The 89,588-nt window shown below is 62.8% G+C and carries 69 protein-coding genes, 26 tRNA genes and 7 pseudogenes; 28 read left to right on the top strand and 74 right to left on the bottom strand.

Annotated elements, in window-relative coordinates; all coding sequences use genetic code 11:
- Positions 1-236 (top strand): annotated as a pseudogene (locus CQ12_RS45630) (hypothetical protein); the annotation flags it as partial.
- Positions 237-949: 713 nt separating this feature from the next.
- Here the strand turns inward: CQ12_RS45630 and CQ12_RS08200 are convergent.
- Both CQ12_RS08200 and CQ12_RS08195 read right to left on the bottom strand, forming a co-directional pair.
- Entirely contained in the window at positions 950-1,264 is a 315-nt protein-coding gene (locus CQ12_RS08200; RefSeq protein ID WP_057834801.1) for a hypothetical protein, read from the bottom strand.
- Complete coding sequence (locus tag CQ12_RS08195) at positions 1,261-1,626, bottom strand: hypothetical protein (RefSeq protein ID WP_157088064.1); 366 nt, start codon at positions 1,624-1,626, stop codon at positions 1,261-1,263. The genes CQ12_RS08200 and CQ12_RS08195 overlap by 4 nt, the downstream gene beginning before the upstream one ends.
- 695 nt (positions 1,627-2,321) lie before the next feature.
- Between CQ12_RS08195 and CQ12_RS08190 the strand changes: the two genes are divergently transcribed.
- The 7 genes and pseudogenes from CQ12_RS08190 to CQ12_RS08155 form a co-directional block, all read left to right on the top strand.
- Positions 2,322-3,314, top strand: a complete 993-nt coding sequence (locus CQ12_RS08190; protein ID WP_057834799.1) for a hypothetical protein — start codon at positions 2,322-2,324, stop codon at positions 3,312-3,314.
- A gap of 101 nt (positions 3,315-3,415) precedes the next feature.
- Positions 3,416-3,652 carry a hypothetical protein gene (locus CQ12_RS08185; protein ID WP_057834798.1) on the top strand — a complete coding sequence of 79 codons (237 nt, stop codon included), beginning with the start codon at positions 3,416-3,418 and terminating at the stop codon, positions 3,650-3,652.
- Positions 3,653-3,774: 122 nt separating this feature from the next.
- Entirely contained in the window at positions 3,775-4,470 is a 696-nt protein-coding gene (locus CQ12_RS08180; protein WP_057834797.1) for a DUF433 domain-containing protein, read from the top strand.
- Positions 4,467-4,958, top strand: coding sequence for a PIN-like domain-containing protein (locus CQ12_RS08175; RefSeq protein ID WP_057834796.1), 492 nt, complete (start codon positions 4,467-4,469; stop codon positions 4,956-4,958). The genes CQ12_RS08180 and CQ12_RS08175 overlap by 4 nt, the downstream gene beginning before the upstream one ends.
- Positions 4,959-5,275: 317 nt before the next feature.
- Positions 5,276-6,755 (top strand): annotated as a pseudogene (gene istA / locus CQ12_RS08170) (IS21 family transposase); the annotation flags it as partial.
- Positions 6,756-6,763: 8 nt separating this feature from the next.
- Positions 6,764-7,627 (top strand): IS21-like element helper ATPase IstB, encoded by an 864-nt coding sequence (istB, locus tag CQ12_RS08165; protein WP_057834795.1) that lies wholly within the window; start codon positions 6,764-6,766, stop codon positions 7,625-7,627.
- Between the two features lie 1,033 nt (positions 7,628-8,660).
- Positions 8,661-8,852 (top strand): annotated as a pseudogene (locus CQ12_RS08155) (DUF3551 domain-containing protein); the annotation flags it as partial.
- Positions 8,853-9,378: 526 nt separating this feature from the next.
- Here the strand turns inward: CQ12_RS08155 and CQ12_RS41960 are convergent.
- Together CQ12_RS41960 and CQ12_RS08150 are read right to left on the bottom strand one after the other, a co-directional pair.
- Positions 9,379-9,738, bottom strand: coding sequence for an H-NS histone family protein (locus CQ12_RS41960; protein ID WP_083519184.1), 360 nt, complete (start codon positions 9,736-9,738; stop codon positions 9,379-9,381).
- Positions 9,739-10,196: 458 nt separating this feature from the next.
- Entirely contained in the window at positions 10,197-11,174 is a 978-nt protein-coding gene (locus tag CQ12_RS08150) for a hypothetical protein (RefSeq protein WP_057834794.1), read from the bottom strand.
- A 189-nt stretch (positions 11,175-11,363) separates the two neighbouring features.
- On the opposite strand from CQ12_RS08150, the gene CQ12_RS43515 reads away from it, so the two are divergent.
- On the top strand, positions 11,364-11,561 hold the full coding sequence (locus CQ12_RS43515) for a hypothetical protein (RefSeq protein WP_157088062.1): 198 nt from the start codon (positions 11,364-11,366) through the stop codon (positions 11,559-11,561).
- A gap of 182 nt (positions 11,562-11,743) precedes the next feature.
- On the opposite strand, the gene CQ12_RS43510 is transcribed toward CQ12_RS43515, so the two are convergent.
- Complete coding sequence (locus CQ12_RS43510; RefSeq protein ID WP_157088061.1) at positions 11,744-12,034, bottom strand: hypothetical protein; 291 nt, start codon at positions 12,032-12,034, stop codon at positions 11,744-11,746.
- Between the two features lie 120 nt (positions 12,035-12,154).
- Here CQ12_RS43510 and CQ12_RS08140 point away from each other — a divergent pair.
- Positions 12,155-12,453 (top strand): annotated as a pseudogene (locus tag CQ12_RS08140) (transposase); the annotation flags it as partial.
- A 123-nt stretch (positions 12,454-12,576) separates the two neighbouring features.
- Here CQ12_RS08140 and CQ12_RS08135 read toward each other — a convergent pair.
- The 11 genes from CQ12_RS08135 to CQ12_RS46170 all read right to left on the bottom strand — a co-directional run bounded on the left by CQ12_RS08135 (position 12,577) and on the right by CQ12_RS46170 (position 21,402).
- Positions 12,577-13,506 (bottom strand): hypothetical protein, encoded by a 930-nt coding sequence (locus CQ12_RS08135; RefSeq protein WP_057834791.1) that lies wholly within the window; start codon positions 13,504-13,506, stop codon positions 12,577-12,579.
- A gap of 148 nt (positions 13,507-13,654) precedes the next feature.
- On the bottom strand, positions 13,655-13,966 hold the full coding sequence (locus CQ12_RS08130) for a hypothetical protein (RefSeq protein WP_198164093.1): 312 nt from the start codon (positions 13,964-13,966) through the stop codon (positions 13,655-13,657).
- A gap of 5 nt (positions 13,967-13,971) precedes the next feature.
- Positions 13,972-15,846 (bottom strand): hypothetical protein, encoded by a 1,875-nt coding sequence (locus CQ12_RS08125; RefSeq protein ID WP_057834789.1) that lies wholly within the window; start codon positions 15,844-15,846, stop codon positions 13,972-13,974.
- Positions 15,806-15,961, bottom strand: a complete 156-nt coding sequence (locus CQ12_RS43505) for a hypothetical protein (protein WP_157088059.1) — start codon at positions 15,959-15,961, stop codon at positions 15,806-15,808. The genes CQ12_RS08125 and CQ12_RS43505 overlap by 41 nt, the downstream gene beginning before the upstream one ends.
- Entirely contained in the window at positions 15,961-16,737 is a 777-nt protein-coding gene (locus tag CQ12_RS08120; protein WP_057834788.1) for a hypothetical protein, read from the bottom strand. The genes CQ12_RS43505 and CQ12_RS08120 overlap by 1 nt, the downstream gene beginning before the upstream one ends.
- Positions 16,738-16,792: 55 nt before the next feature.
- On the bottom strand, positions 16,793-18,136 hold the full coding sequence (locus CQ12_RS46175) for a S49 family peptidase (protein ID WP_057834787.1): 1,344 nt from the start codon (positions 18,134-18,136) through the stop codon (positions 16,793-16,795).
- 75 nt (positions 18,137-18,211) lie between these two features.
- The gene (locus tag CQ12_RS08110) at positions 18,212-18,586 is read right to left on the bottom strand and encodes a hypothetical protein (RefSeq protein WP_057834786.1); all 375 of its coding nucleotides are present in this window, start codon (positions 18,584-18,586) and stop codon (positions 18,212-18,214) included.
- A gap of 613 nt (positions 18,587-19,199) precedes the next feature.
- Positions 19,200-19,790, bottom strand: a complete 591-nt coding sequence (locus CQ12_RS08105; RefSeq protein ID WP_057834785.1) for a hypothetical protein — start codon at positions 19,788-19,790, stop codon at positions 19,200-19,202.
- Positions 19,787-20,032, bottom strand: a complete 246-nt coding sequence (locus tag CQ12_RS08100; RefSeq protein ID WP_057834784.1) for a DUF6074 family protein — start codon at positions 20,030-20,032, stop codon at positions 19,787-19,789. The genes CQ12_RS08105 and CQ12_RS08100 overlap by 4 nt, the downstream gene beginning before the upstream one ends.
- Positions 20,029-20,787, bottom strand: coding sequence for a hypothetical protein (locus tag CQ12_RS08095; protein ID WP_057834783.1), 759 nt, complete (start codon positions 20,785-20,787; stop codon positions 20,029-20,031). The genes CQ12_RS08100 and CQ12_RS08095 overlap by 4 nt, the downstream gene beginning before the upstream one ends.
- Before the next feature lie 375 nt (positions 20,788-21,162).
- On the bottom strand, positions 21,163-21,402 hold the full coding sequence (locus CQ12_RS46170) for a hypothetical protein (protein WP_245309792.1): 240 nt from the start codon (positions 21,400-21,402) through the stop codon (positions 21,163-21,165).
- 280 nt (positions 21,403-21,682) lie between these two features.
- On the opposite strand from CQ12_RS46170, the gene CQ12_RS46165 reads away from it, so the two are divergent.
- Complete coding sequence (locus CQ12_RS46165; RefSeq protein ID WP_057834781.1) at positions 21,683-22,126, top strand: hypothetical protein; 444 nt, start codon at positions 21,683-21,685, stop codon at positions 22,124-22,126.
- 489 nt (positions 22,127-22,615) lie between these two features.
- Here the strand turns inward: CQ12_RS46165 and CQ12_RS08075 are convergent, their stop codons facing one another.
- On the bottom strand, positions 22,616-23,104 hold the full coding sequence (locus tag CQ12_RS08075) for a hypothetical protein (RefSeq protein WP_057834779.1): 489 nt from the start codon (positions 23,102-23,104) through the stop codon (positions 22,616-22,618).
- A 622-nt stretch (positions 23,105-23,726) separates the two neighbouring features.
- On the opposite strand from CQ12_RS08075, the gene CQ12_RS08070 reads away from it, so the two are divergent.
- Both CQ12_RS08070 and CQ12_RS08065 read left to right on the top strand, forming a co-directional pair.
- Positions 23,727-23,975 carry a helix-turn-helix transcriptional regulator gene (locus CQ12_RS08070; RefSeq protein ID WP_057834816.1) on the top strand — a complete coding sequence of 83 codons (249 nt, stop codon included), beginning with the start codon at positions 23,727-23,729 and terminating at the stop codon, positions 23,973-23,975.
- A 1-nt stretch (position 23,976) separates the two neighbouring features.
- Positions 23,977-25,071: a tyrosine-type recombinase/integrase gene (locus CQ12_RS08065; protein ID WP_057834778.1), complete on the top strand. Its 1,095-nt coding sequence runs from the start codon at positions 23,977-23,979 to the stop codon at positions 25,069-25,071.
- A 12-nt stretch (positions 25,072-25,083) separates the two neighbouring features.
- Here CQ12_RS08065 and CQ12_RS43495 read toward each other — a convergent pair.
- The 13 genes and pseudogenes from CQ12_RS43495 to CQ12_RS08010 form a co-directional block, all read right to left on the bottom strand.
- Positions 25,084-25,188 (bottom strand) — tRNA-Glu (locus CQ12_RS43495).
- A gap of 662 nt (positions 25,189-25,850) precedes the next feature.
- Positions 25,851-26,576, bottom strand: coding sequence for an ABC transporter ATP-binding protein (locus tag CQ12_RS08060; RefSeq protein ID WP_057834815.1), 726 nt, complete (start codon positions 26,574-26,576; stop codon positions 25,851-25,853).
- A complete protein-coding gene (locus CQ12_RS08055; RefSeq protein WP_057834777.1) occupies positions 26,569-27,300 on the bottom strand; it encodes an ABC transporter ATP-binding protein in 732 nt (243 codons plus the stop codon). The genes CQ12_RS08060 and CQ12_RS08055 overlap by 8 nt, the downstream gene beginning before the upstream one ends.
- The gene (locus CQ12_RS08050; RefSeq protein ID WP_245309791.1) at positions 27,297-28,283 is read right to left on the bottom strand and encodes a branched-chain amino acid ABC transporter permease; all 987 of its coding nucleotides are present in this window, start codon (positions 28,281-28,283) and stop codon (positions 27,297-27,299) included. Before CQ12_RS08050 ends, CQ12_RS08055 begins: the two co-directional genes overlap by 4 nt.
- The gene (locus CQ12_RS08045) at positions 28,280-29,146 is read right to left on the bottom strand and encodes a branched-chain amino acid ABC transporter permease (protein ID WP_057834775.1); all 867 of its coding nucleotides are present in this window, start codon (positions 29,144-29,146) and stop codon (positions 28,280-28,282) included. Before CQ12_RS08045 ends, CQ12_RS08050 begins: the two co-directional genes overlap by 4 nt.
- Before the next feature lie 68 nt (positions 29,147-29,214).
- Positions 29,215-30,414, bottom strand: a complete 1,200-nt coding sequence (locus CQ12_RS08040; RefSeq protein WP_057834774.1) for an amino acid ABC transporter substrate-binding protein — start codon at positions 30,412-30,414, stop codon at positions 29,215-29,217.
- Between the two features lie 187 nt (positions 30,415-30,601).
- Positions 30,602-30,703: pseudogene (locus tag CQ12_RS47405) on the bottom strand (fumarylacetoacetate hydrolase family protein); the annotation flags it as partial.
- A 53-nt stretch (positions 30,704-30,756) separates the two neighbouring features.
- Positions 30,757-31,737: a tripartite tricarboxylate transporter substrate binding protein gene (locus CQ12_RS08035; RefSeq protein ID WP_057834773.1), complete on the bottom strand. Its 981-nt coding sequence runs from the start codon at positions 31,735-31,737 to the stop codon at positions 30,757-30,759.
- A 60-nt stretch (positions 31,738-31,797) separates the two neighbouring features.
- The gene (locus CQ12_RS08030; protein ID WP_057834772.1) at positions 31,798-32,658 is read right to left on the bottom strand and encodes a fumarylacetoacetate hydrolase family protein; all 861 of its coding nucleotides are present in this window, start codon (positions 32,656-32,658) and stop codon (positions 31,798-31,800) included.
- Positions 32,655-34,256, bottom strand: a complete 1,602-nt coding sequence (gene mhpA / locus CQ12_RS08025) for a bifunctional 3-(3-hydroxy-phenyl)propionate/3-hydroxycinnamic acid hydroxylase MhpA (protein ID WP_057834771.1) — start codon at positions 34,254-34,256, stop codon at positions 32,655-32,657. The genes CQ12_RS08030 and mhpA overlap by 4 nt, the downstream gene beginning before the upstream one ends.
- An 88-nt stretch (positions 34,257-34,344) precedes the next feature.
- Positions 34,345-35,394: an Ldh family oxidoreductase gene (locus CQ12_RS08020; RefSeq protein WP_057834770.1), complete on the bottom strand. Its 1,050-nt coding sequence runs from the start codon at positions 35,392-35,394 to the stop codon at positions 34,345-34,347.
- Positions 35,395-35,396: 2 nt separating this feature from the next.
- Positions 35,397-36,278: an alpha/beta hydrolase gene (locus CQ12_RS08015; RefSeq protein ID WP_057834814.1), complete on the bottom strand. Its 882-nt coding sequence runs from the start codon at positions 36,276-36,278 to the stop codon at positions 35,397-35,399.
- Positions 36,279-36,340: 62 nt separating this feature from the next.
- Complete coding sequence (locus CQ12_RS08010; protein ID WP_057834813.1) at positions 36,341-37,243, bottom strand: VOC family protein; 903 nt, start codon at positions 37,241-37,243, stop codon at positions 36,341-36,343.
- 167 nt (positions 37,244-37,410) lie between these two features.
- Here CQ12_RS08010 and CQ12_RS08005 point away from each other — a divergent pair, with 167 nt between their 5' ends.
- The 4 genes from CQ12_RS08005 to CQ12_RS07990 all read left to right on the top strand — a co-directional run bounded on the left by CQ12_RS08005 (position 37,411) and on the right by CQ12_RS07990 (position 41,409).
- Positions 37,411-38,607, top strand: a complete 1,197-nt coding sequence (locus tag CQ12_RS08005; RefSeq protein WP_057834769.1) for an acyl-CoA dehydrogenase — start codon at positions 37,411-37,413, stop codon at positions 38,605-38,607.
- Positions 38,608-38,774: 167 nt separating this feature from the next.
- Positions 38,775-39,506, top strand: a complete 732-nt coding sequence (locus CQ12_RS08000) for a GntR family transcriptional regulator (RefSeq protein WP_057834768.1) — start codon at positions 38,775-38,777, stop codon at positions 39,504-39,506.
- 198 nt (positions 39,507-39,704) lie between these two features.
- Entirely contained in the window at positions 39,705-40,802 is a 1,098-nt protein-coding gene (locus CQ12_RS07995; protein WP_430642195.1) for an alcohol dehydrogenase catalytic domain-containing protein, read from the top strand.
- 64 nt (positions 40,803-40,866) lie between these two features.
- A complete protein-coding gene (locus CQ12_RS07990; protein ID WP_057834766.1) occupies positions 40,867-41,409 on the top strand; it encodes a cupin domain-containing protein in 543 nt (180 codons plus the stop codon).
- Positions 41,410-41,455: 46 nt separating this feature from the next.
- On the opposite strand, the gene CQ12_RS07985 is transcribed toward CQ12_RS07990, so the two are convergent.
- Together CQ12_RS07985 and CQ12_RS07980 are read right to left on the bottom strand one after the other, a co-directional pair.
- On the bottom strand, positions 41,456-41,776 hold the full coding sequence (locus CQ12_RS07985) for a 2Fe-2S iron-sulfur cluster-binding protein (protein ID WP_057834765.1): 321 nt from the start codon (positions 41,774-41,776) through the stop codon (positions 41,456-41,458).
- An 11-nt stretch (positions 41,777-41,787) separates the two neighbouring features.
- The gene (locus CQ12_RS07980) at positions 41,788-42,969 is read right to left on the bottom strand and encodes a cytochrome P450 (RefSeq protein WP_057834764.1); all 1,182 of its coding nucleotides are present in this window, start codon (positions 42,967-42,969) and stop codon (positions 41,788-41,790) included.
- A 138-nt stretch (positions 42,970-43,107) separates the two neighbouring features.
- Between CQ12_RS07980 and CQ12_RS07975 the strand changes: the two genes are divergently transcribed.
- Entirely contained in the window at positions 43,108-44,016 is a 909-nt protein-coding gene (locus CQ12_RS07975; RefSeq protein ID WP_157088055.1) for a LysR family transcriptional regulator, read from the top strand.
- A gap of 43 nt (positions 44,017-44,059) precedes the next feature.
- Here CQ12_RS07975 and CQ12_RS07970 read toward each other — a convergent pair whose 3' ends face one another.
- The 3 genes from CQ12_RS07970 to CQ12_RS07960 form a co-directional block, all read right to left on the bottom strand.
- On the bottom strand, positions 44,060-44,914 hold the full coding sequence (locus CQ12_RS07970; RefSeq protein WP_157088054.1) for a tripartite tricarboxylate transporter substrate binding protein: 855 nt from the start codon (positions 44,912-44,914) through the stop codon (positions 44,060-44,062).
- A gap of 140 nt (positions 44,915-45,054) precedes the next feature.
- Positions 45,055-46,167 carry an alkene reductase gene (locus tag CQ12_RS07965; protein WP_057834761.1) on the bottom strand — a complete coding sequence of 371 codons (1,113 nt, stop codon included), beginning with the start codon at positions 46,165-46,167 and terminating at the stop codon, positions 45,055-45,057.
- A 261-nt stretch (positions 46,168-46,428) separates the two neighbouring features.
- On the bottom strand, positions 46,429-47,979 hold the full coding sequence (locus CQ12_RS07960) for a 4-hydroxyphenylacetate 3-hydroxylase family protein (protein ID WP_057834760.1): 1,551 nt from the start codon (positions 47,977-47,979) through the stop codon (positions 46,429-46,431).
- Between the two features lie 85 nt (positions 47,980-48,064).
- Here CQ12_RS07960 and CQ12_RS07955 point away from each other — a divergent pair, with 85 nt between their 5' ends.
- Both CQ12_RS07955 and CQ12_RS07950 read left to right on the top strand, forming a co-directional pair.
- Positions 48,065-48,688, top strand: a complete 624-nt coding sequence (locus tag CQ12_RS07955; protein WP_057834759.1) for a TetR/AcrR family transcriptional regulator — start codon at positions 48,065-48,067, stop codon at positions 48,686-48,688.
- Between the two features lie 5 nt (positions 48,689-48,693).
- On the top strand, positions 48,694-49,227 hold the full coding sequence (locus tag CQ12_RS07950; RefSeq protein WP_057834812.1) for an isochorismatase family protein: 534 nt from the start codon (positions 48,694-48,696) through the stop codon (positions 49,225-49,227).
- Positions 49,228-49,245: 18 nt separating this feature from the next.
- Here the strand turns inward: CQ12_RS07950 and CQ12_RS07945 are convergent, their stop codons facing one another.
- Positions 49,246-49,911 carry a TetR family transcriptional regulator gene (locus CQ12_RS07945; protein WP_063799696.1) on the bottom strand — a complete coding sequence of 222 codons (666 nt, stop codon included), beginning with the start codon at positions 49,909-49,911 and terminating at the stop codon, positions 49,246-49,248.
- A 254-nt stretch (positions 49,912-50,165) separates the two neighbouring features.
- Between CQ12_RS07945 and CQ12_RS07940 the strand changes: the two genes are divergently transcribed.
- The 5 genes and pseudogenes from CQ12_RS07940 to CQ12_RS47905 all read left to right on the top strand — a co-directional run bounded on the left by CQ12_RS07940 (position 50,166) and on the right by CQ12_RS47905 (position 53,942).
- Positions 50,166-51,878 (top strand): acyl-CoA dehydrogenase family protein, encoded by a 1,713-nt coding sequence (locus CQ12_RS07940; RefSeq protein WP_057834758.1) that lies wholly within the window; start codon positions 50,166-50,168, stop codon positions 51,876-51,878.
- Between the two features lie 60 nt (positions 51,879-51,938).
- Positions 51,939-52,550, top strand: coding sequence for a LysE family translocator (locus CQ12_RS07935; protein WP_057834811.1), 612 nt, complete (start codon positions 51,939-51,941; stop codon positions 52,548-52,550).
- Positions 52,551-52,708: 158 nt separating this feature from the next.
- Positions 52,709-53,416, top strand: a pseudogene (locus tag CQ12_RS47915) (Y-family DNA polymerase); the annotation flags it as partial.
- A pseudogene (locus CQ12_RS47910) lies at positions 53,388-53,669 on the top strand (DinB/UmuC family translesion DNA polymerase); the annotation flags it as partial. The pseudogenes CQ12_RS47915 and CQ12_RS47910, both read left to right, overlap by 29 nt.
- A gap of 129 nt (positions 53,670-53,798) precedes the next feature.
- Positions 53,799-53,942, top strand: coding sequence for a hypothetical protein (locus tag CQ12_RS47905; RefSeq protein WP_245309790.1), 144 nt, complete (start codon positions 53,799-53,801; stop codon positions 53,940-53,942).
- A gap of 107 nt (positions 53,943-54,049) precedes the next feature.
- Here the strand turns inward: CQ12_RS47905 and CQ12_RS07925 are convergent.
- The 30 genes from CQ12_RS07925 to CQ12_RS07800 all read right to left on the bottom strand — a co-directional run bounded on the left by CQ12_RS07925 (position 54,050) and on the right by CQ12_RS07800 (position 60,976).
- A tRNA-Trp gene (locus CQ12_RS07925) sits at positions 54,050-54,124 on the bottom strand.
- 3 nt (positions 54,125-54,127) lie between these two features.
- Positions 54,128-54,202, bottom strand: a tRNA-His gene (locus tag CQ12_RS07920).
- Between the two features lie 16 nt (positions 54,203-54,218).
- A tRNA-Met gene (locus CQ12_RS07915) sits at positions 54,219-54,293 on the bottom strand.
- 6 nt (positions 54,294-54,299) lie between these two features.
- Positions 54,300-54,376: transfer RNA gene (locus CQ12_RS07910), tRNA-Gln, on the bottom strand.
- Positions 54,377-54,395: 19 nt separating this feature from the next.
- Positions 54,396-54,472, bottom strand: a tRNA-Glu gene (locus CQ12_RS43485).
- Position 54,473: 1 nt separating this feature from the next.
- Positions 54,474-54,549: transfer RNA gene (locus CQ12_RS07905), tRNA-Gly, on the bottom strand.
- A 96-nt stretch (positions 54,550-54,645) separates the two neighbouring features.
- A tRNA-Ser gene (locus CQ12_RS07900) sits at positions 54,646-54,732 on the bottom strand.
- A gap of 12 nt (positions 54,733-54,744) precedes the next feature.
- A tRNA-Arg gene (locus CQ12_RS07895) sits at positions 54,745-54,820 on the bottom strand.
- 4 nt (positions 54,821-54,824) lie between these two features.
- Positions 54,825-54,899 (bottom strand) — tRNA-Cys (locus CQ12_RS43480).
- A 4-nt stretch (positions 54,900-54,903) separates the two neighbouring features.
- Positions 54,904-54,977 (bottom strand) — tRNA-Gln (locus CQ12_RS07890).
- 85 nt (positions 54,978-55,062) lie between these two features.
- Positions 55,063-55,139 (bottom strand) — tRNA-Arg (locus CQ12_RS07885).
- Between the two features lie 7 nt (positions 55,140-55,146).
- Positions 55,147-55,221 (bottom strand) — tRNA-Glu (locus tag CQ12_RS07880).
- Between the two features lie 80 nt (positions 55,222-55,301).
- Positions 55,302-55,377, bottom strand: a tRNA-Asn gene (locus tag CQ12_RS43475).
- Between the two features lie 82 nt (positions 55,378-55,459).
- Positions 55,460-55,535: transfer RNA gene (locus tag CQ12_RS07875), tRNA-Phe, on the bottom strand.
- Positions 55,536-55,539: 4 nt separating this feature from the next.
- Positions 55,540-55,613: transfer RNA gene (locus CQ12_RS07870), tRNA-Gly, on the bottom strand.
- Positions 55,614-56,137: 524 nt separating this feature from the next.
- Positions 56,138-56,213: transfer RNA gene (locus CQ12_RS07865), tRNA-Arg, on the bottom strand.
- 37 nt (positions 56,214-56,250) lie between these two features.
- Complete coding sequence (locus CQ12_RS07860; protein ID WP_057834757.1) at positions 56,251-56,787, bottom strand: HNH endonuclease; 537 nt, start codon at positions 56,785-56,787, stop codon at positions 56,251-56,253.
- A 160-nt stretch (positions 56,788-56,947) separates the two neighbouring features.
- Positions 56,948-57,025, bottom strand: a tRNA-Pro gene (locus CQ12_RS07855).
- A gap of 90 nt (positions 57,026-57,115) precedes the next feature.
- Positions 57,116-58,285, bottom strand: a complete 1,170-nt coding sequence (locus tag CQ12_RS07850; RefSeq protein ID WP_057834756.1) for a PcfJ domain-containing protein — start codon at positions 58,283-58,285, stop codon at positions 57,116-57,118.
- Between the two features lie 444 nt (positions 58,286-58,729).
- Positions 58,730-58,804: transfer RNA gene (locus CQ12_RS07845), tRNA-Asp, on the bottom strand.
- A 15-nt stretch (positions 58,805-58,819) separates the two neighbouring features.
- Positions 58,820-58,902 (bottom strand) — tRNA-Leu (locus CQ12_RS07840).
- An 8-nt stretch (positions 58,903-58,910) separates the two neighbouring features.
- A tRNA-Lys gene (locus tag CQ12_RS07835) sits at positions 58,911-58,994 on the bottom strand.
- Between the two features lie 71 nt (positions 58,995-59,065).
- On the bottom strand, positions 59,066-59,224 hold the full coding sequence (locus CQ12_RS43470) for a hypothetical protein (RefSeq protein ID WP_157088053.1): 159 nt from the start codon (positions 59,222-59,224) through the stop codon (positions 59,066-59,068).
- A 19-nt stretch (positions 59,225-59,243) separates the two neighbouring features.
- Positions 59,244-59,317, bottom strand: a tRNA-Ile gene (locus CQ12_RS07830).
- Between the two features lie 7 nt (positions 59,318-59,324).
- Positions 59,325-59,400: transfer RNA gene (locus CQ12_RS07825), tRNA-Val, on the bottom strand.
- 4 nt (positions 59,401-59,404) lie between these two features.
- A tRNA-Val gene (locus CQ12_RS07820) sits at positions 59,405-59,479 on the bottom strand.
- Between the two features lie 54 nt (positions 59,480-59,533).
- Positions 59,534-59,610: transfer RNA gene (locus CQ12_RS07815), tRNA-Leu, on the bottom strand.
- Between the two features lie 4 nt (positions 59,611-59,614).
- Positions 59,615-59,689: transfer RNA gene (locus CQ12_RS07810), tRNA-Thr, on the bottom strand.
- A gap of 150 nt (positions 59,690-59,839) precedes the next feature.
- The gene (locus CQ12_RS07805) at positions 59,840-60,040 is read right to left on the bottom strand and encodes a hypothetical protein (RefSeq protein WP_057834755.1); all 201 of its coding nucleotides are present in this window, start codon (positions 60,038-60,040) and stop codon (positions 59,840-59,842) included.
- Positions 60,041-60,574: 534 nt separating this feature from the next.
- Positions 60,575-60,976 carry a hypothetical protein gene (locus CQ12_RS07800; protein WP_057834754.1) on the bottom strand — a complete coding sequence of 134 codons (402 nt, stop codon included), beginning with the start codon at positions 60,974-60,976 and terminating at the stop codon, positions 60,575-60,577.
- 199 nt (positions 60,977-61,175) lie between these two features.
- On the opposite strand from CQ12_RS07800, the gene CQ12_RS07795 reads away from it, so the two are divergent.
- Positions 61,176-61,985 carry a 4'-phosphopantetheinyl transferase family protein gene (locus tag CQ12_RS07795; RefSeq protein ID WP_057834753.1) on the top strand — a complete coding sequence of 270 codons (810 nt, stop codon included), beginning with the start codon at positions 61,176-61,178 and terminating at the stop codon, positions 61,983-61,985.
- 4 nt (positions 61,986-61,989) lie between these two features.
- Here CQ12_RS07795 and CQ12_RS07790 read toward each other — a convergent pair whose 3' ends face one another.
- The 3 genes from CQ12_RS07790 to CQ12_RS07780 form a co-directional block, all read right to left on the bottom strand.
- On the bottom strand, positions 61,990-63,288 hold the full coding sequence (locus CQ12_RS07790) for a lysine N(6)-hydroxylase/L-ornithine N(5)-oxygenase family protein (protein WP_057834752.1): 1,299 nt from the start codon (positions 63,286-63,288) through the stop codon (positions 61,990-61,992).
- 22 nt (positions 63,289-63,310) lie between these two features.
- On the bottom strand, positions 63,311-64,375 hold the full coding sequence (locus CQ12_RS07785; RefSeq protein WP_083519177.1) for a GNAT family N-acetyltransferase: 1,065 nt from the start codon (positions 64,373-64,375) through the stop codon (positions 63,311-63,313).
- A 231-nt stretch (positions 64,376-64,606) separates the two neighbouring features.
- Positions 64,607-66,310, bottom strand: coding sequence for a cyclic peptide export ABC transporter (locus CQ12_RS07780; protein ID WP_057834751.1), 1,704 nt, complete (start codon positions 66,308-66,310; stop codon positions 64,607-64,609).
- 302 nt (positions 66,311-66,612) lie between these two features.
- Between CQ12_RS07780 and CQ12_RS07775 the strand changes: the two genes are divergently transcribed.
- Positions 66,613-67,674, top strand: coding sequence for a siderophore-interacting protein (locus tag CQ12_RS07775; RefSeq protein WP_057834750.1), 1,062 nt, complete (start codon positions 66,613-66,615; stop codon positions 67,672-67,674).
- 64 nt (positions 67,675-67,738) lie between these two features.
- Positions 67,739-68,563 carry an ATP-binding cassette domain-containing protein gene (locus CQ12_RS07770; RefSeq protein ID WP_057834749.1) on the top strand — a complete coding sequence of 275 codons (825 nt, stop codon included), beginning with the start codon at positions 67,739-67,741 and terminating at the stop codon, positions 68,561-68,563.
- A 10-nt stretch (positions 68,564-68,573) separates the two neighbouring features.
- On the opposite strand, the gene fhuB is transcribed toward CQ12_RS07770, so the two are convergent.
- From fhuB to CQ12_RS46145, 5 genes are all read right to left on the bottom strand, one after another.
- On the bottom strand, positions 68,574-70,580 hold the full coding sequence (fhuB, locus tag CQ12_RS07765) for a Fe(3+)-hydroxamate ABC transporter permease FhuB (RefSeq protein ID WP_057834748.1): 2,007 nt from the start codon (positions 70,578-70,580) through the stop codon (positions 68,574-68,576).
- On the bottom strand, positions 70,567-71,493 hold the full coding sequence (locus CQ12_RS07760) for an ABC transporter substrate-binding protein (RefSeq protein WP_057834747.1): 927 nt from the start codon (positions 71,491-71,493) through the stop codon (positions 70,567-70,569). Before CQ12_RS07760 ends, fhuB begins: the two co-directional genes overlap by 14 nt.
- Positions 71,494-71,554: 61 nt before the next feature.
- The gene (locus CQ12_RS07755; RefSeq protein ID WP_245309789.1) at positions 71,555-72,568 is read right to left on the bottom strand and encodes an alpha/beta hydrolase; all 1,014 of its coding nucleotides are present in this window, start codon (positions 72,566-72,568) and stop codon (positions 71,555-71,557) included.
- Positions 72,565-88,977 carry a non-ribosomal peptide synthetase gene (locus CQ12_RS07750; protein ID WP_057834746.1) on the bottom strand — a complete coding sequence of 5,471 codons (16,413 nt, stop codon included), beginning with the start codon at positions 88,975-88,977 and terminating at the stop codon, positions 72,565-72,567. The genes CQ12_RS07755 and CQ12_RS07750 overlap by 4 nt, the downstream gene beginning before the upstream one ends.
- Positions 88,970-89,588 (bottom strand): phosphopantetheine-binding protein (locus tag CQ12_RS46145; protein ID WP_245309786.1); only part of this gene is annotated, 619 nt, incomplete at its 5' end. The genes CQ12_RS07750 and CQ12_RS46145, both read right to left, overlap by 8 nt.

Raw genomic sequence — 89,588 nt, 5'->3', positions numbered from 1 at the left:
CGAGGGCCATCGACTGCTTGACCATTGATCCTACCAGGCCCTTTCGAGCCGCTTCGACTCGCCGAAACGTAGAGACGTCGATCCTGCTCCTTGCTGTTGGATCGAATATGGAAAAAGCGGCCGCCTATGCGATCTCGGCCTTCATCGTCGGCTTTGGTCTTTGGATCCTTAATTGCCGGCCTGAGCTCCGGTGTACGCCGCTTTATGGATTTGCGCTGGTCTCATCCCCATCGTGATCGGGCTCATCAGCGCTTTCGGCCCCACCTAAAGGTCCATCCCTTTCGGGGCGCCTCGGCGTAGCCTCGCCCTGGTGGATTAGGGGCATTTCGAGGACGACCCCGCCTCAGGTTCTAGCGTGCATGAGGAACGTCCCCTCGCCCGACCCGCGCGAACAGAAAATCACCTCATGCGAGTCCAGGCCGGGCTTCCTCGCAATGCCTAGTGGAACCCCTCGTGTTCGCGCCCGTTACACCTCCCTTAAATGTCCAAGGAGAACTCCCCATGATGAAAATCGCTTTTGTCATGGCGGCAGCGGTGGTGACGACTGCCCCGCTTGTCACTCCGGCCAAGGCCCAAGACGTCAAGATGGCCCAAATCGATATGCAGACCGGGCGGCACTACGAGGCCGCGACCCCGGCTACTATAGGGAACGTCGCGGGTATGACTCCAACGCCACTGTTGGTGTCGGTCCAGGCGGTGTCACCATCGGCCCACGACAGCGCTGCCGCATGGAGACTACCACGATTGAACGGGACGACGGCCGCAGGATCACGCGCAGGGAGCGCGTCTGCAAACTAAACGAGCGCGGGCGAGAAAGGCCGCCAGGGGTGAACGGGCGGGCCGTGTCGCGATCGCCTCGCGGGAATCACGCGGCGTTGGAGCGTTGTCGTCCCATGAAAAAGCCCGGCCGTGAGGCCGGGCCGTATTCTTCGTTGTAATCCCGACCGGGTCAGGCCCGCTTGTCCCCACCGGTCCGGCCGACCGTCGCGGACGCTTTGGCCTCTGCATCGAGTTCGGCGCGGTTGGGATGGAGGGCGTGGAAAAGCAACCCCTGCCGATGCTCTACAGCTTTAGCGTGGTTGACGACTTGCCAGCTAAGTCTCGCGATCATGTTGGCCTCGTCGTCGCTAAATGATGCCGCCAAGCGAGAAATTGCGTTACCGTAGTCGATGATGGATTGCACATCGTCTTCCATGTCGCTGGCGATATGGAATGGGGTCGTTCTTCCGGCATCGCTGATGTCGTCGTCTACTTGCTTATTCATGCCGCCCTCCCGATCTGTTCTGAAAGAAGCTCCTCGGCATTGGCGAGAACGACAGTGAGGCTCTCAAATTCCTCAAAAGTGTTGTCGCGCTTGCCGTAGGGGGAAAGCGGCCCATTGGTCACGCCATTGATGTAGGTGAACAGCGCCAGCAGGCCCTGCAAGGTTGTCGGAGCGGTGGAAGTCAGTTCGGCCCGCGCCGTCCATTCAAGGTCGCCGTACTTCTTTTCTTTCTTGGGATCGGGACCGAGGGTGCCTTGGACCATCTTAAGCGCCTCTTGCAGCTCCCTCATCGCCTTCTGATGCTTCTCGATCGCGGCGAACACCGGATCCTTTGTGGTAGATTGGTTCTTAGCTCTGGCCATGGGTTACTCCTTGGCTGGGGTTAGAGCCGGGATGGTGTTGCGATCATCATCTTGGCTCGCTATATTGGTAATGACATTTATATAAAGGTCAATACCTAAATGGGACGTCCACCAGGCCGAATCCAAGATCGCCCCTTCCAGATGCGGGTAACCGAGGACTTTCTGAAGGCAGTCGACAAATGGCGAGCCAAGCAGGACGATGAGCCTTCTCGAGCAGAAGCGATCCGCCGGCTCGTGGAGCTGGGGCTGAAGGCGAAGAAGTGATGCGCAGTCGAGCAGATCTGCAAGAGGGTCGATGTAGCGAAATGCAAAATGCCTGTTGATGAACACCGACGGAAGTGGACAACCGAAGACGATGACCTGTTTCGGAGACTGGTAGACGCCAAAACCAATCCGGAGGACATCGCGGCGAAACTAGGCTGCACGCTCCATTCATTGAAAACCAGAGGCTATCAGATTGGTCTGCCCTTGAAGTGGTTTCGGGCGAGACCATAGGCGACTGATTGCCGGCCTAAGCTCGAGTGTACCCGCTTTATGGATCTGCGCTGGCCTCATCCCCATCGTGATCGGGCTCATCAGCGCTTTCGGTCCCACCTGAAATCCCCCCCTTGGGGCCGCCGCCACGCGCCACGGACGTGACACGACTCAGGAATCGGCTCCGCGCGCGCAATTCCGCGCATGATGGAGCTTCCGACATGCCTAAGACCCATTGCAACTACGGCCACGCCATGACGCCGGAGAACACGGCGATAGTGCACCCGAAACACAGCAAATATCCGTGGCGCCAGTGCCGCACCTGTATGGATTTGACGCAGGCGGACGTTGAGGCGGTTGAGGCCCACATGCGCGGCGGCGGCACGTTCCGCGATCTCTCGCTGCCATTTACCAAGAAGATGGGGCTGGATATCTACCGGGCTCTCAATCCGGAATGGTCCGAGCAAATGCTGACCATCGCCCGGGCGAACGCACGGGAGAAGAAGAAGGTAGCGTTTGCAGCGCTCGCGCAACAGCGCACACACTGTAAGAATGGCCACGAGCTCACCCCCGACAATGTGAGGATCGTCGTCGTTAGGCGCAACGGCTGGCAGCAGCGTGAATGCAAAACGTGCCGCGCGGAATGGGACAAGCGCGGCCGGTACACCGCAGAGCAGATCACGGCTGTCGTCGAAGCAGTCAAGAGCGGCTCCTCAATCGCGCAAGTGACGAAACGCGGGGGCGACCGACCCGCGCTCATCAAGTTCAATGGACTAGCTGCCGCGATGCGCGCTGACCCCGCACTCGAGAACCTTCTACGCCCGCTCTCCCGGCGCAACAATGTGACTGCACTGCGTGCCCGCTGGATTGGCCTCCGATCCAACGTCACCCGTGGTCCGACGTTGACGGGTATCATCGCCGCACCGCCGAACGAGATATTCACCGCAGTCGATAACGCTGTGCCGCGCAATATCGACTTTCACCAACGGAAGGAGATCATGTCCGAGATGATGCTGGCGATCCTAGAAGAGCGGCTGGTCTTGGAAGATGTAAGGGCCCGTTACCCTGAATTCCTCCGCGCCAGCTACCGGATGTTTGCTCACCGGTCCTATGGCGACATCCGCACGCCGCTCCCGCTGGACGCGCCGGCATATCTGGAAGGCACCATGCTACGCGTGGAGACGGTCTCGACACCATTTTGGGAACAAGTTTAAGACGGAGCCGCCGGCACCACCGGCGGCTTTTCTCTTGCGATACGGTCCGGCTGATTGATAATTCCCCCAACTCGTGAATCTAGGGTTGCGGAAAGCTTCGCATGGAGGCCCTGATGACATCTAGCACGATCGCAACTGGTTGCGGCGCCTTTCTAATTTTGGCTGGTTTCGCCCTCATACTCCTAGAGATATTCAAGGTATCGGTCCCGGGCAAATTCCCCCACAGCCTCGACGATGCAGCGCTGGGCATGAAGTTTAAGTTTAAGACGGCCAGTTCAGGCATCGTGCTTGTCTGTCTTGGAGTGCTTTTGGTGATCGTTGGGGTCATTTCTCGCTAGGCTCAGAAAGCGCGCCGACGAACAGCGCCTTGCCCTCGCCCTCCGGTTGCGGAAGAATAGTGACCACCCCCGGTCTCCCGTGATAATCTTGGTTCGGAGTTCATTCGCCAGGAGCCAGCGAAGTGCAGGAAACCGATTGGTCCAGTATCGCCGACCAGGGCCTATACACAGTCCCCATGGTAGCGCGGATCTTGGCCGCCAAGCCGGGCAAGGTGAAATCGTGGGTTGAAGGTTACGGGAACAGCGACGCAAGCCCGATCTTGATCCGGCAGCTCCCGCAAGTCGGCGGCAAGACTGTGCTCGGCTTTCTCGATCTTATCGAGAGTGCTTTCATCCGTCATTTCCGCGAGGCCGGCTTCAGCCCCCAAACTATCCGGAAAGTCGCCCTGAAGCTGCGGGACCGTCACGGCGTCGATCACCCGTTTGCCATGGACAAACGCTTTAGAGCAAACGGCAAGCACATCTTTGAAGAAGTGGCGACCGATGAGGGTGAGAAGCGTCTCGTCAACCTCATGAACGACAACTTTGAGATCGTGCCAGCGGTTGAGCCTTCGCTCTTTGACCAAGTGTTCTATGTCGAGGACATCGCCCGTTCTTGGCATCCGCTCCGCAATCATCCTAATGTGGTTATGGACCCGAAGATTTCGTTCGGACGTCCTGTCGTAAAAAACATCTGGATTCCAACTGAAACGCTCTTTGCGTCATATCAAGCTGAGGGAGATGTCGAGACTGCGGCGGAGGAATTCGGCGTTAGCCGGCGCAATGTAGAAGACGCCGTAAGTTTCGAACAAGACATCAGAACGCGGACCCTTCATTGAAGATCCGTCTGGACGAGAACCTCTCGTACCGGGTCGCAAAGGCCCTCAGGGCATTTTTGGCAGATCGAAGCGGGTTAGAAGTTACCTGGGTGCGAGATTTTCACCCACCTGGAACGGACGATCCAAGTTGGCTGAAAGCCTTTGCTGCTGAAGGCGGCAACGCCATCCTGTCAGGGGACGCCCGCATCCTGCAGCACTGGCCAAATCTGATCGCTTACATGGAAAGCGGCCTAATCAGTTTTTTTCCGCCTTCGAGTTTTGATGATTTGAAAGGATTCGGACAAGCCAGTTTGCTGTTGAGGTGGTGGCCCGTGATCGTCGAAAAAACAAAACTTTCCCAAGCTGGCGATTGTTGGCGCATCCCAATGACTTGGACACCGGACATCACAAGGCTTGAGAGACTGAGAGATCCCCGGCTCGGGACAAAAGAGCTCAAGGAATCGCACGACATCGCAACCGCAACTGTTCACACCTTCAGAGCCACCTAACTGTGGAGAGTGTCTCTCACCTCGCCGGCGACCAGCCGCATCAGGTGTGCGGCCCAAAGGTCGAGCGCCTCGCGCTTTTCCTTCTCGTATTTGTTCTTGTAGCCGGCCCCTTCCCTCTCCGAACACGAGCGCCCGGCGCACGTCGATGCTATCCAGGATCGCCAGCGAGGGCGCGGGGAGCGAATTTAACGCGATCCCGGCAGTGTCATTCGGCCTGCAATATTGACCCCCTAAGCCAGGGGATCGGCGTCCAAAATTGACCCCCTACAGATTGGTCTGTTGCGCTGCCTGCTTTGGAACGAAGCAGGTGGTGGGGGATGCTGATCGTGGAGACGATTGCCCGGATCCGGCGCGAGCACTTCATCAAGGGCAAGACGATCAAGGAGATCGCCCATGACCTGAAGGTGTCGCGGAACACGGTTCGGAAGGTGCTGAGGTCGGGAGAGACCTCCTTCGAGTACGAGCGGCAGGTGCAGCCGCGGCCAAAGCTGGGACGATGGGCATCGGAGCTTGACGGATTGCTGGCGGCGAACGCGGCCAAATCGGCTCGTGAACAGCTGACGTTGATCCGGATCTTCGAAGAGCTGCGCGGGCGTGGCTATGACGGCGGTTACGATGCGGTGCGGCGTTACGCCAGGCGGTGGAGCAAAGAACGCGGGCAATCGACCGCGGCCGCTTATGTCCCGCTGAGCTTTGCCCCAGGCGAAGCCTACCAGTTCGACTGGAGCCACGAGGTGGTCTTGCTGAGCGGCACCACGGTGATGGTGAAGGCCGCCCATGTCCGGCTCTGTCACAGCCGCATGCTGTTCGTGCGGGTCTATCCGCGGGAGACGCAAGAGATGGTGTTCGACGCCCACGACCGGGCGTTCGCCCTGTTCAAAGGCACCTGCACCCGCGGCATCTACGACAACATGAAGACCGCCGTAGAGACGATCTTCGTCGGTAAAGGGCGTCTCTACAATCGCCGCTTCCTGCAGATGTGCAGCCACTATCTGGTCGATCCGGTCGCCTGCACGCCAGCGTCGGGCTGGGAGAAGGGGCAGGTCGAGAACCAGGTCGGGCTGGTCCGGGAACGCTTCTTCACGCCGCGGCTGCGGTTCAAAAACCTCGACGAGTTAAACGCCTGGCTGCTCAGCCTACGCCAAGGCTCATCGCCATCCGGAGCTGGTCGATCAGACGATCTGGGAAGTGTTCGAAGCCGAACGCCCCAAACTCGTTCCCTATGCCGGCCGCTTCGACGGCTTCCATGCGGTGACGGCATCGGTCTCGAAGACCTGCCTGGTGCGCTTCGACAACAACAAGTACTCGGTCGCAGCCAGCGCAGTCGGACGACCGGTCGAGGTTCAAGCCTATGCCGATCGCATCGTGATCCGTCAGGAGGGACGCATCGTTGCCGAGCACCCGCGATCCTTTGGCCGCGGCGATACCGTCTACGACCCCTGGCATTATGTGCCGGTGCTCGCCCGCAAACCCGGCGCCTTGCGCAACGGTGCTCCCTTCAAAGACTGGGTGCTGCCGGCCGCGATCGAGCGGATCCGGCGCAAGCTTGCCAGCACCGACGATGGCAATCGGCAGATGGTCGACATCCTCAACGCGGTACTGACTGACGGTCTGCCCGCGGTGGAAGCGGCCTGTGCCGAAGCGCTCAGTCACAGCGTCCATTCCGCCGATGTCGTGCTCAATATCCTGGCCCGTCAACGTGAACCCGCCCCACCGGCCAACATCATGACGCCGGCCGCACTGACGCTCCGTCATGCACCGATCGCCGATTGTGCCCGCTACGACAACCTCCGGAGGACCATCTGATGGAACGAACCCAAATCTTCGACCTCATGGGCGAACTCAAGCTCTACGGCATGAAGGCTGCCTTCGACGAGATCATGGCAACTGCCGTCAAGCGTCAGCACGAACCTCAGCGCATTGTCGGCGACTTGCTCAACGCCGAGATCAACGAGAAGCAGGCCCGCTCGATCAAGTACCAGCTCACCATCGCCAAGCTGCCGCTTGCCAAGGATCTCGACGACTTCCAGTTCGACGGCCCGCCGATCAACCGGACGCTGGTCAATGACCTCGCCGGCGGCGGCTTCATTGCCCAACAACGCAACGTCGTGCTGGTTGGCGGCACCGGCACAGGCAAAACCCACCTGGCCATTGCCATCGCCAGAAGCTGCATCCGATCCGGTGCCCGCGGCCGCTTCTTCAACGTAGTCGACCTCGTCAATCGCCTCGAGACCGAGACCCGCAACGGACGGCAAGGACGGCTCGCCGAGCATCTGACCCGGATGGACTTCATCGTGCTGGATGAACTCGGCTATTTGCCCTTCGCCCAGTCCGGTGGCCAGCTTCTCTTCCACCTCGTCAGCCGGCTCTATGAGCGCGCCTCCGTCATCGTGACCACCAATCTCGCCTTCGGCGAATGGCCGAGCGTGTTCGGCGACGCCAAAATGACCACCGCGCTGCTCGACCGATTGACCCATCACTGCGACATTGTCGAGACCGGCAACGATAGCTGGCGGTTCAAGAGCCGAGACGACGATCACGCCACCCGCGCTCGTCTCGCCTCCGCTATCCCGGCCAGCTCCGACGAGACGAGCGCTACCAGCAAAGCTCGCCGCGCAAAGGGGTCAAAATTGGACGCCGATGAGGGGTCAAATTTGCAAGCCGATTGACAGCCCGTGGCCCAGTCGGATCACATGGGCTAATTCAAGCTGCGGTTGGTTTTGGCAAATTGGGCGCATGCCACGCGAACAGAAAATCACCTTCGGAGATGCGCGAGCCCGGCGTCTTCCGCATCGATGTCTTCTGCAGTGACTACCGCTGCAGCCACTCCACAGCCCCCGCCGATCGCTGGCCGGATCACGTGCGCCTATCGGATGTTGAGCCGCAGTTCGTCTGCAAGCGCGGTGCCGATGTGCGTCAGGATTTCCATGGTAGCAGCAAGCGGGCCCGCGTAATAGGCCTCCGCTAAATGCACTTCAGATTTAACCTCGGCGGCGTACTCCAGCCTAACCCGGAATATCCGTTGCGGTCGATCTGAACAGACCTAGCGTGGCTACAGATCGTGCAGAAATGTCCCCCACTTGCGTACTGCGCGATTAAGGGGCCGCCTCGCCCAAGGGGCGGTCCCGCCCGTTTTTTGAAGAGCTTTCCCTTGTCCTGGTCGACCTCGTTTGAGGACCCAATGCCGCTTCCGGATGGCCGACAGCTCCTCACTCTGAGGGTGCCGCCAGCTACATCACCAAGCCGCCGGAGGCCGAACATTCCGCACCGGAATGGCAGGCTGCCATGGAGGCGTTAATCCCGGTGGCGGAGAGCGGCGGTCCCACGATGTTGGCCCGGATCGACGTCATGCAGGCGTTGAACCGCAGCCACGTCCTCGAGTTCACAGAGTCGGGGAAAAAGCATCACTGGGGGCAGAGAGAAAGCTCATCGCGTTGGCTGGCCTGATCGTGTGCGCCATGATGGCCATCATTGTCATGCAAATGAATCTGCAGATTTCTCCGGACTAGGTTTGACGGGGGCCGGGCGACGCCGAGCACATCAAGGTCTTCGCCAACCAAGACGCCGCGGAAACATGGTTTGCGAAGAACGACCCGGAAGGCGTAGCCTTTGAGTATGAGGTCTTGGAGTGAATGCCGAAGGAGGCTCTGATGCGCATTCTGACCTTGGCGATTTTGGCGATCGGGATGGCCGGCCGCCGCCCAGATGTACGATCCGGCATTTCCGGTTTGTCTGCGCTTGTACGACCGGACCATCTACTACGAATGCAGCTACACGTCGCTGGCCCAATGCAACGCGTCGGCATCGGGCCGCTCGGCACGGTGCGTCATCAATCCATATTTCGCGAGCGCCCAAGAACCCGCGGGTTATCGGCGGCATCGCCGGGTCTACTAAAGTGAACCGAATTGGCCGCCGGACCGCATACGCCATGCCCGCGATCTTGGCGCTGGCGATCGGATAGCGGTTGCTGGGATCGCTGTAGGCTGTAACAGCTGCCAACTAAAATACGGCCCCAGCGGGGCTTGGGGGCCGACTGGGGCCGCCAGTAAGGGAAATGTGTCTGTGCCGAGAAACAAGCTGGGTTCGGCACATCCCTTGATAGCAAATGGCAGATTACCTCGTACTTGCTCTTTCGGTTTACCTAATCGATCTTTCGGGGTGCCCATCAGGCGCATACCAGTAGCCCGGTGGCGGAGAACGGCGAGTCCCCCTCACCATCCTCTGCGCGACTGTCGCCAGCAGCGAGGCGACCCCGATCAGCACGCGAGCCAGCCAAATCCGGATCAATCGCATCCCTTAGTTTCCCCTGATCCAACCGGTGCACCGGCGCGCGTTAGCCCAGAAGACCGGATCCTTATAGCCTTCCCCGTGCCGCGCCTCCGCAACGTTCACGCGCTCGTTGTAGGCGTCGATCGCGCTCTTAAACAGATCGCGGGAGTGGCGCGTCGCCACGCCGGCCTTGAGGATGGAGAGGAACGCATTCGTTCTTGATTCTGAAATCGTCGATCCGCTTACCCGAGCGCAACTGCGCCACCAGCCAGCGCGGCTGTTTGCCACGCCCGGCCCAGGTCTCTGACGGCTGATCAGGATTGCGATATTTCGGCGGTACCAGCGGGTACGACCGTCGCCCTGACACCGGGGCTTTCAACTGCTTCAGACGCTCTTCTAGCCGAACTTTTTCCGATTGGATTCTTTGCTGCAACAGCTGAGAAACCTCAACGTGAAGCGACCATAGTTCGTCGGTACTCATTCCATCGAAGTCGATTTGTTTCATGACCATCCCCGTCATTACTCTTCATGCAGTGCCTTCCGTGATTATCCCTTAAGCAATTAAACTGACTTTGTTTTTCTATTTAGGTGCGGTAAAAGCGTAGTGAGGATCTTGTGAATTTCCGGCTCCCTCAATGGAAGCAGCAACTTAACAATTTTACACTTCATATTTAGTTCTTACAACCTCTAGTTTTCCGTTTTCGTAGGGATTGAGTCATGTCAAAGTACAGCCGCGACATCGTGCGGCGAAATGAGCGGCCAGTTTCCTCGCCCGTCTTGCTAGTGATATCGGAGCGTCCTTCAAGATTGATCGCGCTATGTCCATCGGGCCATGGTCATCAGTGAAGGCCTACGCCATGCTGGCGATGATCTGGCAGGTGCTCCGCTCGCTTTAGCTATCGCGTCACAGCGCCTGGAATCTAAAAGGGCCGCATTGGCTCTCTTGTTGGCTGCAACTGAACTAGCCCACTAACATATCTTCGCGCGCAGGTTAAACCGTCCACGCCTACGAACTCCAATTGGGGTCCGGGCGCGAATTACCTCGGCGCCGTTGACGCATTCGCCGGCCGCGATTCTGGCCTCGAACTCCCGGCACTTCGCCTCTGACGTTGCCGAGGAAGCCAACTCCACAAGCACCCGCCAACCCACTTTGCGGAAGATCTCGGGCCGGTCGCCGTATCGCCGAGCCACGCGCGCCATCTCGGCCACCTCCAGGGGATCGTGGAGATCGAACTGCTTGCGAACGGCCGCGCCGAACCTCCGGTTGTTCGGCATAACGTCCCGCAGCGTCGCCAGCTTGCGGCCGAGGTCCATTTTCCGCTCAACATTCCTGTTTCTCGCCGCGGCGGCCGCTCGTTTGTCTGCTGCGATCCGCTCCCGCCTGCTCGGCTTGGGCGGGGGCTCCGGCTGTGGCGGAAACAGTATCTTGCGCACCTTGTTCTCGACGATCATCGACAGGTAATGCCTGATGCTCGACTCCTTGAACAGATCGAGCCCACGCATCGTCTTAACGATATCCTGGAGCGGGATTTGATCGAACGCGGCTACCAAATCGAGGCCGCGGTCTGCAAATGATTGCTTGCTGCAGACACCGTACACAGCGCCGACGAAGGGCTCGGCGAACGCGCCCTCGTTGCCTTCCGACTCGAGTATGCAGCGACATGTGAGAATGATCTGCCCGCGGGCGTCGTAATCGAAATAGCGCCGATAGAGAATCTTCTGAAATGTAAATAGGCCATGGTCGTCGATCGGTGGCGCGCCGATCGAGGCAAGGATGCGATGGACTTCTGCGGCGAGGGCTGGCGTTTCCCAGTCGTGAACATAATCCGCGAATGGTCGCACGCTCATAAACTGTCCCCCGATATAAGACAGCGCCAGTTGTCGCGTACATCCGGCAACAACTGGCGCTGCGAGCGCCAGGCCCGCCGCGGGAAAGCGCTCCTTCATAAGATAGGTTGGCACACGCCAGTGAGCAATGTTGACGTGCGCCTAAGCTCTCAATGTAGGGCCTGCCTGCGCCTGGACAATTGCAGCGTGGTGCGGCCGAACCCGTTCGGGACCACGCGGACAATCTCATAAACTGCGCCGTCTTGCTTGCGGGTCAGCACGTCGCCTTTCCTCACACCGGCGACCAGCGTGTCATCAAAATTCGCCGACGGATACGAGGCGTTCCAGTTGTGGGCATTGTCGTCCTGGAGCGCCGCGCGCGTGCGGCGTCGCGAGGTCGTCGGGCCGTCCCAAATCCCCGACCAGCAGATTGCAGTTATCGCCTGCCTCACCGAAGGCCAGAGCATCCGCGCTACTGAGCGCATCACCGGTATTCATCGGATATGATCATGCGTCTTGGTGTCCGCGTCGATCGCGGCTGTGTTGAGCGCCGGCTCCGCCGCAATGACCATCCTTTTCTGGTTAGATGTTGGTGTTTCTCATCAACCCTAATCTGCTCCCGCTGCGTAGTAGAAGCAGAACGTGCAACAAGGGCGGTGACGGTCGAGTTATTTGGCGTTAATCTGCGATCAAGTTCGTTCAGGATCGTCCTCGTTGGCGCGCGACGCTGATTTTTTCCGACGAACGAAGTGACGAAGAGAATTACGAGGTGGGCGATCGGCCGCGGGATGCGTCGGCGCCCATTCTGGCTGCGCCGGAACGGTGATCGCGGCCAGGGGCACCCACGCACGTTCCAGCGTCACCGGATCGCGAAGCTGGGCGATTGTCTCGGTGCGGATGTCCAGCCACTCGAACGAGCGACCGTGGACGGTGACAAGCTGAGCGGGCCGCAGTGTGGCGAAATGATCTCGGCGGAACATCCTTATCACTCGACAGACTCGACTCGTACGCTATCGAGCGAGTTCAAGATGATATTGCCAAACTGTTCAACTACTGGAAGTAGTGGCTTGACAGTCACAGATAGGAAGACCGCAAGAGGGCGGGACGTCGTTAACCGCACCGAGACACTCACCGGCTGCGCGATCGAGCGGGCCTATGTCGACAAGGGATACCGCGGCCACGACGCACAAAATCCCCGCCGAATCTTCATCTCTGGCCAGAAGCGCGGCGTCTTCGGTGTCATCAAGCGCGAGCTGCGCCGCCGCTCCGCCATCGAACCCATCATCGGACACCTGAAGGCCGATGATCACCTCGGCCGCTGCTACCTCAAAGGCCGCGCCGGCGATGCGGCCAACTCATCCTCCCAGCCGTCGGCCACAACTTCCGCCGCATCCTCGCAGTATAGGAATCCCCGCAGGACTCTGGCCGTGGCACTTCTGCTCTGGAAGCGCCAAGTGCTGATGACATCGGCCTCATCCGCAAAGACATCCACGAAGCCTGCGCGGATTGCGCTCCGCGCCGTTTAGTTCCACGCCTTTCTTGCGCCGCCTCGCCTTCCTGGCACTCGGGCGCGGGCGATTTCCGCAGGCCGAACCCTTTCTCCGGCGAGGATTCGCCGCTCGAAGTCCAGGCGCCTCGGCTCTGGCAAGTTGGTCGCGCTCAGATCCGATAGAATCCGCCAACTGACATGCCGATAAACCTCCGGCCGCTGGCCATAGTGTCGTGCCACCAGCATCAACTTCGAGGCGACTGAGGCGTCATCCACGCCTAATCGGGACCGCTGGCGTCCGAATTCGCGATTGTTGCAGATCCGGACACGAAGCTCCAGCAACTGCCCGCCGAGCTCGAGGCTGCGCTCGATCACCGCGAGCCGGACAGCTGCAGCATGTGCTTTGGCCGCGGCGATCTGCTCTTCCTTGCTCGGCTGCTTCACGGGTGCGGGTGGCTGAGGGGTGAGGATGCGGCAAAGCTTGTGCTTCAAGATCCGCTCCAGCGCAGACGAGGTCTCGCTCTCGTAAAAATATTCCAGCGCCCGCATTTGCTCGAGGACGCCGAGCAAGTTGATTTGGTCGAATGCTTCGACAAGCGCAAGGCCGCGGTGCTCGAACTCCGGGACGACGGCGGCGACGGCCCGCACGATCAGTTCGCAGAGCGCAGCCTCGTTACCCTCTGATTCCAAAATGCATCGAAGGGTTATCGTCACCAGTTCCCGCCCCGGCCGCGCCCCCGGGATGCCGAGCTTCAGCCAACGAGCGGCCCGATAGACAAGCCGGTGCAGCACGTAACGCGTTTGCGCGTCGATCTCGCCAACTTCGAAGGCGTCCAGGATCTCGCGCGCTTCCCGCGCGGCGTCGCAGTCATCGTTCTCCCAGGGCTGCGGCGGGGGCGCGTAGTCTGACGGCAGCGCGTCCTCGCACTCGTCGTCGATCTCGGATCGGCGCGCACGTGCCATTTGGAGCCTCATGGTCTGAATGGACGCACCGGGGCGCGGTTACATCCGCCGTCGCCCCGGGGCAGCGAGCGTTGCGACATGCGCGTCGCTCAGTCCTCAACTAGCAAGCACGAATAGGTAGCGCAATGTTGCGCGCGAGTCGCAGGCCCTAGTGACGTGTGCCGTCCGTCGTTTGCGGAAGACGTGCGAAATATTCGATCTGATCGAGCAGCTGAGCCGCGCGCTCTTCCATCTCCAGCGCCACCGTCTGCCTGGAAGCGGTGGCGCTGACGTTCTTACGCAACTCGTTCATAAGCCGACTTAACAGATCTTCGCCGACGGCGCGCAGAACGAAAGCGACTGCGGTCGCCAACATCACCTCACTGACACACTGCCGGATCGCGACGCGATCGAGGCGGTGCTCGAGCTCCTCCACGCGACCGGCGAGCGCATCGAGACGAGATCGTCGACGGCGCCACATGCCGATCACAGCGGAGAGTTGCCGGCCGAACCCACATGAGCCGGCGCCGCGGCGTCGGGGCTGCTTTTCCCGTTTGAGCCCACGCCGTTGGCATTGATCTGACCTGCCAGCTTGATCACCGCCTCGGCGCGGCGGACGACATCGATCAGCGACGAGCCGGCGTTGATGTCGATCGCGAGTTTCCCTTCGCCCTCCATCGTTCCTTCAACTGTGACGGGGGCCGCGCTCTCAGCGCCGGTGCCATACGTCATCGTTTTGCTGAGACCGGGCACCGCAAATGGTTTCGCTGCGTCGAACCTCTCGGCTTCCCGCCGCAGCCGGGCGGCGCTCTCAGCCGATGCGCCCTCGCGTCCCAAGCCGCTCCAGTATTCGTTGCTTCGGAATTGGCGACGCGAGTAGTCCGACCCCATCGGGTCTTCACCGGTCGGATATGGCGTTTTATATTCCTGCAGAACGCCGCCAAGTCCGTCGCGATAAGCCTCAGAGTCGATATGCGTCTTCCATTTTTCTTGGCTCTCTTTTGGCCACTCTCCGGTGCGCAGCCATGTCGATAACGAGCCGGCGCCCTCCGAAATATTATTCAGCCCGCCGATGATCCTGTCGGATGCGCCGGTAACTTTATCAAGCGCCACGGCCACGTTGGCGAGTTGCGCCGAAGCCGCCTCCGCGGCCATGCCGAAATCCTTTCGGTGTAGGCTCTCCGCGCCGGCCATGCCCTTGGCAAGTTCCTGTTGCTCACGGCGCCTAACCCGCTGCGCCTGGCCGCGGACCATGTTGCCGGCGACGTCAGCGGCCGTTCTGTTGCTGAAGAATTTCGAATTGAACGCGGCAACCTCGGCCGGATCTTCGGTGTTGACCTTCGCCTTCTTCATGGCGGGGATGAAGTGTTCGTCGAACCACCGATCGACGTCGCGCGCAAACAGGCCCTGCCCCACGAGACCGCCGTCATTGCGCAGGCCGACGGCTCTCTGAAATTCGCTCGCCGCTTCCTTCTGCCGACCGCCGATCAGCGCCGAGTGCATCGAGGCCAGACCGGTGCCGGCCTGCGGGTATCCCATGTCGACGCCGAGTTGCGGCAGCACACCTGTGATGAACCGGTCGCTCTGGCCGCGGGTCATGTCCCGGCCGTACCGGAGAGCGGTGCGCAAGTCCTCGGCCTTGAAGTCGGGCCCGCCTTCGACTTGCGACGACCGTACCAATGCGTCTAGCAGATTGTTCGCCCGCTGTGGGTCTGTGATTTGCCGAGCGTCGAGAATCTGCAACGCCTTGCGGGTTTGCTCTTCAATCTTGTCGGTCCCCCATAGCACTTTGCCAGAAGTCATGAAGCGACCGATCGTCGACATCATCTTCAGGCCAGCCTCAGAACTCCCGAGCTGCATCGTGGCCTCGCGACCGGCCGCACGAAGTTCAGTTTGAGAAACTGACGGGAATTGCTGCGACTGGCGTTCCGCTTCGGCCGCGATCTCGTCGGACTGAGATTGCGTAAGGCCGACCTGTCGTTGCTTGGTCCACTCGCGGTTATCCTCTTTCGACCTATCGAGGGCGAACCTCCCCGTACGGTACGTCGCATAAGCCGCGCCGCCGATGCCAGTAGCCGCCAAGCCGAACCGGCCTGCTGCAGCGAAGAACTTCTTGTGCGCCTTGTCGGCCTCGTCGACGCCAGCCTTCACTTCCCGCCAGTGCGCGACGGTTCGGTTTTTCCAATCATCCATTGCCCTGAAGTACATGGATGCCCGCCGTCCGACCGGGTCCGCCTTCAGTTGTGCATCCAGCGCCGCCTGCGCCTTGCGCACGCCTTGCAGCTCTCGCTCGGTTAACTTGAGGCGACGTAGCTCATTCTCAATATTGCCGGTGAACTTGAGGGGCTTGATGCCCTCCAAGGCTTTTGCGTTCTTTTTCCAGGCCGCGGAATTTTGCGGCCAACTTGTCGAAAACGCTGCCGGTGGCGTCCTTCGCCTCGATCCGAGCGGTCGCGGTGATCGTCTTTCCTGACATCAGGCCGCGGCTCCCGTCCATGCATCCATGGGAACGAGCTCCGTGAGCACCTGACGCTCGGGGCTTTCGGAGCGACGAGCGAGCGCTTCCAGGACAGCGGCCGGCGACGCGCCCTTGCGCGGCGACCAGGCGGGACCGTCGAGGCTGGGCAGCCTGAGCTCTGCGTAGAACGGCTCGAAGTACTGGCGCGGCTCGGCCTCGAGAAACTCGATCGATTTGAAGCGACGTTTGACGCAGTTGGCGCGGTACTGAGTCGAAGTAATAAGATACCCAGTCCCGTCGTCCCGCTCGATGACCTCGTCCTGAGATCCAACCAAGCTGCCATTCGAGGCGAAGACCCACAGATCAATTTCCGTTTCGGCGATGTTCTCGCGCGGTGCTGGCGGCCGATAGCGCGCCAACATGTCGGCGCCAACGATCCTGTCAGCGTCGTCTCGGATCTGCGCGTTGAGCTCGGCATCAGCGATTTCGGCCGCGGCGATATCGTGCGCGAGCTTGAGAAGCGCCTCGATCGCGGTCCCGCCCTCTTCCCGGATTCGGCCTGCCGATGTCTCATTGGCCTGCCGCTGGGCGTCGACGCGTTTGCGGAGCGCTGCCTGTTGTGCATTCACCGCCTCGTCGTTGGCGGCGGCTTCGAGTCTCTCGATCAGCTTCGTGAGCCGCTCGACCTCCGAGACCAAACTGTCACGCTCCCTCCGCCAGGCTTCAAACGATGCCGCGGTGTCGGTTGAAGCCAACTCGCGATCCAGAACAGCCTGCAACTTGGCTTGGGCCATGCGAGATCGGCGCGTGCGCTGTCGAGCTGTTGCTGCTTTGCGTCTGCCTTCTTGCTCATTTGTATTTCATCCCTCCAGAATCATCGACCAGGTAAAGACCCATGGTGTTATTCGCGCGTAACGCCTCCGCATCGGTGGGCGTCACCGCCAGAACATCCTTCGCGACGGCGACCGGGATTCCGCCCTGCATCGCAAGGTGCTGCGCCGTCTTTTCTCGCCCTTTGGCCTCCGGTAACGGCATGATCGCGCTGATGCGCGCCTGCGCTGCGGCCACGCCGCCATCTGTGACGCCTTCCTCAAACGCCTCGGCACGACCACGGGCATGGGACTCAGCACATGCCTTGTCGAGGTCAGCTTGGGTGAATTTGACCATGGATTGTTCGGGGACAGGCGGCGCGGCGGGTGGTGCCTCCAGCATCGCGAGCTCGGAGAGAACCGTCTCAAGATCGCCGACCCGATCGGCGAGGCCAATCGCGATGGCATCAGCACCAATATAAACGGCGGCTTCAGTGTCCCGGATCTGTTGCGCCGACAAACGACCACGACCGAGGACGACGGAGTCGACGAACATGCTGTAAAACTTGTTGATCTCGGCCTGCAGATCGGCCCTCACGTTTTCAGGAAGAGCTTCATAGGGGTTGCCGTCGGCCTTGCGCGCCCGGCGTGGATCAGGGTGGGCTTGACGCCCGCCTTCTCCAGGCGGGCGCTGTGATCGAGGTGCAGCATCAGCACACCGATGGAGCCGACGACGCTGGTCGGCGTGACAACGACCTCTCGCGCCCCGCTGGCGATCGCATAGGCCGCGCTCGCGGCCATGTCGGTCGACAATGGCGACCACCGGCTTGGCCTTGGCAACCTGCCGCACCATCGTCGCGGTCTCGAAGGCGCCTGCCGCCTGGCCGCCCGCGCTGTCGATATCCAGGATCACGGCCTTGGTGTCGGGGTCGTCCAGCGCGTGCCGCAGTTGGGCGCGGAGGCCCTCGTAGCTCGTCACGCCGCTGTAAGCGCCGATCCATGCACCACGGTTCACCAGCGAGCCATGAACCTGCACGATCCCCACGCCGTCAACCCGCGGATAAGGCGCCGACGGCCGCTGGCTCTTCGCTGGCCCGCGGACAGCGAGTTGCGCCTTTGCTGGCAACGCGCTGATTTTCGCTTCCGCAGCCTGCCGGAGTTGTTCATCGACGGAGATACCGGTCCGGCCCTCGATCGCGGCGCAAATCAGCGGCAGCTTTTCGGGCAAGACAAGGAGCGGTCGATTGTACACGAGACCGGCGATTTCGAACGCACTAAACACAAGCTCCACCTTCGATTCTGAGGGACGCCGCCCAACCTCCACGGAGGCAGAAGACTGGGCGGCGCCAATGCGGTTGCTCAAGGCCCGTTCGTCCGGGGTCATCAAGCATCCGCTGCAGTCTCGAATCTAGCTGCGCGGCGTCGAATCGCTACTCGAGAGGCGTCCCACAACGTCCCATTAGCCCGGTCTTACGTCCCAAGATGTCCCACTGCGCCGGAGGAATGCTGTGATCCTGCTGCGTGAGATCAAGTATCGCTGCTTCACCGGATCAAAGAACGCGAATCCATCGGCGTTGCGGATCGGGTTAGCGCGGCAGAGCCGATGCAGCGTTGATCGCGGAATGCCGAACTCGTGGATCACATCGCCTGGCCGCATGAGGTCGCGGGGTGGGCTATCGTCTTGTGACGCAAGCGACTCCTCTCCCTCCATAGCGCGCAAGCGTTCCATCACCGCGGCAAGATCCCGGCCAATGCGCTCCAGATCAGCGCGAATGCCTGCCGTCGCGGTGGCGGCGGGTTCCGCGTCGGTCATTGTGGTCTGGGTGTCGATCATTGTCCCGCCCGTGGTTTGGCTAGCATGTAGATCTTGTGCGTACGCAGAGCTCGCATGCGACGCGCTCGGCCGTCGTTCTTGATCTTGCCGGTAGCAAGCAGATGGCGGACCGCTCGATACGTCGACTGCAGCTCTGACTCGTTCGGAATACGCCAGCCTGGTCGAGCGATGGGGCCGCCGAAGCAATAGGCGCACCCCGCGATCTCTTTGGTCGTCAATCCGGGGCGGCTTTCAAGGATCGAAAGGACGGCCCGGCGGAGGGCGCGTGGTCGGTAACTAAACCCCTTTCGGCGGTATGTCCTAAAAATCATGAGAAGCGTCCTGACAACGAAAGTGAGATTTTGGGAATCCGGAATATGCTGAATCAGGGCACGCGTCCTGCGCGCACGGTGTATGCATGCTGAAAGGTACCTTGACGTTTTTCCGCGGAGTTCGCCCCTCCCCGGCGTGGCCCGTGTGCGTCCGATCGACCTCGGCAGCGAGAACAGCGGGCAGCGCATGCCACGCGCGTCGGTAGCGATCCTACGTGGCCGATCGCTGGTGATAGGGGAGGCTGCTGGTGCGCCCCGCTCAATGCGCAGGCCCCCTGCTCCCGCTCAGTCGCCGTTTGCTTCTAGGCGACATCTCGCTCCTCCCCGGAGATATCGAGAGTAGTAGGGGTTTCCCCACCATGGCCTGTAGTGTGGGTTTCCCCACTATGGATTGGCGGTTTTCGGTGGGGGTTTCCCCTACTGAAACGTGAGGTTTTCCCACACTGGGATTTTGTTTTTGCCGGCTTCGCGTTTCTGGCTGCCTTCGCGATCGCAGCGGCTTCCTCAACCGACTCGAGACGTCGCCATCCGTTGGTGCCGTAACCGCGCTCGCCGTCGCTATGACGGTAGGTGAGCCTGAACAGGTTTGGCTGACGCCACTCAGCGTTTCCCGCACGGCCCTCCCGCGTGATCTCGACAAAGCCGAGGGCGACGGTCTCGCGGATGGCCGGCCTGATTGCCTGTCGATCAAGGCCATACGCCTGGAATTGGTCGTATGTGACGGGCAATTTTCCGTTGTCCGTGCCGCCGTGGTGCGCCATTTCGATTTCGAGCCGATCGAGAATCTTGCGCGCGGAAAGGCTCAAAACCCGATGCGCAGGCGACTCGAGCATTTCGATTGTCCGCGGGGCAAACTGTCCTCCGATCGCTGTTTTACGGCCGCGCCTGCTCATGCCGCACCGCCCATGAGCAAGCGCTGCAGCGACGCCCTGATCGCGGACTCCATGCAGCGAAGCTCGCGCTCGATTAGAGCGTCGTCGACTCCCTTGCGCCTCAAGGCGGCTCGCTGGACTTCCAGCTGATACAGGATGTGACGCTCACCGGCGTCAGGGTTGAGCTCAGCCGCTCGGTTCGCCTGCCGTTCGATGAAGGTGCGGCGGCGATCTAGTGGGAACGGGACGATGGTCGCGGTCATGCTGCTGCCTCGGGCTGTGCGGGTTGGTGCTGGACGCTGCTCGTGGTGGTGAGCACCTGCAGGAACTCAGCCGTCCCCTCAATCTGCTTGCGGACGCGCTCGTCGGCCTCGCGCCAGAAGGCGTCGACGCCTATTTGAGCGATGCGGTCCAAAATCGGATCGAGACCTGCCAGCGCTACGCGCAAGCCGTTGGCTAGGTTTGCGACTTCGCTCTGCTCCGCCGGTTTGGCTTCAATTGGCGCGGACCGGACCTGCTTCCCCATCTCTGCGAGGGCGGTGACAGTGGCTGGCTTCTCGGCCTCGACCGCCGACTCAAACCGCTCTTGCGGAACGTTGGCCACGCGAAGCGCTTGCTTGCGACGATGGTCAGAAAGACCGACGGCATCTGCGGCTTCTTTTCTGGATTGCGGTATCCAGCCATCCAGACTGGGCTCATTCTGAGAACCGCCAGGTATCCAACCCTCTAAACTCGGGTGGGCCACACCCGAGTTTTCCGACGGACGGCCGCCTTTGCTGGGCTCAATCTGATTGAGCAGTTCTCCCATGCGGCGCACTGCTCTACCGTGGATGCGCTTTGCATAGTCGAATAGCGTCTCGTCATCAGCCATCTTGGCGTAGCTGGCGAGCGCCTCAGCCTTGTTCGCCCAATCCTGGCATTCGTCGATGCTGGCGCATGACGCGAGCGCGAGCTTGGCCTGCTCATAGGTGGCGGGGAGCTTCGCTTGGACGATATCGATTTTGGCTGGAACGGTCATGCCGCCACCCCCGGCGCCCGATCTTGTCCGGAGTCCGAATCGCCGTCCTGGAAGGGACGGTAGACCGCGAAGCGAATGGTGCCGGAGCGGGTCTCCTTAACGGTATGGGCCGCTCCCCATTCGACGGAGCAGCGGATATCCCAATGCGCCCTACCCGGCCGGAAGACCGCAGCGTGATGTCCGGTGGCGCCTAGGATCGATTGTATCTCCCGGCAGGCATCCAACAGCGGTTGGCGGCTCCGACCGCTCAGGCCCAGGACCGGAACGTGCCAAGCGAAAACACCGGGGCGGACCTCTGCGCCGCGCTCGACGTGGATCAGCGGTTCGCCGGCTGCTGACTTCTGAGTGAGGACAGACATTTGTCGCGCCGCTCGTTCAAGAGCGACGGTTGTTCGGGTGGCGAACCCGGCTCTTCAGCCAGGCGCGACCTTCTTCGATGGGAATCCACACTCTGCCTGACCAAAGGGTCCACGGCAGACCATCAGGGAGATGTCGGTAGCGGGCAATGGTGCGCTGAGTGGTGTTGTTGTCCTCGGCAAACTTTTTCTCGGGAAAGTAGCCGTCCAGGATGCTTGCGCTGCCGCCTTGTTCGGCCGGCTGGGACTTTGTTTGCATCTATGCTGCCCTTGTTGTTGGCCGATGGGCCGAACTTGAGACAGCACTTACTTATTGCCAGACAATGCGGTTTGGCGAGGTAATAAAATCTCTTCTGGAAATTGCACTGGCATGCAGGCCCGCGGCGAGAACTGAGCGGCCTCCGCATGCGCTGAAGCACTTCGGACTTAGACCATGCCTGGACCGACGGCGAGCAGCCGTTCCATGCCCGCATGAGGCTGCGTTTCCGCTCTGCGTCGGGCGGCCACATCGAGGCTTCTGGCGCCGGACGACCCCACGATTGCAGAACCTCGACCTGCTTGTCCGGTTCGGATTTGCGAGATGCCGCAAGGAGCGCGGTGCGGTTGTCATCCAGGCCAGCATCGCGCGCTGCCTGCTTGGCTTCTTCCGAGATGCTGGCGACCCGCACTGCTCGACGCGCATCGTCTCGATCAACGCCGAGTTCGCGGGCTGCAGCGCTAAGGCCACCTTCTGGGCGCCCCTCCCGGGCAGGTTTTTGCGCAACTTGCGCAGAAACTCGCTCGGTGATCATGATCCACTCTGCTACCTGCTCGTCGCGCTCAAGCTTCGACAGCTCGGCGCGGTGCAGGTTCTCGGCGATCTCCCAGAGGCGGGCCTCGTCATTGGTCATCTTGACGATGGTGGCGGGGATGTGCTCCCGGCCGAGCTTCTTAGCTGCGGTCAGGCGGTGGGCGCCGGTGACAAGAAGAACCGCGTCAAATAGGAACGCCTTCCTCAACTCACCGGGGCTGTCCTCGGTGATCTCTGGGGCCGCCGCCTTGGTCGGCATCCTCCGCGCTTTGCCGTCGAGGCCAACGCGGGGCCGATCAACTGACCCATGCGGGTCAGTTGCAATCCGAGCGCGGCGAACGGTCTCCAAGCCGACGCCTGTTTCTTTGGCTATCGCTCGATTGGACATCTGCGTATTAGCCGCGACCGCCGCAGCGGCCCTCTGGCCTGCCGGCACATAAGCGACGCCGCAGTCGCATGAAGCATCAACGGTGGCGCCGCATCTCGCGCAGCTTCTCCACCGAGGCGCCCCGCGGCTTCCGCTGGCCTTCGCCGACTTTACCGTTGGTGGATATGCGTTCGGAGGGGGTGGTAACGGTTACCACCCCACCCGTCTCCAACCTTTGCCTGATCCTTCCGACGAAGGGGTGAAACGCCCCCGCGGTCTCCGCAATTTCGCGGTCGCTGCGTGTCGGATTGGCCTTCAGCTCTGCTTCCACCCGCGCCGCTTTCTCTGCGTTTCTAAGCGGCGCGGTGCGCGCACGACGGTGCTGGTTCGGGGACGCAAAATTCCCTCTTTCCGCCCTCTGGAAGGTTGTTCTCCAGGAACGCGGCCCCCAATTTTTTGCAACATCTCGATGGTGGAGAGCCGCGCTAACCGACCATTGAATTTCTTATTTTGCTTGACGATGTTGCCGACCTGGCGACCCTCGATATTGTATTGGCTGCCGGCCCTTTCCGCTGCTTCCCGTGATTTAAGGCCCTCAGCCAAGTACTTCCGGAAAGCCTCCTCGACTTTGACTCTGCGGCGCGCTTTATCGAGGCCGGTGGTGCGCTTGCACTGAAACTTCCACCCCATTATTGGCGGCTTGCCCGGCACAAGCATCTCGGCCAGTAGGTATCGTGCCTCCGCCGACATCTTCACATCGCTGCAGATCAACCTCGCCATCAGACTCATGTCGGGCAGCGCCATGAAGGCTTCTACCCAAGGATCGAAGGCTTCACCTGCATGACCGCGCTTCGTTGGCTCATTTCCCCTTCGCCTTTAGCCCCAGTTCGAACACCATCGCCATCATCACGCGCGGGGCTTCTGGCCGACTCATCTCCGATGGCGCTTGAAAATCCATTTGTCGAGCGCAGCGATGTCCGCAGGTGGGATCGATTCCTGACCATAACCGGAATCGCGTTCACCGGGGGCGGCCGATCCGCTTGCCCGGCCTTGCGCCGGGCTTTTTCCTATCAGCTCACGGCCACGTGATGCCGTTCATGCTGTGGGCTGAATGGTAGTTTCAGGATGTCCCCGATCGGCGAGAGTGGTCGCGATCCTTGTACCGGCGGCCCATCCGCGCCACCTTGCGGTTTCGCCGGGGGTTTGGTGGAATCCAGTTCGGCGAGGCGGATTCGCCTCTCAACAAGTGGTTAATGCGGAGTTTATATTCGCCGCATACACCCAGACTTCTGACGACTGTTTCCCCGTGACCAGCGGGACTAGCGAATCCAGATCCCTCTTCATTTGGGCCCCGGTTTCGCGGAATGCGAACAACGGTGCTAGGTTGCTTGGTCGGCCGGGCGCCCAAATGAATCGAGACTTGCTGATGGCCCGACAGGCCGCACTTCCCCCGACTCTGGCGCCCCGGCTGATTGGCCGGGAGGCGTCGGCGGCCTACGTGTCGGTCTCTCCCAACACCTTCGACATGATGGTCCGTGACGGCCGGATGCCTCGACCTCGGATTCTGACCGCTGGCCGGAAGGCGTGGGATGTGCGCTTGCTCGACCAAGCGATTGATCTGCTTCCGTTGGACGGCGGAGATGCTATCTCCGTTGACGATGGCTGGGACGATTAGCATGCGCCGGAGATTGCCGCCCAACGTAGAGAAGAACGTCGTTAGGGGTCACGTCTATCTCTCCTACCGTGTCGGCAAGGGGCCGAGGATCAAGTTGCCCAGCGATCCGACGACGGACGAGTTCAAGCAAGCGTACGCGCAAGCCGTGGCTGGATCGTCCTCGAAGACCAGGCCGATCCTGACGAAGGACGCTGCGCGATCGATCGGTGCCCTCGTTACTTCTTACCTGGACAGCGACGGCTTCGCGTCGCTCGGTGAAGGAAGCAAGCCGGGATATCGCAGCAGGATGGATCAGATCCGCCGCGACCATGGTCACCGCGCCGTTGCTGGACTGACGAAAGAGCGCATCGAAGAGAAAATTCTGAGGCCCCTTCACAATTTTCCCGGGGCAAAGATCGACACGTTGAAGAAGCTCCGCATCCTGATCGGTCATGCCAAAGAACTTAAGTGGCTCGCGGCCGATCCATCCGACGGAATCAAGCGCGGCAAATCCAAAGAGATCCCCGCATGGACCGATGCCGAGATGGAGGCCTTCGAGAAAAAGTGGCCCATCGGAACGAAGCAGCGTGCGGCATATGAACTGATGCTCAATACCGGCACCGCGCGCGCAGATGTCCATCTGACGACTTGGGCACAGGTCGACGACGAAGGATTCGAGTACACCCGTCGCAAGACTGGCGTTGCGGTCGCCGTCGCAATGGCAAGCTCCCTGCGCGAGGCTCTTGCCGCCCTGTCCCGCGGGCATGTCTGCATCTTCACGACCGAGTACAACAAGCCCTTCACGGTCGACGGATACAGTGGATGGATGCGAGATGCGATGACCGCGGCTGGATTGCCGCTCGATTGCAAGCCGCATGGTCTGCGCAAAACGTTCGGTCGATTGCTCGCCGACGCCGGCAACAGCGCGCACGACATCATGGCTGCCATGGGTCATCTGACTCTGGCGGAAGCCGAACGCTACACCCGTGAAGCCGATCGCCGCCGTGGTGGCCGCCGCGCCATCGTGAAGTTGGAAGATCACAAAGCGAACAAAGCTCCCCAAACCCTTTCAGACGGTTTGGGGAAACAGGCAAAAATCCAAAGGAAATCAAGATGAGGATGAGGTCACTGGCGCTCCCTAGGGGAATCGAACCCCTGTTTCAGCCCCTTGAGAGGGCTAAGACGACGTGGGTGTTTCGCTCGCGTGCTCGCCGCCACCGACATCGAGCAAAGCAGCTTTGATCTGGTTCGCATACGAGATGCTGCTTTTGATAGTGTGCAGACGAGATGCACTGGATCTGAAAGGCCTCGAGGCCGCAGCAATTTTAAGGATTAGATTACAACTTGCCCCTGCCGCGGCGCTACCGGAGTAGCTACGGCGCCATCGCAAGGATTTGGCAGGGGAGCGTCTCGAACCCTCGACATCATTCTTTGTACTCACTGTAACCAGAAATCTTCCCCCTAGGCCGAACACTCAGCGATCGCGACGAGCACGATCAGCTCTAGTCGCACGTTCGCCATGCCCTTGCGACCCAAGTCTCCAAGCCGCCAACGCTGCGGGTCTCATATCACTCGAACGAGCGATCATCCACACTGGCTTTGATAGATCTTCCTTGATCTCCCGGTGCACACGTCGTGCACACGCCGCCTTCTAACCGCCTGAAAAACTTGAACTCTCGCTCCAATCCATCATCGGAGCGACGGAAAATTTCCATTTCATCTCAATTGCTTATTCGCAACACCGGCTCAATGCAACAGGACGTTTTCGAAACCCTGCCTGTCCGCGGAGCATGTCCGACCAACTAAAATATCGAAAACAACCCCATGCAAAGTAGCGTCGCAGCAAGCGAGACGACGCCACCCCCGCCTTCGAAGCCACAATTACAATCTCCAGCTTCACGGGGCCTGATCGGTGCGGCCGCCGAGATAGGCACTGATGACTGCGGGGTTGTGGCGGAGATTGTCGGCGCTGTCTTCGCCCGTGATGGCGCCATTCTCGATCAGATAGCCGCGATCCGCTATCTTCAGGCTCAGCGTGGCATTCTGCTCGACAAGCAGGATGCCGAAGCCGCTCGCAGCTATCTTCTTCAGCGACTTGAACAGGTCTTTTGACAGCAAAGGCGACAGACCGAGCGAGGGTTCGTCCAGCATCAGAACGTCGGGTGCGGACATGAGAGCGCGGCCGATCGCGACCATCTGTTGCTCGCCACCCGACATCGTACGCACCTGTTGCCGCTTGCGTTCCGTGAGGCGCGGAAAGAGATCGTAGACAAGCCTGAGCGTCGACGCCTCGCTGGCGCGCGCACGCTTCGCAAAGGCACCAAGTGCGAGGTTCTCCTCGACGCTAAGCTCACCGAATACGCCACGCCCCTCGGGCACCAACGCAATGCCGTGTTCGACGATTCGATGCGCGGCCATTCCCGAGATCGCCTGGCCGTTCATGCGAATCTCGGTTCCAGGCTCGGTCCTGACCATACCGGCGACCGCCTTCAGAAGGCTGGACTTTCCGGCACCGTTGGTCCCGAGCATGACGGAGATTTCGGCTTTCTTGACGTGCAGCGACACCCCGTGCAACGCGGTGTGGTGGCCATAACGAACGCCGAGATTGCTTACCTCAAGCATCGTCATCTCCGAGATAGGCACGAATGACATCGGGATCGGCGAGCACCGCCGCCGCAGCCCCGTCAGCAATCTTGACGCCGGAGTTCATGACGACGCAGCGACCGCAGAGGGTCCGGATCGCATCCATCACATGTTCGACCATGATGATCGTGCGGCCCTCGCGGTTGATATCGCGCACGAGGTTGATGCCGATAAGAAGCTCCGATGGATTAAGTCCGGCGAGCCATTCGTCCAGAAGCAGGAGCTGGGGATCGGCGGCCAGCGCACGCGCCAGTTCGACCCGCTTCTGGTCAATGTAGGTCATCGCCGAAACCGGGGAGTTCTCGCGACCCATCAGGCCCACCCGACCCAGGAGCTCCCTGGCAAAATCGTGGGCGCGCGGCCCCCACAGTCGGTTTCGCGCAAACACCGCGCCTGCCATGACATTCTCGATCGCGGTCATCGACGGAAGCACGCGAACGAGTTGGAACGTGCGGGCTATGCCCGCCCTCGCAACCATCTCGGTCGGCAGCCCTGAAATGCGGCAGCCTGCAAGCTTGATCTCCCCGGATGTCGGACCGAGCGCTCCCGAGATCAGGTTGAGCATCGTCGTCTTGCCCGAACCATTGGGCCCGATCAGCCCGATGAGTTCGCCTTCGCGAACCTCGAAGCTCACGTCGTTGACGGCGATCAGCCCCCCGAACGCCTTGCGCGCCTGTGAGACGCTGATCAAGGTAGCACTCATGCCGCCTTCTCCCCGATTTCGTTCCGAGTTGTGCTGCTGACACCAGGCTCGGCCCGACGCAGGATTCGATCGCGCAGGCGTTCCAGCAGGCCCGTCACCCCATCGGGCAAGAGATAGACAATCGCCAGGAACGCGACGCCGACAACGACCGAGCTGTGGTTCGGGAAACGCGAGGTGATGAACTCCATCAGAATGATGAAGGGGACAACGCCGACCAGAGGTCCCCATAGCCGCCGGGTGCCACCGAGCAGCGCGATGATCACGACCTGGAAGGAGATCATCGGATTGAAAGCAGCTTGCGGCTCGATATAGGCGTAACGCGGGGCGCTGATCGCGCCGGCGATGCCGATGAACGCGCCGGATATCATGAAGAGAATAATCTTGGTGCGGGCGGTCGCGATCCCGACATGCCGGGCCACCGTCTCGTCGTCGCCGATGATGCGCAGGGCGAATCCCAGGCGCGATCGGTTGATCAACCAGCCGACGACAAAGACCAGTGACGTGAGCGCAAGCAGCATCCAGTAGAGATCGCGCTCGGTGAGATCGGTAAAGACGTAAAGTCCCATCTTGTGCGCGAAACGCGACTGTGACCAGGCGACGATCTGTCGGATGAGTTCGGCGAGTCCAAGACTGAAGATGACAAAATAGACGCCGGACAGTCTTAGCGTAGCGGCCCCCACCAGCCCGGCGAGCGCCGCCGAGCTCAGCGCTGCAACGAGGAGAAGCGCACCAAACGGCAGTGAATCCAGTCCCAACGCGACCGAATAGGTTCCAACTCCGAAAAATGCGGCGCTTGCAAGCGACACAAGGCGGGTCGGTCCCGAGAACAGCGCCCATGCCGTGCACATGGCGGCATAGAGCATCAGGTTGACGCCAAGTGACAGAGCGAACCCTTCGCTGACCAGCGGGAGGAGCGAGAGCAACGCGACTGCGGCAAGGCCAAAGGCGGCGACCACCATTTCGTTGCGATGGAGGCCCATCATGCCGAGGCCCTCCCCAGTATCCCCTGCGGCCGGAACAGCAGCACCAGAATGAAGAGCGCATAGTTGGTCGCAAGCGTCAGGCCGGGATCGATCAGGCTAGCAACCGTGGTCTCGGCCACGCCGAGGATCAACGCAGCGATCGTTGCTCCCCGCACATCACCCACACCGCCCATGATCACGATGATCAGCGCCTTCATGGTGAAGACGACGCCCATGGAGGCGTTGAACGTATAGAACGTGGAGAGCAACGTTCCGCCGCAAGCGGTCAATGCGCCGCCAAGGGCAAAGGCAAACCCGGCCATCCTGGGAACGTCGATGGCCACGAGCTGGGCCGATGTGGGATCGACGGCAACCGCACGAATGGCTGTGCCGTACCTGGTGAAATAAAGGAAGAGATAAAGCAGAGCCGCGATGCTTGCAGCCGCGATGAAAGCCACGACGCGATTCAGTCCGTAAGAATCACCCAGGATCAGGAACGGTTCGGCCAGAAATTTGTAGCTGAAATAGCCTCCACCGAAACCGAGCAACATCAGGCCCTGGAACAGGAACAAGAGGCCGAAGGTTGCCAGGATCGTATCGACTTCGAGCATGCCCCGGTTTCTGGCGCGGCGGACCAGCGGCTGCAGGAGGCCCGCATAGATGAGCCAGTTCAGCGCAACGGCGATTGGAGCAATCGCAAGCATGCCGATGAGAGGATTCACCTCCACAACCGTGAACAACCAGAACGCAACGAAGCATGCGGCAACGAGCGTCTCGCCGTTGGCCAGATTCATGATGCGCGCGACGCCGTATTGCAGCGTCAGCCCCAGCGCGATCAGCGCATAGGTTCCGCCGAGCAGCAGGCCCGTGACGAGGATTTGCATGTGAGCCGTCCCAAAACATCAGCGACGGATCCGGCGCGGATCATTTCGCGCCGGATCGCGTCTTCGGATCAGTTCCAGGCTGGCTTTTTGATCGGCGCGTTGGCGCCGTCCACACCAAGGCCGTTGACGCCCTGGAGCACGCCATTATTCCACTGCCCTACGGTCCAGACCCGACCGAGCATGTTGTTGTTGAAAGAGACCTTGCCGATGACGGTGTCGAATGTTCCGCTCGAGATCGCCTTGGTGACCGCGGCGCGGTCCTTACTGCCGACCTTCTCGATCGCCTGCTGAAGGATCTGGAGCGATGCATAGACCACCGGGCTGGCCCAATAGTCCGGCTCCTGTCCGGTCACTTGCTTGTGGCGTTCACGATAATCCTTGTATGCGCGATCGGCGGGATTGATGCCGCCCATCGCAAGCACACCCTCGGCCTGTTTGGCGAAACGCTTGGCGTAGCCACTCAAGGCCCCACCTACGCCAACATAGAAGGCATCGACATTCAGGCCCTGGATCTGTGCCTGCTCGGTGAGTGCGAAAGTGTCCGGCGGATATGAGAAAGCGACGAACGCATCCGCCTTGGCCGCCTTGGCGCCGCTGATGATCGGCGCCAGATCCTGGGTGCCGATCGGGTATGACGTCTCGTAGACGATGTCGAATCCGGCGGTCTTGAACGCAGGCTTGGCCGATTGAATCATCTCCAGGCCGAATGCTTCGCCCACATGCGCCAGTGCCACCTTGTTGCCGATCTGGCCCTTGTCTCGCAAGGTTTTCAGTGTCCCGACGACGCCGGTGGACATATCCGACGCCTTGCCGAGCAGCCAGAACGAGTTGGGCCAACGCTTGACGAACGTTTCCAGCTCGTTGGCGTTTCCGGTCGCAATGAGTTGCGGATAGCCATAACGCGCGATCAGCGGCGCCGCCGCCAGGTTGATGCCGGTGGTATAGGGCGCGACGATGAAGTCGACCTTATCAACCGTCGCCAACCGCTGGATGTTCTTGACGGCTTCTTCGGGACCGCTCTTGTCGTCGTATTCGACAAGTTCGACTTTCAGGAGTTTCTCGCCGACCTTGATGCCGCCCTTCTGATTCACGTCGTGAACCCAGAGCTGCATGTTCGGCCAATAGACGGCGGTTGCACCTGCCGTCAGCGGTCCCGTCTTGGACGCGCTGACTCCGACTTTCAGCGTTTCCTCGGCTATCGCTGCTCCAGCTCCAAGGCTGAACAGCGCGACTGAGACCATCAACGAGTTGAACGTTCGCCTGAGCATTAAATCCTCCCCTGCTTTTCTCGGCTGGACGCCGTGATCGACTGCCCATTGCCTTGAATCAATTTCGGAACGTTTTTGTATTTTCGATATTCTTATTTATTTCGAAAACAGAGGTCAAGTCGCATTCCGCTGCGAGCGACAACGCGCCGCGCGGGGTGCCAGCAGGATCGATTCAGCGATCGTTCGCAGGATTGCGCCGGCCCTCAAGCTGACCGGGCTGCGTTCCCGTGGCGATAACATCGCCTGGAACGAGGTCGAAGATGCTGGAGCAGTATTCGATCAGCCGCGGACCTGCTCTCGTCGACCTCTTCATCGCGCATTCGGTATTGTCGAATATCAAGGTCAGATCCGCGGGATCCTGGCCCTCTCCACCACGTCAGACCATTTTGCGATCTCGGCCGCGACAAGCGCCTTCATTTCCTCCGGTGAACTGCCGCGCACCTCGCCGCCGACCGCCGTTTCAAGCTGCTTCCTGACATTCGGATCGCTCAGCACCTCCAGCGTGACCGCATTCAATCTGGCGATCAGCGCCGGCGGCGTTCCCTTCGGCACCAACAATCCGGCCCAGGTACGAACGTCATATCCCTTCACACCGGCTTCCTCGGCCGACGGCACATTCGGAAGCAGGGGAATCCGCGTCGACGATGTCACTGCCAGGCCGCGAACGGCTCCGCTCTGGATCTGCGGCGCCAGCAGCACGGGCGTGCCGATGACGACCGGCACGTCCCCGCCGAGCAACGCCGTCGTAGACTGGGAGTCGCCGCGATAGGGCACGTGAATTAACTCGATACCGGCCCGCGCATTCAGAAGTTCGCCCGCGAGATGATGGGTGCTCCCAAAGCCGACCGAGCCGAAGCTGAGCCCGCCAGGTTTCTGCCTTGCCATCGCGATCAGGTCCGCCAGCGATTTGGCGGGATGGTCGTCTCGCACCGCGACGACCAGGCCGTAATAGGCGAGCGTCGAGATCATCCCAAAGCTCTCGACTGGTTGAAAGCTCAGGCTCTTGTAGATTGCCGCGGAGATCGCGTGCGCACCGGTGACCAGCCCGATCGTGTACCCGTCGGGCGTCGCCTTGGCGATCGCATCAGCGGCAATGTTTCCGCCCGCGCCCGGCTTGGCTTCGACGATGACGGGTTGTCCCAATTTCCTGGCCAGGCCTTCCGCCACGATGCGAGACATCGTATCGGCCGCCCCGCCGGCGGCAAAGCCGTGGAGGAGACGGACCGGCCTGGAAGGATAATCGTCCGCCAAAACTGTCGTCGCCGGCAGGATGCATGCTGCGGCTATCGTGACGGCTCCCGCAAAGCGCTTCATCCAGTCCATCAATGCACCCTCCCCGTTTTATTTGTTGGCCACCGAGATCGGTGGGTTATGAGCGGCGTTTCATTCATCGATGACGTGATTGCGCAGCACCCCGATCTCCTCGATCTCCACCTCGACGATGTCACCGGGCTTGAGGAATATCTGAGGCTTGCGCGCGAAGCCGACGCCGGCCGGCGTCCCCGTGGCGATGACATCGCCCGGAACGAGATCGAAGATCGTGGAGCAGTATTCGACCAGCCGCGGGATCGGAAAGATCAGCATCGACGTATCGGACGACTGCATCACCGCTCCGTTGACCCGTGTCTCGATCCTGAGCTTTGCCGGATCGCCGATGTCGTCCGGCGTCACCAGCCACGGTCCACAAGGGCCGGTGCCGACAAAATTCTTGCCGGATGCAATCTGCTGCGCATGTCGTTGCCAGTCGCGTACGCTGACATCATTGAAGATCGAGTAGCCCGCGACATGACTCCACGCGTCGGCCTGACTGATATGGCGGCCCGCCTTGCCGATCACGACCGCCATCTCGCCTTCCCAGTCCAAATGGTCCGAGACCTTCGGCCGGATGATCGGCTCATTATGGCCGACCTGCGAACGCCAGACGCGCAGGAAGATCGGCGGATATTCCGTGATCTCGCGCTTCAGGCCCGAGGCCAATGCTTCGTTGTGATGGTCGAGATAGTTGCGGACGACGCAGATGATCTTCTCCGGTCGCGGAATGACCGGCAGGAATTTGACGTCCGAGAGCTTCGGGCCCGGCTTTACGGCGCTGACGATCTCATCGCGCCTGATGTAATCGGTACTGGCGATGAAGTCGGCCAGCGTCGGATAGTGCGGGAGGGCCTTGCCGAGATCGACGACGATCTCTCCGGCGACCGCACCCCAGCTTTCGCGCCCGCCTTCGGAAAACGACAACAGTTTCATGCGTCGATCCTGTCCCTGATGGTTGAATGGAGGTGCCCGTCAAGCAGATCGCTCATCGCGTTCAGGTCAGGCAGTTGCCTCGCGACCGCAAAGACATAGTGATCGGGACGCACCAGGGCGGCCACCAAGCCGTGTTCACGCAACCAGGCTTTCAGGACCCCTCCGGTTTCCACGATCGACCATTCGCCCGCTCCGAGCGACCGAGAGAGCCCTGCCTCCGCCAATGACAGAACCGTGCCGCCCAGCCCGATGATCGTTCGGCGCAATGCTTCGGGAATATCGCGGCGAGCGATGTCGGAAGACACGACCAGGCGGAACGAGGCGCCGACTATATCGTCCAGCAGGCATGGGCCTGCTTCGCGCGCGACTTCCGGCTGCGGAAAGCGCAAGCCGACCGGCGCGCCCTGATCGGAGCAGAGCGCCCCCTCGCCAAGCCCGGGAATGAGGTTCTGCCGATACTGCGTCGCCGGCGGATCGCCCATTTCGCGGAGCAAGCGCGCGTCCCTTTCGATTGCCTTTGCCATATCGAGCTCGCAGATCACGCGTCCCAGCGTTTTCGCTGTTTCGGTGGTCGCCTTCACATGCGCGCGGCGTTCGCGCTGATAGCTATCGAGCAAGTCAGGCGCTGACTGCCCCCTGATCACCAGCGCGAGCTTCCAGGCGAGGTTCGCCGCATCGCGCACGCCCTGGCACATGCCCTGCGCCATGAAGGGCGGCGTCATGTGGGCGGCATCGCCGGCCAGCAGGACCCGACCACGACGCCATTCGTTGGCGACGAGCGCATGGAACACGTAAGTAGTCGCCCGCCAGATCTCTCCGTCCGCAGGCGTCAACCAGCGCCCGAGCAGCCGCCAGATCGCGGCCTCCTGGTTCATCTCCTCCGCCGCTTCTCCGGGCAGCAGCATGAACTCCCAGCGGCGGTGGTTACCGGACCCCACGACATAGGTTGTCGGACGCGTGGGGTCGCAATACTGCACGACGGTCTGCGGCAGCTTGCTCAGGCCGTTGTCGTTGACGAGAACATCAGTGACGAGCCACGGCTCGTCGAAGTCGAGCGTCTCCAGCCCGATGCCCATCAGCTTTCGCACCAGGCTCGTTCCGCCGTCGCATCCGATGACATACCGGGCACGCAGCTTTTCGGCGTCGCCCGAGCCACTGATGATTTCCAGTTCGACCTGGTCGTTATCCTGCCTGAGGCCTGTCAACGCGGTGCCAAGGCGGACATCCACCGTCGGCAGATCCGCCAGCGACCGGCGTATCGTTCGCTCGAATGGCGGCTGCTTGAACATGAAGCTCGGCTGCCAGCCTTGCGGATATGGCGGCGGCAGGGATTCGTACCGCGCGATGAGCCTGCCGTCGGCGCCGCGATATTCGGTCGGAGGATATGGCACGACATATGGCTGTATCGCATCGGCAAGGCCGAGATTCTGAATGACGCGCATGACCTCGTGATCGAAGCTGACCGCGCGCGGCAACGGAAAGATGTCATCCGACTTGTCGATGACGACGGTATTGATGCCGCTGCGACCCAACAAAGCCGAGAGGATGGCGCCGGTCGGCCCCAGACCGATGATCGCCACATCAACAATTCCAGACATCTCGCTGTCTCCACGCACATGGCGGCTAACGCGCCAAATGCGACGCTCATTCTCGATGATCTGTGCGGCACCGCCTCAGCGCTGGCGACTAAGCGAGGCCTTGCGGTACCGCGACGTTCAGTTTTTTCGCAAGCGCAAGCAATCTCGACCGCGTCCCCTGCACCAGCGGCACGCCGGTGCTCGAACGTTTCTCCATTTCGTCGAAGCCGCGTTCGCCGGGCAGATAGACGTCGGAGGATCCGGCGGCCGGCGGCAGGTCCTTGATGGCCGAGCGCAGGCGGTCGACTTCACGCGTGAATTCGTTCCCGAATGCCGATGGATCGAGCGCGGCAACAAGGCCATTGCCACCGGGATCACGCCCTTCCGTCAGCGCAACGCTGATGAGAGGATTCGCCACCATGAGGCTCGCGAGCACCTCGATCATCAAGGAAAGACCGGAGCCCTTGGCACCTGCCATCGGCAGCACCGCCTTGACCTTGCGCGGGTCGGTTGTCCCCTCGCCCTTCTCATCGACGCCCCAGCCCGGCGGAATCGGCTTTCCGGCATCCTTTGCGGCCATGATCTTGCCGATCGCGACCGACGCGGTCGACATGTCCAGCAGCAAGGGACGATCGGGATCGGTCGTCGGTGCGGCAATCGCGATCGGGTTTGTCGACACCCCCTCGGCCCGGGAGCCATGGTAGATCATCAACGGTTTTGAGGCCGTCATGGCGATGGCGACGTGGCCCCTGCGGGCGACCTGCTGTGCGTAATATCCGATCGCGCCGGCATGGGTGATGGCGCGAACCGCGCACCAGCCGATGCCATGCAGATCCGAAAGCTGCGCTGCAGTTCGTGCGGCGAGATTCATCGCGACCGCGCCCGGCGCGCGCTGCGCATCGATGACCGCCACTGCGCCCTTTCCCGAAACCTGGCGCGGCTCGGCCTCGGGGTTGATCAGGCCAAGCTCGACCATTTCGACGTAGCGCGGAATCCGCAGCACGCCGTGTGAATCCGCGCCGCGCAGATTGGCCCAGACCAGCACGTCCGCCGTCTGTTCGGCCTGGTCGGCCGAAAACCCGCCGGCCCCGAGAAGGTCGGCTGCGAAGGTCCGGAGGCTGCCGGCGTCGATCGCGACCATGCCCGAAACTTCCGCCATGCTCAGGCTCCGAGCGGCGAAGGAAAGAACTTGTCGAGCCACCCCTTGATGATCGCCTTGGTGCGCGGCGCATCCTGCGGCGCGAGTGGAAAATGCGACGTGCCGGATATCAAGACAAGCTCGGCCGGCTGGCCGGCCTTTTCGAACATGCGGATCGACTGCTCGGTCGGCGTGATCGTGTCATTGGCGGTGTGGAGAAACAGGATCGGGCGCGGCGCGATGTTGCCTACGACATCATCGGCGCGGAAATTATACATGCTCCATGCCGTCTCGACCGGAATCTCCATGATCGCCTTCGGCGAGAGATTCTTGCGGAGATGTTCGGGAATCGGCACGGCGTCGAAACGGGAGATCCACATGCTCTCGCCCGTTTCCTGCTTCTGGCGGCGGCCCTTGTCCAGAAGGCCGGTGAACTTCGCCCAGGCCTCGGGCGTTGGATGCTGGCCGCGGAATTTTCGTTCGCCATCACCCCAGCCGCAGGAGGAGATCACACAGGCGAAGCGGTCGTCGATGCCGGCCGAATAAACCGAGACAGCCGCCCCAAAACTGTGGCCGACCACGCCGATGCGCTTGGGATCGACCTCTTCCCGCTCGGCGAGGAATGACAGCGCGTTCTTGGCATCAGCCACCTGATCGAAGCAGCGCACCTGCGCGCGCTCGCCCTCGCTCTCGCCGCAGCAGCGAAAATCGAAGCGGAGCGCCACATAGCCCATCTCCTCCAGCATCCGCGCCTGGATTTCAGCGTGGGACTCGTCCTTCGAGCCGACGAAGCCGTGCAGTACAATGAAGGCGGGCAGCCGTTGCCCGGGCTTTCTCGTATCAGGCACGTGCAGAACGGCAGAGAGCTTGAGCCCGTCGGAACGAAAAGAGAGTTTTTCTTGCATCGGCATGGTCCTCGTAGTTCTTTGCCACCTCTCGCGGCCGATCTGGCGGCCGCGGCCGCCGTTCACTTGATGGCGGTGAAGGGGAAATGATGCTGGCGCCATTCGAGCGGCGCAGGCGTGCCCCAGACATTCATGCAGCGCACATTGCCGGGACGCTCGAGGCTGGTAATGACGTTTGGAACGAAGTCCGCATCGTCGGCGATCAGCGCCATCGAGCCCGAGCATTCGACCATCGCGCCGCTGGCATCGGTGTAATAGGCGTAGGTGTTGTCGCCCGGCCGGTGGCGGCCCGGGCCCCACATCATCTGCTTGTCGAAGCGATCGAGGAGATCGCCGAGTTTCAGGTAATCGTTGAACTCCCTGAACTCGAAGGAATAGTGGTGCAGCCCGACCTTGCCGCGGACGACACCCACGATGTGATGCTGGCGGTTGCCGCCATACATCCAGCTCAGGCTGTCGTCGACCATGCGTTCCGATAGGCGAAGGCCGCAGATCTGTTCAAGCTGGCGGCGCGTTGCGGTAGGATCGGGCGATGTCAGATTGAGATGATCCATGCGGTTCGGCCCGACGCCGTGGGTCGGGTACCTTCGCCCATAAATTTGATCGCGCGTCGGTGTATGGATTTCGAAGCGAAGGCCTTCCGGCGTTGCGAAGGTCACGCCCGCGGCCATGCATTTGAGGCTCGGTTCACGCGAGAGGATGCGGCAGCCAGCGCCTTCGACCCGGGATGCCACCTCCCCCACGGCTTCGACGGTGAGCGCCTCCAGCCCGATCGTATGCGTCGCGTTCTCGTCCGAGCGGAGCAGCACCAGCTCGGCGGCGCGGCCGTTGGAGCTCAGCCATGTCTGGCGCTCGTCGGAATAAGTCACATGCAGGCCGAGGATCTCGGTCGCATCCCGCACGACCGCCTCGGGGACGGTCGTATTGATTTTCACATGCCCGATCGCGTGCACCAGATGCTGCATCATTACCTCCCGGCCTCATCGGCGTTTGATGTCCTGCTACCGCATCGCGAGGCACGAGGCAAGGTAATTTCGAACAAAATTGATTATTTCGAAATTTTGTGCGAAGTGCCCAGCCAGCAAGCCGGCGGGGTGACCGCGGGGTCGGGTTCCAAGCATTGGAGAGAGTCATGGCAAGTGCAGGCGGTAGCGGTCCGTTCGTGTGGGACGATCCATTCCTGATCGAGGAGCAGTTCAGCGAAGACGAGCGAATGATTCGGGATACGGCGCGCGCCTATGTGCAGGAGCACCTCGGCCCCCGGGTCCGGCAGGCATTCCGCGATGAGCACACCGATCCGGCGATCTTTCGTGAGATGGGAGAGCTTGGACTGTTGGGCGTAACCATCCCCGAAACGTATGGCGGCATCGGCGCCTCCTACGTCGCCTACGGCCTGATCGCGCGCGAGGTCGAGCGCGTCGACAGCGGCTACCGCTCGATGATGTCGGTTCAATCGTCGCTGGTGATGTATCCGATCCATGCCTATGGCTCGGAAGCACAGCGCCGCAAATATCTTCCAAAGCTCGCCACCGGCGAGTGGATCGGCTGCTTCGGCCTGACCGAGCCGGATGCAGGCTCCGATCCCGGCGGCATGAAAACACGCGCGACAAAAATCGATCGCGGCTATCGGCTCAACGGCGCAAAGATCTGGATCACCAATGCGCCGATCGCCGATGTCTTCGTGATATGGGCGAAATCAGACGCGCATGGCGGGAAGATCCGGGGCTTTGTTCTGGAGAAAGGAATGGCGGGCCTTTCAGCGCCGAAGATCGAGGGGAAACTCTCGCTGCGCGCTTCGGTGACCGGCGAGATCGTGCTCGATGGCGTCGAGGTGAACGAAGACGCGCTGCTGCCGGACGCGGAAGGCCTGTCCGGCCCGTTTGGCTGTCTCAATCGCGCACGCTATGGCATTGCGTGGGGCGCGATGGGCGCGGCCGAAGCCTGCTGGCACGCGGCGCGTCAATATGGGCTCGACCGCAAGCAGTTCGGACGGCCGCTGGCCCACACGCAACTCTACCAGAAGAAGCTTGCCGACATGCAGACCGAAATCAGCCTCGGCCTTCAGGCGGCGCTGCGCGTCGGGCGGCTGTTCGACGAAGGCCGCATGGCGCCGGAGATGATCAGCCTGATCAAGCGCAACAATTGCGGCAAGGCGCTGGAGATCGCGCGGCTCGCGCGCGACATGCATGGCGGCAACGGCATTTCCGATGAGTTCAATGTCATGCGCCACATGCTGAACCTGGAGACGGTTAACACGTATGAAGGCGCACACGATGTGCACGCGCTGATCCTCGGCCGCGCCCAGACCGGGCTCCAAGCCTTTGGTTAACGGGCAAGGAGCCGCGCCGCGGCGTCAGAATGGGACGCACAGGGGCCTGGGAGGGACGAATTAAAGGGTCCCCTCCTCCGTTCTGGACTCTGCCGGCGGCACGGGTGGTTTGATTTTTTCGAAAATCAGCCTATCTTGGCAGTGGACACCGACCAGGAAGGCAATTGATGCGCGAGAAGCTCAAACCGGCAGGCGAAACACGCGCGGCGGACGTGCTGCACCGGATGCGCGCGGACATCATCAGCTGCGCGCTCAAGCCGGGCGCAAAACTCCGGTTTGAGGGACTGCGCGAGATGTATGCCGTCAGCTTCTCGACCCTGCGCGAGGCGCTGTCGCGCCTGGTCGCGGAAGGGCTGGTGATCGCCGAAGACCAGCGCGGTTTTGTCGTTGCGCCGGTCTCGATCGACGACCTCAACGACCTGACCTATGTCCGCGTGCTCGTCGAACGAGAATGCCTCGCGCTGGCCATCAAGAACGGCGACGATGGCTGGGAGGCGGACATCATCGGCGCGTTCCACCGGATGGACCGGCTGCAGACACGGCTTGGTTCCAACTACTATCTGTCGGAAGAATGGGGCAAACTGCACGGCGATTTTCACTTTTCGCTCGTCGCCGCCTGCGCCTCCCCCAACCTTCTGGAAATCCGCCAAAAGCTTTTCGAGCGCGCCCACCGCTACCGGCGGATGTCGTCGCAGTTCAGGACCAAGTGGCGGGCCAAGGATGTCGAGCACAAGATGATCATGGACTCGGTGATCGCGCGCGATGTGCCAAAGGCGCAGGAACTGATCGAACGCCATATTCGCGAGACGACCGAGAACGTCATCAAGCACGCCGGACATCTGTTTGTGGCACACGAAGAGGTCCGCCACGGCCGGCCCGATCACGTCGCGGCTGAATAGACAGCACTTGTAAGCTCCCCGTTCGCTCGACCGGCCAGGGCCGGGAGACGGCTACGCGCGTCCGTCCAACTCAATTACGAAAACATATTGCAATTTCGAAAATATGATGCCACGGTAGATCCCAGAGCGCAGCCGGGCTCTCGCGCCGGCCTGTTCAAAATCAAAAATGGGAGGAAGCCGGTGGCCGTATCTGAAACGATGACCGCTGCCCGGATGCATAAGGTGGGCGGCGAGTTGAAGCTGGAAAAACTGCCGACACCCAAGCCGGGCGACATGGACGTGCTGGTTCGCGTGAAGGCCTGCGGGATCGTGCCGAACCTCGGCAACATCCTTGCGAACTGGCCGACCTGGTTTCCGCACATGCCGCAGCCGCCGCTGCCCGCCGTGTTCGGCCTGGACCCGGCCGGCGAAATCGCAGCAGTAGGCCGGCAGGTACACGGGCTGAAACCGGGCGACCGCGTCTACATCAATCCTGGACGTTCATGCGGTACTTGCCGTCATTGCCGGCGCGGCGATTCCATCGCCTGCAAGCACTACGCATTCCAGGGCTATTTCGGCTTCAGCGAAGATGCGCTGCAGACCTTTGCCGATTACCCGATCGGAGGTTTGAGCGAATACACCGTCGCGCCCTCCTCCGCGATCGTGAAGATCCCCGACATCATGACGTACGAGCAGGCGGCGCGGCTGGGCTATCTCGGCACGGTCTATTCGGCGCTGAAGAAGGCCAATGCCGGGCCGGGCGATACGATTCTCGTCAACGGAATCAGCGGCACGCTCGGGATCGCCGCGGCGATCTTTGGTCCGGCCATGGGCGTCAGGAAGATCCTCGGCACCGGCCGCGACCGCAAGCTGCTGCAGGAAGTCAAGGCGCTCGCGCCCTCGCGGATCGAAGTGTTCTCGATCGACGACGGCAGCGTCACCGAATTTGCCATGAAGCATACGGACGGTGAAGGCGTAGATGCCTTCCTGGATTGCCTTGGGCCGGGCGCCCTGCACGAGACATTCCTGCAAGGCCTTCGCGGCCTGCGCCGTGGCGGCATCGCGGTAGATATCGGAGCCGTCATGGGACCGGTCGCGATCGACGTCCATTGGCTGATGGACCACAACCAGCGCCTCTATGGCTCCGCCTGGTTTACCACGCAGGAAGGACAGGAAATGGCCGACCTCGTAGCCGCAGGCGCGGTGGACCTGTCGATGCTCGAGACGCAAGGACGCAAGCTCTCCGAAGTGAACGAGGCCATCTCTGGCATCGCGCAGCGGCACGGCGGTTTCTCGAACTTCGTCATCTATCCCTGAGCATACGGCAGCTGTCCGCGCGGCGGCTGCCCCGCTCTGACAACGACATTCAAGGAGAGGAAACATGAGTTTCAGACGCGTCGTCACCGGCAAGAACGCCGCAGGAAAATCCGTCGTGGTGAGCGATGGCACCTCGCCGCGCGAGATGGCTCTCAAGCACACGCCGGGATTTGTCTCTGCGCCGATCTGGATGGCCGCCGGCACGCCATCGCTGGCGGCGAACGGCAAGGATCCGATGTCCGTTGCGGGTGCCAGCCTGTTGCCTGCCCCGGGCGGCTCAGCGTTCCTTGTCGTCACCTTCCCGCCGGACAGCGTGATGATGTCGCCGGATTTCGATCCGGCGAAGGCCGGACCCGAGCATGTGGCGGCAGCGCCCGGCATTGCCGAGACCTTCGAGATGGAAAATCCCGGCATGCACACCACGCCGACGGTCGACTACGGCGTCGTGCTCGACGGCGAGATCTGGCTCGAGCTCGACGATGGCGAGACGGTTCACCTCAGGCAGCACGACACCTTCGTGCAGCAGGGTGCGCGGCACGGCTGGCGCAACAAGGGAAGCCGTCCGGCGACCCTCGCCTTCGTGCTCATGGGTGCCAAAGCCGCGTAGGTTTTTGTGCGACAGGCAGCCGTGGCGCATCGCCATGGCTGCCGTTCTACTGCGCGGATGGCACGCGCACGGTCATGCCTTCCATTGCAGCGACGATGCGCACCTGACAGCTCAGACGGCTGTCAGCCGTTCGCTCGGATGCCGTAAAGTCCAGCATCTCATTTTCATGTTCGCCGGCTTCGCCGATATGGCCGACGTAAGCAGGATCGAAGTAGCAGTGACATGTGGCGCAGGCGGCCGCGCCATTGCACTCGGCGACGATGCCGGGCACACCGGCACCAAGGGCCACTTCCATGATGGACTGGTCCGTGGCGGCGGCGACCTCGCGGGTCGTACCATCAGCAGCGACGAAAATGATTGTGGGCATTTGTCCTCCCTTCAGGCATCCCAACGAACGGGCAGCGACACCGGGCCGCGAAACACCCAGCCACGAATGACGGGTGGTGCATCGTCGCGAAGTCGAAGATTGGAGAGGCGCTCGAACAACATCGGCACCACGATCCGGCCGACGGTCTGCCGTGAGACCCAGGTGCCCGCGCAGAAATGCGCGCCGGCACCGAAGGCGAGATGCGACTGCTTGGGCCGGAACATGTCAAACCTGTCCGGCTCGGTGAAACGGCGATCGTCCCGGTTCGCGGCCCCGACGCAGAGCCCGATCTGGACGCCTTCCGGCAATGCAACACCAGCGAGATCCACAGGCCGGGTGACGCGGCGCGGATACATGCCGATCGGCGAAATCCAGCGTATCGCCTCCTCGAACGCGGTGGGCCACAGCTCCGGCCTGGCGAGAACGCTCTCCTTCTGCGCGGAATTTTCGAGCAGGCCGAGCGTTAGCGTGAGGATCGCATCGCGCGGCTCGTTCAACCCGCCGCCGATGATCACCTTGATGTTCGCGCGCATCTCCTCGATCGGCATCGGCGGATCGGCATGCACCATGGAGGACAGTATCGAGGGATTGGGATTGGCCCGATGGTGATCAAGCACCGCTTCGATCGCGGCATCGATGCCGGCGCCAGCCTCCATCGCCTTTCGGTCGATTTCTGCATCACGCGCGTAGTTGCCGGCGCCGTCGATCAGCGATTGGGACCATTCGGCAAGCGTTTGCCACGGCATCGCCTTGAAGCCGATCATCTCCATCAGGCTGAGCGACGCCATTGGTGCTGCAAGCGCCGAGAAGAGATCGGCCTCGCCCGCTTCCCGGAGCGCTCCGATCAGCCGCTCGCAGATCTCGGTGAATTTCGGCGCCCAGTGCTCCTTGATGGTGCCGGGCCGGAAGGACGGCTCAATCGCCTTGCGTCCTGTGGCGTGTGCGGCGCCGTCCTTGCGCATGAAGGTCGGGCCCATCACCTTGTTCACGAGGGACGCGGGGTTGTCGGATGAATAGGTCGCGGGATCGCGCTCGATGCTCATGATGTCGTCGAAGCGCGTCACCAGCGTCAGATTTGCAGCCGCGACGAAGACGGCCGGAGCCGTGTCGCGAACGCGCTTGAAGACCGGATAGGGATCCTCGAGCAGGTCCGTGTACGAGACGTCCGTGATGACAGGTGCGGCGCTTGCCATGTGTCTCCTCCCCGGATTTCGTTTTGGGGAAGGCTAGCGGGCCTGACCCGACCGCTCAATTCGATGGGCTGAATGGAGCTTATCGAAATATTGCATGACCTGTGATAGGCTCGGCTGCGAAGCATGCCGGAGGTGGCCGTGACGATCAGTTCCTCCCTCGATGCGATCGACATCGGGGCCTTGCGCACTCTCGTGCTCGTGTACGATCTGCGATCGTTCTCCGCTGCAGCCGAGCGGCTCGACGTCAATCAGTCCACGATCAGCTACACCGTCGAGCGATTACGCGGCGCCTTTCACGACCCGCTTTTCGTCCGCCAGGGCAATGGCGTCGCCGCCACCGAGCGCTGCGCGGCGCTGGTGCAGTGGGCGCGCGGGACGATCGGCGAAATCGAGGCGCTTGCTTCGCTTGGGGAATTCGACCCCGCCGTCGCGAAAGGCACCGTTACGATTTCCTGCAATCACCATGAACGCCAGACGCTGATCCCGCAGTTCAGCGCGCAACTACGTGCCACGGCACCTCAGGTGAAGCTCGTCCTGCTTGACGCGGCCGGTCACGGCAATCTTCATCTCAAGCAAAACCAGTGCGACATCGTGATCGGTCCGGTCGGCATCGTTGGCGAGAATTTCTATCGGCGGCACATCCTCACCGATCACTATGTCTGCGTGATGGACCGGAGCAATCCGCTCGCGCGCGGCCGGATCACGCTTTCCGCCTATTGCAAGGCGCAACACGTCTTCATAACCCACAATGGCGAATGGCAACCGCTTTATCTCGACGTGCTGAAGGCGAAGGGAATTGTGCTCGAGCCGGTCGTCACGCTGCCAAGTCACGATAGCCTCGAGCGCATCCTTCCCGGCACCCATCTGATCGCCTCGATCCCGCATCAGCTCGCGCGCGCGTCGGGGACCCGCCTGCACATCACGCCGATGCCGTTCCGCGTACCGATCAGCATCGACATGTATTGGAGCGCGAGAACCGCCAGGTCAGGCCTTCACAAATGGGCGCGCGGTCTCCTTGCCGAAGTGGCCAAGGAGAGCGCCGCCTGAGCGAACGTTTCAGCCCATCCTGAAAGGCGACAAGCGGAGCAAGTCACTCGATCTGAATGCCGGCTTTGGCGACGATCCGGCCCCAATTGTCGGAGTCCTGCTTCAGGAATGCTGCAAATTCCTCCGGCGTGCCGCCTCGCGGAATCTGCAAGAACTCCTTCACTTTCTTGCGGAAGTCGGCTCGGCTCGCGATCGTTTGGAGCGCTGACGACAAACGGGTGGTGATCTCGGGTGGCGTACCGGCGCGAGCAAAGATGCCATTCCAGGAATAGAGCGGCACGCCCAATCGAGCCTCCTCGAACGTCGGTACATCAGGCAGCTCTTCGAGCCGTTGACGGGTCGACACCACCAGCGGGCGCAAGGCACCGGAGGTAATGTGAGGAATGGTCGTGGCCGTCACGTCCAGCGAGCAGTCGATGCGTCCGCCCAGGAGATCGTTAAGGCCACCGTCCTTGTAGGGAACGTGGATCATTTTTGCGTCGGTGACCTGAAGCATTTGCAGCATGGCCACATGATTGGCAGAGCCGAGGCCGTAGGACGGATAGGTGAGCTTGTCCGGATTCGCCTTGGCGGCCTGCATCAGCTCCTGGACGGTACGATAGGGCGAGTCGGCGCGCACGACGAGCACGAAGGGCACGTCCAGCAAGTGGATGATCGGCGTGAAGTCCGATGGCTTGAAGGATAGCGTCTTGAAGAGATGCGGATTGAGGATCACCGAGAGGAGCCCGTAGAGCAGCGTATAACCATCGGCCGGTGCGGTGGCCGCCGCCTGGTAGCCGATGTTGGAGCTCGCACCTGGGCGATTGTCCACCCACACCGCCTGCCCCAGTCCGGCATGGAGCTTCTCGGCAATGAAACGCGCCATGGTATCGGCGGAGGTGCCGGCCGGCAGCGTCATGACAAGACGGATCGGCCGCTCGGGATAGCCGGCCTTGGCCAAGGCTCCCCGTCCACTCAGGATCAAGGGAGCCGCAAGAAGAGAGCGGAGAACGGCGCGACGCGAGTGTCCGCGATGAATCGGTTGCACTTGTGTTCCTCCTATTGAGCCGGGGTGGCGTTGTCCTGTTCGTTGTTGTGGTCAAGGAAAGGATAGTCGGTGTAGCCGCGGTGATCGGGCGAATAGAGTTCGTCCTGGTTCAGCGGGTTCATGCGGGCGCCGATCTTCAGTCGGTGCGGCAGATCGGGATTGGCGATGAAGAGCCTTCCGAAGGAGATCAGATCGGCATGGCTCGCGAGCGCCCGTTCAGCCTGCGCGCGGCTGGTAAAGCCGTTGTTGGCCACGTAGAGGCCGGTAAAACCGCGACGCAGCGCCGGATAGTCGAGATCGTGGGTTGCCGGCTCTGCCGTGGTAGAGCCTTCCACCACATCCACGTAAGCGATACGCAGTTCGGTCAACATCTCAAGCGCGGTAGCGAGCAGCTGCGCCGGATCGGAGTCGCGCAAATGATAGATTGTCGGATTGGTCGGTGAGAATCGCACACCGACGTGCTCCGGACTCCAGATCTCGCAGACCGCCTCCACCACTTCGATGAGGAAGCGACAGCGATTTCGCGCCGAGCCGCCATAGGCATCGGTGCGCCGGTTGGCCGAGTCGCGCAGGAATTGGTCGAGCAGGAAGCCGTTGCCCGCATGCAGTTGCACGCCGTCGAAGCCGGCTGCGAGCGCATTCCGCGCAGCCGCGCGATATTCCTCGACAATGCCGGCGATCTCAGCGGCTGACAGTTCGTGCGGCACCAGAAGCGGCTTGCGGCCCTCGGCTGTGCGGACGGTGCCGGGCGGCAGAATGGCCGATGGCCCAACCGGCAGGACGCCGCCGGGTTGCGTCAGCGGATGGGAGTTGCGCCCGCAATGCCAGAGCTGAGAGAAGATACGTCCACCCGCGCGATGCACGGCATCGGTGACCGTCCGCCACCCCGCGACCTGGGCCTCGGTGTAGATGCCGGGCGTGTTCGGCCAGCCCACACCGCGCGCGGAAATCGCAGTCGATTCCGTGACAACGAGTCCGGCCGTCGCGCGCTGCGCGTAGTAGGTGGCGTTGAGAGCCGTCGGCACCCCGCCGGGCGAGCGATCGCGCGACATCGATGACATGACGACGCGGCTGGTAAGGCGCAGCGCGCCCAACGACGCGGGATCGAACAGGCTTGTTGCCATGATGTCTGCCCTGAGAGGCCGCACGCTCTCGGCCGACAGGCAGAATCCCCCTGCCCTCGGCCGTGCCGCACTCTACGACCGGCATCAGACGCTTGCAAATATTTTCGAAATAAATTATCAATTACGTAATTTATGGGTGCCCTTTTCCCGGCGCCGCGGGCAGTAATGGGTCTGAAACAGGCCGTCGAGCAAGGCGGCCTCGCGCGCGATTTCACTCCTCTCGCGGGACGTCAGTGAAAGCTGGCTGCGAGAGCCGAGACGTTATTCGGCGGCGCCCTCGAGCACCGGCAGTTCGGCCTTCTGCGGGGGCAACGGCACTTGGCATCCGGTTGCGCAGCAGCGACCGGGCTGCTTCGAGACCCGGCGTCCCTCGTCGAGGATGCCGCGGTCGAGAAGGCCTTCGACCAGCTCGATCTTCTCCATCACCGGATAGTTGCGCCAGATCTCGCGCTTCATCGCTTCCGGCGAGCCGCCGCCGTGCAGCGAGATCACTGAGTACCAGCCGGCTTCGTGCGAGACCGTCAGGTCCTCGATGAAGCGGGCAACCTCGGCGCGCTTGTCGGCGGGAATGTCTGGGCGACCGCCCATCACCGCGGCGAGCGACGCCCTGGTCTCCGGATTGTGGTCTTCCTCCGGTCCCGGCAGCGCCACGATCAGGCCGCCCGAGACATAGTGCGCCACGCGGTGCATGTCGTAGATCTTGGTGGCGAGCAGCAGCTTGCCGATGTTGGAGAACACCGCGTCGGGCATCACCGATCCGGCCGGGTCCTTCGTGCAGTAGACCGACGAGGCGACGCCGCAGGCGTAGAAGCTCTCCGTGATGGTGATGAGCTCGACCATCGCCTCGCGGATATGCGCGTGGCGCTCTACGTCGAGCCCGTTGGCCTCGATCATCAGCGCGCCGGCGCCGATCAGGAGATCGCCGAATCCGGCGCGGGCACCGATGCAGGAATGCCGGTGGTGCGTGGCGTAGGAAGTCGTGAGGAAACCGCCCTCCTCGGTCTCGCCGGCCAGGAAGACGCGGTCGTGCGGAACGAAGACGTCATCGAAAATCACGACACCGACCGACTGGCCGTACTTGGCCGAGAACTTGGCTGACGCCTCGCCGGGGCGCCCGGCCGGACGGGCGACGATGGTCACGCCGGGCGCATCACACGGCACGGCGCAGCATACCGCAAAATCCTTGTCCTCCGGATTGTGGGTCCGGCAGGGCATGACGAGGAATTCGTGCATGTAGGGCGCGCCCGTGACGATCGCCTTCGTGCCACGGATCACGATGCCGTCCGGACGGCGCTCCTTGATGTGAACGTAGACGTCGGGATTGACCTGTGCGCCAGGCCGCTTCGACCGGTCGCCCTTGGCGTCGGTCATCGCGACGCCCAGCGTGAGGTCCCTGTCCTGGACCTCGTGGAGGTAGGCGAGAAAGCGTTGGCTGTAATCCGTGCCGTGCCGGTCATCCGTCAGCTTGGTCGATTGGAAAATGCCGTTCAGCGCATCATGGGTCAGGTAGCGCTGCGCGCATCCGACCGTCTTGCAGACCAGCCGTACGGCCTCGAGCTTGAACAGCAGGTCCTGCGAGGTCTCGTTGATGTGCAGCATCCGGTTCACGATCTTGCCGGAGGTGCCCTGTCGCGCCGTCATAATCGGCACGTGCTCCTGCCTGAGCGCGAAGTCGTAGGTGACGCCGACGCCGGCGACGCCGGGCGCGAGCAGTGGCTCCTCGGCGACGCTTTCCACGGCGTTTCCGTTCACGAAGACCCGCGGTTTATAGGCACGAAGGGATTCCCGGTAGTCGGCACCCGACATCAGCATGGCGTCACCCTCTTGTTTGAATAATTGAACGGTGTTAGAGTTTTTAACACTGTTAGAATAGCTGTCAAGGTGGATGCGAGGGCAGATGGTCGAAAAGCGGCAGAACCGGCGTGATGCGGTCAGCGGGCACAAACGGGAACTTATTCTCGATGCGGCGAAGCAGGTCTTCGCAGAGGAAGGTCTGGAGGGCGCGAGCCTCCGGGCTATCGCCTTGCGCGCGGGTTACACGCCCGCCGCGCTCTATTTTCACTTCGAATCCAAGGAGGCGATCTACGCCGAGGTGCTGAAGTCCTCCCTTGCCTCCCTGGGAGCGACGGTCGACCAGGCGGTCGCACAGGCGAAGTCACCGGCGCAGAGGCTGAAGGCCGCCGCCATGTCATTCTTCCGGTTCTACGCGGAGAATCCGCGCGACCTCGACCTCGGCTTCTATCTGTTTCGCGGCGGCATGAAGCCGGCGGGTCTCGGACACGAACGTGACGAGACGTTGAACGCCGCTCTTGAGGCCGCGCTGCGCCCGGTCGCCAACGCCGCCGTTGAGCTCGGCGCCTCGCGGCAGAAGGCCAATCTGCTAATGGTCGACTGCTTCGCGCATGCCACCGGGCTGCTGCTTCTGCTGCACACCGGCCGCATCCGGATGTTCGGAGCTTCTGCGCCCGATCTCATGGAACGATATGTCAAGGATCAGATCGCCCATCTGACGGAGGAGTGACGCCCCTGCTCACCATCGATCCGAAGCGCTCGCTCCTTCTCGTCGTCGACTTCCAGTCACGACTGATGCCGGCCATCCACGACAGTGAGACCGCCGTCCGCAACGCCAACCGACTCATCGAGGCGGCGAAGCTGTTGGGGATTCCGCGCCTCTTCACCGAACAGAACGCCAAGGGCCTCGGACCGACCGTCGCAGACATACCCGTCGAGCAGGATCGCCTCGTCCACAAGCAGTTCTTCGACGCCTGCCGGGAAGATGGCTTCCTCGACCGCGTCCCCGCCGATGCTCACGTCGTCGTCGCCGGTTGCGAGTCGCACGTCTGTGTGCAGCAGACAGTGCTCGGCCTGTTACAAGCTTCCCGGAAAACGTACATCGTGCGCGACGCCCTCGGCTCGCGGCATCCGGAGGACAAAGAGACTGCGATCCGCCGCATGGAGCGTCATGGGACGGAGATCGTCACGACGGAGATAGTCGTGTTCGAATGGCTGCAAACGTCGGACAACCCGCACTTCCGGCAGACCATCTCAATAATCAAATAGAAGGCCGTCGCGCCCCGCTTACGGCTTCTGCTTGAGTGCGATGGGTTCGGCGGTCTCGGCGGCGACACGCCGCTCGGCCTGAAATCGACCGGGTTTCGCGACGGCGGCGAGGCAGAGATCGGCGATGGAATCCGCGAACTCATCGGTCCGTGTCGGGACGCCGGCGGCTCCGGGGGCGAGCACGCTGATGAGACCTTCCATGAAGGCTCCGACGAGACAGGTGGCGGCGACCTCGACATCGAGATCGCGGAATTCGCCGGCGGCAATGCCTTCCTTGATGATGGTCTCGAAGACGCGCGCAATGGCGCGGCGATACTTCAGCCGCGTGCTCTCCACCTCCGGATCGATAGGCTCGAAGATCAGCCCGTACGCAAGGCGGCGGCCGCGCACGGCGCGCAGCACGAAGGCGCGCACCGCATCCCTCACCTTCTGCGACGGCTCGCCCTCGGCGATCGCGATGCCGGACAGCACGTCGACCTCGCGCTGCGACACCGTGCTGACGATGGCGGCGCAAAGTTCGGCGCGCGAGGGGAAATATCGGTAGAGCGTCCCGACCGCCGTCCCTGCGGCGGCCGCCACCGCATTCATCTGAAGCTCCTGGAAGCCTCCATCCATCACGACGGAGCGGGCCGCCCGCAGGATCTGTGTCTTTTTGTCGAGGGCACGGACTTGTCTGGTCGCCATGGCCTGCCAATCCTCAATATGAAACCGAATTCATTTTCATCTTGAATTGAGAATCGATCCGTGTCAATAGAAGCGCGAGTTTTGGCTTCATTTTGCGCGATATTCGACAAGCCTTGGACCTGAATTTTGGTTCTATTTTAAAGGTTTACCTGTCCTAGCATGAGCCGGAATTCGGTTCAGGCCAGCACGAGCCCGGCAGCGTTCGCCGGCAGATCACGACATCGAGGAACCCAGAAAACGATCCGGAGACGCCCATGAACCAAGCTCTTTCGTCCGGCACGCTTGAAGCTCCTGCAAGCCGCTACGGCACTCACAAGGTCCTGAACCAGGCCAAGCCCGCAACCGGCTTCAACGCCTTCACCGGCGACGCCGTGCTGCGCGCCGCGATCGAGCGCGAGGCGCCCTGGGCCGCGGACCGCTGCGAGGCGCTCGGCGCCGTCGCCGGCGACGAGGAAGTGCAGGAACTTGCCCGCCTCGCCAACCGCCACCTGCCCGAACTGAAGACGCACGATCGCTTCGGCAACCGCATCGACTGGGTCGATTTCCATCCGAGCTGGCATCAACTGATGTCGCTCGCGTGGAAGCACGAAGTGCCAAATTTGGCCTGGCGTACCAACCAGAAGAACGGCCACTACGCCCGCGCCGTGCTGTCCTACGTCTGGAATCAGGTCGAATCCGGGACCGCTTGCCCGACCGGCATGGCCTACGCTTCCTACGCCGGTTTCGAGGCCGAACCCGCGCTCACGATCTGGGCGGAGAAGGCCAAGGGCACCGAATACGAAAACAGTCGTCGCGAGGTCGCCGACAAGCCTTCGGTCGTCATCGGCTACGCGATGACGGAGAAGCAAGGCGGTTCGGATCTCCGCGAGACGCAGACCACCGCGCGCTTCTCCCACTCCGAGGACTACCACGGCAAGACCGCACACTGGTACGAACTGACCGGCCACAAGTGGTTCTGCTCGGTGCCGCAATCCGACGGCTTCTTCACGCTCGCCAAGGTGAACGGCGACGTAACTTGCTTCTTTCTGCCTCGCACGATGCCCGACGGCAGTTTCAACAACTTCTTCGTGCAGCGCCTGAAGGACAAGGCCGGCAACAAGTCGAACGCTTCGAGCGAAGTCGAGTACGCGGGAACGATGGCGATCCGCGTCGGCGAAGAAGGCCATGGTATCCGCGAAATTCTGTCGCATGCCCACCTGACGCGCCTGGACTTCGCTATCGGTTCCGCCGGTCTGATGCGTCAGTCCCTCACACTGGCGCTGCAGCACACGACGACCCGCAAGGCGTTCGGCACGTCCATCGCGGACCGGCCCATGATGACCAATGTGCTCGCCGACATAGCAGTCGAGGTGGAAGCCGCGACGCTTATGGCGCTGCGCGTCGCCAAGGCGACCGATCAACTGTCCGAAGTCGAGCATGAACGACTGCTGGCGCGCGTGGCGACACCAGCGGCCAAGTTCTTCAACTGCTCGCGCGCGCCGTCCATCGCCTACGAAGCGCTGCAGTGTCACGGTGGCAACGGCTTCATCGAGGAGAATCCAATGGCCCGCCTCTATCGCGAGGCGCCGCTGAACAGCGTCTGGGAAGGCACGGCGAACATGATGTGCATGGATGTGCGCCGCGCCATGGCCAAGGATCCGCGCACGATCCAGGCGCTCTTCGATGAGACCCGCCCCCTGCTCGGTCAGGACGCCCGTTTCGACGCCCTCGTCCTGCACACCGAGACGCTGGTCCGCGAAGCCGTCGAAGACGAATTCGTCGCCCGCCCGATGACGGAGGCCGTGGCGCGCGTGCTGCAGGGCGCGGAGCTTCTCCGCCATAGCACGCAGGAAGTCGTCGACACCTTCCTCGGAACCCGCGTCTCGAACGGATCGGGCTCCTGGGGCTCACACTACGGGACGCTGGCGTTCACCGTCGACCAAGCCAAGGCGCAAAAGGTCATGCGTCGCGCCGTGGTCGCAGGGTGAATTGAGCAAGGAAATGAAACCAGTGATGGGCCCGAAAGCGGCCCCGTGAAAGTGACTTCGATGGATATGACCAAGTCGATCGTCTTCGCGGCGACGGTGCTTCCACTTGTTTGCACGCCGGGTCCCGATCTCATCTACATAGTAGCCCAAGCGCTGGCGGGCGGCCGCACCGCGGCCCTACGCGCCAACGTCGGAGTGATACTCGGCTACCTCGCGCACGCCGTATTGGGCGCCTTTGGCGTTGCCGCTCTGGTCGCCGCCTCACCGATCTTGTTCGAGACATTGCGCTGGTGTGGCGTCGCATACCTTACCTATCTCGCGATCAGGATGATCTGTTCCGCCATACGCGCGGAAAGCGTCTCGCTGAACTCAAGCGCCCAGCCCGCATCACTCACGAAGGGCTTCCTGACCAGCTTCTTCAACCCAAAAGGCCTGCTGGTCTATTTCGCAATCCTGCCAAATTTCATGACCCCGAGTGAAGGGATCGCTCAACAGGCGGTTCTGCTTTCGGCAATCTTCATTGGTCTCTGTGCACTGATCTACGGCATCGTCGGCATTGTTGTGTCGGCCATCGGTCGTATTGGCATTGTCAAAGCGACCAATCAGCACGTCGTCGAAGGAATTGCCGGAAGCTTATTGGCTTTTGCGGCTGTCAACATGGCACGTAGCTAGACCTCTCAAGGAGAGGCGCAAAGGCGCGGAAGGCTCGCCTGAGCGGCCGGCAACGCCTCGATCGTTCGCACCGAACTATCCGGACCCCATTGACTTATTGTTCTCTTTTTGTTCTCATCAATGCAGAGTGCACGAGTTTTCGCAGCGAGCGGTTCGGGATGGACACAACAGCCACCATCCTTCATGCAGACCTTGATGCGTTCTATGCATCGGTCGAGCAACTGCTCGACCCGACCCTGCGCGGTAAACCGATCGCGGTCGGTGGCGGTGTCGTGCTCGCCGCGTCATACGAAGCCAGGGCCTTCGGCATTAGCGGCGGCATGCCAGGATGGCGGGCGCGCGAGCTTTGTCCCTGTCTGATCTTCGTCGACGGCCATTTCAAGGAGTACCAGCGGCTGGGTAATGCTGCGATCCGTGTGCTCAATGATTTCACTCCCCTGGTCGAGCGGATTTCGATTGACGAGGCATTCGCCGACGTCGCGGGTTGCACGCATCTGTTTGGCCCGCCGGCCGAGATTGCCAGTGCGGTACGATGCCGCGTGCGGACAGAGCTCGGCCTGCCGATCTCGGTCGGCGTAGCGCGCACCAAGCACTTGGCCAAGATTGCCTCGCAAGTAGCCAAGCCCGATGGGCTGGTGGTTGTCGATCCCGACACCGAGCTCGCTTTCCTGCACGACCTGCCCGTCGGGCTGATGTGGGGCGTCGGCCCGGTTACCGAAGCGCGGCTGGCCAAAATCGATGTCCATACCATCGGGCAGCTGGCGCAGATGCCGGGCCGGTCGCTCGAACAGTTGCTCGGTCGCGCGGCCAGCGACAAGCTGACGGCATTGGCATGGAATCGCGATCGACGGGAAATCAAGACACGACGCCGGGCGCAGTCGGCCGGAGCCCAGTCGGCGCTCGGCAAGAAGCCGGCCGAGGAACAAGCTGCGTCACCTTGCCGACCGTGTCGCCACCCGGCTGCGTGCAAGCTTTCGGCCCGGACGGACCGTGACGGTCCGCGTGCGTTTCGCCGAGCTCCGCTCGGTCACCCGCTCCGTCACACTCGATGCACCGATCTCAGCGACGGCAATACTGGCCGAGGTTGCCGAAGAGCTCGTACGCAGGGTGCTTGCGGACTACCCGGGCGAAAAGACAATCTCACTGCTGGCGATCTCCGTGTCGCACCTCGAGACCTGCTGGGACATTCAGCTTGAGCTCCCACTCGGGCTGAGGGATGAAAAGCGCCGGCCTGGCAGCAAGCGAGGGATGGCGCGCTGGTCGGCCGACCGCGCCATGGATCTGATCCGCGATCGCTTCGGGCGCAACGCAGTCGGATATGGGTCGGTTGCGCTCGGCCCTTCCCGCTCCGTCCCCGATGCGTTTCGCGAACTCGCGGAGAAGGACCTTTAGCCGTTTGTCGCAAGCGCCAGTGGCGAACGACAACTTTGGCTTCATACCACCGCACGACCGCAGCGTTCGGCAAGCCCGCGAGCGGACCGCCAAGGCACGAGAGAAATTGGCACCGGCTGACTGAATCGAACAGTCGACATCGGGTTTTGGAGGCCCGCGTTCTGCCACTGAACTAAACCGGTATCTGGTCCTGATTGGGAGAATCGAACTCCGCGTCTCCCGGTCCACAACCGAGCGTCCTGCCATTGAACGAAATCAGGAAAGATTAGTTGGAAATGGTCGCGGGTACGGGGGTCGAACCCGCCACTCCAGCCTTATGAGAGCCGGCCCCTTCCCTACCGAGGCCCCGCGAGGAATTGGCAAGCGCGGCAGGACTCGAACCTGCGATAACCGGAATCAAAATCCGGTGCCTTGGCCAGCTTGGCGACGCGCTCATGAAATTGGTCATGAATCTGGTCCTGCCAGCGGGAGTTCAACCCGCGAAGTCCAGCGTTGAAAGCGCCGTACCCTTGGCACCAGGCGATGGCAGGTTGGTGCGGGCGGTCGGGATAGAACCGAACACCTCCTGTTTGGAAGACAGGCACGCAGCCCACTACGCTACGCCCGCAAGAATGGAGTCGCCGCAATGAGCGAGGAAGGTGCTGCAACGTTCGGCCAGTGCCATGCGTCTTGCAATATCCGATCGATCGATGGGTTCGCACGATGGCGGAGAGTACAGGGATCGAACCTGTGCGTCCCGAAGGACTCGACGCGTTAGCACCGCGTTGCCTTACCGCTCGGCCAACTCTCCAATTCAAAATGATGGCGCGCTCGGCTGGACTCGAACCAGCATAGGGCCGTTTAGAAGACGGCTGACCATCCAGTTGGTCCACGAGCGCATGCTGGAAGCCCCGGCCGGTGCTGCCCCGGCTCATGGCGGTTTTGCAGACCGCCGCGTTCCTGTTTCGCCACGGGGCCAGATTGGCTGCGCGCACAGGAGTCGAACCTGTCTGAGCGGATTCAGAGTCCGCTGCCTAGCCGATCGGCCAGCGCGCGATTATGGTCTGGGCAGCGTGCTCCGACCACGCGCCTCCGCGGCCCAAACGCGGTGCTCTTCCACACGAGCTTTACCCAGAGAGATTGGCCTTCCCGGCAGGACTCGAACCTGCATACCTTCGCGTTCGTAGCGCGCTGCTCATCCAGTTGAGCTACGGGAAGATGAATTTGGCACTGCCAGCGGGACTCGAACCCGCGTCGGCCGGCTGAGAACCGGGCATCCTTGCCGCTAGACGATGGCAGCATGTGCGTTTTTTTCGACCACGATGGAGGTCGCTTCCGGTTCGGCGGCTTAAGCCTGGCCCGAGATCGGAAGTGGTGCATTGGCTCCCGCCGCACGATTCGAACGTGCCTTCCTCCGTTAACAGCGGAGCGCCTTCACCGAGATGGCTCGACGGGAATGAGATGGTGGAGCAACGGAGAGTCGAACTCCGGACGTCGATCTTGCAAGGATCAACTGCAGCCCGCTGCTTGCCCCGAAATGGTGCCCAGCGCCAGATTTGAACTGGCCTCCTGCGCTCTTCAGGCGCGTGCAATCACCAGATTTGCTAACTGGGCTAGATGGCGCGGACGTCGGTAATCGAAACCGATTCTCCTGAGTGGCACTCAGGTGCTCGACCTTCCAGCTACGTCCGCGATTGATGGTGGGTAACCGCGGAATTGAACCGCGCATGCGCAAAGGCGCGGGTTTTACAGACCCGCTCAGTCACCAGACTTGGCGTTACCCGTGAAGCTTGGTTGCAGGCCCCGGGGTTGCACCGGGCTCAACACGGCTTATGAGACCGCATGGATACCTAACCGATCTGCCTGCGATAAAAAGTGCCGAGGCTGCAAACTCCTCAGCGGCGCCGGCGTACGTCCGGCCTGGCGCGATCGTATATGGCGGAGAGCCGAGGACCTGAGCCTCACACCTTTCGGTGCCATCGGTGTTCGAAGCCGTGCCGGCGCGCCTGTCCGGTTGACTCTCCAAGATGGCGGACAGCGGAGGCCCTGATCCCCAGCGCCGAAGCGCCCACTCGATTTCCAATCGAGGCCGGCGGCGCGCCGGTTCACTGTCCAAATCGCGGAATGACGGCGGGCTTGCACCGCAACGCCTCGCGGCGCCCATCTGCTTTCAAGGCAGCGCCGGCACGCTTGTCCGGTTCGTCATCCATCGAATTTGGCCACCACGATAGGACTCGAACCTACATCCTCGACCTTCGGAGGGTCGTGCTCGTCCAGTTGAGCTACGTGGTGAGGGACGCCGGCGGCTAAAAACTCGCCGCCGGCGCCGCTACTTCTCGAGCTCGACGTCCCAGTACAGATAGTCGCGCCAGGTCTCGTGCAGAAAGTTAGGCGGGAACAGACGCTGGGCTGCCATCAAGTCATACTGCGTCGGCTCGAACGGCTCCCGCAGCGGCTTCAGGTAGAAGCGGCCCTTGCGCGTGTTGCACGGGCTGCAAGCCGCCACGATGTTCGTCCACGACGTCTGGCCGCCGTCCACACGCGAGACAACGTGGTCGAACGTCAGTTCGCCGCGGAGGTACTGGTCGCCGCAATACTGGCAACGGAAGCGATCGCGGAGAAAGACGTTGAACCTGGTGAAGGCTACTCGCGCCGGTGGCCGCACATAGTCGCGCAGGGCGATGACCGACGGCAGCCGCATCACCGTCGACGGGCTGCGGACAACCTGATCGTATTCCGCGACGACGACATGCGATCCCTTCACGACGGCCTTGACGGCATCCTCCCAGTTGAACAGCGACAGTGGGAAATAGCTGAGCGGCTGGAAGTCCGCGTTGAGGACAAGAGCTGGATTTGCTGCGAACATTGCCCTCTCCTCTTTTCTTGGTGGTGGGCGCCACCGGACTTGAACCGATCTTTGGACTGTCATGAGCAGCCGGCTCTACCGTTGCGCCAGAGCGTTTTCCAGCGAAGTGGACACCGGTTCGCGTGAAGAAAACGCGTCAAACTGGAAGAGACGCCCGAAATGGTCAGGATGGCAGGATTTGAACCTGCGGTCTCACGCGCCCGAGGCGTGCGCTTTAGCCGGGCTAAGCTACATCCTGGAATTGGCGCCCCACGGCCGATGAAGATGGGCACTATTGTCTCGCCGTGGCCGGCGCGGGCACCCGCGCCGCCTCGCGGCGCGGGCGCTGCTATGGGAGGCTGATCCCGCGCGCCTTGGCCCAGCGCTCCAGGAGGTTCCGCTCCTCGGGACGTGGCGTGCGGTTGGCGAATCCCCGGACCTGGATCGCCCGGGACCGACGGTCCAGCTCAATGGTCAACAGCCGCTCGGTATTGCCTGCGGCGCGGCGGCGCAGCGACCAGATCGACGCGTGCCCGGCAATGCACTTTGCCGCGTAGCTCGCGACGCAGTGGCGCATGGCTCGCGTCTCGGCCACGAGATCGGCGGCTGTCCGCAGCTGGATCACCAGGTGCTCCTCGCGCTTGGAGCGATCCTTGGCCGCTCGGCTCCACGACCAGTCTGTGATCGCAGCTCCCGGCCAGCTGGCGCCGCCGTCCGCCTCACGTACCGACGCTTGTCCACGTGCACGGGCCTGCGCCGCCCCGGCTCGGCGGCGTGCGGCCTCGATACGCGCGATCGCTTCGAGGTCGCGGTGCCACTCGCGCATCTGCCGGCTCAGCGAAGCGAGCGTGCGGCCCTTGAGGCCGAACTCCGGATTGCGCCGACGGCAGTCCGCGAGATAATCGCGAAGATCGTCCATGTCCTCGACCGTGGTCGGATGCGCACAGAAGAAGCGCACCACCTCCCGCCAGAAGCCGAGCTCAGCTCGCGGCGTCTGTGCGATCCTGGAGCGCGCGATCCGCAGCGCGATGGCGAGGTCGTCCGAATAGGAACGAGCGATCGCCTGCCAGATCGCTGCCTCGAAGCCGAGGCGCGTCGGCGGATTGAGGAACGCGTGAATCTCCTTGCGTGAAAGCCACGCGCCGGCCCCCTCCCGGTAGAGCGAACCGCCGCCGGCAGCCACGATGTACCAGCGTTTGCGCAAAACGATCTCGTCGGGCGCTAGCCCGCTGCAGTCTGTCCAGATCTGCTCCAAGTGCTCCGCAACCGCGTAGCGCGCGAAGAGATAGCGAGCTGCAGCAGGACGTAGACGCGCGGAGTCGCGGGTCTTTATCTGCGGCCGCCAAGCCGAGGCGTCGCGCAAGATGTCGGCTTCGAAACCGCGCTTGGCCTCGTCGATTGCCTTATGGAAGCTCGGTGCCGGACGCGCTAGCTGCGACACACGCCGCAGCGAGGCCTCATAGGCTTCAACCCGCGCGCGCTCGGCCTCTTGCCGGCGCTGTATCAATGAATGTGCCATTGTCGTTCAACCAAGATGGATAACTGACAGCCGGTCGCTCTGCGAGCGTCGGCACGGAATGTGTCGATCTCTGCAATGGACTCACGGCTGGTCTCCTCGTTGGTTGAACGTCGTCGGTTGAATGGGCCGGGGCATGTACATCAGATCATTGATCGGCACAAGTTGCTCGTCCTCGATCACGTCATCCAATTCTCGCGCACGCAATAGGCAGATACGATAGAGCGTGATGGTAGCTCCTCGTCCATCACATCGATCTTGGTCCATCACATCGATCTTGGGACTGATCGAGAGGGCTAACGTCGAAGTCTAACCCGGACCACCCCGGACAATCGAAGCCCCACTTGGCGTAGTGCAAAGTCGTAGGAGATCGCAGCTTTGCTGATGGAACGTCGCGGGCAGCGGCATCATAGCGCCACCGCGAAGCAGTAGTGTCCATCGCCGAATTGGCGCCCATGACGAGAATCGAACTCGCCTTCCCGGATCGACAGTCCGGTCCCTTCGCCAGATGGGGACATGGGCAATTGGCTGGGCAATTGGTGCGCTCGGCCGGGGTCGAACCGGCATGGTCTCCCACCGCCCTCTCAAGACGGCGCGTCTACCAGTTTCGCCACGAGCGCGAATTGATTGGAGGACCTGGTCGGACTCGAACCGACGATGCTTTCGCGACGGATTAAGAATCCGCTCCCTTGGCCGCTGGGGGCACAGGTCCGTGATGGAGGATCCGGGTGGTTTCGAACCACTTGCGCACGGGTTAAAAGTCCGCTCCATCTCCATTCAGGTTTAACGCTCCGGATCCATCGTGCTGGTGGTCGCGGCGGCCAGCCGCTCCGGTTTCGCGTGGCGCGCCATGATGGCACAGCCCCTCGCCTTTGCTCGCGCAAGCGCGAGCTGGCTCTCGGCGGAGAGACGATGCACACCGGCAGGCAAGTTCTCGGTCATGGTGACCTCCTATGCTGTCTGGTCCTCCCGTGATGAATCGAACATCCGTCGATCGCTTATCAAGCGATTGCTCTGCCACTGAGCTACGAGAGGGAATTGATGGTGCGTCCGGCAGGCTCTGCCCCTGCCGCCTCCGCCATGTCACAGCGGCGCTCTCCTGAATGAGCTACGGACGCGAGTTGGTGCACGCTGACCGGATCGAACGGCCGACATCCTGTATGTAAAACAGGCGCTCTACCGCTGAGCTAAGCGCGCGTTAAAGGAAGGGGGTGCCGCGCCAGAATCGCAGCGACCTCTACCGATTTGATTTGGTGCTCCACGACGGATTCGAACCGCCATCGCACGGAATCTAAGTCCGTCGCCTCTACCGATTGGGCTAGTGGAGCAAAATGGTGCCGGCGGAGAGGATCGAACTCCCGACCTTGGCTTTACGAAAACCCTGCACTTCCGCTGTGCTACGCCGGCGTGAAAATTTACAAACGGCCGGGGAAAGCCCGGCCAAAACACAATCGCTGCCTGAAACCACCGTTTGCCGCTCCACTCAAGGAGACCGGTACCGGTCAGCGGATCGCCTTATGTCCTTGCAGGGGCGATCATCCTGTATTCGGCATCACGTCACGTCATCACGCGGCGGCCGCGGTGAGCCGCCGACCACGATCGGTTGATGTAGTCGAGATAAATCTGGCGGGCTTCGGTCTCGGAGATCCCACGGCGCGCCACGACGGTGCGCACGAAGGCGAGCGCGACCGGCGAGGAAAGAATCCTCTCGCGGGTACGCTTCTCGAGTCCTGTCCTGGTGGTGCTGTTGCGGGCCATGTTGCCCTCCGCCTGATTGGCAGAGGGTGGATTCCCGCTGCCTGTTACGCTCTAGCTGCTATCCTGCTGGTCCCGAGACTGTCGGGTTTCGTCAGATAGCGTGGACCGTGTTCCGTCACGGACATGCGCGACCAATCGCACGACCGATTAATCGGCAGCGCGGCGGCGGCATTCGCGACGATATGTGAGCGCAATCGCAACACGGTCTTGATCCTTAGAGAGCGCCGGCGAGTTCGACGGCGTTTTGTGGGGCAGCGGTATGCACAGAGATTTCTGAATCCGTCAAGAGCAATCGCCAAACTATTTTGCAGCGAGCGCACCGGCGCTGACAGCGTTAACTAAAGTTCTTCGCTGCTAATACGTTCCAATGACACGGCTATTCAGCCGGTCAGCCGCCGTCAGCGGCGTGAGGATCGGGGCCAATAATTTTTTGAGGCCATCTTCGTTTTGACCGACGAAGGATAGCCGTTTGCCGAACGGTTCGGGTTGAACTTTCCTGCTCGATGGCCTGCTTCGTCGCCATCCGTCGAGCTGTCAGGCACGCATATCGTACGAACCGAGCCCACGCAGGACCTTGTCTCTGGACTCCGGCGAGATCACCAATACGGGCCCTGCCCGACCGGCTCGGGCATCGGCAAATGCCTGCCGAAAGCGGAATCGGCAGATCACACTGTCGAGGCTCTCTTCGTTGCGGCGAAGGCGCCGGCTATGAAGCCTGATCCATCTTTCAATCCGCTGGACGCCCAAGCGTCCCAGGCCCGGCTGGCTGAGCAGTTCGTTCCTGGTATGCAGCGACGCAATCTCGAGCAGGTAGTCGATGCGCGTGGCCGGCTCCTTGCTGATGAGGCCTGCATGCCGGCTGCTGACCAGGATGGTTGCAATCCGCTCCGGCAGACAGCTATCGATAGGCTGCTCGACAGAGGCGGATTTTGTCATGGTCGGTTCCACGTAAAAGTCTGCAGGTCGCGCCGATGCGCTTGAGAATGAATCTATCAGCACAACTCGTGTCCGTTGCAACCAAACATGGTGCTCGACGGCGCTCAGTTAGACGGATTCTAAGTCAGATCGCTTCCACCTGGGCATCAATACATCCGCGAGTTGCATATGATTGTGCAGGGGCACCGAGCCAATTGACATGACGAATTTGCGAAAGGTGGCACACGGGCCGTTTGCCGCATCGCTTTCGATCGATCAGGCGAACGACTTCCTCGTGTGGTCGCTCGCCGTCAAATGCACGGCACAGCGCGAACAATTGCGCTTGCGATGCCTGCATGATGCAGGCTTCACGCGCCCGATCGAACAGTTGAAGTCGGAAGAGATCGTTCTCTGGCTGGCCAAGGTAACTCCGCCCGGCGACGTCGCCATCGGCGAACCCGATACGTTCGGGATCGAGCACGCCACGCAAGTGCTCGCTGCCGAAGAGACGGAGCGTCTGGTTCGATTCCTCCACATTGAGGATCGCATGAGCTATCTCGCTGCGCATGCCGGTGCGCGCCTTCTGCTTGGCAACCTCGTGGACCAGCCCGCCTCAGCCCTGCGGTTTAAGTCCTCGGCACACGGCAAGCCGATCCTCGTTGCCGGGCCTGGGGATCTCGACTTCAGCCTGAGCCACGCGCGAGGCGCCGTAGCGGTTGCAGCGGCCCGCATGCCGGTCGGTGTCGATATCGAGCCGCTGCGCGAAATCGCCGATATGGATTCCATCAGCGAAATCGCCCTGGCTGCCGAAGAACGCAAGGTCCTGCGGAGCGCACCGGCGGCGCTGCGGTCTCGGCTCTTTCTTCGCTATTGGACTCTCAAGGAGGCGGTGCTCAAGGCGGCCGGCCTCGGATTCACGATACCTCCGACTACGGTGATCATCGATCCGGGCCCCTCTCCCGCGGTGCTTTCGGTGCCGGATGCGCTTGGGCCCGCCGAGGAATGGCGGCTGATCGCTCCCGCCGTCTAGCCGCTTACGCGATCAACTCGCGACGCGAAATCGTTGAAAGCAGCGATTCGGCGATTTCCTGCGAACGCGCAGCCAGAACGGAGAGCAACGTATCGCTCAACCCGTGAGAAGCTTCCGAATATCCCTGCAGATGGATTTGCGGCCGGAATGCCGGGCTGGTGACGAGCCGGTAGTTGCGATCGAGTACGGCGTCGCGAATATAACGCCGGATCGGCTCGAGGAATGCGTGCGGGGTTTCCCTGTCGTATCCGGTGGCCAGCACGACGGCGTCATAGGTCGATCGGCGATTTCTGCCCCCGAACTTGTCGGCCAGGCTGATCTCGATCCCTTCCGGTCTCGCATCCACGCCCGTTATCTCGCTGCGCGGGTGCAATGCGACCCGCGTCTCGCCGCCAACGCGCTGCTGGTAGAGCAACCGATACAATTGATCGAGCAGGTCCGAATCGACCACCGCATAGTTCGTGTTCCGGAAGTTGCGGACGATGGCGTCCCGCCGCTCCGAAGACTGCGCGTAGATGAAGTCGGTATAGTCGGGGTTGAAGATCTCGTTGACGAACGGACTGCTGTCGGACGGTTTCAAGGCATGGCCGCGAAAGATCAGGTCGATGCGCGCATCCGGAAAACGGCTGTAGAGGTCGACCGTCACTTCGGTTGCGCTTTGTCCTCCGCCGATCACGGCGATGCGCGTTGCCCGGCCGCCGAAGCCGGCACGCTCGACCGTATCGAGATAGCGGCTGGAGTGGAACAATCTGGAATCTTCCGCGATCTTCGCAAACACCTGCGGGACATACGGCTGTCCTCCCACCGCGACCACCAGATTTCGTGCAAGCCGCACGGTCTCTCCGCCGGCGAGCGTGCGCGAATGAACCCGCAAGGACGTCACGGTTTGTCCGGCCGTCACCGGCTCGACCGCGATGATGGTTTCGCCGTAGGCGGCCTGAGACTTGAACTGGGCGGCGACCCAGCGGAGATAATCGTTGAATTCGAGCCTGCTCGGATAGAACGTTCGGCAGTTGATGAAATCCAGCAAGCGGCCGCGCTTGTGCAGATAGTTCACGAAGGTGAACGGACTCGTGGGATCACGTATTGAAACCAGATCCTTGAGAAACGAGATCTGCATGTCGCTGCCCGGCAGCAGCATGCCGCCGTGCCAGGTGAAATGCGGCTGCCTTTCCACGAACAGCGGCGCGCATTTCAGGCGTGACCTTCTGGCGGATTCATCCAATGCGATCGCGAGCGCGAGATTGGAAGGCCCGAATCCGACGCCGATGACGTCGTGCTCGATCGCAAGCTGGTGAGACATGAAGCTGCGCTCCGTTCGGGCGTTAGGACCTGGTCGCCGGCGCCGTGGCTGCCGGCAGCCACAGCCGGTCGCCGAAGAAGCGCTCGCGCAGCAGCGTAACGAGGGTGGCCCGCTTGTGCGGGAAATCGAAGTTCTTGATCTTCGCAAATCCCGAAACTTCCAGATTGCGGATCTGCTGCGAATGCGCCGCCGCCGGCTCGCCGACGATTCGCTGCGTCCGGCAATCGTCCAGGAACATGTAGTGCATCAGCGACGGCAGCCAGGCGCTGATGTAGCGCCGCCCGCGATAGGCATCCTCGCCAACGACGACGTGCCAGCCGCGATCGTAATCATCGGCATCGTAGAACGGCGCGATGCGATTTTCCTTGGCCCAATAGAGCTCGAAATAGCCGAACGGCTCGTCATCGAAACAGCCGATGAGCGGCAGCATATGCGGGTCCGACAGAATACCCGACAGATAGCGCCGATGCTTTTCGAGATCGCCCGCCTCGTTCCAGAACGCGTCGACGCGGGGATCGTTCATCCACCGGTGCAGCAGGTGCAGGTCCTTGTCGAGGTCGGCGACGCGAAAGGAGATCACCTCGCCGAGCCAGGGTATGAAGCGCGCATACACCTTTCCCGCAGGCTTGGGCGCGCGCCGCGGATGGCGTTTGCCGTCCGTCATCACATGGAGTTGCGGCAGTGGCGGCTGTTCGGCATTGACCAGCCAATTGTTCGGGCGCTGCATCAGCAATTCCGGAAGCAGCACGAGCTCCGTTCCCGCCGTGACAACGAGGCCATGGTTCATCAGCTCTCGGGCAAGAGATTCTCCGGCGGCCAGATCCAGCACGAGCCGTTCAAGGGTCGGCCGCCATCCGAACACGGCTTCTGCCGCCGCCGCAACCGCAGATATCGCGAGGTGCAGATCCTCGGGCGTATCCGACAGTTTCAGGCGATCCAGCGGCTCCTCGAGCCGCAGCCGCATCACGGTCGTGGCACCGACGGCAACCCGAAGGTCTCCGCCGCCGTCCTGAACGACCGTCATCGCAGAATGCGGCCCGATCGGAAACGCGCGAGGCCCGATCGCGGAGCTCGAAGCTTTATTCATCCGGCCCTCGCATCGCCAACGTGATTGCTAAAAAACAGAACGCGATCGTCACTCGCGCTCGCGATCTAAAGCACTCCCGCGCAGGATGACAAGGAATGCCACCACACGTAGTTTAGATTCCTTACAAATCCGACAAAACGGCGGCGTGGGAGGCATCCCATGCTCTCAACGGCCATACTTTTCGAAAGAGCCTGAACTTCGACTCAAATTTTCTCGGAGAATAAAATAGCTCTAAAGAGACGCATTAGTTGGAACCGATGACGACTTGATGACTTCATGCGCCACCGCTTCGCCGGCAATGACTTTGCCGTGACGAAGCCGCACGAGATGATCCGCCACGCCGAAGTAACGATCATCGTGCGAGATCACGATGATCGTCTTGCCCATGCGCTTCAGGTCGGGCAGCAATTCCGTATAGAAGATGTGACGGAAGGCGGGATCCTGATCCGCTGCCCACTCGTCGAATACGAGGACCGGCCTCTCCTCGAGCCACGCATTCATCAGCGCCAGCCGCTTGCGCTGGCCGGTCGAGAGGTCGGTCGTCGTAAACACACCGTTCTCGACCGATACCTTATGCGCGACCTCCAATCGCTTCAGGTAGCGCTCTGCGACATCAGGCACCATTCCGGCGCCCTGCAGAAGATCCTCAAACAGGTAGTAGTCGGAGAAGATGGTGGTGAAGAGCTGCCGGTAATCATCCCGCGTTGCCGTCTCGACCGGCCGACCGTCGCGCAGCAGCGTACCGCCGTGCGGTGCGTAAAGGCCGAGCAGCAGCTTGATCAGCGTGGTCTTGCCGCTGCCGTTCTCGCCGACAATGAAGACGATGTCTCCCCGACGGACATGCAGGTCGATCGGTCCGAGAACGAAGGGCTCGCTGCCCGGAACCGCGCGGAAGCCATACGACACGCCGCGGAGCTCGATCGCTTCGATCCGGCGTGATCCATCCGGCGCGGTGGATGGCGCGACCAGCAAGTCCTGTTCGGGCGTCGAGAACTGCTCCGAAAGATCGGCAATCCGCCGCATCGCCACCTGCGCACGGCCCAGGGATGGCAAGATTCCGATGACCTGATCGATCGGCCCCCGCATATAGAGCAGCACCAGGACGAAACCGCTGGAGACCGCGGCCGGGCTGTCCGGCCAGAGGAACGGCCGCAAGGTTAGCGCCACGCCGATCACGACGAAGAACAGCATCGTGCCCAGCGCCCGCGCGGTCACGAAGAGATTGATCGACTTGACCTGCACCGCGCTGATCCGGTCGACCGTGCGCTGAAGCTGCTCGACATAGACGCGCTGCCGGCGCGCGCGGTTCAGCCGCAGCTCCTTCGCGCCCTCGGCGATCGCGCGATAATGCTTCTGCAATTCGTCTTCCGAGTCGCGGGCAGCGTTGAAACCCCGAACGCCCCGCGTTCGCGCAAAGGCATGCGCGAGCGAGCCGAGGACGATGACCAGTCCCGTAATCAGAAACAGCGGCCACGACAGCACCGCCAGATAGACCATGCAGCCGATCGTGATGATGAGGGAGACGAAGAAGGAAGAGAAGAAGAACGCGAAATCGCTGATCGTATCGACATCCTGCGTGAGTACCGGGATCAGGCGATGCGTGCGATAGATTTCGAGCTGATCGATCGGGGCCGCCAGGATCTTGGCAGCAAGCGATTTGCGAAGCTCGGCAATGATCCGCTGTCCGACATAGTTGGCGCTGATATCGGCGCCGATGGAACCGATCAGGATCAGCAGGCACAGGCCTGCAAATGCGGAAAGCAGCGTTGCGACATCGCCCTGCGTGGCGTAGAGCCCGCGATTGACGACCGCAAGCAACCCCGCAACGCTGGCGCCGCCGACAACGCCGAGCACGATCCCGCCGAGCACGATCGGCCAGTATGGCCGCAAAAGATGCAGGATCTGGGCCGTGAGGCCGTTTCGTGGATTCATCATGAGTGCCGCGCGCTGGAGTAGAGCTGAAGCGAACCTACACGGCCCGTCCTGATACGAACAGCCTTGCCGGTGTGATGCGAATACATGATGGCAGCATCACTCTTCCAGAGCTTATTTTCCGGCCTTTTTCGATTGATTCTAATTTGTGATCGGCAGCGCGTTTAATAAAATGTGAGTGGTACCGCCTTTGCATCGCAGCCGACGAGCGAGTAGGACATTGATCCAGCCGCTGTGTCGGGCCGCGATTTCAGGACATTGAAGCGCTTGCAGGCCAGCATCGGCCAGGCCGACTGGAGGACGACTTGGATTCGCTTGTTTCGGAGACCCGCATCGCGCTTGCCGATGCCGCCGGCCTCGCCGCCCGGATGATCGATCATCTGGCCGAGCATGACATCGCCTTTGAGGACCGGGGCGGCCTGATGGTGGCGAAGCTGCCGTTTGGAACCAGTTCGCTCGCCGTCGAGGCCGAGACGCTCAAGATCCGTGTCGAGGCCAAAGACAAGGGCCATCTCGAAATGCTGCGCTCGGTCGTGGCGTCACACGTGATCGAGTTCGCCGGCGACGAAGCACCGACCATCGTCTGGTCCGGCCACGAGTCCGATGGCGGCACGCTGGCGAACTTCCGCGAGGTGCGGCTGAAGGCCGTAACCGATCTGACGCCGCGCATGCGCCGCCTGACCTTCACCGGAGACGACATCGCGCGATTCGTGAACGACGATGATCTGCACGTCCGCCTCTATTTCCCGCCGGAGGGCCTCGCCAAGCCTGAATGGCCGTGGCCCGCGCCGGACGGGCGCATCCTTTGGCCGGCACCGGACCGCAGGCCCGTCACGCGCTACTACACCATCCGCCGCATCGATCTGCAGGCCTGCGAGATCGATATCGATTTCGTTGTCCATGACCATGCCGGACCGGGTTCGGCATTCGCAGTCAACGCGCAAGCCGGCGCCATTTGCGGCATGGCCGGCCCGCTTGGGCGAGGCATTCGCCCGGCGCGCTGGGTGCTGATGGCAGGCGACGAGACAGCCCTGCCTGCCATGGCGCGAATTCTCGAGACGCTGCCGGCAACGGCAACGGGCGAAGTCTTCATCGAAGTCGCCGACCAACTCGAGGAAGTTCCTCTGGTCGCGCCCGCCGGCGTAACGGTCCGCTGGCTGCATCGCGGCGACCGCCCGGCCGGGACGACGCAGCTATTGGTCGATGCCGTCAAGGCCGTGCAATGGCCCGACCATCGCGAGGTCTTTGCATGGGTTGCGTGCGAGGCGCAGGCGCTGAAGGCACTGCGAAATCATCTGCGCGACGACCGAAAACTTTCCCGCGATCAGCACCTGGCGGTCGCGTATTGGAGCTTGCGTCAGCCATGACATCCCGACACGCGCAGGCCGGCGGGACGGCGCTCGCCTCGCACTGCCTCGCAGGCACATTCTCATGCACGTAGTTCGGCCAACCGAAATTGCGCAGGCCTCGCCCGATGCGCCCGCGTCCCTGTTCGAGCTCGAGCAGGTCGGCTTCGCGGTCGCAGAGCGCGCGTTGCTCGAACCGCTCACCCTCGCCCTTCCCGCGCGCAGCGTCGTCGGCCTGATCGGGCACAATGGCTCCGGCAAATCGACCTTGCTGAAATTGCTGGCACGGCAGCAACCGAGTTCTTCCGGCACGATCCGCTTCGAGGGGCGCGCGTTGCGCGAATGGAGCGATCGGGAGTACGCCCGCAAGGTCGCCTATCTGCCGCAGCAAACGCCGCCTGCCGCCGGCATGCTGGTGAAGGAGCTGGTTGCGCTCGGCCGCTATCCCTGGCATGGCGCGCTCGGCCGCTTTGGCGATACCGACCGCGACAAGGTCGCGGAAGCCATGGCGCTGACTCACATCGAGCCGTTTGCGGACCGGCTGGTTGATACATTGTCTGGCGGCGAGCGCCAGCGGGTCTGGATCGCGATGCTGGTTGCGCAGGATGCCGAATGCCTTCTGCTCGACGAGCCGACGTCGGCGCTCGACATCGCTCACCAGATCGAGGTTCTGTCGCTCGTCAAGCAGCTCGCCCGCGAGCGCAATCTCGGCGTGGTCGTCGTGCTCCATGACGTCAACATGGCCGCTCGCTTCTGCGACGAGATCATCGCCTTGCATTCAGGCAAGCTGATTGCCCGCGGCACCCCGGACAAGATCATGACCCCGGCCGAGCTCGAAACCATCTACGGCATTGCGATGGGGGTGATGCCGTCACCGGATCACGGCCATCTCATCAGCTTCGCACGGTAAAGCGCTACGATCATCCGCGTCGCGGGCGCAACAGCCAGATGAGATAGGGTCCGGCAAGCATCATCGCGAAAATGCCGGCCGGCATCTGGAATGGAAATATCACCATTCGCCCGGCCCAATCCGCAAACACCATCAGGATGGCCCCGATCATCGCCGCCAGCGCGGCCTGATGAAGCGCGCGCTGCGCGCCCATCATCCGCGCCATATGCGGGGCGATGAAGCCGACCAGACTTAACAGCCCCACCATCAGCGTCGCCGTCGCCGTCAGCAATGCTGTCAGCAGCATGATGATGATGCGACTTCGCCCTAGCGAGATGCCGACCGAACGCGATGCCGCCGCGCCAAGCGGCAGGATGTCGAGCCAGCGGGACAGCATCGGCACCATGACCAGCAGGATCAGCGCCGCGGCAGCAAGGACCAGGGCCTCGGCTGGACCGATCTGATACAGCGACCCCGTCAGCAACGACAGGAGCATGCCGATGCGCGGGTCGCCGGTCGCCAGCGCCATGGCAATGATCGCGCCGAACGCCGCGCTCATGGCGACGCCCGCCAGCAGCACCCGTTCCGGACTGAACTCGGACCGCCGGCTGAACAGCAGGACCAATGCCAGTACGAGGAAGGCGCCGATCCCGCCCGCTGCAATCTGCGCCAGCCGCGTGTGCGCAGGAAACGCATAGAGAAGAACGATGACGCCCATCGCAGCGCCATAGCTGATGCCCATTACCTCCGGCGCGGCCATCGGATTTCCGGTCATGCGCTGCAGCAGCGTGCCGGCCACCGCCAGAGTCGCGCCCGCCGCCATCGCCGACACCACGCGCGGCCAGCGCCATGGCCAAAATTCCTGGATGCCGGCGAGGCCGCTCCAGCGCCAGCCCTCGGAGCCAACGCCCACGGCAAGTGCAATCCAGGCGACGAACAGCAGCAAGGCGAGCGCGAACAGGATTATCCGCCAGGGATTCTCAAGCCGTGGCGGAACGGATGGCGTGAGGTTTCCCACCAGCACAGTGGAGCGTAGCCGCGGCAGCAGCACCAGCAACATCGGCGCGCCGATCAGGGCTGTCACGGCGCCTGCCGGCATTTCGCGATAGCCGGGCGGAATCAGCAGCACAAGCTCGTCCGTGAGCCACAGCAGCATGGCGCCGCAAAGCGGAGCCCAGATCAGCCGGTCACGAAACCGGCGCGCGCCTGACAGCATCACGATGGCCGGCGCGGCCAGGCCCACAAAGCCCATCACGCCGACCACACTGACAACCGAGGCACTCAGCGCGATCGCAATCGCCAGCGCACAGACCCGCGCTCTTGTCAGTCCGAGGCCGAGATTGCGCGCGGTCTCGTCATCGAAGCCGAGCAAGGTCAGCGGACGAACCATCGCCGCGATCAGCACGAAGGAAATGAGCAGGCGCGGCGCCAGGAACGTCACATTGTTCCAGTCCTGCTGATTGAGGAATCCGGCGCCCCAGATGAACAGGCCGATCAGATATTCGTGGTTGAGCAGCACCAGCGCCTGCGTGGTCACGGCGCAGTAATAGGCAACGATCAGCCCGGCGAGCACCAGCACGACCGGCGACAGCGCACGCTTCCAGGTGAGGCCGAATACACATAGGAAGGCCGCGAACCCGCCCACCAGCGCAATCCACTCGCGGCCGGACGCGACCAGCGACGGCGCCCACAGCGTGGTGACGGCCAGCGCCAGATAGGCCCCGTTCAAGACACCAAGGGTGCTCGGTTCAGCCAGCGGATTGCGCAACACCTGCTGACAGACGGTGCCGGCGAGACCAAGGGCCGCGCCGGCCAGCAGCGCCACCGCGATGCGTGGAAACACGGTATAGTGCACGAGCATCTGCTGCGGGTCGTTGATCTCGGGCCGCCACAGTACCGGCAACCACGCGCCGGCCGGCAGATGCCCCGACAGATGCCGCCACGTCAGCGCAAAGGCTGCAGCAAACAACAAGCCGATCAGCGCCGCCGGATGCATCTCGATCCCGGACCGGCCGGGCAGCGCGTCAACCTTGCTCATTGTTGTCCTGCGGCAAACGTTCGGCGAGCAGACGTGCGAAGCGCTCCGCCGCCGGCACGCCGCCATAGAAGAATTGATTGCCCAGCACCGTCAGCCGTCCCGACCGAAGGAACGGCAGGGTCTGCAGCACCGGGCTCGACTTGAGCAGGGCTTCGATATCGGCAACGCGCGAACTCAACAGCACCAGTCGCGCGTCGGGGACCGCGGCCAGCACTTCGAGGCCGACGCTGGTGTGCCCCCACGGACCACTCTGCCCGGTCCAGGCATTCTTCAACCCGAATTGATTGAGCACCTCCTGATAGAGGCTGTTCGGGCCAAATACGAGCGCACGGTTGCGCGCGATCTCGCTGACGAGATAAAGCGGCTTGCCCCCGCGCCCCCTAACCTGCTCGCGATAGCCTGTCATGGCGACGTCGAACCGCGCCAGGTAGGCCTCGCACGCAGCCTGCACGCCGAGACGCTGCGCCAGCTCCATCGTCGAACGGCGCGCCGTTTCCAAAGGATGGCCGCCGGGCTTGAAGATCGTGAACACCTCGACCGGGGCGACCAGCTTGAGCCGGGGCATGGCGGCCATGATACTGGGATCGATGATGATGACATCAGGCGCCAAACTCTGCAGCAGTTCGAGATTTGGCTCCGAACGCAGGCCGATTTCCTGAACGCTCGACGGGACCGCCGGCTCGACGACGAGCCTGCCGTAGCGCTCGATCTCCGGAACGACCAGCGGGACCATGCCGAGCGCCAGTATCGTTTGCGCACAGGCCCAACCGAGCGCGGCAATGCGGGGAGCGGATGGCGATCCGCCGCCTTGGGCAAATGCCATCGGCAAGCCGCCGGCAAGCGCCGCGCCACCAATGCCAGCTTTCAGAAGCGCGCGACGGGACAGCCTGTAATCGGGGACAAACGTTCTCATGGAATCCGGCTCAGGAAAGCCTTGCAGCGAGGCTGTGGCGGGTGACTGTCATGACATACCCTCATTCCCGCTGCATTTCCATATCAGGCGGCCTTCTCGGCCGCAGCACGAAAGCGCCGGCCAGCGCCTGTCCGATCGCCGCCCGCGCCCGCAGGGCATCAGCCACGACGTTTCCCATGCGCAGGAATTCATGGATCATGCCTGGATAGATCTGCAGATCGACGGCAACGCCTGCGGCGCGCAGCCTTGCCGCATAGTCGCGCCCCTCATCCACGAGGGCATCAAATTCGGCCAGCACGATGAGCGCCGGCGGCAGCCCTGAGAGATCCTTTGCGGCGAGTGGCGCAAAACGCCAGTCATCGCGGTCGGCGTCGTCGCGAAGATATTGCTTGAAGAACCAGTCGACGGTGTTGCGTTCGAGGAGATAACCGGAACCGTACCGCGCGTAGGAATCCGACGTTTGTCGGGAGCTCAGGCCGGGATAGGCAAGAATCTGGAGCACGGGCTGCGGCAAGCTTCTGCTGGCCCTGCTTTCGATAGCGAGCGCCGCGGCAAGCGTCCCGCCGGCGCTGTCGCCACCGACGGCGACGCAGCCGGCATCCAGTCCTACTGCGAGCCCCTCGCGACCGATCCAGGCCAGCGCATCGACGGCATCCTCAAAGGCGGCCGGAAACTTGTGCTCCGGCGCAAGCCGGTAGCCGACCGACAGCACCGCCGCGCCGCTGTCATCGGCAAGACCGCGGCACAAGGGCTCATGTGAATCGAGGCTTCCGACGACAAAGCCGCCGCCATGCATATAAAGGAGGACCGGCACCGGATTGCGGCTGCTCGGCTCCGCCTGCGCATAGAGCCGCGCCTCGATCATCGCACCATCGCGCATCGGCAGCGAGAGTTGACGCTCATGACCAAGCGCCGGCGGATCGACATCGAGCAGCGGCGAGGATGCATCGAAATCGGCCCGCGCCTGAACGGCCGTCAGTTGCGGAAACGGAATGCGGGCGCCGCTTTCGGTGCCTGCCTGCACCATCTCGAGCAGCGCTGCGATGTCTGGATCAAGATTCATGGGATTGCTCATTCTGCCGGCTCCGGAACCGTGTCCTGCGACGCCGTCGATGTTGCCTCCGGCACAAGCAGGCCGCAGATATCATCGAGCAGGCGCGCATCCCTGAGGATCGTGAAATGATTGTCGCCGACGACGCCGCGATCGACGGCGTCGGGCAGTTGCGCCTCGAGCCGGTCGCGCTGTGTCAACCGGCTTGAAGTCCACCAGCACAATGGCCTAGCCGCAAGACCGTGCGGTGGCGTTGCGTTCTCAGTCAGGATCTTGAGATGTCGCCCGACGGCAAAGGCACCGGCGATGTCGTCGACGCCGAGGGAACTATCGTCCGTCGAGACTCCCTCCCCTGAAATCAGCGCGACCAGATGCCGGACATTCCCGGACGTCTCCGGCAGACCTGCGGCTTTCGCCTCTTCCACATGCGGGCTGATGCGAGCCGCGGCAGACCGCGGAAGAACGGCCGACAGCAATCCCGCGAGATCGTCGGCCCAGTGGACGGCCGCTTCCTGCCGGTTCGATCCGCCCTGCTGGCGCAGCACGAAGCTGTCAATCATGGCAAGACACTCGACGCGCTCTCCGGAACGTTCGAGTTCGGCGGCGACGAGGCTGACGAGAAGGCCGCCGAGCGACCAACCGACCAGACTATACGGCCCATGCGGCTGCGCCTGCCTGATCTCGTTCGCATAGTCCGCGGCCATCGCGTCAAGCGACCGGTCGGTCCACGAACTGTCGACCAGCATTCTCGACTGCAGCCCGATCACCTGTCGGCGCCCCTCAAGGTGGCGCGCCAGCGGTCCATAATCGAAGACGGTACCGAAACCGCCATGTACAGCGAACACCGGCTGCGCACTACGAACCGCCGCATTCAGCGGCAGCAGCGCCGATGGCGCCGGCGCAGTGGCGGAGGCCGCGGCGCTGCTATCGGCGAGCAGCGCGCGGATCGTCGGTTTCTGCAGGAGATCGCGCAGCTTGATCTCGATACCGAATGTCTTGTCCTGCCGAAGCCGGGCCACGACCTTGAGGCTGAGAATCGAATTGCCGCCGAGTTCGAAGAAATTATCTGTCACGCCGACCTGCGGCAGCTTAAGGATCTCGGCCCATAGCTGCGCCATCGCGGTTTCAACAGGCCCTTGCGGCGCGACGAAGCTTCGCGCCGCCGCGTCAGGCGCCGGCAGCGCACGCCGATCGATCTTGCCGCTCGACAACACCGGCAGCCGCTCCAGCACCATGGTCCGCGCCGGCACCATGTAGGCCGGCAAGGTCTGCTTCAGGAACGAGGTCAATCGCTCAACCAGCGCGTCGACGGCATCTGCCGACGCGTCCTTTGCCGTTTTCGGTGCGACATAGGCCACGAGCTGATTTCCCGTTGCGCCCGGCAACGCCACCACTGCCGCCTGCTCGATCTCCTCATGGCGAAGCAGCGTGGTCTGGATTTCTCCGAGCTCGATCCGGAAGCCGTTGACCTTGACCTGGTCGTCGCTGCGGCCGAGATACTCGACGGTGCCGTCGTCGCGCCATCGCGCGAGGTCACCGGTACGGTACAGCCGTGCCCCCGGGGCCGCCGAGAATGGATCGGGCACGAATCGCTCGGCGGTCATATCAGCCTTGCCGTGATAGCCGCGGGCCACGCCAAAGCCGCCCAGGTAAAGCTCGCCTGCGACACCTGCGGGAATGATGTTGAGCGCGCCATCGAGAATGTAAGCGCTGCGGTCTCCGACCGGCACGCCGATCGGCGCGTAGGGCGTCTCGCATTCGCCCGTGCCATCGACCTTCCACACCAGCGGCGTGACGACGGTCTCCGTCGGGCCGTAGCCGTTGATCAGGATCTGTGGCTTCAGGACGCGCCTGACCTTGTCGAAGCCCGCCTTCGGCATCGCCTCGCCGCCGAACGAATAGAGCTTGACCGGCGGCGGATTGCCCGTCTGCTCGACCGCTTCCGCGACCTGCTGCAGATACGCCGGCGGCAAGCCGATATGGCTGACGCGGTGCGCGTGCAGGTTTTCGACCGTCTGCTCCGGCGTCCACAATTCGGCGTCGCGCATCAACAGCCGCGCGCCATGCGACAGAACCGTCAGCCAGCGCTCATGGGCGCCGTCGAAGGCCAGCGACAGGAAATGCAGCTCGCACGAGTTCTCGTCGATCTCGTAAATTCTGCCCGTGACGTGGCAATGCATCGCGAGCGGCCCGTGAGCGATGGCGACCCCCTTTGGCGTTCCCGTCGAGCCGGACGTGTAGATCAGGTAAGCGAGATTATCGGCGCGCAGCGCCGGTTGCGGCGCGTCGTCCGGTCCCGCATCGAAGTCGAATGTGGAAAGCGAGATTCTTTCAATGCGATCCATGCTGACTTCGATGCCGATTTGCCCCGCCAGCAGGAACGAGATGCCGGCATCGCGCATGACGAACGCGCGCCGTTCCGCTGGAAGCTCCGGATCGAGCGGAACATACGCCCCACCCGCCTTCAACACGGCCAGCAGCGCAATCATCGTCGCCTGGGTACGTTCGACCACGACACCGACACGCTGCTCGGGCTTGAGCCCGCGAGCGATCAAATGATGGGCAAGACGGTTGGCCCTGGCATCGAGCTCGCCGAACGAGAGCACACTGCCGCCGATGGTTAGCGCCGTCCGCTCCGGCCGCTTCGCATGGCGGCCGATCGCCTCATGCACCAGCGGCAGCGGCACGGCCGGCGTCGCGTGGCGATTGCAATTCCCGGCAAGCGCGGCGTCGATCGCCGTCGCCGGGTCGATGCTGCCGAGCACTGCCGTTGCGTCGCGCGCCAGTGCTCCAAGCAGATGCTCGAACTGCGCCTTGATCTGCGCCGCCTGTGCCGTCGTAAAATGGCTCGGCATATAGGTGTACTCGATCTGCAGCGTGTCCTCGACGAGCACTGACAGGTCCATCGGGTAGTTCGTCACGTCGACATTCTTCAGACCGCTGAACTGCAGCGAACCATCGCCCTGGTGCATGCCGCGTTCGATCGGATAATTCTCGAACACGATGATGCTGTCGAACATGGTCTGCCCGGCGCGGCCGGCCCAGCTCTGGATGTCGTAGAGCGGCGTATGCTCGTAGTCGCGGATCGCCGAATTGCGGTCCTGCAGCGCGCGCAGCCAGTCTCCGACCGTGCTGGCGACCGACGGCGTTTCGATCACCGGCAGCGTGTTGATGAAGAGCCCGAGCATCTGCTGCGAGCCGTTGAGATTGGCCGGGCGGCCGGCGACCGTGACGCCGAACGTCACGGTCTGCTGGCCGGTGTAGCGTTGCAGCAGCAAGGCCCAGACGCCCTGAACGATAGTGTTGAGCGTGATCCGCTCACGGCGCGCGAATGCCTTCAGCTCCGCGGTCGCGGTCTCTCCAAGCCGCGTATAGCAGCGCTCATGGCCGGATGCCGGGTGACGGCGCGAGCCGAAGGCGTCGGCCAGTTGCGTCGGCTCATCGAAGTCCCCGAGCTGTTCGCGCCAGAAGTTTTCAGCCGCCTTGGCGTCCTGCGCCAGCAGCCAGGCAATGTAATCACGGTAACGCGTCGGGTTCGCTGCGGGCGCGCCGCCGTAGTAGCATTGCAGAACTTCGCCGACGAACCTTGCCGAACTCCATCCGTCCATCAGGATGTGATGATAAGTCCAGATCAGCCGGTAGAGATCGCCCTCGAGGCGCAACAGCCGCACGCGCTGCAGCGGCGGCGTCGCGAGATCGAACTCGGCGGCGCGTTCGCCGGCAAGTGCCGCCGCAATCCGTTCGTCGCTGATCGTCTGCCCGCGCCAGTCTTCCTGTTCGAACGGCGCAACGGCGTCACGATAGACGGCCTGCAGCGGCGAGCCGGAAAGCTCGCGCCACAGGAATCCGGTCCGGAGCATCTGATGGCGCGCGGTCGCCGCCTGCCATGCCCGGCCCAGACGTTCGGGGTCGAGGCCGCGGATCTCGACGCTGACCTGATTGACGTAGACGCCGCTGCCGGCATCGCGCAGGCTGTGGAACAGCATGCCCTGCTGCATCGGCGACAGCGGATAGATGTCCTCGATGCGGTTCCAGTCCAGATCAAGCCGTTCGAGCTGCTCGCTGGATAGCCCCGCGAGCGAACCGCGTTCGGATGCCGGTGTGTCCTCGGCCGGGCCGACGTCGCGAGATAATGCCGCCAGCGTCTCGATCGTCTGATGCCGGAAGATGTCGCGCGGTTCGATCGATACGCCCTCGCGGCGCGCGCGGCTCACCATCTGCAGCGAGATGATGGAGTCGCCACCGAGCTCGAAGAAATTGTCGGTGACGCCGATGTCTGTCTGGCGCAGCAGGTCGGCCCAGATCGCAGCGAGCTTCACCTCAGTAGGTGTGCGCGGCGCGACATGCTCGGCCGACGCCGCGAGCTGGTCCGGTGACGGCAGCGCCTTGCGGTCGATCTTGCCGTTCGGCGTCAGCGGCAGCCGCTCCAGCACCACGATCCGCGCGGGGACCATGTAGTCCGGCAGTGCCGACGCCAGCGCGGTCTTGAGCGTGGCTGGATCCAGTGATGTCTCGCCACTGACATAGCCGACAAGCTGGCGCCCGGCGCCAGCCTCACGCGCGATCACCACCGCCGAGCGAACGCCATCCTGCGCCATTAGCCGCGCCTCGATCTCGCCGAGTTCGATCCGGAAGCCGCGGATCTTCACCTGGTGATCGGCGCGGCCGATATATTCGAGCACGCCATCCGACCGCCACCGCGCCACGTCGCCGGTGCGGTAGAGCCGCGCTCCGGGCGGACCAAACGGATCGGGGATGAAGCGCTCCGTCGTCAGCGCGCCGCGCCGCCAGTAGCCGCGCGCCAAGCCTGCCCCACCGATATAGAGCTCACCCGCGACGCCGACCGGCGCGAGGTTGAGGTCGTTGTCCAGAATGTGCAGCGTGGTGTTGCCGATCGGGCCGCCCAGCACCGGACGATCATCCCTGATATCGAGGCGATGGCGCGCCGACCACACCGTCGTCTCGGTCGGGCCGTACAGGTTCCAGACCTCGCCGGCCTGCGCCACCAGCCGCCGTGCCAGATCCGGCGGCAGCGCCTCGCCGCCGGCGAGCACCCGGCAGTTCGCCGGCAGCGATGAGCCGTCGTGGTCGAGAAGCATCCGCCAGGTCGAGGGGGTCGCCTGGATCATGGTCACGCCCTGTTTGGCGACGATAGCCTTGAGCCGCGCCGGATCATGCGCGGCCGCGCGATCCACCAGCACCACGCAGGCACCGAGCGTCAGCGGCAACCACAGCTCCAGCACCGCAATGTCGAAAGACAATGACGTCAGGCCAAGCACGCAGTCGCCGGCCGTCATGCCCGGCTGTTCCGCCATGGTCGCCAGAAAATTCGTCACGGCGTCGTGGCGAACCATCACGCCCTTGGGGACGCCGGTCGAACCCGAGGTGTAGATCACATAGGCGAGGCTTTCGGGATGCACGGCAATTTCTAGATTGCCTTCATCGCCACCCTCGCCTTCCTCCTCGAGCAGCCAGGCCTCGGCGCCGGTCTCCTCCAGCACCGGGGCGAACTGATCGAGCAGCGAGCTTTGCGTCAGCACCAGCGCCGCGCCGCTGTCGCGCAGCATGTGGGCCAGCCGCTCGGCCGGGTAATCCGGATCGAGCGGCAGATACGCCCCGCCCGCCTTCAGCACCGCCAGCAGCGCCACCATCATCTCGACGCCGCGGTCGAGCGCCAGTCCGACCACGACATCGGTTCCGATCCCGCGCTTGCGCAGCCGCCACGCCAGCCGGTTGGCGCGCGCATTCAACGCAGCGTAGCTCAGCTCCTTCTCGCCAAACACCAGCGCAATCGCATCGGGCGATTGGCGGACCTGCGACTCGAACTGTTCGACAATGCCCCGGCGCGGCCCATCGCACCGCGTGCTGTTGGCCCGGACGAGCAGCGCATCATCGGCGGGGTCGCCGGCTACGACCGTGCCGACCGGCCGATCGGCATCGACGCTCAACGCCTCCATGAGCTGCACAAAGGCACGCTGCAGCCGCGCGATCTGCGCCTCATCAAAGTGCCTGCGCTGATAGTTGAAGACCAATCGCAGCCGCTCATCGACGCCGACGCTCGCGAACAGCGGATAATTGCTGGTTTCGACGATCCTGGTCTCGCCGACGCGGATCTGCCCGTTCCTCCCCATCAGCGCGTGGTCGACCGGATAATTCTCGAACACCAGAATGCTGTCGAACAGCGCTCGTCCGGGACGCCCCGCAAGACGCTGAATTTCATAGAGCGGCGTCCAGCCGTTCTCGCGCAGGGCCAGATTGCGATCCTGCAACTCACGCAGCCATACTCCAACGCTCTGCTGCGGACCGACGTCGTCGACGACCGGCAAGGTGTTGATGAACAGGCCGACCATGTCTTCGGCACCTGACAGCTCGGGCGGCCGGCCCGACACCGTGACGCCGAAGCAAACCGTGCTCTGCCCGGTATATTGCCGCAGCAATTGCGCCCATGCGGCCTGCACCAGCGTGTTCATCGTGATGCGCTCGCGCGCCGCAAATTGTTGCAGTCGCCCGGTCAGCGCGGCATCCAGCTCCAGCGCGAGCATGCCGTGGCCGGACGATTCCGCGTCCACATGCTCCGCCAGGAAGCTCGGCTCATCGAGCCCAGCCATCGCATCGCGCCAGAACGCCGCCGAAGCGACCCTGTCCCGGCCCAACAGCCACGCAATGTAATCGCGATAGCGGTGCTGCAATGTCGGCAGCCGGCCCTCGCCGTTATGCTGCATGACCTCGGCGATCAGCCGCGCCGAGCTCCATCCGTCGAGCAGGATATGATGATGCGTCCAGATCAGCCAATGCCGATCGTCTCCGAGCCGGATCAACCGCACCCGCTGCAAGGGCGGTCGCGACAGGTCAAACCCCGCAGCCTGTTCCTGCCGCGAAATATCGGTCAGCGCGGCGTCCAATTCTGCCTGGTCCCACTCTGCCGACCGCGCGCGCCAGTCCTCTTCGACAAACGGTACTTCCGCACGGCGATAGACGATCTGTTGCGGTGAGCCGGAGAGATCCCGCCAGACAAAGCCGGTTCGCAGCACCGCATGGCGATCGCTGACCGCCTGCCAGGCACGACGTAGCTTTGCGGCATCGAGGCCGTGCATTTCCGCAGCAACCTGGTTGACGTAAAGTCCGTTCTCGCCGTCGTGCATCGCATGGAACAGCATGCCCTGCTGCATCGGCGACAGAGGATAGATGTCCTCGACGTCACGCCAATCGAGCCCGAGATGATCGATCTCGGTCTGGCCAAGGCCCGACAATGCCACATCCGACGGCGTCAGGCCGCAGGCGCCGCTGGTGCAATGATCGACCAGTTCGCGCAGCGCCGCTTCATACATCGCCGCCAATCGCTCGATCGTCTCGCGCCGATAGCGCTTGCGACCGAAACCGAACGAGAGCCGCAACTGCCCGTCGCGCACCGTGCCGTTCACGCTGAGCCAGCGCCGCAGCGGGCTGGATGCGTCGCGCGATGAACCCGCGCTTTCCGCCGCCATGGCGAACAATGTCGCCTCGTCGCTACCGCCGTCGATCTGGCCGAGATAGTTGAAGGCAATTTTTGGCTCGGCGATGTCGGACAGCGCCGCGCGCTGCTCTTCAGAGCCGAGATAGCGTAATACGCCATAGCCGAGCCCGCGGCCGGGAATGCCGCGCAGCTCCTCCTTCACCGTCTTGATCAATGCGGACGGCGCTTGCGCCCCGCCGGCCAGCCGCACGGGAAACGCGGTCGTGAACCAGCCGACCGTGCGCGAGATGTCGAGATCGCCGAACAGGTCCTCGCGACCATGGCCTTCCAGCTCGACCAAGACATTCTCCCGTCCGCTCCAGCGCCAGACGGCGCGCGCGAGGCCGGCGAGAAGGAGGTCGTTGATCTGCGTGCGATAAGCGGACGGTGCGTCCGTCAGCAGGCGCTGCGTCAACTCCCGTTCGAACGAGAGCAGCACTTCATCGGCGTCGGCGACGCGATCGATGCCACCATGGTCGTCATCGCAAGGAATATCCGCATCTGTCCGGCGATCGGCCCAATAGGACAGTTCGGGAGCCAGTGCAGGCGAAGCTGCATAGGTATGCAGTCGCTCACCCCACAATGCGTAAGCATGGCTCTTGGGCGGAAGCACAACCATCCCGCCTTGCGCAAGTTGCGCATATGCAGCGGCAACATCTTCCAGCAGAATCCGCCATGAAACGCCATCAACAACCAGATGATGGATCACGATGAGAAGGCGCTGGCTGCCATCGGCGACGTCGATGCCGACCGCACGCAGCAGCGGTCCTTTGGAAATCGACAGGCTTGCCTGCGCCGACGACGCCAGCGCCGTCACACCCTCTCCATCACCAACACGTCGGACCCACAGCAGGTCCGCTGCAGCCGGCGCAACGCCGTGCTCCGCGCGCCAACCTCCTTCACCCTCATCGAAGCGAAGCCGCAGCGCATCGTGATGATCGATCACGACGGCGATCGCGCGCCGCATGACATCCCAGTCGAGGCGATCCTTCGGTTCCAGCAGCACCGCCTGGTTCCAGTGATCGCGCCTGCCTGCGTCCTCGGCAAAGAAGCGGGCCTGGATCGGCAGTAGTGAATGCGAGCCCGTGACCTGCCCCTGATCGGCAAGCACTTCGCTGCGTTGCTCGGTACGCGCCGCAAGCGCCAAGGCCTCCAGCGTCTGATGCTGAAATACGTCGCGCGGTTCGATCAGATATCCGACGCGGCGGGCTCGGCTCACCATCTGCAGCGAGATGATCGAATCGCCACCGAGTTCGAAGAAATTGTCGGCGAGACCAACGGCAGGCTGGCCGAGCAGTTCGGCCCAGATCGCCGCGAGCACCGCTTCGGCCGGCGTGCGCGGCGCCTGATACTCCGCGCCTGCGTCCACGGCGTCGGGCGCCGGCAGCGCCTGGCGGTCGATCTTGCCGTTTGGCGCCAGCGGCAATCGCTCCAGCACGGCGATCCGCGACGGCACCATGTAGTCGGGCAGAACGGATGACAGTGCCGTCCGCAGCGGCGCTTCCTCAAGTTCGCCCGCGCCGCTGACATAGCCGACGAGCTGGCGGCCGGCCCCGACCTTGCGCGCCACGACCACCGCGGAGCGAACGCCGGGCTGCTCCAGCAGCCGGGCCTCGATCTCGCCAAGCTCGATGCGGAAGCCGCGAATCTTGATCTGGTGATCGGAGCGCCCGACATACTCGATCGCGCCATCGGCGCGCCAACGCGCCAGATCTCCCGACCGATACAGCCGCTCGCCGGGCCCGCCGAAGGGATCGGGAGTGAAACGTTCCGCCGTCAGCTTCCCGCGCCGCCAATAACCGCGCGCGAGCCCTGCCCCGCCGATGAACAACTCACCCATTACCCCCGCGCGGACCATGTTCAGATTGGCATCGAGGATTCGAATGATCGTGCCGGGAATCGGCCGTCCGATCGGCACACGGGCCGCGTCATCGTCGCGACAGTTCCAGAACGTGGCGTTGATCAAGGCTTCGGTCGGGCCGTAGCGATTGTCGAACCGCACATTTGGGAAGGCAGCGAGCACGCGCGCCTTCAGTTCCGCCGACAGGGATTCGCCGCCGGCAAACAGGCGCTTGAGCGAGACGCAGCGCTCGGCCTGGGGCTCGGCGACAAAATGTTCGAGCATCTGCGGCACGAAATGCAGCGTCGTCACGTCATGGGCGATGATGGCTTCCACCAGCAGCCGCGGTTCGCGATGCGCGCCGGGCGTGGCAATCGCAAGCCGTGCACCGGTCGCCAGCGGCCACAGGATCTCCCAAACCGAGACGTCGAAGCTGAACGGCGTCTTCTGCAGCAAGGTCTCGCCGGCATCGAGGCGATATTCTGCCTGCATCCAGCCGAGCCGCGCCGCGAGCGCGCGATGCGAGCAGGCCACGCCCTTGGGCATGCCCGTCGACCCCGACGTGTACATGACATAGGCCAGGCTGTCCGGATGCAGCGCCACCGCGAGATTGCGATCCGACGTTTCCATGCGGACCTTTTCGTCGATGGTCCAGGCCTCAGCATCCGCTCCAGCCATCACCGGCGCCAGGCGCTCCAGTAGCCCGCCTTGAGTCAGTATCAGCGTCATTCCGCTGTCACGCACCATGTGCAATAGCCGATCCGACGGATAATCCGGATCGAGCGGCAGGTAGACGCCACCCGCCTTCAGCACGGCGAGGACACCGACGATCAGCTCGACGCTGCGCTCCAGCGCAAGGCCGACCAGCCGGTCGCGACCGATGCCCTGATCGCGCAACCGCCGCGCCAGACGATTGGCGCGCGCGTTCAGATCGCCATAGCTGACCTCCTGGCCGCCGAACACCAATGCGATCGAGGACGGTGAGGCAGCCGCACGCGCCTCGATCTGCGCAACGATGCTGCTGTTGCCGAAGGTCAAAGCCTTCGCAACGCCGCCGCTCCAGCCGAGCACTTTCCGCATCTCATCGGCATCCAGGCCACTGAGTTCACCGAGCGGCCGGGAGGCATCCGCCACGATCTCGGCAAGCAGACGCGCCAGAGACGCCTGCAGATATCTGATCTGGTCGTCATCGAACCGGCCGCGGTCGTAGCGGAAACCCAGATTGATGCCATCGCTCTTGGCGAACACCGCCACCGTCAGCGCATAGTTGGTGATCGAGACCTGCTCGACTTTTCCAAAGCGGCGGCCGCTTTCGTTCTCGCCGCGCAGCGCCTGGTCGATCGGGTAGTTCTCGAAGACGAGGATGTTGTCGAACAGCGCGCGCCCGGATCGGCCGGCGAGACGCTGGATCTCGTAGAGCGGCATCCAGCCGTGATCGCGCAGATCGATGTTGCGCTCCTGCAGGTCGCGGAGCCATGCCCCCACATCTGTTTGCGGGTTCGCCCGATCCACGACCGGCAGCGTATTGATGAACAGGCCGACCATGTCCTCGGAACCGCTGATCTCTGCCGGCCGCCCCGACACCGTCGCGCCGAAACAGACCACGCGCTGGCCGGTGTGATGGCGCAACAATTGCGCCCACGCGCCCTGCAGCAGCGTGTTCAGCGTGACGCGCTCACATTTGGCAAACGCCTGAAGGCTTGCAGCCATATCCGCGGAAAGAAGCAGGTCCAGCGAGCCATGACCTGATGCACCTATCGTCGCCGGTCCTCCCAGCGTGTCCGCGAGGAAACCGGGCTCGTCGAGTTCTGATAATGCCGAGCGCCAGAATGACGCCGCCGCATCGCGGTCCTGCTTTTGCAGCCAATCAATGTAGTCGCGATAGCGCCCCTGCACCGGAGGCAAGCGGCCGCCGCGTTCGTGCTGCAATATCTCGGCCATCAGTCGCGCCGAGCTCCAGCCGTCGAGCAGGATGTGGTGGTGCGTCCAGATCAGCCAGTGGCGGCTTTCGTCGAGCCGGATCAGCCGAACGCGCTGCAACGGCGCCTGCGCCAGGTCGAATCCCTTGGCACGCTCGGCCTGCGCCGCGCGGGCCAGTGCGGCCTCGAATTCGCTGCGGTCCATGGCGGCGGCCTGTTCGCGCCAGTCTTCCTCCAGGAACGGCAGCATCACATGGCGATGGACCACCTGCTGCGGCGCGCCTGACAGTTCGCGCCAGGCAAAACCGGTTCGCAGCACCGCATGGCGCGCGCTGACCTCGTGCCAGGCGGCGCGCAGCCGGCCGGGATCGAGGCCGCGCACCTCGAGGCTGACCTGGTTGACATAATTGCCGCTTTCACCGTCGCGCAGCGCATGGAACAGCATTCCCTGCTGCATCGGCGACAACGGATAGATGTCCTCGATCTCGCGGCAGTCGACCGTTGCGCCAAGTGTGTCGAGATCGACCTGAGTTAATCCCGACAATGCAAAGTCCGATGGCGTCATGCCGCGGGCGCCACTGGTGCAATGGTCGACGAGTTCCCTCAACGCCGCCGCATAATGCTCCACGAAGCGTTCGATCGTCGCGCGCCGGTAACGCCTGCGGCCGTAGCTGAACGACAGCCGCAACTGCCCTTCCCGCACCTGGCCGTTGATGCTGAGCCAGCGGCCAAGCGGCGCGCTATCGCTGCGCGCCGGCCCGGCGCTCTCGGGCGCAAGGCGGAACGGCGCGCTCTCACCTACGCTGGAATCGAACTGGCCGAGATAGTTGAAGACGATGCCCGGCTCGGCAAGCGCGCCCAACGCCTTCCGCTGTGCGTCCGTTCCGAGATAGCGCAATATGCCGTAGCCCAGCCCGCGGGCCGGAGGCGCCCGAAGCTCTTCCTTGATGGACTTGATCAGCGAAGCGTCGTCGCCGGAGCCACCCGGCAGACGTACGGGGAAAGCGGTGGTGAACCAGCCCACCGTGCGGGAGATATCCACGCCCGCAAAAACGTCCTCGCGGCCGTGCCCTTCGAGTTCGACAATGACATCCTCAATTCCACTCCAGCGCGATACCGCCCGCGCCAGTGCGGCCAGCAGGAGATCATTGACGTGGGTCCGATAGGCCGACGGTGCTTCCTTCAGCAGTCGCGTCGTCAGCGCTGCGTCGAATGCCAGCGAGATTTCCTCGCCCTCGGCGACCCGGTCGACGCCGCCGTGATCATCGTCACACGGCAGATCGGCGCGCGATCCCCGCTCGAGCCAATAGGACAATTCCGACGCCAGCGCTTCGGTGCCGCCATGGGCCTGCAGCCGAGTCGCCCATGATGCATAGGACTGGCTCTTCGCCAATACGATCGACGATGTGCCCTGCTGAATCTGTCCGTACGCCGCGGCAAAATCCTCGAGCAGCACGCGCCACGACACGCCATCGATGACGAGGTGGTGCACGACCACGAGCAGCCGCTGGCTGCCGTCGGCGAGGTCCATGCCGACCACGCGCAACAGCGGCCCTGCCAGCGACAGGCTGGCCTGGGCTGCTGAAGCAACCACCGTCACCTCGGCGGCATCGCGGATACCGCTTCGAAGCCATAAAAGTTCCGAGATCGCCGGCGCGGCACCATAGGCCGCGCGCCAGACGCCGTCGATCTCCTCGAAGCGGAGGCGCAAGGCTGCGTGATGCGCCGCGATCGCGGCGACCGTGCGTTCCATGATTGACCAATCGAGCCGTGACTTCGGCATCAACAGGACGGCCTGGTTCCAGTGATGGCGCTCGCCGGCATCCTCGCTGAAGAAGCGCGCCTGGATCGGCAACAGCGGATGCTCGCTGCCCTCAAGATCTTTTTCGGGAGCGACGTCCTTCTCCGGCCGTTCGATGCGCGCTATCAGCGCCAGCTCCCGCAACGTCTGGTGCCGGAAAACGTCGCGCGGTTCGATCAGCAGACCCGCCTGGCGGGCTCGTCCGACCAGTTGCAGCGAGATGATGGAATCGCCGCCAAGCTCGAAGAAATTGTCGTCGACGCCAATGACGGACTGACCGAGCAGCTCGGCCCAGATCGCGGCCAGCGTCGTCTCGGTCGCGGTTCGCGGCGCGACATGCGCGGCCGTCGCAACTGACATCTCGGGAGCCGGCAGGGCTTCGCGGTCCACCTTGCCGTGAGCCGTGAGCGGCAGCCGCTCAAGCTTCATGATACGGGCCGGCACCATGTAGTCGGGCAGTTCGTCCGAGAGTGCAGCGCGCATTGCCGCTTCGTCGAACGCGCCATCGCCTGAGACATAGCCGACCAGTTGGCGGGTGGCGCCGGCTTCACGGGCGACGACGACCGCCGACTGCACGCCGGCCTGCCGCATCAGCCATGCCTCGATTTCGCCGAGCTCGATCCGGAAGCCGCGGATCTTCACCTGATGATCGGAGCGGCCGACATATTCGATTACACCGTCGGCACGCCATCGCGCCAGATCGCCTGTTCGATATAACCGCGCACCCGGCGCACCGAAGGGATCGGGAATGAACCGCTCGGCCGTCAGTTCGGCGCGCCGCCAATAGCCGCGCGCCAGCCCCTCACCGCCGATGAACAATTCGCCGGTCACCCCGACCGGCACGATGTTGAGATCACCGTCCAGAATGTAGGCCGAGCGGCGCCCGACCGGACGGCCGATCGGCGCGTAGTTGCCGTCGATTTCTTCGCTGGCGTCGACCTTCCAGACCAGCGGCGTCACCACCGTTTCGGTCGGGCCGTAGCCGTTGATCAGTGTCCGCGGCTTGAGTGCGCGCTTGACCTTGTCGAAGCCGGCCTTCGGCATCGCCTCGCCGCCGAAGGAATAAAGCTCGACCGGCGGCGGATCGCCGCGCCACGCCGCAAAATCGGCGAGCTGCTGCAGATAGGCCGGCGGGAAGCCGGCGTTGGTGACGCGCTGCCGGCGCAGCACATCCAGCGTCTGCTCGGCCGACCACAGGTCAGCATCGCGCATCACGAGCGCGGCGCCGCAGGTCAGCGCGGTCCAGAGCCGCTCATGGGCGCCGTCGAAGGTAAAGGACAGGAAGTGCAGTTCGCGCGAGTGCCGGTCCATATCGTAGAGCCCGGCGGTCACCTCGCAATGCATCGCGAACGGCCCATGCTCGACCGCCACCCCCTTCGGAAGGCCGGTGGAGCCGGAGGTATAGATCACATAGGCAAGGCTTGTTGGGGCCACCGCGATCGCAGGGTCGCTCTCGGGCTCGCGATCAAGATCGGTCTCGTCGAGTGGAACAACCTCGATCCCGGGCAGTGGTGGCGTCAGTGCCGAACCCTCGGCATCAACCAGCACGAAGCGCGCGCCGGCATCACGCATGGTGCTGACCTGCCGCTTCGCCGGATGTTCGGGATCGAGCGGCAGATAGGCTGCGCCCGTCTTCAAGATGGCCAACAAGGCTACAATGAGCGAGGGCGAGCGCCGTGCCGAAATGCCGACGAGATCTGCGCGACCAACACCCCGGCGGATCAGACGATGCGCGAGCCTGTTGGCGCGACGATCAAGCTCGACATAGGAGATCACCTCATCGCCAAGGGTCAGTGCCGGCGCATCGGGCGTTTCACGCGCAAACCGGGAGACCGTTTGATGCACCGGCGCGAACGGCGTGGCCGTCGCCGCATCCACGCCGTTCCACTGGCGCAGCCTGGCCCATTCCTGTTCGGAAAGCAGTGCAAGGCCGGCGATTGGCTGCGCGCCGTCCTCAACCATCGCCTTCAGAATCGTGCCCCAGTGCGACGCCAGACGCTCGATCGTCGCCGCCTCGAACAACGCGGTTGCATAGGTAAAGATCGCGCGGATTTCGCCTAACGGGCCCTCTTCGCTGTCGAGCGCGAGGTCGAACTTGACCGTGTCGACTTCAGGCTCGACCTTCTCGATCTGCAGGCCGGTCTGGTCAGGCGGATTACCCGATCCGCGCCGGCGCTGGTGATTGTAGAGAACCTGGAAGAGCGGATTCTGGCTCAGGCTGCGCTTCGGCTGCAGGATTTCAAGCAGTCGCTCGAACGGAAGGTCCTGGTTCTCCTGCGCTTCGACCGTGGCCGAATGGACCGATGCAATGAAGTCCGCAATCGACACGCGGCCGTCGATATCAGTGCGAAGCACCTGGGTATTGACGAACAGCCCGATGACGCCGCGGGTCTCATCGCGATGGCGATTGGCAACGGGTACGCCGACGCTGATGTCGGACTGGCCGGTGTAACGATAGAGCAGCAGTTTGAAACTCGCCAGCAGGACAGTAAACAATGTCGTCTGCTTCCGGCGCGCAAGCGCGCGCAGGCCATCGGCCAGAGCCGGATCGAGCGTCAAGCGAAGCGCGGATCCAGCGAGGTCAGGTACCGCCGGCCGGGCCCGATCGATCGGAAGCTGCAGCACGGCCGGATCCTTGAGACGGCTGGTCCAATACTTGACCTGCCGCTCGCCATCGACCGCGCTCATCCAGAGCCGCTGCCAGTCGGCATAATCGGCATATTCGATGTCAGGTTCCTGCAGCGCCGGTGCCTCGCCGCTCGCAGCCGCCGCGTATAATTTCCAGAACTCGTCGACAAGCACGCCCATCGACCAACCGTCGGCGACGATATGGTGCAGGGTGACGACGAGAAGATGGTCGTCCTCCGCCGACGTCAGCAATGCGGCGCGCATCAGCGGGCCGGCCTCCAGGTCGAAAGGCAGCGCGGCTTCCTGCCGCGCCAGCAGGCGCGCCTGGCCTTCACGGTCGTCACCATCAAGCGTCACCTGTCGCAACGCGACCGGTCGCGGCTCGAGCACAATCTGCTCGGCTTCCCTGCCCTCTTGCCGAAACACCGTGCGAAGTGCGCTGTGGCGGGCGACCAGCATATCGAAGGCCTGCTGCAGCGCGTGCAGCTGAAGCTTGCCGCGCATCCGCACGGTCGCCGAGATGTTGTAGGCGGCGCTATCCGGATCCATCCGCCACAAGAACCAGAGGCGCGATTGCGCAAAGGACAGCGGCGCCCGCGTCCGCTCCTGGCGTGCAATCGGCAGCATTGCGAGATTGACGCCCTTTGCCGCGAGCTGCGTCAGGAACGCATGCTGCTTGCTGGCATCAAGGCGCATCAAGCGCCGTGAGATGTCGCGAAGCTGCTGCTTCTGCGTGGTGGCGGTATCACTCATCGGCAAGTTCGACTTCCTTCAGCATGTCGAGCATCGCAGCGATGTCGTCGCTGCGCTTGTCCACCTCGATCTCAGGCGTGAGCGCAGCCGCCATGGTTTCGACGGTCGTCATTTCAAACAGCTTGTTCAGCGGCAGGTCTTGGCCGAGATCGCGCTTGATGCGGCTGACGAGCTGAACGGCAATGAGAGAGTCACCACCGAGCTCGAAGAAATTGTCGGTGACACCGATATCGGGCTGGCGCAGCAGGTCCGCCCAGATCGCGGCGAGCTTCGCCTCAGTAGGTGTGCGCGGCGCGACATGCTCGGCCGACGCCGCGAGCTGATCCGGCGCCGGTAGCGCCTTGCGGTCGATCTTGCCGTTCGGCGTCAGCGGCAGCCGGTCCAGCACCATGATCCGCGCCGGCATCATGTAGTCCGGCAGTGCCGACGACAGCGCTGTCTTGAGCGTGGCTCCATCGAGCGACGCTTCGCCGTTGACATAGCCGACGAGCTGGCGCCCGGCGCCAGCCTCACGCGCGATCACTACCGCCGAGCGCACGCCATCCTGCGCTATTAGCCGCGCCTCGATCTCGCCGAGCTCGATCCGGAAGCCGCGGATCTTTACCTGGTGG

Origin of the sequence: Bradyrhizobium jicamae (assembly GCF_001440395.1) — a bacterium.
Taxonomy (GTDB): Bacteria; Pseudomonadota; Alphaproteobacteria; order Rhizobiales; family Xanthobacteraceae; genus Bradyrhizobium; species Bradyrhizobium jicamae.
Note: the sequence above shows the minus strand (reverse complement) of the source record. Positions and strands in the feature narration are given on the sequence as shown.

Bases quoted from the DNA above. Each gene is read 5' to 3' on its own strand.
- CQ12_RS08035 (WP_057834773.1), bottom strand. From the start codon at position 31,737: ATGGACTGGATGAAGCGCTTTGCGGGAGCCGTCACGATAGCCGCAGCA.
- CQ12_RS07980 (WP_057834764.1), bottom strand. From the start codon at position 42,969: ATGGCAAGCGCCGCACCTGTCATCACGGACGTCTCGTACACGGACCTG.
- CQ12_RS08065 (WP_057834778.1), top strand. From the start codon at position 23,977: ATGCGCCGGAGATTGCCGCCCAACGTAGAGAAGAACGTCGTTAGGGGT.
- CQ12_RS08020 (WP_057834770.1), bottom strand. From the start codon at position 35,394: ATGGCGGAAGTTTCGGGCATGGTCGCGATCGACGCCGGCAGCCTCCGG.
- CQ12_RS07860 (WP_057834757.1), bottom strand. From the start codon at position 56,787: ATGTTCGCAGCAAATCCAGCTCTTGTCCTCAACGCGGACTTCCAGCCG.
- CQ12_RS07955 (WP_057834759.1), top strand. From the start codon at position 48,065: ATGGTCGAAAAGCGGCAGAACCGGCGTGATGCGGTCAGCGGGCACAAA.
- CQ12_RS08110 (WP_057834786.1), bottom strand. From the start codon at position 18,586: ATGATCGACACCCAGACCACAATGACCGACGCGGAACCCGCCGCCACC.
- CQ12_RS07995 (WP_430642195.1), top strand. From the start codon at position 39,705: ATGACCGCTGCCCGGATGCATAAGGTGGGCGGCGAGTTGAAGCTGGAA.
- CQ12_RS08190 (WP_057834799.1), top strand. From the start codon at position 2,322: ATGCCTAAGACCCATTGCAACTACGGCCACGCCATGACGCCGGAGAAC.
- CQ12_RS08015 (WP_057834814.1), bottom strand. From the start codon at position 36,278: ATGCAAGAAAAACTCTCTTTTCGTTCCGACGGGCTCAAGCTCTCTGCC.
- CQ12_RS08070 (WP_057834816.1), top strand. From the start codon at position 23,727: ATGGCCCGACAGGCCGCACTTCCCCCGACTCTGGCGCCCCGGCTGATT.
- CQ12_RS08200 (WP_057834801.1), bottom strand. From the start codon at position 1,264: ATGAATAAGCAAGTAGACGACGACATCAGCGATGCCGGAAGAACGACC.
- CQ12_RS07770 (WP_057834749.1), top strand. From the start codon at position 67,739: ATGCACGTAGTTCGGCCAACCGAAATTGCGCAGGCCTCGCCCGATGCG.
- CQ12_RS07785 (WP_083519177.1), bottom strand. From the start codon at position 64,375: ATGAATAAAGCTTCGAGCTCCGCGATCGGGCCTCGCGCGTTTCCGATC.
- fhuB (WP_057834748.1), bottom strand. From the start codon at position 70,580: ATGAGCAAGGTTGACGCGCTGCCCGGCCGGTCCGGGATCGAGATGCAT.
- mhpA (WP_057834771.1), bottom strand. From the start codon at position 34,256: ATGTCTGGAATTGTTGATGTGGCGATCATCGGTCTGGGGCCGACCGGC.
- CQ12_RS41960 (WP_083519184.1), bottom strand. From the start codon at position 9,738: ATGGTCATGAAACAAATCGACTTCGATGGAATGAGTACCGACGAACTA.
- CQ12_RS08005 (WP_057834769.1), top strand. From the start codon at position 37,411: ATGGCAAGTGCAGGCGGTAGCGGTCCGTTCGTGTGGGACGATCCATTC.
- CQ12_RS08040 (WP_057834774.1), bottom strand. From the start codon at position 30,414: ATGCTCAGGCGAACGTTCAACTCGTTGATGGTCTCAGTCGCGCTGTTC.
- CQ12_RS46175 (WP_057834787.1), bottom strand. From the start codon at position 18,136: ATGACCCCGGACGAACGGGCCTTGAGCAACCGCATTGGCGCCGCCCAG.
- CQ12_RS08060 (WP_057834815.1), bottom strand. From the start codon at position 26,576: ATGCTTGAGGTAAGCAATCTCGGCGTTCGTTATGGCCACCACACCGCG.
- CQ12_RS08045 (WP_057834775.1), bottom strand. From the start codon at position 29,146: ATGCAAATCCTCGTCACGGGCCTGCTGCTCGGCGGAACCTATGCGCTG.
- CQ12_RS07790 (WP_057834752.1), bottom strand. From the start codon at position 63,288: ATGTCTCACCAGCTTGCGATCGAGCACGACGTCATCGGCGTCGGATTC.
- CQ12_RS08075 (WP_057834779.1), bottom strand. From the start codon at position 23,104: ATGGCGCTGCCCGACATGAGTCTGATGGCGAGGTTGATCTGCAGCGAT.
- CQ12_RS46170 (WP_245309792.1), bottom strand. From the start codon at position 21,402: ATGCAAACAAAGTCCCAGCCGGCCGAACAAGGCGGCAGCGCAAGCATC.
- CQ12_RS43505 (WP_157088059.1), bottom strand. From the start codon at position 15,961: ATGTCAGGAAAGACGATCACCGCGACCGCTCGGATCGAGGCGAAGGAC.
- CQ12_RS08195 (WP_157088064.1), bottom strand. From the start codon at position 1,626: ATGGCCAGAGCTAAGAACCAATCTACCACAAAGGATCCGGTGTTCGCC.
- CQ12_RS08000 (WP_057834768.1), top strand. From the start codon at position 38,775: ATGCGCGAGAAGCTCAAACCGGCAGGCGAAACACGCGCGGCGGACGTG.
- CQ12_RS07850 (WP_057834756.1), bottom strand. From the start codon at position 58,285: ATGGCACATTCATTGATACAGCGCCGGCAAGAGGCCGAGCGCGCGCGG.
- CQ12_RS07965 (WP_057834761.1), bottom strand. From the start codon at position 46,167: ATGGCAACAAGCCTGTTCGATCCCGCGTCGTTGGGCGCGCTGCGCCTT.
- CQ12_RS08185 (WP_057834798.1), top strand. From the start codon at position 3,416: ATGGAGGCCCTGATGACATCTAGCACGATCGCAACTGGTTGCGGCGCC.
- CQ12_RS07780 (WP_057834751.1), bottom strand. From the start codon at position 66,310: ATGATGAATCCACGAAACGGCCTCACGGCCCAGATCCTGCATCTTTTG.
- CQ12_RS07795 (WP_057834753.1), top strand. From the start codon at position 61,176: ATGACGAATTTGCGAAAGGTGGCACACGGGCCGTTTGCCGCATCGCTT.
- CQ12_RS07750 (WP_057834746.1), bottom strand. From the start codon at position 88,977: ATGAGTGATACCGCCACCACGCAGAAGCAGCAGCTTCGCGACATCTCA.
- CQ12_RS07990 (WP_057834766.1), top strand. From the start codon at position 40,867: ATGAGTTTCAGACGCGTCGTCACCGGCAAGAACGCCGCAGGAAAATCC.
- CQ12_RS43510 (WP_157088061.1), bottom strand. From the start codon at position 12,034: ATGTTCCGCCGAGATCATTTCGCCACACTGCGGCCCGCTCAGCTTGTC.
- CQ12_RS43470 (WP_157088053.1), bottom strand. From the start codon at position 59,224: ATGACCGAGAACTTGCCTGCCGGTGTGCATCGTCTCTCCGCCGAGAGC.
- istB (WP_057834795.1), top strand. From the start codon at position 6,764: ATGGAACGAACCCAAATCTTCGACCTCATGGGCGAACTCAAGCTCTAC.
- CQ12_RS08095 (WP_057834783.1), bottom strand. From the start codon at position 20,787: ATGACCGTTCCAGCCAAAATCGATATCGTCCAAGCGAAGCTCCCCGCC.
- CQ12_RS08120 (WP_057834788.1), bottom strand. From the start codon at position 16,737: ATGGCCCAAGCCAAGTTGCAGGCTGTTCTGGATCGCGAGTTGGCTTCA.
- CQ12_RS07935 (WP_057834811.1), top strand. From the start codon at position 51,939: ATGGATATGACCAAGTCGATCGTCTTCGCGGCGACGGTGCTTCCACTT.
- CQ12_RS07805 (WP_057834755.1), bottom strand. From the start codon at position 60,040: ATGGCCCGCAACAGCACCACCAGGACAGGACTCGAGAAGCGTACCCGC.
- CQ12_RS07755 (WP_245309789.1), bottom strand. From the start codon at position 72,568: ATGAGCAATCCCATGAATCTTGATCCAGACATCGCAGCGCTGCTCGAG.
- CQ12_RS08135 (WP_057834791.1), bottom strand. From the start codon at position 13,506: ATGGCACGTGCGCGCCGATCCGAGATCGACGACGAGTGCGAGGACGCG.
- CQ12_RS07940 (WP_057834758.1), top strand. From the start codon at position 50,166: ATGAACCAAGCTCTTTCGTCCGGCACGCTTGAAGCTCCTGCAAGCCGC.
- CQ12_RS07970 (WP_157088054.1), bottom strand. From the start codon at position 44,914: ATGACGCTGCCGGCCGGCACCTCCGCCGATACCATGGCGCGTTTCATT.
- CQ12_RS08130 (WP_198164093.1), bottom strand. From the start codon at position 13,966: ATGTGGCGCCGTCGACGATCTCGTCTCGATGCGCTCGCCGGTCGCGTG.
- CQ12_RS47905 (WP_245309790.1), top strand. From the start codon at position 53,799: ATGGCGCGCTGGTCGGCCGACCGCGCCATGGATCTGATCCGCGATCGC.
- CQ12_RS07985 (WP_057834765.1), bottom strand. From the start codon at position 41,776: ATGCCCACAATCATTTTCGTCGCTGCTGATGGTACGACCCGCGAGGTC.
- CQ12_RS07945 (WP_063799696.1), bottom strand. From the start codon at position 49,911: ATGGCGACCAGACAAGTCCGTGCCCTCGACAAAAAGACACAGATCCTG.
- CQ12_RS08105 (WP_057834785.1), bottom strand. From the start codon at position 19,790: ATGAGCAGGCGCGGCCGTAAAACAGCGATCGGAGGACAGTTTGCCCCG.
- CQ12_RS08010 (WP_057834813.1), bottom strand. From the start codon at position 37,243: ATGCAGCATCTGGTGCACGCGATCGGGCATGTGAAAATCAATACGACC.
- CQ12_RS08050 (WP_245309791.1), bottom strand. From the start codon at position 28,283: ATGATGGGCCTCCATCGCAACGAAATGGTGGTCGCCGCCTTTGGCCTT.
- CQ12_RS07760 (WP_057834747.1), bottom strand. From the start codon at position 71,493: ATGAGAACGTTTGTCCCCGATTACAGGCTGTCCCGTCGCGCGCTTCTG.
- CQ12_RS07800 (WP_057834754.1), bottom strand. From the start codon at position 60,976: ATGACAAAATCCGCCTCTGTCGAGCAGCCTATCGATAGCTGTCTGCCG.
- CQ12_RS07960 (WP_057834760.1), bottom strand. From the start codon at position 47,979: ATGCTGATGTCGGGTGCCGACTACCGGGAATCCCTTCGTGCCTATAAA.
- CQ12_RS08055 (WP_057834777.1), bottom strand. From the start codon at position 27,300: ATGAGTGCTACCTTGATCAGCGTCTCACAGGCGCGCAAGGCGTTCGGG.
- CQ12_RS08100 (WP_057834784.1), bottom strand. From the start codon at position 20,032: ATGACCGCGACCATCGTCCCGTTCCCACTAGATCGCCGCCGCACCTTC.
- CQ12_RS08150 (WP_057834794.1), bottom strand. From the start codon at position 11,174: ATGAAGGAGCGCTTTCCCGCGGCGGGCCTGGCGCTCGCAGCGCCAGTT.
- CQ12_RS08030 (WP_057834772.1), bottom strand. From the start codon at position 32,658: ATGAAACTGTTGTCGTTTTCCGAAGGCGGGCGCGAAAGCTGGGGTGCG.